Source organism: Candidatus Saccharimonadales bacterium, from assembly GCA_035317825.1.
GTDB lineage: Bacteria > Patescibacteriota > Saccharimonadia > Saccharimonadales > Saccharimonadaceae > DATHGB01.
Window position 1 is genome coordinate 1 of sequence record DATHGB010000015.1, and the last position, 98135, is coordinate 98135.

Sequence of the window (98135 nt, forward strand, 5' to 3'; positions counted from 1 at the left end):
ATTCGAAAGCGCCTCGAAATTATGCCGACCTACAAAGCCGGCCGCAAGCGTCCGCCCGAAGATTTCTTTACGCAGATCCCTATCTTGAATGAACTTCTCGAAGCTTTTTCATGGCCGCTCTACGAACTTGACGATTACGAAGCCGATGACATTATGGGCGCGCTTTCGACGCAAGCTTCGAAGCAGGGGATTGAAACATGCCTGATTACTAGCGACCTGGATATGCTACAGCTTGTTGGACCGCTAACGCACGTGTATGCCATGAAAAAAGGCCTCGCTAACCTTGAACAATTCGATGTTAAATACTTCGAAGACAAGTACGGTATCGAAGTCGAACAATTCATTGACCTGAAATCATTAAAAGGTGACAGCAGCGATAATATTCCGGGCGTTCCAGGTATTGGCGAAAAAACCGCTATCCAACTGCTGCAGGATTACAAAACCCTCGACGGTGTGTACGAACATATAGACGATATTAAACCATCTGTCGCGGCAAAATTAACGGCAGGTAAAGAGTCGGCATATACCAGTAAAAAAGTTGCCGAAATCTGGTGCGATGCACCAATAGAACTTGATCTAAAAGCCACAAGTATCCAAGATATCGATACCGAAAAAGTTGCCGAAATCCTAAAGCGCCTAGAATTTACGTCGCTTGTTCGTCGTTTGCCAAAAAACATGCAGCGCACTAACCAAACGGATATGTTTGCCCCTAAAAAAGAAGCTTCATCGACATTAAAAGAGGTTGACTGGCCAGCTACGTTATCGCTTGATGCTGACGGAGCGGCGCTTGTCCATTTAGTCGACGACACGTTCTGGGTATCGCTTGACGGAAAAACGGTTTCAAAAACGCCGCTCACAAAAGTCACCAGCAGTATTTGGCGCGCGCTTGAAATGACGCAGGTTGTTACCTATGACGCCAAGGCGCTGTATCACGCAGCGCACGAACAAGGAGTTGAGGTCAGATTTGATCAGTTACATGATCTTCGCCAAGGCGCGTTCTTACTCGATCCGCTCGCGCGTGACCGTTCAATTATGGGGCTGATCGACGATGACTTTGACGAGTCTGACACGGCAGCAGTCATGGCTGGTCTATGGCGAACCTATGACCAGCAAAAAGAGGGCTTTAAAAAAGAGCCTAAAATAGCCAAAGTAGCCCACGAACTTGATTTCCCATTGACTTACATGCTGTACCGCATGGAAAGCCGCGGTATAAAAATTGATACGAAAATCCTTGAAAAAATGAGTAAAGAACTCGGTGATGAACACGCCAAGCTTGAACAAGAAATGTTTACAATGGTTGGCTACGAATTTAATATCGGTAGTCCGGCCCAACTTTCCGAAGTGTTATTTACGAAGCTTCAATTACCGACCGCAGGGATTAAAAAGGGTAAAACCGGCTATAGTACCGGCCAAAAAGAACTCGATAAATTACGAGGCCAGCATCCCATCATTGAACTTATCGAACGAACCCGTGAACTGGCGAAACTCAAAAATACGTACGTCGATACATTGCCGCAGGCAATCGACAAAGACAGTAGGGTGCACACGACATTCAATCAGGATGTGGCAGCAACCGGTCGCCTGAATAGCGTTAATCCAAACCTTCAAAATATTCCTGTCCGTAGCGATTTAGGACGCCGTATCCGCGAGGCCTTCATTCCTGACGGTGACAAAGTATTTGTCAGTGCCGACTACTCGCAGTTTGAGCTACGTCTCGCGGCAGTGCTCGCGAACGACAAAAAACTTATCAGCGACTTTAACGGTGCAGTCGATATTCATACCAAAACAGCAAGCGAAGTGTACGGAATTCCGCTCGATGACGTGACTAAAAACCAACGTCGTGCAGCCAAAGTTATTAACTTCGGCATCCTTTATGGGATGAGCCCGCATGGATTATCGGCGGCTGCGAATATGTCATTTGTCGAAGCCAAAAAATTCATTGATCATTATTTTGAGCTTCGCGCGCCAATCCGTATATTCATCGACAAAACGCTCGAACAGGCAAAAACAGAAGGCTACGTTGAGACGTACTTTGGCCGCCGCCGCCCAACACCTGACGTGAATAGCAGTAACTTTATGGTTCGCGAAGGTGCCAAACGCGCCGCTGCTAATATGCCGATTCAGGGAACCGAAGCAGATCTTATGAAGATGGCAATGCTAAAGGTAGACGAAAAACTAAACGGCATGGGCGACCAAATCCTGCAGGTCCATGACAGTATTTTGGTCGAATGTCCCAAAGAGAATGCCGAAAAGGTCGCTGATCTTTTAAAAACAACCATGGAATCAATTTACCCCGACCTTAAGATTAAACTAGAAGTCGATGTGACTATAGGCAAAAATTGGGGTGAGCTTTAGATATGAATGATCCGCGCAAGGTTCGTATCGAGAACGTTAAAAGTCTGCTTCAAGAAATTTGCCATGTCGCTATAGCGACGGTCAACGAAGACGGGTCACCCCACAACACCCCTGTATTTGCTGGAATTAGTAATGATCTTAGGATTTTTTGGGCATCTCATCCTGATTCGGTGCATTCGCAAAACATTGATCGTAGCGAGCGGGCATTTATCGTGTTGTTTGATTCGATCAATAAAGGAGAGGGGTTGTATATCAACGCTGCGGCCCGAAAGGTTTCAACGGAAATGTTTGACGAGGGTTTGAAAGTATTAAACGACACGCGTACGCGACGCGGTCGTAATATTGTAGCGAAGGACAAGTTTTCAGATACGACACAGGTACTCTACTATGCCGAGCCTATAGAGTTATGGGTTAACGCGGTTGAAAGGGATCAGTTGGACAACATCATTCGCGACTACCGCTTCGAGGTTTCGCTTGAGGACTTGAAGCATGTTGACGGGGCTGGGGTCTAAAGCATGATAAAAGCAGTTATCTTCGATTGTTTTGGCGTGTTAACCGGCGAAGGTTTAGTGCCGTTTCGGGAGCGTCATTTTGGCCATGATGCAGAACTTCTCAAAACAAGTAAGCAATTGTCGTGGCAAATGGTTCTTGGCAAAATTACTTTCGATGAAATGCTCCAAAAATTTGCCAAGACCGCGGATATGGCTTATGAAGATGTCGTCAAAGAGATCGAGGTGTTGTCGCATACGAAGAACGAGGAATTACTTGCATTTATCAGAACAAGCTTAAAACCCATCTACAAAATCGGCGTCCTTAGCAATATTCCTGAAAATAGATTTGAAATGATTTTTGACGAAGAGGACGATGCTCTTTTCGATGCGAAAGCATTATCATGGCAAATTGGTCATGCCAAGCCTGAGCCCGAGGCATATCACATAGCCGCCGAAATGCTTGGCGTCAGTCCCCATGAAGCGATTTTTATTGACGATAGACACGCGTATCTAAAAGGTGCCGAGCGCGTAGGGATGGCGACTATTAAATACGAATCTTTTCCGCAATTTAATGCCGACTTGAACCAATTAATCGCCGGTATGGATAGGGAAATAGGGTTGACTTTTAGCCGTAAAAGTGATACCATATAGCCATGTATAGAGGCAACTCATCCAGATTTATTCCGATTATCCTTGTATTCATTGTCATTGCTATCGCCGTAGCTGCCCTTGTTTCAATTGGACGTGTTATTTTTGGCGGCGGTGACCAGCCTGACCAAGCACAGATAGATACCAGCCAGCAGGCACTTCTTGATACGAGTTCTGGTCACGGCGTGCGTATGACCGTTCGCGGCCCGATTGTCGCCGACGAAAACTTTCGTTCGTACCGAGTGACGGTTGATGCAAATAATCGTAACCTTACGGTCTATTCCGGGTATCTTGAACAAGCCCTTGACAGTAAAGACTTAGGGAATAACATTCAAGCATATGAAGAGTTTGTCTTTGCTCTTAACCGCGCGAACCTTGTTATAGGTACTCCTTTCAATAATGACAAAGATGATACCCGTGGTATCTGTGCAACTGGTAAAGTGTATGAATTTGAAGTTATTGATTCCGGTAGTATTGTTAAACGCCTATGGACCTCAAGCTGCAAAGGCTCACCTGGATCGTTCAAGGGCAGCATAACGCAGGTACAAAATTTGTTCTTGCAGCAAATCCCTGACAACCGAACGATTCTTAAGACGGTTAATCTATAGTGCTTATCCGTCGGAACGAATTCCTCCTGTTATACTAGAACAGTGATACGCGCTATTATCTTCGATTGTTTTGGTGTGCTGTACCTGGATGCAAGCCGCTATTTTTATGAACATCACGTCGTCGGATATGAACGGCTTCAACCCGAACTCCTCAGTCTTAACAAGGCCTACGACTATGGGCTATTGTCGCAAAAAGAACTCGACCAAGCGGTCAGTGACCTGACTGGTCTTGATCTTCCATTCGTGTCCGAACATATCCAGGGTGTCCATAGGCGTAATCAAAAATTACTTGAATATGCCGAAACGCTTCGTCATGACTACAAAGTAGGAATGCTCAGTAATATTGGAATCGGCGCAATGGACGAGTTTTTTAGTCCGGCTGAACGCGTACAACTTTTTGATGCGGTCGTTTTATCCGGGGAAGAAAGCCTCACGAAACCACACCCGCGCATTTTTGAGTTAACAGCCGAACGGCTAGGTTTGCAGCCGCATGAATGCGTTATGATTGATGATATCGAAGAAAACTGCGCAGGGGCAGATGCTGCCGGAATGAAGGCCATTCTATATCAATCGAACACGCAGGTAAAAGCTGAACTTAGGGCGCTACTAGGGGATAAATAGTGCCCGAACTACCCGAAGTCGAAACCGTTCGCCGCGGCCTGCAATCACTTATTGTTGGATTAAAGATTAAGGACGTATCGCACGACACCCTAAAAAGTTTTCCGAATGCGGCCGCCGATGTGGGGGAGTTTTTAACACACGCATCAATTACCGGAATTCGTCGCCGGGCGAAAGTCCTTTTGATTGATCTTTCAACCAAGTACACATTAGTTATTCACCTAAAAATGACCGGCCAGTTAGTATATCGCGGCGAGGCAGTATTTGGTGCCGGCCATCCTAATGATAGCCTGATCGGGGAGCTGCCAGACCGTTCAACGCGGGTTACCCTGGCATTTACTGATGATTCGCATCTTTACTTTAACGATCAACGCAAGTTTGGCTGGATGAAGTTACTACCCACGATTGAAGTGCCGAATATTGATTTTATGAAAAAGGTCGGTCCTGAGCCACTCGAAGCAGACTTTACCGCCAGGGAGTTTGCCGAGCGTTTTAAGCGCCGTAGTAAAACCAGCATCAAAGCAGCGTTACTCGATCAAACGGTTGTCGCGGGTGTAGGCAATATTTATGCAGACGAAAGCCTGTGGGGCGCTAAAATCCATCCAAAACGCCTCGTGAATACGATTACCGATAGCGAGTTTAAAAAACTTCACACAGAACTTCGAAGCGTTATGAATTTAGCCATCGAAAAGGGCGGAAGTACCGACAAAAATTACGTTAACGCCGAAGGAAAACGGGGAAGTTATATGGATTTTGCAAGGGTATTTCGACGCGAGGGACAGCCATGTCCACGGTGCGGTACGACCATCATCAAATTCAAAGCCGCTGGCCGCGGAACGCACATCTGTCCACATTGCCAAACCCTATAAGAATTGGTATATTTCAACTATAGACAGGATGGTTTATATATATGTCGATCCGGGTCTGAATAAACCTAAAATAGGAGGCATTTATGGCATCCGTACAAAAAATAACACCGAGCCTATGGTTTGATGATAACTGCGAAGAAGCGATAAATTTTTACGTGTCGGTTTTTCCAGATTCAAAAATTGAAATGATCCAACGCTATCCCGAAGGCGTACAGGAAGGTCCAATGAAAGATATGGGCGGTAAGGTGCTTACCGGTATTTTCCAACTGGCTGGCCAGCGTTTTCAGGCGCTCGACGGCGGTCCTATCTTTAAATTTAACGAAGCGATTTCATTCAGCGTCGAATGCGAAACGCAGGAAGAAATCGATCATTACTGGGAAAATCTTTCCGCCGTACCCGAATCCGAACAATGTGGTTGGTGTAAGGACAAATTTGGCATGTCATGGCAAATCGTACCAAAACAGCTGGGCGAATTTATGACCAGTGATGACCCGGAAAAAGTTGGCCGAGTCATGGAGGCATTTATGCAAATGAAGAAATTCGACATCGCAAAACTTCAAGAAGCGTACGACGGCAAGTAATAGACTTTACTGTGAAAACCGCCCTATTCTCTAACATGGGGAATGGGGCTGCTGCGCGTTTTCAGGTATACTGACTAGAGTGATTACGTTACTTGTTGGAGAAAATAATTTTGAGGTTACGCGGGCGATTCAAAAACTGGCGGCTGACTTTGAAGGCGCGGTCGAAAAAATTGACGGAAGCGAGCTAGAACTCAGGCAGCTACCTGATTTATTAGCTGGCGCGACGCTTTTTGCTGACAAACGGCTCGTTGTTATTAAAAATCTTTCCGATAACAAAACGATGTGGTCGAATTTCGTTGATTTTATTCCACGCGTATCCGACGACGTCCATCTTGTTATCGTCGAACCTAAACCCGACAAACGTACCAAGACGTACAAAGATTTACAAAAAGTAGCCCAGGTCCAGGAATTTAAGGTTTGGGGTGAGCGCGATGATCGCGTTGCTGAAGAGTGGGTAGTAAAAGAAGCTCAAAACCTTGGCTTTGAGCTAGACAAAAAAAGCGCGGCAAAGGTAGTGCGGCAAATTGGTGTTGACCAGTGGCAACTGTATAGAGCACTTGAAAAACTAGCGATGGTCGACAGTATCACGCCGGCAGTTATCGAGGAAATTATCGACACCAACCCAACTGAAAATGTCTTTCATTTGTTCGACGCGGCATTAAAAGGTGATTCCGCAAAGGTGCAACACATGGTCGCGACGCTCCAGCTAACCGAAGACCCGTATCGTCTTTTCGGCCTGCTGAGCGGGCAGGTATTCCAGCTTGTCGCACTTGTCCTCAGCGAAAAACCAAGTGGGGAAGTGGCAAAAGATATTGGCGTGCATCCGTATGCGCTGTCTCAGCTTGCGTCTCATGCTAAGTCACTTGGCAAAGCCAAAGTAAAAAAGATTGTTGATGCATTTGCCGAAGCGGATGCCGATATGAAATCGCTTGGCATTGAGCCCTGGATTCTTCTAGAGCGGGCTTTATTAAAGGTAGCAAACGTTACATAGCAGTGGACTTTTGTTATAATCTTTGGCAATAAGGATATTATTATCTATGTCATATGAGCAGTTACCGACAGCAGATGACAGTACTCGCCCGAAAGAAGTGCATGATGATGTCACGGCATACATCAACGCGGGTGGGCGAGGGACAAGGCTAGGTTCGATTTTAGTGCCCCATCCTGATTTCGGTGTTATAAAGGCGCTGCTCGAAGTAGGTAATCCAACAGTTGTATTGCTTGATCACCACATTCAAAAAATGGCCCAAGCGGCTATGAGAAACGTTGTTATTTCTGCCGGAGATGTGGGAATGGTTGAGGAGTATGTTCTTGAATCCTATAACCAGAATCCTGGAATAGACGTAACGACATCATCATATAGACGAGGGAATGGCGGTGATCTACTAGGTGACGTTCACGCGCACCCAGAATTATTTGCAGACCGAATACTTGTCACTAATGTTGATACAATTCTTGATTTGGATGAAAGTGATTTTTTGTCATTTCACGAAAGAACGGGCACACCAATCAGTGTCGCTTTGACGACTAGAAAGAACGTTCCTAACGAGGATGCCTTTTATGTAGACCGCCAAGGCAAAGTGATCTTTTCAAGAGAGTCTCATATGCCTGCTTCGTCTGAAAAGAATGCTTCTCGAGCTAGCGCATGGAAGGGAAGCAGTACTGGAGCCGTGGTTGTTGAGACTAACTTTATAAAAGACTTCGTAGACAGTCACGACATGGGTGAGGTTTCGCTCTATAAAGACATCATGGGTGAGGCGATTCATAATGGGGCGGTTGCCGGATACAATAATGGACGTAAGTTTTTCATGGATTTAGGCACTGTCTCTACGTGGTTGGCTGCCCAAGATTCACATGTCGTAAATCCCTATTTGAAGCGTCAATTTTAATAAAATAACGACCGAAGAGAAATCTTCGGTCGTTATTTTAGAGAATGATTACTCTATTTTGCAGCTTTTTTAGCAGCAGGTTTCTTGGCTGGGGCTTTTTTAGCTACTGCAGGTTTTGCGGCGGCTTTTGTCACAGGCTTCTTTGCGGCTACTGGTTTAGCCTCTGCTTTTTTAGCAGCTGGTTTTGCAGCGGCTTTCGCTGGAGCTTTTTTGCCTGTGGCAAGCTTTACGCCAGCTTCTTTTGCAACCTTAGAAAGCTGAGCTTTTCGGCGGGCTACGGTGTTTTTCTTCATAAGCTTCTTCTTAACGGCTGTGTCAAGTTCGCTTTGGGCAGCACTTAGGCCAGCAGCAGTGGGCTTAGCAAGAAACGCCTTTGTAGCGTCTTTGATATCGCGTTTGATGCCGACATTGCGCTCGTTGCGCTTGATCGTTTGCTTCATTCGTTTAATTGCGGATTTGATGATTGGCATTCGTGTTCCTTTTTCTTAAAAGTTATTAGTACAATCAAGGCGTAATTATAGAGGAAAACCAATGAATTGTAAAGAGGTGCGCATTCTCATGAAATAGTGAAAGAGCCAGGACTTCCATACGCGCATGGCGTCGGTAGTCCTGGCTTCTTCGAAGCGTCGTTCTTGTTCAGTTGCTGGAAATCCTCGAGCAATTCCGTGGAGGGTAGGCATCATCAGAGATACGCTGGTTGGAGGCGCGTTGTATGGAGGCGCCGAACCACATGCAGAGACCGCAGAGGAAGAGCGTGACGCCCATCCAGATGATGACGCCGGCTTGAGCGAAGATGCCGATCAGGACGAAGAAGATACCTAGTCCGATCGCTATTCCGCTCAGCGCGTTGACTACGCCGGTGGTCTTGAAAACAGGCTTGTTGCTCATGTGAGTCTCCTAAACTCTGCTATGAAGTCGTAAGCTCCAATGGTGAAGAACATTCGAATCGAAGGCCGTCCCAGTAGGACGATACTTATATTATAACAAATTAAACTACTATTGTCAAATAGAGGGAATTCTGTTGACGCCATCAAACCACTTATGGTATAGTGAACCCAAATCCCAAATAAAATAAAAAGCAGGAAATAACCTCAATGAACGATGGCAACGCCAAGCAGCAAATCGTCGATAAGATCAAAAATAGTAGCAATATTTTGGTCACTGTTAGCGCCAACCCATCGGTTGATGAGCTAAGTGCGGCATTAGGGCTGACACTCATGCTCAATAAGCTGAATAAACATGCAACAGCGGTGTTTAGCGGCGCGATTCCTCCTGCAATTACTTTTTTGGACCCCGAAAAAACGTTTGAAAACACCGTCGATAGCCTCCGGGATTTTATTATTGCTCTTGATAAAGAAAAAGCGGATCACCTGCGCTACAAAGTTGATGGGGACGTCGTAAAGATCTTCATTACGCCATACCGGACAACAATTACTGGTGATGACCTTGATTTTAGTCAAGGTGACTACAATGTTGAACTTGTTTTGGCACTTGGGGTTAAAAACCAGGATAGTTTAGACAGCGCACTTGCCGCGCACGGCCGTATCCTGCACGATGCAACGGTGGCAACAATTAGTGTCGGAGATACCAAAAGTGAACTGGGCAACGTTGACTGGCGCGAAGAAACAGCCAGTAGTTTGAGCGAAGTACTAGTGGGCCTAAGCGATTTGCTAAAAAGCGACAAAGCACTTCTTGACGAACAAACCGCAACGGCGTTCCTGACGGGTATCGTTGCGGCAACCGACCGCTTTAGTAATAACCGCACGTCATCGCGGGTAATGACCGTCGCCGCACAACTTATGGGTGCTGGCGCGAACCAACAGCTGATTGCCTCAAAATTAGAAGAAGCGCACGAAATCGGATCAGGGGGCAAACCGGACAACGGGACAACGAACCAAAACTCTGACGGCACCACTGATCTATCCGAAGACCAGCCAACAAAAGTGAATAAAAAAGCTGCTTCGGACAAAAAAGCTGCAAAAACGGAAGAAGCGAAAAAAGCCGACGGTGAACTTGATATCTCGCATGAAAAAGAAGGTGACCTTGATCAGGTAGCACAGGAAACAGCTGCCGAAAAGCAGGCTGAAGCAGCCAAAGAAGCCGAGGAAGAACTAGCAAAACAAACACCTGTTGCAACACCTGAACAAGTGAATGCCGCAAAGGAAGCGGAGCAGAATTTAGCTGAACAGCTAGCAAAGACAGCCCCAGCAGCCATTGGTGCAACCCCATCTGTCGCTGATCTTCAGGCAGATCTTGCTGCCGCCAATGCTGAAGTTGACCAAGCGGCAACACAGTCGCCAACGACTACGAATGACGTTCCGCCTCTAGCTGGTGCTGTCGGTGGAGACCAATGGAAAAATGACGCGGGTGAACCTGCGATGGGTGGAACGCTAAATGCAACGACCGAACAAGCAGCCGAAGAATCACGACGGGCAGCCGACGATGATCGTAATCGGACTATTTTGAGTCACGGTGGTAATGGGTATATTGCCGACAGTACAGCGCCAGCATACCAATCACCTTTGAATTCATCGACTGCTCCTCCGGAAGAACCTTCGGTCGTCGATCCTTTCCAGAACGTTACGGCATCGGCAAATAATGATACTGCGCCGACTGCGTATGTCGCGCCAGTGCAACCAACCGAAACGTTAGCGCAACTTGATGAACAAACAAGAGCACCGCACGAAGATGCGCGGGCAGCGATTAATGCCGCGTTTGAAGCGGCACCAATTCCGGCACCAAGTTCCGCGCCCCAACCGCAGGCATTTCCAGCTCCAGAGGGTAGCTCGCTTCCTCCTGTTGGGCTGCCACCGCTTCCGCCGTTACCAGATTTCTCAACATTGCCTCCGTTACCTTCGCAGCCGCCAGCTGACACAAGCGGTCCTTCAGGTGCACTGCCACCCGAAAAGCTAGAGGATATGTTTAAACCTGCGCCTCCAGCGCCTGCTGCACCCGCGCCGACAGCTCCTGATCAATTCAAGATTCCTGGCCAATCCTAAGTCTTGATAATAAAGTGATTTAATCCCAGGTCGTTCCCTAAAAGGGCGATCTGGTTTTCGTAATCACCACGCTGCGTATGATGGGCTTTCATAACGGTGATGATGTCATCTTTGATCTCGCGCGCGTCAATTGTTTCATTAATTTCTTCGGGCAAGCGGCCTGCTTCCATATAAATCCAGTCGGTGTTCATGTTCTTATGCTGGTTATTCGGCAAGCAGAATAGCCGAATTCGTATAAACTTTTCGTCTTGGGATTTTAGGCGGTAAAATGCTAAGCAGGCAGCTCTTGCGGCGACAATATGATCAATGTGGCCAGTAAGGCCGTTACTGTCCAGGCTCATAAATTCAATTTCAACGTCACCAGCTTCATTCCGAAGAACTTCTTTTACTAAATTTTCGACTTTTCCGGCGATTTCGATCATAGAAAGGTTAGATAAGGTGCCGTCAGTATATCCAAAATGATGCATTGACGTTGCACCAAGCAACTCACCAGCTTTGTGCCATTCCTGCAGGCGCGTACTGCCTAAATCGGGATCATTATCTGGATTTGTGCCATTTTCACCAGCTGTCAGGGTGACAAGATGCAGTTCGGTTTCAGCCCGGGTTTCAAGTAATAACGTTCCGCAAGGTCCGAATGCTTCGTCGTCGGGATGAGCAAAAATACCAAAAATAATTTTCTTCATGATTTTAGTATAGCCGATTACATTCCCATAGACATGAAGAGAGCCCGCTGATGGACTCGCGCTGATGATATTCATCAGGGGGGTCTCTTCATACGGGCTCGGTGTTACATTCCACAGAAACCTTGGCTGGGAATCAGAACGCGAGGAACATGTTTCAGTCCTGCGCGCTGTTCTCCAGACGCTTCAAAAGCCGGGCGGCTCTGGGTTTGCCAAACACCTCTGTCTCGTCACCGAGATTTTCGAGATGTAAGGCAATGGTGTTGATGCAGATGATGCCCATTTTTCGCAGATCTGCATCGTGCCAATCCCCAGTCTCGTTGATGCTCATGGCATCGTCAAAGACGTACCGTACCAGTTTCTTTAGACGCCTGCGCCTGAGGAAGGTCAGTCTGTAGTGTCGGTACTCCAACTCCTGGGCAACGTAGCCCCAGAGGTTCTTGCGCTGACGACGTTTAATGCTCCATGCCATAATAGCTCCATTGGTCGAGTTGATACAGAGCGTGCACACTGTTATGTAACGCTACTATTTTAACATAGAATGGTAAAATAGTCAATCAATTGAGAACAAAACAGAGAGGGGGTATACTGGTGAAATGCTAGATGGAATAATTCTTATAGACAAGCCAGCTGAAATGACCAGCTTTGGCGTCGTGGCGCGTGTTCGCCGCGTCTTGACCCAGCAGGCGGGTAAAAAGGTCAAAGTAGGACACACGGGGACACTTGACCCATTCGCGACCGGCCTTATGATCCTAGTTATTGGCAAAGAATGTAAAAACGCGGGTACATACAGCAAGCTCGACAAAGTGTATGAAGCGACGGTTCGATTAGGGCAATCCAGCACAACCGGAGACCCGGAGGGCGAAATTACTGATGTTTCCGACAAACAACCGACCCGCCAAGAAGTTGAAAATGCATTGAAGCAGTTTACGGGTGAAATTTCACAGCGCCCACCTATTTTTAGTGCTATTAAAATAAACGGCCAGCGCGCATACAAACTCGCACGTGACGGGCAGGAAGTCGAGATTCCGCTCCGCACGGTTACTGTTTATAGCCTTGAACTTTTAGATTACACCTATCCCGAGGTTAAAATTCGGGTACATGTCAGTAGCGGCACATATATCCGAAGCCTAGCGGTGGACATCGGAAAGGTCCTGGGGACGGATGCGTATTGTACGGATCTACGACGTATATCAATAAGCAAATGGAACGTATCAGATGCCAAACAGCTCAGCGACCTCGGCATTGTAAGTTAAAGGACAGAGTGCTTAAATAGGCATATGAACCGGTGGGCAAAACAAAAAGGGTTTACGCTTGTTGAACTCCTTATCGTAATCGTTGTCATCGCAATTTTGGCTGCCATTACGATCGTCGCGTTCAATGGTATACAAGAACGTGGTCGGCAAGCAAAAATCCAAGCCGATCTTGGGCAAATTGAAAAAGCAATTTTTGCTGCGCGTATTCAATCAGGTAAAACGCTATGGAGTATTTCGAGCGGGTCGGGTGTAACGGCTGACGCTTGCGGAAGTATGGCAGCTGGAACGGACTTTGCGGCACTGCCCAAAACTGATGCGTGCTGGGTAAAGTATCTCGATACGCTAGACAGAATTAGCGTGGCAGGTGGAGTGAATGTCCGTAATATTGTCGACCCATGGCAGCGCCCGTACTTCATATACGAGAATGAAGGCCGGACAACGCCGACGGACTGCACCAAAGATATACTTGGAAACTTTAAAAATCCTCATGTGCAGTGGGACGCGACCAATACACGTAACGTCTCCAATAGTTTGACGAATTGTTAAATCGTCGATTTGGTAGACGATATATATAAAGAACTATTGACGCAACAGATTTAAATCGGTATATTCGTACGGGTTCGATAACCTTCGGACATGGTTCGAGAGTGAAAGTGAGATACTGAGACGCAATGAGTGATGAGCTACCTCTTAATCCCCGCGACAAGGAGAAAGATCCGTTCGCGGGAATTAAAAAGGCTGATGAAAAGGCTGCCCAAACGTCTGAGAATACCCGAGGCCGACTTGGGCGAACGGTGAGGAATTCAACTGCTCGGCACGTAGACCTCAATCCAACAGAAGGGAAGAAGTCTCGTCGAGGTAAGAAGAAAGGCAATCCCAAAAGTTAACCCCTGACTCTCCTCGATCCATCCGTGACTTCCTAGACTCATATGTAGTCTAGGAAGTCACGGTACGACAATTTCCTCTAACCTGTTGAAAACTGTGCACAACTCTGTTACAATATCTCGTGATGATTACAGCAGATAACAAAGCCAAGGCACTTGCTTTGACACAGACTCACAAAACCGACGTCGGTAGCCCACAGGCACAGGCATCTGTTTTAACGGTTCGTATCAAGGAGATTACCGAGCACCTAAAGACTAACAAGCACGACCACATGGCTCGTCGCGGACTTATTCAGATGGTCGGTCGTCGCAAACGATTGCTCAAATACCTCGAATCAAAAGATTTCGAAAGCTACAAAGCAGTCGTCGCCGCACTAAAACTCCGCAAATAAACAAGGCGGAGTTTTTTAGGTTGCGTCTTACTAAATTTTAAGACAACCAGACCTTTTATTTTGGAAGGTCTTTTAGCTGTCTAATGCATTAAGTTATATAATTAAGGAGGGGCGAATTACGTATGGCGTCTGAAAAGATGGAATTTGAACGTACTTCTTTCGAATCACCTAACGGTGATGCCGAAATTGATAAACTAACAGAACTGCGTAATTTGCGGTGGTTAGATAATCATCTCCCGGGAATTATTTACAGGTATCCAGGTAACTTCGCGTTAGTGTTCGCTGATATGGATAACCTCAAAGAGGTAAACGACGAATATGATCATGACGAGGGCGATCAATATATCGCAAATGTCGCCCACGTACTTCGCGAGATGCTTCGCCGAGACGACTCGGTCGTTATTCGCATATCAGGAGACGAGCTGATAATTTTGCTGATGGGCGTGAGTAGCGAAGAGAATATGAATCTAGCAATCTCACGTTTTACGGAAGAGCTTGATGATATTGGAGCGCCCACATCATTTGGCGGCGTCGTTCACATGCCAGGTCAGACAGGTGAAGATTTAAAAAAAGCGGCGGATGCTGCATCGCAGTTCAATAAGCATCAAAGGCAAATAGCTAATCTCACCGTTGTTCAAATAGAAGCTATAGGAGATGCGGCGGTAGGGTTGGAAGCTGAGGGTATATCGCTAAGGGGGCTTGCAGGTAGGGTCGAGGCTCTAAGGTTGGCTGGTATACTTCCTCCGTCGAAGTCCTAGGGGCATGAGTGAGGCCTCGTACCTTCGCGTGAGCGTTGGTAGCGAGGCCTTGTTGAAGCACTCAGGCAGTGGCAGTGCGGATCCTGGCACGGGCGTTGCGGCGCTTCAGCACACGACGCTCGTCCTCGGACTGACCGCCCCAGACACCGTGGTCTTGGTCGGACGCGAGAGCCCACGCGAGGCACTGCTCAAGCACGTCACAACGGCGGCACACCTGCTTGGCTTCTTCGATCTGGAGGATCGCGCGGCCGGTGTTGCTGATGGGGAAGAACAGTTCCGGATCCTCATTGAGGCAAACGGCTTTGTGACGCCAATCCATGGCGGTATATCCCTTCACGTCGGAGCTGAGTGATACTTCAGTAACACTATAACATACTATACAAAATAAAGCAAGCATTATAGAAGATAATAATCCTTGTCAACGAGCTCTATTATTTAGTTTAGGCAGCTAAACAGTGTATAATGAAAACATCACTCGCTACCGGCGATTTAAGTGGTGGATACAGGAATTCTCTCACTGAGAAACTCTGCACCCGTTACTTATCGTTTTAATATAAAAGGCGAGTGATTATAAAGAGGAGGACTTAAGATGTCTACGATTAACCCTAACGGCAAAGAGATCATCTCTGTTACCACTGATCTTTGTGGCAAACCATTAACACTTGAAGTTAACCGCGTCGGTTTTCGTACCAGCGCTAGCGTCCTTGTAACCTACGGCGAAACTGTCGTACTAGGTACTGCAATGGTTGGCAAAAAACCAATGAGCGGCATGGATTATTTTCCGTTGTCGATCGACTACGAAGAAAAATTTTATGCAGCTGGCAAAATCAGCGGTAGCCGTTTTATCAAACGCGAAGGCCGCCCAAGCGACGAAGCGATTTTGATCGGCCGTTTGATTGACCGCCCAATCCGTCCGCTATTTCCAAAAGGCTATCGTCAAGAAGTCCAAACTGTTGCCAGTGTCCTTTCTATGGATCCAAACTTCCGTCCTGACATGGTTGCGATGATCGCTGCAAGTACTGCACTTATGCTCACTGGCGCACCATTTGACGGCCCTGTTGCTGGCCTTCGCGTCGCACGCGTAAACGGTGAATTCAAAGCTTTTGCCACGGCGGAAGAGCGCGAAGAAAGCGACCTGGATATTGTCGTTGCTGGTATTGAAAGCGGTATCACGATGGTTGAAGCTGGCGCGAACCAGGTGACAGAAGATGTCATTGGTGACGCACTTGCATGGGCATACGAACAGCTTCAGCCAGCGATTAAATTACAAAACGAACTAGTTAAAAAAGTTGGTGTCGAAGCTCTTAAATACGAACTAGTCCTTCCAAACGAAGCGTTCCAAGCTATCGTTGATGAATGGGTTTCTGACAAACTTGGTGAAGATATCCGCCGTCCATACCCAGAACGAAACGAACTAGTGGCAACGCTTCGTGACCAGTTCCACGTGGCTATGGTCGAAAAATTCGGCGACGAAGATTACAAAATCCTACGTGACGAATACGACGAAGCCTTTACGATGGCGCTTCACAAAGATGTTCGCCGTGGCATCGTTGAAAGCGGTACGCGCCCAGACGGCCGTAAACTTGATGAAATCCGAGTCCTAAGCTCAGAAATTGGCATCTTGCCACGTGCGCATGGTTCATCATTATTTACCCGCGGCCTGACACAAGGCATGAACATCATCACGCTCGCGCCGCTCAGCTACTCGCAAATGGTTGATACGATGGAGCAAAACGACTACCAACGCCGTTACATGCACCACTACAACGCGCCAGGCTATACGGTTGGCGAAGTCCGTCGTCTTGGTTCACCAGGCCGCCGCGAAATCGGTCACGGCTACCTTGCTGAACGCGCGGTCATGCCAGTACTTCCAACCGAAGAAGAATTCCCGTACGCAATCCGAAGCGTAACAGAAATCATGAGCCAGAACGGTTCTACCAGTATGGCCGCTACTTGTAGTAGTGTCCTTGCGTTAATGGATGCCGGTGTGCCGCTAAAAGCGCCTGTATCTGGTATTGCCATGGGACTCATGATGGACGGTGACAAGCCATACGTCCTAAGCGATATTGCCGATGCCGAAGATTTTGCCGGTGACATGGACTTCAAGGTAACTGGAACAGAAGCCGGTATCACGGCAATTCAAATGGACATGAAAGTCCATGGGCTGCCCGTAGAAATCCTCCGTGAAGCACTGACTAAAGCAAAACCAGGCCGCCAGCATATTCTTGAACACATGATTTCAACAATCGCGTCGCCGCGTCCTAACCTTAGCCCGTATGCTCCACGCATTGAAAAGATCAAGATCAATCCTGACAAGATTGGTGCAGTGATTGGCAAGGGCGGGGAAGTCATTAACAAGATTACCGCCGAAACTGGTGCCGAGATTGATATTAAAGAAGATGGCCTGATTACCGTTGCCGCAAGCGATACTAAAAATATCGAAAAAGCGATCAATTGGATTAAGTCACTTACCGAAGAACCAGAAGTCGGTCACATTTACGAAGGTAAAGTTGTCAGCATCAAAGATTTTGGCGCATTCATCAATATCCTACCTGGCATTGACGGAATGGTTCACATTTCAGAACTATCAAATGAACGTGTCGAAAAGGTTGAGGACGTGATTCACGAAGGTCAGATTGTCAAAGCCAAACTGGTTGGCATTGACGAACGCGGCCGACTAAGCCTGTCATTAAGAGACATAGAACAGTAGTCTGTAATATTAAAGAAAACGAGGCCATCGAGCCTCGTTTTCTTATACTGCCGTAAGGTATAATTAAATTTATGAGCAAGCAGCAGGAACTCGATAAGTTAAAACAAGCAATTTTGGATAATAACATTTGTCCCGAACTTGCTGCACAAGCGACGAATCTTGTCATGGGCGACGGTAATTTAGATACTGACATCGTGTTTATTGGTGAGGCGCCAGGCAAAAACGAAGACGAGCAGGGACTGCCGTTTGTCGGTGCGGCGGGGAAGTTCTTGAACGAAATGCTGGGAGAAGCGGGTATGCAGCGAAGCGACGTGTATATTACCAACATTGTTAAATACCGCCCGCCGAATAACCGTGATCCTTTGCCTGAGGAGAAGAAGGCTTTTTGGCCGTATTTACTGAAACAGCTGCAGATTATTAAACCGAAAGTGGTGATTACGCTCGGTCGCCATAGTATGGAATATTTTTTGCCAGACATGAAAATCAGCCAAATTCATGGCCAGCCGAAACGGATTCAATTTGGCGATGATAAACTGGTCATTATTCCACTGTATCATCCGGCGGCTGCGTTATATAACGGCGGTATGCGACAAACGTTAATTGACGATTTTGTGTCGGTTCCAAAGATTATTGAAAAAATTTAAGATTGATGCCGATTGACAATTTCTTTGCCAATCATAGCAACTCGGCCTAGCGAAAACCAAAGCGGATGCCGATGGGAATCTTTCCCTGTAGGCGGGTGAAGTTCGAAATAATGAGCATTAAGGTTTTCGGCGGTCTTCTGGTTTGATTCTGCGCGCGCTATACGGCTGCCATTAGCCCGATGAATTGCAATGGAAGCGTCTTGAAAAAGCACAGGATGCACCTTCATGTATTCGAATGCCATTTGAAGATTGAATATCAGACGTAACAACCTTTGACTGATGTTCATGAAGGCTGTATTTTGAAGGGTCGATAGTTATTATTTTTAGTGGTTTTTGTGTATAAAGTCAATGAACTCTGTTAGCCTTAAAGGTGATTAAGAGACTTTAGTCTCAGGGTGCTTAACTAGCTCTTTACCCAGAATAGCTGCTCTACCTAGGGATATCCAAAAGCGATGCCCTAAAGGCTTTTCGTCAGCACCTGCGCTAACCTCGAAGTAATTAGCACCGAGAGCTTCGGCAGTTTGTTTGTTGGTTTTTCGACGTGATATCTGGCTACCCTCAGCTCTATATACGTTGATAGGTACGTCTTCGAACTTTTCCGGATTTGCTCTCTTGTATCTAGCAAGCTTTCTGGCGAAACCAGCCGTGCCCATACCAGCAGCTACTAGTGCGCTATCCATACTGATAGGTGTTGTTTTACCTTTGATCTTTTTAGTCGGCTTCTTTTCATCACGGTCATAGGCAGTTATCCTTGGCCCGGAAACTCTTTCGGCTATCTCTGGGTCTGGGTCACGTGACTGAGCTTCAAACGTTTCCATTAAGTAACGATCAACCTGTTTGTCCTCATGCGTCATAGCGGCCATAAGTTTAGGCAAAAACCAATTCCGGTCGTTGACAGGTTCAAGAAGATCGACACTTTCAACCTTTATGTTGTTGTCTTCAAGTGCTGTGCCTTCAAACATGCTAGCGACGGCTTTCGCACCTAACGAGAACCCTATAAGCCCTGCCTTATCTAGGTCTTCAAGACCTAAGGCTCTCACGGCTTCTAGCTGGAGACGAGCGTGATCCGAAAAACTGCCGCCAAGCAATTTTAATTTTTGACGAAGAGTAGTTTTCCCCGAAGTCTCGTGAAGACTAGTGCCGGGAGTATCTATAGCAATAATACGAGCACCCATAGCATCCGCGAGTACCCCGTCATGCAGTTGGTCTAATTCGACATCCGTAAAAGAGAGAAAGTGGCGGGGCATGAGGTAGGTTTTCCCTACACGTATAGGGTTGCCGTTCTCGTCTTTTTCAGGGCCTTCAGGCCGCGCATCTGCGATGTGGATACGTATACCATTTGAAGTGTAGAGGTCAGACAGGACTGTTCCAAGTCGTTCATCATCCAGTTCGTACTTTCCAAACTGTTCATCGTCCAGCTCATATTTAGCTGGATCGAGGATAATGGTTTCTGGATGAGTTTCCGACGAAGTCATATTACCTTTTATTATATTACTTTTATGGCATAAAGTCAACTATTTTCCAGAGGCGGCTTGCATAAATCGTCCGTATTTGCTATACTAAAGCCACTTACTAATGAGGGCCACTCATTCCAAACCGACCAATTAGGCCTTCACCTCAAGTTTTGAAATTAATTTTTATTCCAAATAACCAAAAGGAGAAACAACAATATTATGGGTCAACGAAGACTCTCTACGCCCCAAGGCGATGACAAAGCAAAGCGTCCGCAGCAACAACCGCAGCAGCGTCCAAAATCAAACAACTCGGTACTAAACAGCACGACGATTCGCAAAGGCGAAGTATTTCGCGCGCAGCGCCGTACTAGTGAAAACGTAAACGTCCGTGCTTCCCAGCACGTGATTAACGTACCTGTCAACAAATCTATCTATAACGGCTACCAAGGCCGTCAATATAGTCTAGCCGACCAAAAGAACGTTCCTCGTACGAACGGGCCGAAACTACGGATTATCCCAATCGGTGGCCTAGGTGAAATGGGTATTGGCAAAAACATGATGGCGATCGAATACGATAACGACATCATTGTAATTGACTGTGGATTCTTGTTCCCGGGTGCAGATTACCCAGGTATTAACTACATCACGCCGGATATTAGCTATCTAGAAGAAAACAAGCACAAAATTCGTGGCCACATATTTACGCACGGACACCTTGACCACATTGGTGCGTATCGCCACGTTGCAGATAAAATTCCTGCACCTGTATATGCCAGCAAATTTACGCTTGGTATGCTTCAACGCACCATGGAAGAAGCAACCAGTGGATATGAACCACAGTACAACGAACTTGATCCAGAATCGCACGAACGCGTGCAGCTTGGGGACAGTTTTTCAGTTGAGCTTGTCCGAGTTAACCACTCGATTCCTGACGCGACAGCAGTCGTTATCCGCACACCGCTCGGTGTCGTGATTGATACGGGTGACTGGCGTATGGAAGAAAACCCAGTCGACGGCAAAAAGTTCGACCTTGAACGCATGACTGAAATTGCCACTACCGAAGGCATCTTGATGCTTATGAACGAGTCAACGAACTGTGAATCCGAAGGTACGCATACCCACGGCGAATTCGATATCCAACGCAGTATGGGTGAAGTGATGGAAAAATACCCGAACTCACGCCTTATTCTTAGCTGTTTCTCATCTCAGATTCACCGTATGCAGGTCATTTTGGAAGAAGCTAAAAAACACGACCGTAAAGTCGCGTTTGCCGGCTATTCAATGATCCAGAACCTTGAAGTAGCCCTTCGTGCCGGTGTCATCAAAGTGCCAAAAGACGTCGTCGTGAAGATGGAAGACGTCGTGAAATTACCTGACGGTAAAGTAACCATCGTCTGTACTGGTTCACAGGGTGAATTCAACGCCGTGCTTAACCGTATGGCAACTGGTTCACACAAATTTATCAAGATCAAAAACTCTGACGTCATCGTCTTTTCATCAAATGCCATTCCTGGTAACGAAAAGTACGTTGTCCGTACCGTTGACGGTCTGATGCGCGAAGGTAGCGAAGTCATTCAGAATGGCAAAACTCACCTAACGGGTATTGGTCCGCTTCACCTTTCAGGACACGGATACTACGACGATCACGTGAAACTGATTAACGCGCTTAATCCAAAATACTATCTGCCAATTCACGGTGAATTCCATATGCTCGTACATAACGCCGAGCTAGCCGAAAAAGAATGTGGTATTCCACGCGATAACATTTTTGTCTGCGACAGCGGTGACGTGATAGAAATCACTACTGAAGGCGCTAAAAAAGCCGGACGTGTTCCTGTTGGCGGCATGATGTATGACGACGCTGGTGCGCTTGTTAGTGAAGTCGTTCTAAAAGACCGTATTCACATGGCAGCCGAAGGCATGTTCGTGGTTGTGCTAACTGTCCAACGAGGCAGTGGCCGGCTAATGACTAGCCCTGATATCATTTCACGCGGATTTATTTACCTGCGTGACAGCGAAGAACTAATGGGCATGATCCGTCAGTATCTAAAGCAAAAAGTTGCCCGCAGCTTTAGCGGTAAAAAAGTCGATCTTGACGTTATCAAGAAAGAACTCAAAGACGAAATTACGCACATTCTGTATGATCAGACCCGTCGTACGCCAATCGTTATTCCTGTGATTAACGAAATCGGTGGAAGCGGTGGTGGCCAAGGTGGTAACCAGCAGAACAACCGCCAGCAAGGTAATCCTGCCGAGCGTCGCGATACCCGGCCACCGTACGTAAAAGCTACTCCAGCGCCAGCTATTCCTGCTCCACAAGTGCCCGACACTGAAGCGGTTGAGCCTCGCGCTCGCATTGATACGCGCGGCTACTAACGCTTTTCGCGTCAAACCATAAGCCTCTTGCAAAACATTGTAATTTTTGCTATAATATGTCATATCAATCTAAAGCCAAAGCGCTTATAATAAAGAACAGATATGGCCAAAAGAAAAAGATCAACACGCGCAAAGGGTAAAGCCAAAGCTACCGCACCACAACACAGTCTACCGACTGGGTTTTGGGCACAGGTTGGCGCGGTATTCCTGGTGGCAATCTCAATTCTGTTTGTTGTTGCTTGGTTCGGTGCAGGCGGCCCGGTACTTGAATGGCTACATAAAGCCGCGCTTGATACGATCGGCTACGCCGTATACGTCGTGCCGCTATTATTCGTATATGTAGCAGTCGAGATCTTTAGGGCAGAGAACAACCGTTTGTCATTTGTCATGAAGCTTGCAACGGCAGTATTAATCGTATGGTTCGCTGGATTATTCGGCCTTATGAAAAACGACACGGGTAAAACAACCGGTGGGTTTGTAGGAGATACGGCCAACAGCGCGATGCTGGCCCTTGTTGATACGGCTGTCGCAGCATTCGTATACGTACTACTCATCCTTGTCACGACTTTATTCGTACTACGCGTGTCACCATTTACTGTTATCAAAAAACTATGGCAATTATCACGCCGTGATCTGTCCGAAGAGGAAGAAAACGTCAAAATTATGCGTAAAGCTGCCGAAGCCGGGGCTAAACCTTCGACTATTGGTGAACTAAAACTAAATGCCGGCGTACCGACACTCGATCACGCCGCCGACAAAAAACAATCGCACTTGTCTAGCCTGAGAGGCAGTATAACCCAGGACAAAGCAGCCGAAGACCAAGCGGCACTTGTTGCGGTGAGTGACCCTAACTGGCAATCACCGAGCCTTGATCTGCTCGAAAAAAAGCAATCACCAGCTGATGCGGGTGACGTGCAGCAAAACGCCCAGACCATTCACGATACGTTGGCTGAATTTAGTATTGATGTCGAAATGGAAGGTGCTAACATTGGGCCAAAAGTAACGCAGTACACGCTTAAACCACCAAGTGGGGTGAAATTAACGCGCATTACGGCGCTTGAAACAAACATTGCCCTTAACTTGGCCGCGCAAAGCCTTCGTATTGAGGCGCCGATTCCTGGTCAGCGTGCAGTCGGTATTGAGGTACCAAACCTGAAAGCAGCTGACGTACGTCTGTACGGTATCCTAACCGCTAAACAGTGGAATAACGCCCGCGAGCCGCTCAGCTTTGCCATAGGTAAGGATATTTCAGGTGATGCCGTGATCGGTGAGCTAAATAAAATGCCACACCTTTTAATCGCTGGTCAGACGGGTAGTGGTAAATCCGTTATGATTAACACGCTATTAACCAGTTTGCTTTACCGCAACAGTCCAAGCGAAATGAAACTGATTTTGGTTGACCCAAAGCAAGTTGAAATGGCACCGTACGAGGATATTCCACATCTTTTAACCCCCGTTATTACCGAACCTGAAAAAACGATCAGCGCACTTAAATGGGCGGTAAATGAGATGGAGCGCCGCTACAAGTTACTCGCCGAAGAGAAATTCCGGGACATTCAAAGCTATAACCAGAAAATTCAGTCAGGCAACCAGAAAATCACAGTGCCCGATGAGGACGGCAATGAGCAGCAAGTTGATAACGGGGCAATGCCATACATCGTGATCGTCATTGACGAGCTTGCCGACCTGATGATGGTTGCCGCCCGCGACGTCGAAGCATTGATCGTGCGTTTGGCGCAAAAAGCCCGTGCTGTTGGTATTCACTTGGTGCTTGCCACGCAGCGTCCGTCGGTTGACGTTATTACCGGTCTGATCAAGGCCAACATTCCTGCGCGTATTGCTTTTACGGTAGCCAGCCAAATCGATAGCCGTACTATTTTGGACCAAGCCGGTGCCGAAAAATTACTTGGCCAGGGTGACATGCTGTTACTGACACCAAGTATGAGCAAGCCAAAACGTATCCAGGGCGCGTGGGTTATGGACCAGGAAGTCATCAAGATTACTGATCATTTGCGTATGCAGTCTGCGCCTCAATATAACGAAGAGATTGTTTCACAACCCGTCCAACTAAATGGCAAGGGCGGGGTTGTCATGGACTTTGACGGTGGCGGTGACGACGATATGTATAAAGATGCCATTCGTGTTGTGGTAGATAGTGGCAAGGCTAGTACTAGCCTGTTACAGCGACGCCTCCGCGTTGGCTACGCTCGTGCAGCACGCTTGATCGAGACTATGGAAGAACAAGGTGTGATTGGCCCAGCAGATGGTTCTAGGCCACGTGAAGTGCTGATTAGCAGCCTTGACGATGTTACCGGTGGTGAAGTCTAGCTTTTTCCACAGATTATTGGTATAATACTAAGGTTATTAACTCGGCTTATACCAGATATAAGCATCCATAAGGATTCCAGAGGAGGAAACTTTTATGAAAGAATACGAACTTACCGTTCTTATTCACCCTGATCTCGAGGCAGACATCGAGACGCCACTCAAAAAAGTGCGCGATATCATTAAAAACGCTGGTGGTGAAATCACTACCGAAGACAACTGGGGCAAGAAAAAACTTGCGTACAAAATCAACAAAGAAGATTTTGCCGTGTATGTCTACATGGATGTTAAGCTTCCAGCAGACGCACCACTAAAGATTAGCAACACATTCAACATTACCGATGAAGTTATCCGCTACCTATTGGTAACAGTTGACGAAAAGGGACGAAAAGCCCTTGAAGAAGCAAAAAACCGAACGTCTCGCGACGATCACAAAGAAGAGGAGTAGGGAAGTATGGCCAAAAGCATCAACCAAGTGATTTTAATGGGACGTTTAACACGTGACCCTGAAGTCCGAACGACAAGCACAGGTAAAACGATTACAAGCTTTAGTCTTGCGGTTGATCGCGGCGGCCAAGACGACCAAGCAGACTTTTTTGACATTACCGCGTGGGAAAAGCTAGGGGAACTTGTTAGCCAGTATCTTTCAAAGGGACGCCGCTGCCTCGTGCAGGGACGACTTCGCCAAGATAGCTGGGACGACAAAGAAACCGGCAAGAAACGCAGTAAAGTCGAAGTAGTGGCGACAGACGTTACTTTCCTTGACGGTCCTAGCGGCGACAACGCTGGCCCATCAAACAATTCAAATTCATCGAATTCTAATAGTACTAAAAAATCTGACGACGTGGTAATCGAAGATATCGACGACAAGCCAATCGACCTCAGTGAAATTCCATTCTAAGGAGAACAAGAATGATTAACAAACGATTCAAAAAAGACGCACCAGCGTATTTTGACTACAAAGACGTAAAGACCTTACAGCGTTTCATTAACATGTATGGTCAAATCGAACCTATTGCAAAGACTGGCCTAAGCGCTAAACAGCAACGACAGCTATCAACAGCTATCAAGCGTGCACGTCACCTTGCACTACTTCCATTCGTCGTATCTAACTAATATTTAGAAAACTGATGCGTTGCACATATTATGTATGCGCAACGCGCCGGCATTTCTAAGGAGAAATCTCATGTACCAACCAACTGATCTAAAAAAAGGCGTTGTGTGTCAGATTGACGGCAAGCCCTACCGCGTTATTGAATACGGCCAAAAAGTCATGGGTCGCGGCGGCAGTATTGTGAATGTTAAGTTAAAGAACTTGATTGATGGCAGTGTTATTCCTAAAACTTTCAAGGGACAGGATAAAATCGAACGCGCCGAAGTGAACAACAAGACTGTCCAGTATCTGTATAACGACGCCACTGATTTCTTTTTCATGGATCCTGAAACGTTCGAACAGTTTCAGCTATCAACTGATATCGTAGACAGTGCAGCGGGCTACCTAAAAGAAGGCGACACGCTCAACCTACAATTCTTTGAAGACCGCGTGATTAACGTTGAACTACCAAAGAACGTTTACCTAGAAGTGACGTATTCTGAGGACGTCGTAAAGGGCGACACCACAAGCAGCGTACTAAAAGATGCGACACTTGAAACAGGGATTACTGCTAAAGTTCCTTCGTTTATCAAGACAGGCGATATCATATCTGTCGATACGACCACTGGCGAATACCGCGAACGCAAGAAGTAGTTACGTAGTATAATGGGGCTATGGCCAAGGCCCAAAAAACAAAAATCCAGATACTTAAAACACACGTTTCCACGAATTATTCGTTGTACATGCCAGCTAAAAAACGCCACCGGATTTTTATTTGGGTGGCGTTTTTTATTTTTGCGGTCATTATCGCAGGGCAATTAGCGTATCCAGCTGACCGAGGATTACCGCTGGCAGGTATTCCTGGCAAATCATTACGTCTGGCGACGCATGAGCAAATGGCAAAGGCGATCACCGATCAATTTCAAGCCACTAAGCTGAAATTGACCATTGGACAGGACAAATCGTTGGAATACTCACTCAAATCCGCCGGTGCCGAACCCGATACCGAAGAAATGATCACGACACTTAGCGACTACCCATTTTGGCAAAGGCTAATACCAGGTACGATTTTAAAACCGTCCGTACGCGTAACCGAAGCCGCGGTTTATTACAGCACTGATCAATTGAAAAAATTCGCCGAAGCAAGAGCAAGCGAGTTTACGTTTGTTCCGCAAAACGCCCAGCTAGCTATAAAAGACGGACAGTTGAAAATGACCGAAGCGATGGCGGGTAGTAGTATAAAAAGTAGTGAGCTACTAAACACAATCAGTCTTGCGACGATCTTACTTGGCCAAACGACGACCATAGAACTATCCGCTAAACGTACGCCTGCGAAGCTTACGTCAAAAGATCTTGGTAAAGTACGTACTCAGGCCGAGGCAGCTCTTGCGCACAAAGTCGTTATAAAAGCCGACGCCCAGGAATTTTCACCTTCAAAAACCGAGCTTGCATCGTGGGTGATTCTAAATGCAAATGACAAAGGTGAAGTGACACTGTCTATTGATAAGGAAAAAATCAAAGCTTATATAAACGAACTGAATAAAAAAGTCGGTACGCCCGCCGGACAGACAAATATTTCGATTGTTGACGGCAGGGAAACAGGACGAACCGTAGGGTCTATGGGGAGAGCCATAAATACGGATGCCGTGGCAGACCAACTAGCCAGTGCTATGTTAGTGCCACCGCCGGCTGTATCCGTAGCGGCGCCTTTTATGGAACTACAGCCGAGCGTCATATTTAACAGCAAATATACAACGACGCAGGCTGGATTACAGGCGTATGTAACCGATACGGCTATCGCAAAAAATATGTATATTTCCATCCAGCAATTAGACGGTGCTGGCTGGTCTGCAGGGGCTAGAAATACCGTCAGTATTCCAAGCGGCAGTACGTATAAATTGTTCGTTGCGCTAGTACTTTTTGACCGGATCGATAAAGGCGAGATCCACTGGGATGATCCGATGCTTGATACGACAGTAGCGGGTTGCTTTGAGCGTATGACCGTAGCATCAACGAATCCATGTGCTGAAAAATGGATCGCCGAGTTCGGCCGACAATATATTAATGATTTTGTTCATGCTCGCGGATTTAGCGAAGGTACGTCATTTACGACCGGATCCGCGAATCAAACAACGGCGAATGACCTGACGAAGTATATGACGGGCTTGAATGATGGTACACTGGTCGGAGGTAGTAATCGTGACCGTTTGCTCGATTCGCTTGGGAGACATCCGTATCGGTATGGTATTCCAACGGGAAGTGCTGGGCACGTTCACGACAAAGTAGGCTTTTTATGGGACTACGTTCATGACACGGCAATCGTGAATCATCCAAAAGGCAATTATATTATGACTATTATGACCAAAGGCCAATCATACGCGGCAATTGCAGCCGTTACGCGCGAAGTAGAAAGAATTATGTACCCATGACCAAACAACGACTTGATATTGAAATAACCAGCCGGGGATTAACCAGCACCCGTTCACAGGCGGAAAGCTGGATTAAACTCGGCAAGGTTGTTGTAGACGGCAAGGTTATTAAAAAGCCTGGCCACTTCGTGAATGACCAAGCGAAGATTGAGCTTAATGCTGACCAGCAATATGTTAGTCGTGCAGGATTAAAACTTGCGAGTGTAAGTGAGGCACTTCATTTAGATTTTAAAGATAAGATTGTTCTTGACGTAGGTAGTAGCACCGGTGGATTTACCGATTACGCGATCAGAAGTGGGGCAAAAAAGGTATATGCGGTTGACGTAGGGACGGACCAGCTTCACCCCAGCCTACATAACAATCCGCTGATTGAACTCCATGAAAAAACGGATATCCGTGATTTTTATTTACCTGATGACAAGCCAGACATTATCGTGATTGACGTATCGTTCATTAGCCTTCGCGATATTTTGCCGCATCTAGCAAAAAATCTTAGTAATAAACATACGCAAATCGCTGCCATGGTAAAACCTCAATTCGAAGCTCAGCGGGCACAATTGGGTAGTAGCGGTGTCATAAAGAATGACACGATTCGTCGACAAATCCTTAAAGATTTTGAAGCGTGGACAAAACAATATTTTACGATTGTTGATAAACGCGACAGTGATGTCCATGGTGCGAGGGGCAATCAAGAGCGTTTCTATCGTCTTAGTATCCTTAAGGCAAAATGATATACTTTTCATAAAAATGAATGTACTTCAATAAAGTAATTTTTATAGACAACACCCCACATAACGTAAAAGTCGCTGAAAAGTTGGGCGTTCACGGTCTTTTGCTTGGCAGCGCGCAAACACTTGAAGCAAAGCTGAATGAGCCCGTCATTTTTACTGACATAAAAAATAACAATACTTACACAACCTAATTGACTTATAAGCATAAACGTGTTACTATGACTGTAGTTAAACCTACCCAAACAAACACAATATGGAACATTATACACCTAAGCATCGTAAGCCGGTCAAAGCAGAGCTGCTTTCTGGACAGGTTAAATCTGATATTCGCAATCTTGTCGCCGCGGTAGCCCTTACGAGTACTTTATTTCCTATCAGCGCAGAAGCGCCTCCTCGCCACACTTACCGTGTTGTGTCTGCAATACCTAGTGAACAGCTTCCGAAGATAGAAGGGGCAGCTTTACTTCCATTCGTAACCCTCCCCTATAGTAATGTTGAGGATTTTTATCCTAACCATCCAGTAAGGGCCGAGACGACTCGTAAAGACGGGGATTATTGTAAAGTCGTTGACGTACCGCTTCCACGTCACTTTGAAGATAGTGAAATTATGAAAGGTGCCCAGACTGAGTTTGCTATATCGACTGAGGAATTTATAGATGCCCAACGTCAAATGGAGGAAGTCAAATCTATTGCTGATGCTCAAGAAATCATGACTCTACTATTGGGAAAACTAGGCATTAAGACCGTATATGATGCCAAAGTCTATGGCAAATATTGGGCGACTGATACCGATAGGCCTGGAGCTCTTGATGAATACAAGCTAGGGATGCTCGCTCATATCGAATCTCTCACACTAATGCCACGAGAAATGTTGTCATATGCGAAAACCGTTAACTTTGTTAATGCAAAAACTATAGATGAAGGGGCTGATGGCGTATACTTCTTCTCCAAAAAGAAAAAGCCTGATATCGTACTGACTGTTCCTGGGGCAAATAAGGCTACCTTTATTCATGAAGAAGCACATGCACTTCATGAGGAAGGTTGTGATAAATTCGAGGACGCTGAGCTAGAGAAACAGTTCCAAGCAGCTGATGAATATTTAAATACAAATGAGAACACGAAAGAACTAGAGACTAGGCTTGAAACTCAAGAAGGCGAAGGAAATATAACAGACCAAGAAAAAGCAGCTTATGAACAGCAAGGAAAAAATAGCGGGTTTCCTAATACGTATTCGCGCACAAATCTGGCAGAATTACTCGCCGTAGAAACAACTGTTATGGTGCTTGACGGAGGTTATATTCCCAAGGCAAGTGATAGCATGGATGACAGGGAAAGTGCAGCGCTTTTTAGGGAAATGATTGTAGAACGACTTCAAAAGGCAATGCCACATACTGACGTGCCGGCGTGGCTGGCATATATGAATACATACCGCGACAGTCTTCCCTCGAAGGTAAATCCTGAGCTTATTACGAGATATCGCATCTCTCCGCTTGATGGGAATATCGAAGTTTATGAGAAAATCAAAAATAAAAGTATCGCGACATTTGCTCCGGCCATTGAAATTCGTAGCGGAGAGATAGATGTTCCGCCTAAGTACGTCTATGCAAGTACTCTTGTTGAATCGGGTCTGGTAAGCATAGCGATTAATACTCCAAATGGCCAGTCGAATACAACGCAGTTAATGATTGCAGCAGCTCAAGAGTATCTAAAAGATCTTCCGGGTAGCAAAGATAAGGAAATAGATATATCTACGGTATATGAAGGTAAGGTGGTTGTAGTCAGTCTTTACTAAACGTTAAACCTGAACTCAACAATATCACCAGGCTGCATAATATATTCTTTGCCTTCGGTGCGCATTTTACCAGCGCTTTTGGCAGCAACTTCAGACCCAGCGGCGATGAGATCGTCATAATCAACAACTTGCGCGGCAATAAAACCACGTTCGAAATCGGTGTGAATAACACCGGCAGCTTGCGGGGCGGTAAAGCCTTTTCTAATCGTCCAAGCGCGTACTTCCTGCGGGCCGGCAGTCAGATAACTCTGTAGTCCTAGTATGTCGTAAGCAGCATGAATTAGTTGGATAAGTCCGGTCTCGGCAACGCCATAACTTTCGAGTAGTTCGTTAGCGTCAGCTGGGTCAAGGCCTTTTAATTCATCTTCTAATTTGGCACAAACGAAAATGGCTCGACTGGGTGCTGCCAAAGCGGAGAGTTCGGCTTTTTTAGTATCATCCGTAAGCGTTTCTTCGTTAACGTTAAAAGCATAAATGACTGGCTTTGCCGTCAAAAGATGCAGATCAGCGATGTACTCATAGTTAAGTGAATCAATTTCCGATAGGGGCGTGCCAGCCTCGAGTTGTGTTTTAAGCGAGGTAAGATAATCGCGCTGAGCAGCGATTTTAGGGTTTGTCTTCGCTTCTTTAGTGAGTTTTGGCAAACGGCTTTCGATGGTTTGCAGGTCAGCGAGGATCAGTTCGGTATTAATAATAGAGATGTCGTCAGCGGGATGAACGCGTTCGGCGACATGAACAATATCATCGTTCTCGAATGCGCGAACGATATGGACGATTGCATCACAGCCACGAATATTAGCCAGGAATTTATTTCCGAGACCTTCGCCTTTACTAGCGCCGGCGACAAGGCCTGCAATGTCTACGAATGTGACGGTCGCTGGCAGGATCTTTTTTGATCCATACAAATCAGCTAATTTTTGCAGTCTGTCATCGGGAACGGGAACGATACCCGTATTTGGTTCGATGGTAGCAAAAGGATAGTTAGCCGCTAGGATATTATTATTTGTCAGTGCGTTGAATAGGGTGGACTTGCCGACGTTTGGCAGTCCGACGATACCGATTTCTAGACTCATAAACCAATCATACCATAACAGGGGTGACTTACGTAATAGAGATAGATTATGATATATTATTAATTTTAATAATATATTCATGTCGTCAAATTCTACCGAAAAGTTTAGGTATACAGTGCGGCCTAACTGAACAAGAAGGATGCGACAGTTTGACAAGCTTATACTTTAGTTTTAATTCTTAGTAACCTATAATCAAGAATATATTATATTTGGTAAGAATAGGATTAAAAAGTGTCAAAAGAAATTTTAGGGCAATATCAGAAACCGCCAGAATCTTATGATCCACTTGCGACGCACCCCAACCCTGAGCAACTTATTTTAGATAGTTTGAACCAGGGTACCGCGCTTGCGGGTAGAGAAAAGCCGTTCACTTGGGAGCTTGATGATATTACTTCCGAGGGTGCGTTGCATAGATACCGAGCAGAAGTTGAAATTGAAGCCTTAATTAATCTAGCGGAGTATGGTCCAGTTGATATTGAAATGAACAGTACAGACAAACTTGTTCTTCGTAGTTTGTATGGTAAAGACCACTTCGACCCAAGTGTAGTTATTCGGCTTGACCATTTAGGATACAAAGGCAAGCCACCTCTAGAACACGATGTAAAAGCAGTTGAAGTATACTTAGCAGAACAGCTAGACGCTTATGGTCTTAGACATCTTAAAGAATGGGTTCACTTTGGTATGACATCAGAAGATACTAATAATTTAGCATTTAACCTTATGCTGCGTGATGCAACGAATAAAGTTATTGTTCCGTCTGTAGAGCGGGTTGCTGACCGTTTGGCCCACCTTGCTACTATTTACGCCGATACTCCTACGCTTGGTATCACTCATGCTCAGAAGGCTTCACCAACTACCGTAGGTAAGCAGTTTGGCTACTTGCTTTCAAACATGACACAAGTGATGGAAGAGCTAAAAGACATGCAACTAACAGGTAAGTTTAGCGGTGCGGTTGGTAATCATAACCCTATGACAGTATTGTTCCCAGAATTTGATTATGATGACTATTCAAAGGACTTTGTTGAGAGCCAAGGGTTTAAATACGCACCTATTGAGAACCAACGAAACGACCATCTAGCGGTCACTGACTTACTTGCGACAGTTTCACGATTGGCGGTTGTGGGTAAAGACGCAACTGATAATATCTGGCTTCAAATTCTTGGTAATAAACTAACTCAAAAACTTGTTGCTGGTGAGAAGGGTTCATCTACAATGTCCCACAAAATAAACCCTTGGCGACTTGAGAATGCAGAAGCTCTATTTGAACAAGCTATCGCATTAACAAGTCGTTCTACGGAAGGTTTAGCTTCAAGTCGTCACGAACGTGATTTGTCAGACCATGGATGGCAACGAGCATATGGCGATATGATTGGTCGTGTTGTTGCAGGATATAATTACTTTGCCGTCCAGCTAGACCGATTGGCTGTAGACGAAGCAGGTAGCCGAGAAATACTCAATCAGTCGGCGGAAGTACTTAGCGAATTATTACAGACAGCAGGTCGTGTATCTGGCGACCCAGAAGCTTACGATAAGGTAGTGAGCCTTACTCAAGGCAAAAAGATGGATATTGATAGCTTTAAAGCGGTGGTGAAAGAAGCTTTACCTGACGGCGAATTAAGAGACCGTGTTATGGCAATCACTCCTGACCAATATACAGGTGTAGCAGGTGAGAAGGCTCGTGGAGCTGTACTGGGCTGGCACGCTGCTAAGCTCGTGTTACGAAGAGGTGTGTTAGATGAATCAACAAGTGTGGATGCAGTCCTCTTTGACCTAGATGGTACGCTTCATTTTGGCGATAAAGAAGAACTTTTTGCAAGATTGTCCGTAATTGCGACTGATATGCGTTCTGGATTTAGTGATGATGAAATTCGTGAATTCGGTAATCGTAGCGATTACACGGAAATGCGAGCTTTAATGGTTGCCGAGCATAACAGACGTTTTCCAGAGAACCAAATTACCCAGGACGAATTCCAAGAGGCAAACGATGCCGTTTCCGGTACGCTTGACTCGATGTTCTATACAGCCGATGGAGCTGTTAGTACTCTACAGACACTTAGGGAGAGTGGTAAGGCTACGGGGCTAGTAACAACTAGAGGTAATAAATCTAGGGACAGGCTTCTAACCCACCACGGTTTTGATGGCTTATTCGATGTCGTAGTTGGTCGTGGTGACGCAGAACGTCGCAAGCCACACCCTCAACCTATTGCAATTGCACTTGGAAAACTAAGTATTGGAAATCCAGAACGGGCTTTATATGTCGGTGATTTACAGATTGACGATGTTGGTGCAGGTAGGGCGTTAGGTATGAAGACCGCTTTAATTAATGACCAGCCCTTAGACCTTCACGGTCCAATCCCAACTTATCACTGGCAGAACCTTGAACCCCTAGCGAGGCGATATGGCCGTTGACATGCTAAAGATTCCTATATCGGGTGGTCCGCATACAGGCAAATCTACCCTGGCTGAAGCATTACGTAGTGAATTTGCAGATGCATACTTTGTGCCTGAACCTGCGGAAACGGTTATTACTCGTGAGTTGGCAAAACAAGCTCTAAACCCAGATTATATTCCTGTTGCACCGTGGATAGATTATTCTATTTTTGGCCCTGTAGTAGCCGATGAGTCAATAGTTTTGGAAGCCGATATTCCAGCCGACGCCCATTTAGTTTTTCAGGACAGAAGTTTGATAGATACGGTTGCGTATTGTCGCCTCAATGGCCTAGAAAGTTTTGTACCAGAAGTGCAAAGACGGATAAAACTCGCCAATTATACATTTGCTTTGTTTTGTGAACCAGTCGGAACTTATACAACGACGGATATACGGCATGAAACTGCCGATGAAGCAAAACGAACACACGACTTTCTAGCACGGGCTTACGATGAATCGGGTATTCAAGTCGTTCACTTACCAGCAGTAACTATCTCTGAACGCATAGAGCTAATACACTTCGCTCTAAGCTAAGTCACTATTTGCGGCTCTTTGTCGTTAAAAGTTGTTTGGCTAGTCCTGCGGTGAGTTTATTTGAATATCCGCGTCTGCCACGATCAGTCGGTGGCATAGTCACTTTTATCTCAAAAGGCAGTTGTGTTACAAACTCACTATGCCGATTTGAATAGAACTCATATGTATTTATTTTAACAGAGGTAATGTTAGAAAGCCACTCATGAATAATATTGACAAAATGCAATAATTTTGCTATTGTATACTTATTCTCTCACACTAAAACAAAAAAGGAATTTAACATGACTGATCACGAGATACCACAAGATAGTATGCCAACGCTTGATGTAATAAACTCTGCTTACGGTGAAGTACTGGAACATAATTTCAAACGAGGGTCGCATAATAGCCTCGGTAATTTAATCGCAGCGATGATACATGCAGATATGCAGTCAGATCTTACGGATGATGGTGTTGCTGTTGTTAATCTTGACCATGATCTTGAAGGTGCAGCCGAAAAACTAGGAAGCTCCGTTACTGAACATGATATGCAGGGTGACTTGCAAGGTATTTTGCATGAAGACACTTTTATGCGCATTGGTATCAAGTTAACTCCTCTACCAACTCAAGTGATGCATATGGAAGGTGAACGTATAGCTTCGGCTGAATTGGAGCCAGTGATAGAAAATACTCAGTTATTTACTAATTTTCTTGAGCGACAGGATCCGCAGACGTTTCAAGACAACGCTGATAACTTAGCACTCACGACTGCTGTCATCAAGACACTTAATAGAACTATTTATACATGCTATGACAAGCTGCCTGACGATATGTCCGAGGAAGATAAGCAACTGGTTCGAGAGCATGGCGAAGACACACTAAGAACATTTACACAAATCGATGAGGCATACAAGCGTCTAGGACTAGATAATCCTACTGCCTATCAACGTATACTTGCGGAAGGCCAGCCTGAATATCTTGGAAAGGAATACACTCAACACAGAGAAGCGGGCTATTACCCGAAGACCTATAAAAGAGTTGAAGACTATGTGACGTATTGGGGCCGAGGGGTATTGCCTGAATTTATAGCTACCGGTGCGTCAATGGAAGACCTTGCAAGTGAAAAATCTGGTTACTTTGATGGTGATGCAGCTAAGCTTCTAACAGATAAAGTTGATTACATTGTTGACCTCACAAACGCAGAGCGTACACATGAGTTTGGTACTGAAGCCACTACCGCAATGCTGGCAGGTATTGAAGCAACTATCAAGGATGCCGAAGACAAACCTGATGCATGGTTTGTGTCTGATGAGACTGTAGCCTTGCTAAAAAACCTTGCAGTTAAGCTTCGAGCTGTAATTAATTAGTAGCTATTCTGTATAAACTCTTTAGAATATCCACGCTTGTTGTCAGGCTTTGGCATCGTTAGTTTTAGCTCAAAAGGCAGTTGTGTTGCAAGCTCACCATGCCGATTTCGAGACTCATAAACCAATCATACTACAACAGGGGTGAAAACGAAACATATGTTGACAAAAGTAGGTTTATATGCTAAATTTTAATATAAAGGACAACAAAAATAAACATATGTCTCACGATACCTTGCCTACGTCTTCTGTAAAGGGAGAAGTTGATCCAAAACAGTTTGGCGAATATGCTAAGACAGCAAATCATCTAGCCTATTCACCTGAAACCCCCGTCTACTATGAGGTAGATTCAAACGCGAACGTACTTCCCCTGGATCCAGTGACCGGAAACAGACTTCGAGCCGGGGAAATACCGGAAAGCTTACTAGCAGATCCCGAGTTACGCAAAGGTTACGATTATTTCCGCAACAACGGCTCTCGTATTCGGTTTGGTCTATTGTTAACCACGCATGGAACGGCTGAAGATTTGATAGAGTCGGGAGTCAGTCTGGCTGCTGAAGCGAAGGAGCTTGCTGAGCTCCAAGGTGTTCTTTTCCTAGAGGGTAATTTCGCAACAAGTGCGGGTAAACAGAGTGAAATAATTGCGCTTAATAGGTCAAGCCATCTGCCTTATACGAAAGCTAGGCAACGACAGGAAATGATAAGATCCCTAGAGCTAGGGGCTACCTTTCAAGGCGAAGAGCTAGCGCAAATAACCGGAACTAACGTTGAATTAGCATGTCCTGACTTTGTACGTGACTCCGATCGTCCTGCCGATACGGCATTGACAGAGTGGCAGATACAGCTGAAATACATGCGGCAGAAGGAGCGAGTGGTACAAGGCGACGATGATAAATATTGGTCACTTCTTATGGGCTACACTATCTATCGCGACTGTTACCTGGTTGGAAAAATGGGAGCATACTTGGCTGATAGACCCGAAGATTTCAGTGACGAAACTGATGATGCGGTATATGCGAAATTACTCGCTGGGCCTACGCACGCAGGCATTGGGCAATACATCGAAGGTTTCGGTGCCTCGGTTGAATATAGTGGTGAGACGAGCGACAAGCTGAGCCCTCAAAACGCTCGAGTTGTGAAAGCAGCAGGGGCGGCTATGCTTACGCTGGCCGCAAGAGTCGACCAACTGGCTAGCACTTTTTTGTTAGCTAAGAGATGAAATAAATTCTTTTGAATAACCACGCCCGCTATCAGGCTCTGGGATAGCTAGTTTTATCTCAAAAGGCAGTTGTGTTACGAACTCACTATGCCGATTTCTAGACTCATAACCCAATCATACTACAACAGGGGTGGAAATGAAACCAAAATTGACAAAAGCGTATTTATATGCTAACAATAAAATAAGAACAATAAAAAACAAAAAAATATATTTACATGCCTAAATCTGCCGAAATAACTCCACGCTTTAACCCTACAGATGCTCCTAATCACGAAGTGCATCCTAAGGATTTTCGGCTTGATCCGTCTGAGGATTTTGGTTTTAAACCATATTCAGATTTTCACCCAGAGAGTGACGGGGTTGATATTTATCGGCTAGAGCAGAGGGAGAGAGTGGTAAATGGGCTGGGAATAACAGCAAGCAGGATAGTGCAAGTGGGAACTCTTCATGATTCGGGTGGCCTGCACCCTGCTGATCATATGTTTACACACCCTGATATACGATCGAAGCCAGACAAAAGTACTCCTTATGTCTCGTTTGCGACCGATCCGGACTTCATAGTAAGAAAACTCATTTTAGGGCTTGGATGGGGGCTTAAAGATGGTAGCGACTCTGTAGTTGTTAAGGCACGCGTTCAACCCGATAGAATCTTGGCCCCAGGTGGCGGCAAGCAGTCCGAAGTTTTATTGGTCGGAGGTGTTTCACCTGAGGAATATGAGCGAACTTATGAAATTGATGATTTCGTCCGAAATCATATTGATCCCACTGAGTCCGTGGTTACAGCCAAAGTAGGCGAAGTTAAACCTGAAGAAGCTATTAAACGATGGCGTTTGCAAGCTAAAACTTCTAGTCAAGCTGATAAGCGGTAAGATCCTAAAAGATAAGTTTTTGTTTGGTTTTTGAGATATATTTATCAGAATATCCACGTCCACTATCAGGCTCTGGTATGATCAATTTCAGCTCAAAAGGCAATTGTGTTACAAACTCACTATGCTGATAGAAAGTGAACTCATAATCCTATTGCAACAGAGAAGAGTCATTGACAAAAGTAGTTTTTTGTGCTAAATTATTAAGTAAGAATTAACAAAACAAAAAGCATATTAAAAATGACTAATAAAAACGATCTTCCTCCTGATGAATCCAAGGCTTCCCCTCTGGATTATCCTATTGATGAAAGTAGCGCCGGGCGATTGCGAGGTTTCGGTAAGGCGGTGAGAGAATTGGTTTTTAAGCGAAAGAACGAAGATCCAATACAAGAGATAGGTGATACTGTACCTCAACGAGAAACAATCACAGAAGACTGGGATGATGTTCGAGCGGAAATCGAGAACGACCCACTTCTAGAGGACATGCCAGATGATATTAGACATGAGGCAGTTGAACTTACCTACGAACTATATAAAGCCGCCAGGGAAAAAGTAGCGCCGGTTATTACTGGTTTTGCTGATAGTCTTCTTCAAGAAGCAGGGGGTAGGCAAATTGTTTTTGCTGCTCGGGATGGGCTTGGTGCATATCATGCGGCCAACATCCTGAAAAAAAAGTTTGACTATGGTAATGAAGATCCTGAACAACTTGTGTATGCATATTTAACACGAACGATTGTTTACGATACTCCTCCGGCTACATTGAGAGAGTATCTTGAGCAAGTCGGCGTTCATGATGTTGATGCCAATGTAGTACTTGCGGATATAGGAATGTACGGTACGATTCTGCCGGGTGTACGTAATGTACTTCCTAATATGGAGCCACGATATCTCATATCAAAGACGTCGGAAGTCCCTGGTTATGCGGATGGCCAATCTAGCAGAATGACCTCTACGGACACCGTAATGGGTAATCCGGCGGTGCACTTTTTAGAGGATACTTTTTCAGGCCCTATTCCTTCGCCAAAGAGCTTAATCCACTCTAGCGCTGAGCTTGAACCTGATACTGTCAATGAGTCATTTCCTCTAGAGGAGATGCTCAAACGCAAATATGCTTTGCAGGCTATACAAGACTATACAGCAAACCTTGATGCGCGCCCGATGCAGCCAGCTACTGAGGCTATACGAAACTTAGATTTACTTCTGACAGATACATCCGCGTATGAACATCTAATGGTTTCACATACAAGGTAATTATTATGGATAAACTTGCTAGAGCAATGCCATCAGAAAAAGTATTAGCTACATCTTCTGTCTATCAAACGGAGGAGAAGCCTCCAGCGATATACGACAATCCTTTTGCTGGTATGGAGAGCATAAAACTCTACGGAGATGTTCAGCAAGTTGAAATTGCAACAGGACTTAAGGACAAGAAGAATTGGCCAAAAAAAGTTGGCAAGTTTATTTATAATATACTTAAAAAACAAGACGGCGGGGAAGTTGCAGCCCTAGCCTCAGGTGCTAGTACGATTCCTGCCTCAATTGATGTCGATCTACCGGCGGGAGAAAGAACTGCTAATGATGTCCAAAGAGCTATCACACGGCAACAAGTGGCTATTGAGGCCTCATACCATATTGCTATCGATCCAGTCGCCCATTCTGAACAATTAAACCCAGAAGATATCCTGGATCGTATGGAAATAGATCATGTAGTAAAGGACGGACCGCGATTGAGTGAACAGATCAATGAGGAGCGCACCAATATTGTTAAATATTGGGAGTCTCCTAATGAAGAAGGTTCTCGTACGGAGCACGAGGTACTTGATGAGTTAAATACATATCTTGAAACTGCTATGGCGTGCGGAAGGAAACTTGGTGATGGATCTGGCGCCGCAGCTAAGAGCCTACACGATAATCTTACTTTTATAGGTGAGAAAGAATATCAAGAAGCAACGACCGGGATTGCTCTCTATTGGAAGGCACTGCTTGATCGCCATCCTGAGCAGCAAATACTGGCACTAGCTGGCATTACTAAAAAATTTAGCCATTTCAGGGATAAAAAGGAAGAAATCAAAAGTGATGACTATCTTCTGGATAATATTCTTGCTCATTTTTCTGACGAAGAAGTAGAAAAATATAAAGGCAGGCTAATTACTGATTCTTCAGAAATTGCTACTAAAGACGCAAGCGATCTAAGGGTAATTCTGCTTGATGACTGGACGATAAGCGGCAGCCAATTACAGAGTGCAGCGTCCGGTTTTAGACATAGCTTTCCTCAGTTCGCTTCATCGGTCGAAATACAACTTATAGTTGCGAATAACGAACGAATAACGCGTGGTTTAGATAGGATGCCCGGCGACCCGTCGTTTCGTAGCGACCTGCCTGTGCCTGTAAGAGCGTATTTTAGAGCGCACGATGCGCCAGCGGCTCCTCATAGCGAGGCGCATATTACGGGATCGCATTCGTCGGTTGATTATGATTTCGAAACAACTATTGATGAAATTGTGACCACGGCGAGGGGGGCTAGCAATCTGAGTAACAAAGAACATACCATACTCGATGCCAGGCCGGCCCTAGTACGTATCTCTCGATCATACCGATCACCTAAAGTCCATCTAGCCCAAAGAGATCGATTTAGGCTTGGAGACGGCGAGCAGTCTAGTAGTGTCTACAGTAGCTAGGTGTTACATTTGCTTCTTTCATCATCAAAAGTTTAAGCTTTGTTTTTAAGAGGTGGTTGGGTTGAGAGCTCACTATGCCGATTTGAATAGAATACATACGAGCTTATTTTAACAGAGGCGACTAAAGTTTGCTATGATGGAGTTATATGAAGCTGTTTCTCTTTGATTTTGAGAGAATGCTAACGAAAAATGACTCGGAAGGCCTAGAGGAATGGTATGCATGGATAGTGGTGAATAAGCTCGATAATCTATTCGGTTTTGAACAAGGAAGGCAATTCGAGATGCAAGGCTACGACCCTCAAAAGTTGGCTGAAGACTTAATTACTAATTAAATTATAAATAATGTTCTCTTCTGCTGCCTATCTAGCACTGTAAATAAAAGGTGGTTGGGCTGCAAACTCACTATGCCGATTTGAATAGAGCTCACCTGGCTACTTATAACAGAGGGGGGCTATTGCAAAATAGCAAGTAATGTGCTAATGTTTATTTATATCATGAGCACCGCACCTTTTGACACTCAACCCAGTTTAACCCCAGAGAAAGAGCAGGGGTTCAACGGTGAGCGGGTGAGTGTGACGATGCTCAACACGAGCTTTGGCGATGCTCTTCAAGACTCAGAAACGGCTGAACGGATTCTACCCGCTAAAGAGGACCATTTAGCGTTAGTCGGTTTCAGCGAAGTGACGCCTGGCGTGCGAAGCCATGTAGTGGAGGTTATCGAGAAACAAGGCTACAAAGCCGTTGTTCCAAGTGGCGAAAGCGAAGATATTGATATTATTTGGGCTGTTAGTCCAGGCCTAGAAGTTAGACACACGGTTGCTCACCGTTTTGATGGCCGAATTGAGAGCAGGCCTGGTAAGCGTCAAAAGCGCGATGCTGGAACGTTAGTTGTTGAGGCAGTAACGCCTGATGGGCGAGTGTTACGGCTCAGTTCTGAGCGATTTGCACCTCCGCTGCGAGGGCCGAAAGCACGAAGAGTGCATATGATTGGTATGAGTGCTGTACTTGACGGGCTAACCAATGCCAATGATGGGACAGTGGACATTGATATAAGTGGCGGCGACCACAATAAGGCAAATGGGCCAACCGAATCAGATAAAGCGATGTGGCGAGATAAAGGCTACACACCGATTGTCGCTGATGGTGAAACTACCTATAATGTGCAAGTAGCGGGTAAGATGGCTCGTGCGGCAGGCAAGGCTCTTCAGATATTGGGGCGTTTCCCGACTATGGAATTCGACAAGATGTATGCGCGTCCAGGGGACGGTCGCGAACTTGTTCGGTTCGATCCCAACGATGACGATGCTACGCTGACACTTAATCAGGTTGGCTATACGATCGCAGAGGTTATATGGGTAGGTGGCACCGACCACGCTGCAATTAGTACGACTATTAGCTTTCCGTCAAAATAACTGAAAGGGGAATATGTGAACGAAGAAGTTACTCAATATATACAAAAGAGTCAACCGTGGCAGCAAGATGTTTGCCAATCGCTTCGCAAAATGATAATGCAAGTTATACCAGATGCCGAAGAGCGATTACAGTACGGCAAGCCGCATTATCTGAAAAACGGTCATTATGCCGCGGTCATTCATGTCGGTAAAGACACGGTGGCATTCATGGTGTTTAATGCATCTAACGTTGCTGAAATAAAAGGCTTGCTACGATCCATGGGCAACGGTGAGCGCAAAACGGTTGATATTACCGAAGGCCAAAGCGTTAACTACGTACAGCTTGCCAACATACTACGGCAAGCAAGCAGCACCCTGTAAGGGATAGTTCGGATAGCGCGTAAGGGTGGCACTTAATGCATGGGCGTGAGTGTCACTTTTTTCGTGTCATAGAGAAGCATTGTCAGGAGATGTATTTTGCAGAATCGGTTCTTTCTAGAGAGCGTAGGCTAGACTGAAGTTTTAGGATAATCGCGCCTACTACCATAGGCTTCCTAGTTTAAAAGGTAGGTGAGTTACGCTCATTATGTCGATAGAAAGTGAACCCGTAGCATCATTACGACAGAGATAGACGATTGACAAAATGATATTTTTGTGCTAAATTAAGTATAAATCATTCATAAAATAAATACGTATGTCGCTCGATACCTTACCACCCCAACCTTATCCTCAATCTCCTAGGCATTCTAGTGAGAATTATTCCGGCCAAACGACTAACAGGGAACGAATAAACCAACTTGAACTTAGCAGTGCTTTAGAAGATTTTGCAATTATGCGCGGCAAGCGCAAACTTGGTCTAAATAGAATATATACTGACGCTGAAAAAGAAGCAGCGGGCCTTGAGACGATGATGCCGAACTATGCCTTGCTAAGAAACGTCAAAGAACGTAAACAGCAAGGCGAAACATCGGGCACGATAGGTGTCCCTGTCGCTATTCTTACCGAAAATCCTGATACGCTTGCTGATGTTATAGAAAAGGTGAGTGCAACAGCAGAGAGTTCTGTTGATGTAGTCGTGTGGGCAAATGCAAAATATTCGTCAGACAATGAAGATGAGGTCAAGGCCGAAGCCCAGCGGAACTACGATTATTTGGTAGATAAGCTGCAAAAAATAGATAATGACGACCTAAGAATTCAGGGCGGACTACAAATTTTACCGGAAGACGAGTTGTTTATGAGCGTAATTCGCTCAAATTATATGGACGCTATTGCGATTGACAGTGTCAAGCAAGGCTATGGATTTGATCATCCTATCTTGTGGGTAGATGCTGACACGACATTCATCTCTAAAGGTGTCGTTCGCAACATTGCCTCGAGCGTGCGGAATCATGACGCGTATATTGTTCATGCGAATTCATTGCTGACAGTCGACTGGGCTAGCGGCAGACCCTTAGGCGAGCTAGATGATGCGACGAAGGCCGTGGCTGTTAACGAAATTCGCCGCCGTCAGCTATACAGAGAGGATGACCCAGATAAATTTCCAGGAGCGTATATAGAAGAATCTGGTTTTGCATTTGCTCTTGGTATTTATCTAAAAACAGATGGTGTTAAAACTTCTACGGCTATAAACGAGTCAGGATGGATCGTCGAAAATATAGTCGCTAACGAAATAATAGATGGACCTATGTTTCCTGAAAGACTACAAGGTCACGATAAAAAAACTAACATGTTTAAGTTAATACGATCTGCAAAACTAGGTACGTCAGCTCGTAGACACTATGAATTAGCTAAGGAGTCTGGAGCTACAGCGCTAGAAGATTCTGATGGATCGGGATACGAAGACACGTTTACTGATATAAAAAAGAACGATGCAAATCCTACTATTACGGCTAAGGAGATGGGGGATATCTGGAGAAAGAAGATTGCTTACCTTGAGAAACTAAAATCCTACGATCCTTTGACGGAACGATCTGTACGAGCGACAAAGACAGCGAGTGCATTACTCGGGCGATACTTTAAGGGTTAAGCCTGATATATCTACGTTGTTCGTACTGAATAATTCGCCCGGTATTCATCGGTCAATATGCTATCATAGAGCATAAGAAGTATGAACGAAGATAAAACGACCGGTAAAGATATGGGCGTCATCACTGGCGGGTCTAAACGTGCATCAAAAAAACTTTGGCTAAAGATTGTTATTATTTTACTTATTCTTGTTTTGGCAGGCCTAGCCGCATGGTGGTTCGTGAATCAAAAAGGAAGTTATCTGGATATTAGCCACCTGAATTCGGATAACGTGCGCGTTAAACAGGCTCAGGATTTGGCAAAGCAATCAGTACCCCAGGATGCCAAGGAGCGCGCAGTTTATTATGCGACAATCGCAACCGACCTCCAGGCGGGTAATGAAAATATTTATGCGGAACGTTTTCTACTGACCGCACAAAAGGTGGCTGATGAAAATGATCTGGATCTCAAAGATTACCGCTATTATGTCGGATTGATTGATATATACAAGGCGCTTCATAATGATGCAAAAGCCGAGGAATACAGCCAAAAAGAGCAAAAATTTCTTGAAGCGAATTACTCCAAAGAAGTATTAGAACAAATGAAAGAGGCGCAACCTGATGAGCCGCGTTAAAACTACAGGAATCCTTGTCGGTGTAGCAGCATTCTTATTGACGGGAGTGTCGGCTATGCTTTTGACGCACACTGCATATGCCGCGACCTGGCAAGGTCCAATGAAATTTGATAATACGGGAGTTGAGTATATTCGTAACGGTAGCGCTGCTGCCTATGGAGATAGTTATCCAAACGCCTCGCGTCAGATGGAATATGTTGTTTCATACGATGACTTCACCCGGATTAACCAGACGGACATCCTGGTCTACATGCCAACTAGATATGGAACAATCCAGATCGTGAACAAAGATTTGTGCGTAAATACACAGACATCTATTGCGAACAGTGACGCGAATTATGCGCCGAACATGCCGGCAGGAACACCGGCGACTGAGTACCGGTTAATACGGCCCGACGGCGTGTCGATAAGGTTCGCCCAAGGATATTGGGACTATAGCGGAGCGGGTGCATGTGCGACTCACGCCCTGAATATGGTAGCTAACAGCCCGCTTGCTGATTCGGTGCAGCTAGATCCAGATACGGGTATGTACAAGTATCGAATCCGCGCCAACGCGGTTCTAGGTGGTGCGGGTGGTGAGTTTGCGAACGGTTTTAAAATTGTAGCGCCAGCCGGATCTTACATTAGCCAGGACAGCAACACGGCGGCGTCAAGTTTTGGATTGCAGCCATCTTATCCTATACCGGGCAATAATCCCGTGACGCCAAATCCACCCAATCCTTTCCGGGTATATACCGATATTGATATTCCTTTTGGGCCCGACTGTAGCCTGGCTGCAGGGATTAGCCGCAGGGAAACATTTGATATATATGACGCTGATAACAACGGAAATTATGACGTGCAGCCACAACCATTTAGCGTACAGCTACTTAGGCATAACCGTGCAACGGGCGCGTACATTGGTACGGTAGACCTCAATTTAGCCTCAGGCGCCGCGACGCAGATTGCTCCGATTGCTAATAATGTCTGGAGGCCAACGGGCGCTAGCCAGGCGACAACCAGATTTTCATTCACGGCTAATGGGAGTGAAATATATAAACTGCGCATCTATAACCTGTACTATGACAACACGTTACAGTTCAAAATTCCATTTGATAACATCTTCTTCTTTCGGCAGTGCCAGACAGCGCTCACTTCGACAGTCCGGCCGAATGTCACATTGTCACCTGATATTGCAATGCCTGGCCAAACATTAACGGGGACATCCTCGATTACCTATGTGGGCGCGATGAATAGTCCCGCGCAAGTGGATGCCAGGCGGCTGGTGTGGTCCGATACTAATCGGAATGGCAGATATGATGCGGGTGAGCGTATTCATGTTGACGATAGGAGGAATGGTTTGACTATTCCGGCGGGCGGGTTTAATTTCCCCGCATGGTCAGCTGCAGCCGATCCGGCAATTTACGGTAGCAGAGTGTGTTTAGGCGTGTTTTTGACTAACCCCAGCCCTACGACGCGCACTACGCCCGTACCTCCGAATGATATCGAATGTTCCGAAATCGCAAGAAAACCAAAATTGCAGGTGTGGGGCGGGGATATAAGAGTACGCGGCACTGCTACGACACCTGGAAAAATAGAAACGAGCGTCAGTCCATTTGATGCGAATCAATATGGTAGCTGGGGCGAGTATGGAGTGATCGCGACAGGATCAATCGCTGGATTTGCGTCAGGATCAGGACTGAATAATGGCACGCCAAGCCAGGCTTTTACATGGAATTTACTTACTTTTGCTAACAGGGATAACAGCGGGGCGGCGAGTTATGGATCGTTTACGCTTCCTCCGTCCGTTGCGTTATCTGCCCAGTTCATGGCCGCTCCTTCTGCGGGCGCACCGAATAGTAATTTAGGATCTCTTGCAAGCGGAACGTACAATACGGCGAACTTAACAATCAACGCGAGTACCATCGGACAACAAGCCGGCAAGGGAAAGAAGATAGTTATTAGAGCAACTGGAACGGTGACGATTACTGGGGATATTACCTATCAGGGTGTCGCGGGTGATACATTTAATAACATAAATCAAATACCTCAGGTGGTGATTATTGCGAACAAGATCGACATAAGAGGTTCGGCTGGACGAATTGACGCATGGCTGCTGACTACCGGGGCGACGGGTGCGATTAATACCTGTATCGATGTTGCCTTAGCCGCACCGCTTAATTCGACGATTTGCCCTAATAGGCTGACGGTGAACGGACCGGTTGAAACCGCGCATCTATACCTACGACGTACCGGAGGCTCTGGCTCGACCGCAGCGACCGCTGGTGACCCGGCAGAGGTATTTAACTTACGAGGCGACGCCTACGTATGGGGACGTACCCAGGCAGCGCAGAACGGCAAAGCGCAAACCGTCTACTCTAAAGAGTTACCACCTCGCTTTTAGACAATCTTTCCAAAAGCCCTTGCTTCGGAGCGTACCGCTTATGTATAATGAAAAGCAATATGGCATTACTAAAAGGCGTGGGCGACTTCTTTGCACTTGATATAGGTACCAATGCGGTACGTGTTGTGCAGTTAAGTAACAGCGGTCAAGATACTTGGACGCTTCTTCACTACGGATACGCGCCAGTTGATCTAAAAACGACAAGTGCAAGCTCTAAAGAGTCAGAACGCCGCCTAGGCGAGATTATTATGACTGCAGTGGGGCAGAGCGGCATCAAAACGAAGGACGTTGTGATTGGGCTTCCATCCCAAAAAACATTCACAACCGTTATTGACGTTCCCGTCATGCCGGAAGCCGAACTGAAAAGTACGATCAAATACCAAATTGACCAATACATCCCAATGGCAATTGACGAAGCAAAGGTTGATTGGGTTCTTCTGGGACAATCCGCACATAACCCGCAGCAACAAGAAGTCCTTCTTGCAAGCACGGCCAACAGTTATGCCGAAGAACGTCTGGAATTTATCGAAGGGCTTGGACTAAATGTTATTGCCGCCGAACCTGACCCGATTGCAATGGTCCGATCGCTGCTCCCAACCGGTATTCAGGATGCGCGTTTGATTATTGATGTCGGTGAACTCTCGACTAACTTAGTAGTAACCTTTGGTGATGCGCCACGTTTGGTCCGTACGATCCCTACGGGACTTCATTCGCTCGTCAAGGCTGCCGTTCAAAACCTGAACGTTGAGGAAGACCAGGCGCGCCAGTTTATTCTAAAGTTCGGTCTAGCTCCCGATCGTCTAGAAGGACAGGTGTACCACGCTGTCGAAAGCGTTCTCGAAGGGTTCGCGGCTGAACTCACGAAATCGATTAAGTTTTTCCAGACACGTTACCCGAATACGCCAGTAGGCGGTATTTTGCTGGCTGGATACGCAAGTGTCGTGCCTAAATTTGGTGAATACGTTAGTTCAAAAACGAGTGTTCAGTCCGTACCTGCAAATCCATGGCAAAAAGTTCGCGTTCAGCAGTCAGACCAACAGCAACTTGCGGCAATCGCGACTGAATTTGCAACGGTGGTTGGCCTCGCGCAACGGAGGAACAAGTAATGATTGAAATTAACCTTGTCCCCGACGTTAAACAAGAACTCATTAAAGCTCAGCGTGTACGCGCCGGCGTTATCTCGATGGCGATTGTTGTTGGAATCGCGGCGGTTGGCATTGTTGTCGTACTTGCGTTATGGGTATTTGCCGTTCAGACTGCAAGAAGCGTGATCAGTGACGGTACTATTAAAAGCGAAAGCCAAAAACTAAGTAGTATACCAGATATTTCAAACACGCTGACTATCCAGAACCAATTAGCGCAATTATCAAAAATGCACGATGACAAGCACATCGACTCACGTATCTTCGATATTTTAGCGACTATTAATCCGCCAGAACCAAACACCGTGGCAATAACCAATCTCGTTCTTGATTCAAGTGCCAATACGATTAAAGTCGAAGCACAAGCAAAAAACGGCTATCCAGCACTAGAGGTATTTAAAAAGACAATTGCAGCAACGACTTTCCAGTTCGCGAAAGATGGAAGTAACCAGTCAATTCCACTCGCAAGCGAAATAAGTGACAGTGACCGCAGTTATGGCGAAGATGCAAGTGGAACAAAAGTGCTACGATTCGCTTTAACATTCACGTATTCTCCAGAATTATTCTCGCGACTTTCCCAAGACGCTAAGATTGTGGCGCCAACAAAGACGAATGTAACGGATTCATTCCTGGGCGTGCCAACCAGTTTGTTCACGCAAAAAGCTAGTGACACCGAGGAGGATAACTAATATGGCAACTGGCGACACTGCTCTTCGTAAACGTCAACAAATCGCGAATGCCAACCGCATGATGTTCTTGTGGGTGGCTGCCGTATCGGTGGTTGTCGGCATTGCGGCAGTTCTATCGTTATTCCTTGTGCAAAAAGCATTGTTTAATGAAAAAGTCCTCGCTGAAAAAGATAAAACCGCCTCAACGCTGGTCAAGAATAACAAAGCCATCGACGAGTTAAAGAACCAAGTACGCGTGCTGAATACCAACCAGGCGCTGAAAGATTCAATGGCACCTGGCGAGACACAGCCTGTTCAGGTGGTTCTGGATGCGCTTCCTTCCGAAGCAAACTCATCAGCGCTCGGCGCTTCGCTCCAGGAAAAGTTCTTGAATGATGGGGCACTAAAGCTTGAATCATTGAATGTTGACCCGGTTGTGGGAGTTGAATCACAATCGGATCAAAACGTCCAGGACGCTTCGGCAAGTAGCACAGAGGCTGTGGTTGGTCAGAAACAGATTACTTTCCGCTTTGCAGTCAGTACCGACTTAGCTAACGCGAATGCCCTAAAAGACCTTTTGCAGCGCATGGAACGTTCAATCCGCACAATTGATATCACGTCGCTTACCGTAGAAACACAGGGCGCTCGGCTTGTACTCACCGTTGAAGGACATGCCTTCTACGAACCAGCAAAATCAGTAGAACTAAAAGATAAGACGGTAAAGCCATGAAAAAATCAGATATAGCAATGATCATCCTTATCGCTTCAATCAGTGTCTTGATCGCGTACTTTGTTGCCAAGGCTGTACTTGGTGATGTGCAAAACGAATCCGTCAAAGTGAAAACTACCGAACCAATTACATCGGAAGTTACCGAACCAGACAAGACGGTATTTAATACTAACGCCATAAACCCAACGGTTGAGGTCATTATTGGTGGTGACGGACAATCTGCGGGCAGTCAACCATAGGGCGCTACTGATATGGCGCTTCTTACTAGTGATATTCAAGAAAAATTGATTGCTCTTCTGACTGAAGAGGGGTTGGTGACGGCAGAAGCCATTCGAGGTGCTGAAGACGATGCTGCCAAGACGAATAAGCCTCTATTCGCCGCCTTAACGGAGCAAGGAATCGTTGATGACGAACTACTGACGCATGCAATCGCGCAGGTTTCAGGCGTACCCTATGTTAATTTGACCAATAGCCTAATTGACGAGAAGGTACTGGCATTATTACCTGAGGATATTGCAGAGCGCTTCATGGCAGTTCCGCTTGCGGAAGTGCAAAACCGTCTAGCTGTGGCAATGATTGACGCTAATAACGTCCAGGCTGTAGACTATCTTGCAAACCGCGTCCAGCGTCCCGTAAAAGTCTTCATGGCATCTGAAGCTGGTGTTAGGCACGTACTTGACCAATACCGCACCGACCTTTCGAGCGTTGATGAAGCTGCCGAAGCGTCACAGGAAGAAGCGAGGGCTGATAGCGACGGCGACATTAAAACCATTGTTCAAGATTCGCCGATTAGCCGGGCGCTATCGACAATTTTGGAATACGCGGTTAAATCACGGGCTAGTGACGTGCATGTCGAACCATTAGAAAGGGCATTAAAGATTCGTTGTCGGGTTGACGGCGTGCTTCGGGAGATCATGCAGCTGCCAAAATCAATCGAACCGGCCCTAGTGAGCCGTATAAAGATTTTATCCAACCTGAAAATCGATGAACACCGTATTCCACAGGATGGTCAATTTACGGTCAAAGTTGCCGGCAAAGAAGTCGACCTTCGCATCGCGATTAGCCCGGTCGTTTGGGGCGAACAAGTGGTCATTCGTCTACTGGATAAATCAGGCAACACCTTTGATATTGAACAAATGGGGTATGCGGGCCGCGCACTGCGTATGATCCGAAAAGGCATCCGAAAACCAAACGGCATGGTTCTAACATCCGGTCCTACTGGCTCGGGTAAATCTACTAGTTTGTACGCGCTTATTAAAGAGATCAAAGATGACAGCATCAATATTGTCACGCTTGAAGATCCGGTTGAATACAAAATGGATGGCGTTAACCAAATTCAGGTAAACGCCGATGTTGGGCTGACATTCGCAACGGGCCTACGGTCAATTCTTCGCCAGGACCCGAACGTTATCATGGTAGGGGAGATCCGTGACGCCGAAACTGCCAACTTGGCAGTACAGGCGGCGCTAACGGGTCACCTTGTATTCAGTACTCTGCACACCAACTCGGCTGCTGGAGTGTTGCCTCGTCTTCTCGACATGAATATCGAACCTTTCCTTATTGCCAGCACGGTGAATACGATCATTGGACAGCGTCTGGTGCGCCGGGTATCACCAAAACGTGATAGCTACCAATCTTCACCGATTGAAACCCAGAACATTCTAGCAACGATCGGGCATCTTCTACCGAAGACAAAAGCTGATGTTGCACGCGTTTCTGCAGATTTAGGCTATAAAGACTTGCCCCTAGCGGGCCAAAGCGCTTATACTTTAGTCAAGGGCAAAGATACCCCGCAGACGCCAAGAGGTTATCTTGGGCGTGCTGGGCTTTACGAAGTGATGGACGTCAACGAAGAAATCCAAAATCTCATCGTTGCCCGGGCAACAAGTTCCGAAATTCAGCGCAAGGCCGTCGAACAGGGAATGGTGACGATGCGCCAGGACGGCTACCTAAAGGCATTGCAGGGTCTCACAACTATTGAAGAAGTTAATCGCGTGGCAGCAGATACAGCATAAGAAGGGTGGAAACAAGATGAACAACCAAGAACTAAGGATAGAAGTACTGCTTGAGGAAGTCGTTAAAAAACGCGCCTCGGACCTTCACTTGCAAGTAGGTCTTCCGCCTATGCTGCGTGTCGATGGCGGGCTAGCGCCAATTCCCGGTTTTAATCCTATGGACGAGCCAGCGGTTGAATCGTTGGTATTTGCGATCCTTGACCAGGATCAGCAACAGATCCTGATGAAGGACAAGGAATTTGACTTTAGCTTTGCCTTTGGAACGCTTGGTCGTTTTCGCGTAAACGCTTTTCACGAACGCGGCAACCTAGCCGCTGCGCTTCGTTTAATTCCTAACGAGATTAAATCCGTGACCGAACTTGGCATGCCGCCGGTCGTTATGGGTTTTGCTGACTATCCCCGCGGACTCGTTTTGGTGACTGGTCCAACCGGTTCTGGTAAGTCAACGACACTTGCGGCGCTTGTCGACAAGATTAACACTGAACGCGCCGACCACATTATTACAATCGAGGATCCTATCGAATTTACGCACAAATCTAAAAAATCGGTTATCGTTCAGCGTGAAGTCCACTATGACACCTATAGTTTCTCGGCTGCGCTTCGTTCAAGCCTGCGCCAGGACCCGGATGTCGTACTGATTGGTGAGATGCGTGACCTTGAAACGATCTCCGCCGCCATCACGATTGCCGAAACGGGACACTTGGTTTTCGCAACGCTTCACACCAACAGTGCAGCCCAATCTATTGATCGTATGATCGACGTATTTCCGCCGCACCAGCAGCCACAAATTAGGGCGCAGCTTTCAAACATCCTGATGGCAATCTGTTCACAGCGCCTGGTGCCGGCTATTGGTGGTGGTCGTGTCGTTGCCGCCGAGGTACTTATCGCGAATCCTGCTGTTCGTAATATTATCCGCGAGGGTAAATCCCACCAGCTTGACGCGGTTATCCAAACGGGTGCAGACCAAGGAATGCAAACGATGGATCGTACGCTTGTCAGCCTTATTCAAAGTGGTACGGTAACCTATGATGAAGCACGGAACTTCGCTGTCGACTTAACTGAATTTGAACGATTGATGAGAGGCTAACCAGGTGAAGAAATTTGATTATCAAGCGAAAGATAACTCGACCAACAAAATGGTCCGGGCAACCGTTCAGGCCGACTCTGAAGGCGCAGCGGCAAAATTACTGATCGCTCAGGGGTTTACGCCGCTTGATATCAAAGAATCCAACGAAAATGGCAGTCTCTTCGGTCGTTTAACAGGTCGCATTACCACAAAAGATAGGATTGTCTTTACGAGGCAGCTTGCAACGTTGATTGGAGCTGGACTGCCTTTGTCACAGAGCTTGCACACGGTAATGGAACAAACCGATAACAAGCGCCTTCAGGCGGTTGTTGAAGAAATCGTGGCTTCGGTCGAAGGGGGTAAATCGCTCTCCGAATCATTCTCAAAGCATCCAGATGTCTTCGACAATGTCTTCTTAGCCCTTATTTCGGCAGGTGAAGCATCAGGTACGCTTGACGACTCACTTAAGAGGATCGCGGCGCAACAGGAAAAAGATGCGGCAACGATGAGCAAGATTAAAGGTGCTTTAACGTATCCGTTGATTGTCCTCGTCGTTATCTTTGGCGTTATGGGTTTCATGCTCTTTACTGTAGTTCCACAGGTAGAGAAACTCTACCGCGACCTTAAAAAGGAGTTACCATTCCTAACACAGGCAATGGTTTCAACGGCAGATTTCCTGGCGCATTTCTGGTGGTTGGTAATTATCCTGGCAGGTGTCGGTACTTACTTTTTCATTCAGTATCTCAAGACAGAGAGTGGTATCAGGTTTAAAGATACCTTCAAGCTTAACGTACCTTTATTTGGCAAGATGTTCCGTAAGCTTTACATGGCACGTCTCTCGCGCACGGGACAGACGCTTCTTGCGACAGGAGTAGCCATGCTCGATATGCTACGAATTACGAGTACGGCGGTCAATAACTCGATTATTGCTAGAAGTATTGACCGGGCGGCCGAGAAAGTAAAAGGCGGTAAGGCGCTTTCGGCTGCATTGCAGCCAGAAGATTATATTTTGTCGCTCGTTCCCCAGATGATCAAAATTGGCGAACAGTCTGGTAAGATCGACGAAATGATGGGCAAGACTGCCCAAGTATACGAGGACGAGCTCGATGAAGAGATAAAAGCAATTTCTACGGCTATCGAGCCAATCCTGATGGTTATCTTGGCTGTAGTAGCCGGTGGTATGGTGGGCGCAATCTTACTTCCGATCTATAGCCTAGTTAACGATGTAAATGTCTAGACAAGCGCATTAAGCTAGGGTACTATAAGCATAAGCGTTAATACGCAACACTAACTTGTTCATAGAAAGGTGGAAAAGATTTTATGAACGTACAACAGAAAAATAAAGAAAAAGGCTTCACAATCATCGAGGTGGTCCTTGTCCTCGCAATTGCCGGACTAATCTTCTTGATGGTATTTATTGCCTTACCTGCATTGCAGCGTAACCAGCGTGATACACAACGTAAGAACGATGTTACGCGTGCTCAAACGGCTGTTAATAACTACCAAACGAATAATCGTAACCAACTTCCAACTTTTGATACTGCGTTTATCACAAAGTATCTTAAGGTTGGAGGCGACACATTCACAGATCCTAACGGTACTGACTACAGCTTTAGGCTTGCATCAAATCCAACTGAATTCGATAGTAAGGCTGAGATCTATGTTACAACACGGGCTGTCTGTAACGGCGAGGCTCTCACTACAGGCCAAGGCGCCGGAAAAGTTGCCCTTCAGTACAAACTTGAAGGTGGTGGCGTTTACTGCGTAAGTAACTAGCAGGAATATAATAATATTTCTTCAAAACGAGACTCATATGAGTCTCGTTTTGGTATAAGGAAGTATACATTATTTTCATAGCGTTTTGTCGGTGTGATATAATTTAAGATATTCTTCAGTTGCAGCATCCTTCGAGACAACACGGAGTGAAAGTATGGAAGCACATTCGAGCAAGGTAAGACGACGCATCACTACCGCAGTTGCGGCTGCGGCATGTGTCACGACGCTGCAGTTCGGCGTACTCGCCCCCCAGGCGAGCGCCGCATCGCAGTGCACCGCCGGAATCGGTCAGGTTGGCCCCTACGCGTACTGCGGGAACGGCCCCGGTCAGTTCCGTGTCCGCATCCTGTGTCAGAACATTTTCACGCTCGGCTCGCGGTGGGTTTGGGGCTCGTGGTTCAACGCCGGCGGCGGAACCATCTCCACGGCCAACTGCGCGTGGAACGAGCGCCTGTACGGCAGCCCCGGATACGAGACCCGCTAGAGTCCCATCGGGGCTAAATCGCCGCTGCGATTGAAGTATAGCCCCGTCAGAAATGGCGGGGCAACTTCAATTTTATGGCTAGGCTTTCTCTTATGGATAAAACTAGCGTATGATAATGCTTATGGAACAATCATATATTTGTGTCGTCCTAACGGTCTTAGGACTAGTTATGGGGAGTTTTGCCGGGGCAACTGTGTGGCGATTGCGTGCACGCCAGCTTGTTCAGGATAAAGAAGACGGGGAAGAGTACGACAAAAAAGAATACAAAACGCTCATACCCTTAACGCAGGCAAAGGCAACGGACGATCGTTCACGTTGTTTGCATTGTGGACATACACTGGCTTGGTATGATCTCATCCCTTTGGTCAGCTGGCTAAGTACGAGTGGAAAGTGTCGCTATTGTAAAAAATCTATTGGCTCGTTTGAACCTTTGATCGAATTAGGTACGGCTGCGTTTTTTGTTGCTTCGTATCTACTGTGGCCAGATCAACTAGCATCTTACTCCGAAGTTGTTCATTTTGGTCTATGGCTAATAGCTGGAGTAATTTTAGCGATCTTGTTCGCTTATGATCTAAAGTGGTTTTTGTTGCCTAATAAGGCTGTTTTTCCGCTTATCGGCGTAAGTGCACTGTTTGCAATCATTACGGTAAGTGTTGCTCCAGACATTACTGGTGCTCTTATTAATCTTGGGTTCGCAGTACTCATCCTCAGCGGTCTGTATCTTGTAATCTGGCTCTTATCAAGAGGGCAGTGGATCGGTTTTGGCGATGTGAAGCTAGGCCTTGCCCTGGCGCTGCTTCTTGGTGACTATAAACTGGCGATCGTTGCTTTATTTGCCGCAAACCTTATTGGGTGTCTGATTGTCATACCGGGTATGATCGCCGGCAAATTAACGCGAACGACACGAGTACCATTCGGTCCGCTTTTGATTCTTGGTTTTGTCATTGCGGGCTTGTGGGGCCAAGACATCGTTGATGCCTACATGAATCTGTTATCTTTGTAATCTCAGCCCTTATAGTCTCATAGTTCTTATGCTATAATGGGCGCACATGGGCATCAAAACGCAACACGGTTTTACGATCATTGAAGTGATGCTATTCCTAGCGGTTACGGGTATGTTAGCTGTCGCCATTTTAGTGGGGTCAGGGGTATCGATTAACCAGCAGCGATACCGGGACAGCGTGAATACCTTTAAGGGTTTTATCCAGCAGCAGTATAACGAGACAACGAATGTGGTCAATAGCCGTAGTGGAAATGCTTCCTGCGCGAACGCGGTAGTCGCAGAACCACCTGATAGTGTTCCATCCCCGCAGCCACGGGGGACAAGTGAATGCGTGTTGATGGGACGGCTCTTAACGGTAGCCGACAACGGAGTTGACCTGAATGTTTCGAACGTGGTTGGTTATCGCACATCACTTACGACGCCACCTGCACCGACTGATCTTGCCGAAATCACGACTAACTATCGTCTTGGAACTTCACCAATCGATGATGAAAATAGCCAAGTTGAATGGGGCGCGCAGATCGTAAAGCCAAAAACGACAACGCTCCAGCCATTTTCGATGATGATTATCCGCTCGCCACTTAGTGGATCCGTAATGACCTTTGTAAAAGACGGGGTGCAGACTGATTTGAATGGCTTTGTCGCTGGTGGAATTCTTAAAACCAACAAAGACATTTGTATTAATGCCGATGCCGGATCATTCGTGGGCAGCCGGCAGGCAATCCGAATTAGCGCGTATGCCAGTAGTAGCACAGCAATCGAGATACCATCAGAAGGTGATAATATATGCGATTAGGTAAATTCTGGCAAAAGGAACGCGGAGACACGATTATCGAGGTTCTTTTCGCAGTCACTGTTTTTGCTATGGTTGCCGTTGGAACATTAACAATTATGAATCAGGGAACAGCAACTGCTCAGCGATCGCTTGAAATTACGCTAGTGCGAGCACAAATTGACGCACAGGCCGAAGCAATCCGTTATATTCATCAGGCATATGTCACGAGTTTTCAGACCGGAGGAGCTGCTCCTACTGGTATAGCCGCCGAGTGGGTGAAGATGACGAACAAAACGACAGGTAAAGGCGCTAATCAGGCTTCGGCATTCGGACAAACGACGGGGACTGTCTGCCCAACGACAACGCCAGGTGAAAGGCCGTTCATTCTAAATGCACGAGCCGCAACTATATTAGGGACGACACCAGCTATGACACCACCTGCCGGAATCTCTCTACCCCCGTTCGCCCAAGTGCAATATAACAATCCACCCAATGCCTTAACTGTTGCGCGTACGTATGGTATCTGGATCGAGGCCGTTCCGTCAACGCTAGCGAATGCGACAGGTTTTGTTGATTTCCATATTCGAGCATGCTGGGAAAGCCCGGGTAGTGCGGCACCTGTAACGCTGGGAACGATTGTGAGGCTATATGAACCACGTTAAAAAAGACGGATTTACGCTGATTGAACTAATGCTCGCCATGTCGTTCATATCTTTACTGTTACTTGCAATCGCGATGACAACGATTCAAGTCAGCCATATCTACACGAAAGGTATTACGCTTCGTGAAGTCAACCAGGCGGGAAGAGCAGTAAGCGAAGAATTACAGCGTAGTATATCGGCGAGCTCGCCATTTGAGGTCAATTCAGCTGCACCCGCGACTAAGTATATTGTTCGGTTGGGAGGCGGCAGATTGTGTCTAGGCAGGTATACGTATGCGTGGAACTTCGGAAGCGCATTAAAGGGTGATCCTGGCGCTCCGGCTCCCTTTAGCAAATATGAAGATGGAACGCCGGTTCGTTTCGCAAAAATTTCCGACCCTAACGCGTCACTCTGTACAGCCCCAATATCAGATACGGTCATAAGAGCAAATTCGACGGATATGCTGGTTAGTGGTGATCGGGATTTAGCGATGCATAAATTCACGATTACGAAGGGCGCTGAAGATCTAACGATTGGCCAAACATTGTATGCAATTTCAATGGTAATCGGCACGAACGATAGGGCAGAGTTAGTCACGGGCGATACGTCATGCAAACCACCGGCTGACGGTCAGGGAAATGAAAATTATTGTTCAGTCAACCAATTCGATATTATTGCGCGAGCAGGTAACAAAGCAGGGGGAAATTAGCATGAAGATACAAAACCGGCGACTATCCCAGTCAGGTGCAGTGTCGCTTTTTGTTGTAATTTTTAGTGCGCTATTACTGACAATTATAACGATTAGTTTTGTCCAGCTGATGGTAAAAGATCAACGTCAGGCTACGGCAAGCGATCTTTCGCAAAGTGCGTATGATTCTGCTCAGGCGGGTATCGAAGATGCGAAACGGCTTTTGATTTTAGACCAGTCTTGTCGTAACGGGACTGCTGCTCCTTCGGTTAACTGCGGACAAGTTACTGCCGCGCTAGCTTTGGTGCCTGGTACATTACAGACGGCCTGTAATACGCTTGGCCAAAGCGGGATAGTCAACCAGACGGGCGGCGAGACGATTATCCAACAGACCACAACGGATAATGCGGCAAAATTAGACCAAGCATATACATGCGTGAAAATCGCAGTTGATACGGCAGACTACCTGGGGCAACTTGAAAACGATGAATCCGTCATTATTCCTCTAAAGGGAGACCGGGCATTCAGCAAAGTTGAACTTAGTTGGTTTAGCGACCAAGATCTTTCCGGAACAGGCAACTTAGACATCGCTTTTCCAGATACGGGAGCAAACGTAACTTTGCCAAGAGTCGGTACGAAATGGAAAACAAATTCTCCAGCATTAATGCGGGCTCAACTTATACAGCTCGGCAGTACCTTCAAGTTATCCGATCTTGATGCAAGTGGCGGAGGGGGAAGAAGTGACGCCAATACACTGTTCCTGTATCCGTCAGCCGCAGGTCTTCCTCCGACGGTAGACAAAGACTTTTTGGTTGATGTCCGTCGTGATCCCACCAATGCTCCTCAGCCTATCTTTTGTAAATCAAATATTGCGGGCGGAGGCTATGCCTGCCAAGTAAGTCTAAAGATTCCTGATCCAGTAGACGGTGACGTAAACAATCGAAACGCATTCTTGCGATTGAGCGCTCTATATAACAAGGCGCATTTCCAGGTAAAATTAAAAGATAGTGCGGGCGGAGACGTAAAGCTTTCTGGGGTACAGCCAGAAGTTGATTCTACTGGACGAGCAAATGATTTGTTCCGTCGTGTTGTCGCGCGCGTTGAGCTTCGAGGTGACTTCACCTATCCAAATGCCGAGATCAATCTTGCGGGGAACTTGTGTAAGAACTTTAGCGTAACTGATACGAACATCGGGTATAGCTCCAGTGCTAGTTGCCTGCCGTAGCGTTTAGTCGGTATCGCTATGGAACTTTTCGTAAACTTCGCGTAGGTGTTCGTCGGTAACGTGCGTATATACCTGTGTCGTACTAATATTGCTATGGCCCAGCATCGACTGGACGCTGCGGATATCCGCTCCATTCATAAGTAGATCGGTGGCAAAGCTGTGACGCATCGTGTGAGGACTGACATGCTTTGTGATGCCGGCTAACCTGGCATATTTTGTGATGATTCGCTGAATGCTGCGTGCGGTGAGTCGTCGATAATCGCCACTGTTAGTAACGGTGTTATTACGGCTGTAGCTTAAAAAGAGGGGCGGAAGATTATCTATGCGTGTCGCGAGGTAATCATTAACCCGAACCGCTGCAGCTTCGCCAATGAATATAGGCCGGTCTTTTTGGCCTTTTCCGCGAACCATAAATTCGCGACGCTTGGTATTGATATGGTCCCGGTTTAAATTGACTAGTTCGGATACGCGTAACCCGCTAGAGAAGAGAAGTTCGATAATTGCACGATCGCGAAGCCCAACCTCATCTTCCAAAGGGATAATATCGAGCATCCTAGCGACTTCGTCGTAATGCAAGAACGTTACTTGTTTACGGGACACCTTTGGAAGTTCAATTTTATCAGGACTAAGGCTTTCAATATCTCGTCTTGATAAATAGCCTAAGAAGCCGCGAAGGGCAATCAGGTGGTAACTTTGGGTGATTGTCGCTAGCTCGTCCTCTTGTTCATTTTTGTAGCGATTGAGCCAAAGCCGGTATTTACGGACAATTTCTGACGTGATCTTACTAACGACAATATCGTTGCTGAACTCAACGAATCGCTCAAGGTATAGCTTATAATTCTCGGCCGTTTTGGCAGAGCGGCCGCCTTCTACCTCAAGGTGTTCAATATAATCTAAAATTAATTCAGACGTGTACATAGTATTAGCATAGCCTAGATTGGTCCGGATGGGTATAATAGTAACCAATGAATATCTTAGAAACCGTTATATTAGGACTGACGCAGGGTCTGACCGAATTTATACCAATTAGTAGCTCAGGTCATTTAGTGATTGTGCAACAAATTTTTTCAGGAGCTTCTGACCATCTGTTCCTTGAATTTATTAACATCGGAACCCTTCTCGCGTTAGTCGTGTACTTCTGGAAACGGATCGTTACAATCTGTAAAGACGTATTTTTGAACAAAAATTTTGTTCTAGCGCGCAACATCCTTATTACGTCAGTACCGGCAGGAATCGTCGGGTATTTCCTATCGGATTTCATTGGCAAATCATCGTTTTTTGGCAGCCTTGTCGTCGTGACGGTTACCTTGGCTGTTGTGGGTGTCGTAATGATCGTTCTTGAAAGATTACCGAAAGCTGACCCGGTTTCTAGCGGGGAAAAACTAAGCCCGTGGCGGGCATTCGCTATAGGCATCGCTCAAATGCTTGCGCTTATTCCAGGCGTGTCACGATCGGGCTCGACAATTATCGCGGGACGCCTTGCCGGACTTAATCCAGCATCTGCGGCCGAGTATAGCTTTTTGGCATCACTGCCAATTATGGTCGGGGTAACATTAAAAGTATTTATCAAATCCAGCGACCGTGCCTATTTTATTGAACATATGCCCATGCTGCTTGTTAGTAATACGGTTGCGTTTATCTCGGGCCTGATCGCGGTCGGATTTTTAATGAAGTATCTTTCAAAACACAGCCTTGCACTATTCGGCTGGTATCGTGTCGGGCTGGCCTCTATTTTAGCCGTGTATCTTTTGGTACAATAGAATAAATAGTTAAAGGAGAAATATGAGTTCAAATGTCCAAAAATCGTTGGTAGTCTTTAAGCCTGATACCGTTCAGCGCGGAGTTGTAGGTGAAATCCTTAGTCGTTTCGAACGAGTTGGCCTAAAGATCGTCGCAACGAAAATGATTGCCCCTAACAAAGAGCACTACTACAAACACTACGAAGAAATCGGCCAAATGGTCACTCGCCGTGGCGAGCACGCGTTTGAAGTAACGCTTAACATGATGATCCAGGGCCCGGTTATTGCTATGGTATTCGAAGGCGTTGAAGCGGTAGCGCTAATTCGTAAACTGGTTGGTCCAACCGAACCAAAATCAGCTGCTCCAGGAACAATTCGTGGCGATTTCTCGCATATGAGTTTTGGCTATGCGGATGACGCCAACAAGGGCATCCCAAACCTTATTCACGCATCAGGCGACGAAGAAGAGGCTGAAAAGGAAATTGCTCACTGGTTTACTCCAGACGAGATTTACCAGTACGAAGCTTTAAACGAGAAGTTTACTCGTTAATTCAGAGCAATCCTACAAGATAAACGACAGTGGTAAAACACTGTCGTTTTCATGCTACAATTAGAGCACAAACATACGCCCCGGTAGCTCAACTGGATAGAGTAGATCCGTCCTAAGGATATGGTTGCAGGTTCGACTCCTGCCCGGGGTACCAAGAGGTAATTATGAGCAAAAAACAAGAAGACGATCAAGTACTAGATTTCGACGGCCAACGCGACGGGGAACAGCTTCTTTTCGTATTTCGACGTCATATAATCTCAATGCGAAAAGGATTTTATCTTTTGCTGATTCCATTTGCGGTGTCGAGTATTCCGCCGCTTATCTGGCAGACGAACCTTGAGCTGTTCATTCTGCCCATTATCGGCCTTGCAATCGGGCTCATCCTCTTCTCGTATCACTTTATCATGTGGTATTTTACGATCTATATCGTGACAGATCAGCGTATTCGTCAGATCACCCAGAAGGGCTTTTTTGGTAAAGACGTTATTGAGCTTCGGCTATCAAAGATTCAAAACATAAGCTATAATATACCAGGGTTTACGGGTGAGTTATTTCACTTTGGGACGATCGTTATTCAGACCTTTGTTGGCGATCTTGTTATCCATAAAGTAGAGCACCCGGATAAAATTTATAACAAGTTACAGGATGCGGTGTCTAAAGCGCTAGCCGAACCTGAGCAGGGAGATTATGAAGAAACTACTGTCTAGAAGACGTGCTAAACAAGAGGTGTCAACGCGTATTACGAACGAGACGGTCGCGGAACATCGCGAGCGTATTCTTGCTGGCGGACGACGCTTTAAATACCCAATGCAATATGCAAGACACCGACTAGTTTTCAACACTATTATCGTTGCCGTAGTTGCCCTTGTTGTTCTTGTAATAGTAGGCTGGTGGCAGCTGTATTCAGTCCAAAATACAAGCAGTTTTATGTATCAAGTGACACGTATTTTGCCGTTACCGGTTGCGAGTGTCGACAGTGCGCAGGTTCGCTACAGCGATTATCTAATGGGCTATAACGCTTCTATCCATTATCTTCGCCAAAGCGAACAACTGGATTTAAACACTGAAAATGGCAAGCGACAGGTTATCGACAACAAGCGCATATCAATGGACAATGCTATCGCGGACGCCTACGCGGGTAAACTTGCGCGTGATCTTGACATTTCGGTCACGGATAAAGAAATCGATCAAATTATTGACGATGATCGTAATACGGCAAATGGACGTATTTCCCAGGAGACATACGATGCCTCAGCGCTTAATATTTTAGGATGGGGTCCGCAAGAATATCGGCAAGATGCCAAGAGCAAACTTATTCGCCAAGAAGTTTCATACAAAATAGATTCAATTGCCAAAACCAGAGAAGAGCAGGCGTTGAAATTATTACAGCAAGACGGTGATTTTGATAAAGCGGCAATTGCGCTAGGTGGCACGGGCAAGGCAAAAGCGATGACTGGCCTGTCGGGACTTGTTCCTCTGACCAACAGAGACGGCGGGTTAAGCAAGGCTGCGGCCAAGCTTGAAAAAGGTCAAATCTCTCCTGTTGTTAAAACAAGTACAGGAGATGGCTATTATTTCGTTAAGCTTCTTGATCGAAACGATAGGCAGATCAGCTACGCGTACTTGCGGATTCCTTTGACTGTTTTCGACGATCAATTGGCCGCACTTAAAAAAGATGGAAAAGTGAAAGAGTATATTACGATACCTGTCGTTAAGGATCAGGACTAAAATAAAGGAGGTGACCATGTTTCAATTACCAAATTTGCCTTATGAATATGACCAACTAGGGGACTATATTAGTGGTGACATTATGAGGCTACATCATTCCAAGCACCATCAAACATACGTAGATAAACTGAATGCTGCGATTGATACAGCACCAGCACTCCGCGAGCGTCCTCTTGAAAGTCTTCTTTCAGACCTCGAGACTCTTCCTCAATCCGTACAAACTGCTATCCGTAATCACGGGGGTGGTCATTATAACCACAGCTTGTTCTGGCAATGGATGTCACCGGATGGCGGTGGCGAGCCAACAGGTGAACTGGCAGATAAGATTATCGAAAAATATGGAAGTTTCCAAAAATTTGTTGATGAATTTACTACAAAATCCCTTGGGGTTTTTGGGAGTGGTTGGGCATGGCTGCAGCCAAATATGGACATAATTACAACGCCCAATCAAGATACGCCTATCATGAAGGGCCTCGAAGCACCTCTGTTAGGGCTGGACGTATGGGAACATGCCTACTATCTGGACTACAAAAACAAACGCGATGATTACGTTAAAGCCTGGTGGAACGTCGTAAACTGGGACTTCGTACAAACTCGTTACGACGCGAAATAACGTTCATGGATTCAACTTCGCTTAATCGGATGGCTGTCTCTGCGACGTTACATTGCCTGACGGGATGTGCGATAGGCGAAGTGCTAGGGATGGTAGTCGGCACAGCTGTTGGTCTAGGTAATTTTCAAACTATCTTATTGGCAATAGCATTGGCATTTTTGTTTGGCTATGCGCTTTCAACGCTTCCATTGCTACGAGGCGGTATGCCTCTTAAAAAAGCTCTAACACTTGTCCTACTGGCTGATACGTTATCCATTGCCACGATGGAGGTTGTTGATAATCTAGTTATCGTGTTTATTCCCGGAGCAATGGACGCTGGACTAAATACCGTGCTTTTTTGGTTTAGTCTGGCGCTATCACTGGTAATAGCGTTCTTTGCTGCCGTACCCGTTAATCGCTACCTACTCACGAAAAATAAAGGCCATGCACTTATTCATCAACATCATGGCCATCACTAAATAGCGGTGGATTGGTCGACTGACTTAACCTGATGATTACGAATTCCTAACCAAGATATAATTCCACCCGTTATCAAAAGAATAGCCGTAGCAACGAGACCGCGGTGAAAGCCGGTCAGATCAAGATTTGGCCCTATCACAACTCCAATGCCGGCAATCGCAACTAATCCTGCAATACGAGACACCGCATTATTAACGGCAGATCCGATTCCGGCATCTTGTTTATTGATCGATCCTAAAATTGCTGCAGTAAGCGGCGCGACGGTTGTAGAAAGACCAACACCAAAAATAAGGACGCCTGGAAATATCTGCCACCAATAATTTACGGATTGATCAACTTGTAACATCCACAAAAATCCAATCCCTGAGATGATAGGGCCAAGCGTCATAAATATCCGAGGACCGTATTTACCGGCAAGTGCACCAAAGCGTGACGACATGATAAACATAATAATTGTAACAGGTAGAAGTGCCAGACCGGATTCAATTGCCGAATAATGACCGACTTGCTGAATAAAAACAGTGATCAAAAACGTTGCAACGCCCAGGCCTCCATATACGGCAAAAGTTGCAACATTTCCCCAGCTAAAATTACGAACTGCAAAGAGCTTTAGGGGCAGCATGGGCTGAGGAGCTTGCTTTTCGTGCCATATAAAGATGATAAAGGCGAGTACGCCTAGAATGAGGGAGATGAAGATGAGCGGATGTCCCCACCCGTACCGAGTATGTTCGATGAGTGCAAAAACAGGCAGCCCAAGCGCCGCAATACCGTAAACGGCACCTTTAATGTCAACTTTTGTATTTGCACGAGTGTGTTCAGTGGACTTTAGCCGGCTGATTAGCCACACGGTAATGGCAATCGGAAGGATATTGATAGCAAAGATAAGACGCCAGGATGCCGCATCGACTAGAACCCCTCCTACGAGCGACCCGACAACGTACGCAATTCCTGTCCAGGCCGTCCATGTACCTATTGCCTTGCTTTCAGCAGGACCAGAAAAATTAGCAATAATAAACGCTAGCGAACTAGGGACTAATAACGCACCAGCTACACCCTGAAGCACGCGAGAAACAATTAAAAAAGTATCGGTAGGCGAAACGGCACACAAAAGTGATGTTATGCCAAATCCGATTAGTCCTATGACGAGTATTTTTTTATGCCCAAAAATATCCGAAAATGATCCAGCGATTAACATTAATGCACCAAGCGTAATAAGATACGCATCCACAACCCACTGCTGCGTGACTAGTCCGCCACCTAGCTCCCGGGAAATAGCCGGCAGTGCAACGTTGACAATCGATCCATCCAAAAAGGCGACAAACGAAGCCAAAATACTGACAATAAGGACTAAACGTTGCTGCTTGCTCATACTGTAAGTATAGCTTATTTGCGGGTCAAAGGACGGGTGGAGGCGGCAATACCAATGGCAACTGCAACCACAACGGCATTCTTAATAATATACTGCCCCTCGAGCGTTGGAACAAAAGGCGACTGCCATGTGTATTCAGGGACAAGCACCAAAGGCGAACACACGATTACCATATGAAAAAGGAGCAGCGGAATAACTACTCTTGTCATCTTGGGAAACAAGAATAACAGCCCGATAATGCATTCCAAAACGGCCAGAACGATAAAAAGCGTATCAAAATACTGCATGCCGACTGTTTTTGCAGTTAGTGCTTCTGCCAGGAGACTAGCTGGGCTTAGCCCAAGGATTTTAATCAGCCCAAACCAAAAGAAAACAAGAAAAATGGATATGCGAGCCATCGGAATATATGTTTTCTTAAAGAAGGCAACCACCCTCAGATCAATAGCTTCATAGTCAATTTTCCTTTGCATACTCTAATATAGTAGCAGAGCTTATGGTTATTTTGAGAGTATGCCTGTATTTTATCCACTGGACTATTACCTGCTCAAGTTGATAAAGTTGCATAGAAAATACCCCATCATACGACGGGGTATTTTCTATGGCGAATCGTAACTGAAGATGCCTAGAGCTATTTTGCGAAATCGAGTGCAATTCCGCTAGAATCATCGTGCAATTTGAAACGAGGATATTTTGTCAACGTCGGGTCATCTTTTTCGGTACCGCGAACTACTTCAAATAGGCCCATGAGTCCAGATTGTTGATAGTATGTTGCATATTCGCTCCACTTTTCCTCGGTGTCTGGGTCGGCTTTTGGCAAGAACATACCGTCTGTCAGTAAAAGTATCGTGGCGATATTATCCAAAGGCAGGGTAATGATACGGATGTGATCTTTTAGCCGGGCATCTCCATTAAGAGCTCCATAGCCAATATTAGCTTCTTCCCGTTGTTTTCGGGCATCGTCAAGCACAAGTTCGCGAATATTTTCTACACCCTCATCGGCAAGTCGGCGCCATTTTCTCATGGCGATAATATCTTGGTCTACATATCCAAGTGGAACCGTAGCGTTGCCTTTGGTATCAATAACAATGATGATGCTATCACCAACTTGCAACAAGTCTGCCGTGTTGTCGTTGATTTTTACAACTGCCGCAGTTGTGCCAAACCGGTTCACATTTTTTGACAGGTCAATACCTGCGTCAGACTGTACTTTTTCAATCTGATCGTTTGCTTCTAGCGCTGCTGTTTTTAGGCCAGAGCTACTTTTTGCAAAAGTATCAGCTGCGGTTGAAGCGGCCAGATAGCCTCCTGTTTTGCCATCAGGTGAAGTGTAGGGAACTAATGAAGAGGCTCCATCAAAAACTCCAAAAATCTGCTTTGTTTCGTCGACTAATATGCAATCCTCGTTGATATTACGGATGCCTATTTCATTGATAGAGGTAGTATTCATGCTCTTATCATATCAAAAGAAACCTCATATGGGGTTTCTTAATAATTTCACTTGGCGGATCATAACGGAAGATGTCTGGAGCTATTTCGCGTTTAATCACGGTAACTTAGATGCTATAGTGAATGACATCAGTAATCTTATCAGCGAGGTCAATTAATGGAAACTTTTATGCCTAAAGATAAAGTCTACACACTACTACTGGGCGAGATAGGGCCCGACTCTCCTGAGCGAGGCATATCCGACGACAAGGTCGTCATTGACGACCCGCAAGCCATGCAGGATCTCACAACCGCATATATATCAACCATGTATTACAGCGCACTCTCAAACCTGTACCTTCAGGGTCTTCTGCCTAAAGATATGGCCGATATAGACGGGGAGATGCCACGGTTTAAGATAGCCTATAACAGAACCTACGCTGACTTTACGGCAGCAGCCGAATGGCTTGTTAAAAATGGCGGTGCGTTTATCGTAACGAGTTCAGCAAGACAGTATTATGACGAAGTGTGTAGCATAGGTGAGAGTTCCATTATGGATATCCCTACCGCTTACTCTCAGGGAGTATAGATATACATTGCATGATTACCGACACGATTAAATACATCGCAGACTTTATCATGAGCATAATCTCTCCTGGCGCATCGGCGGAAAGCAACTACAAACAATTCCCTCTACCTTTGGCAATTTTTGTATGCGTTGTTGCGTTGCTGGCACTAGGACTCTTAGGCTCTGCCGGAGTGATAATTTTACTTAATTACTTAAGTTAGCTCTAACTTCATGCATAGTGCTGGGGGTAGAGGAAGTTTAGAACTATTCGAATCCCGGGTGCGAAAAAATCCACCAGATAGGTGAACTGTTCTCGTGGCGGGCCGTAACGGAAGAAGTCTGGAACTATTTCACCTGTAAAGAAGGACTGGCTTAGGTAGAGAGCTCCTTGTCGTCCAAGTCCAAGGCTCTTAGAATGTCTTTTGTGCCATAAACAAAGGACATCGTGTCCTGACTGAGCCTACTCAGATTGCGGTAGAGTCCTGGCTGAATTGACTCAACCTTCTGCACAAAATGCCTATAAGCTTCTGGATCCTTTCTACCCTTCATTAAGTCGTCATAAAGACCTGGGGCGCGTTGGTCTAACAGGTTGATTCCATAGGCGGCTATGCCGCTCAGTGATGGGTGAATGAAGACTTGCTGCGGGCCTGTTGATAAAGCGCCTCCTGCATATTTCAGCGGAACAGCAAGTGACTTTGTATCGGATGCAATATTCGGCAGGTTTTTGCCCCGACCTACATATTTCACCTTGGTTGAGTCGTCGGGCGTTACCTGTGTATCAGCTGCACCGGGGATATCCTCCCATGCAATGCCAAGCTCGTTCATTGCTTTGACACGATATAAATCTGCCGAGCCTTCTTCCCAGAACTCCCCAAGCGATTTACCCAGGGTGTCGCGCAAAGCATTTAACTTTAGATGTCCACCGTAGAACATCCGATTAACAGTACCGGCGAGACCTTCTTTACCGAGTGCTTCGGTTAGGCGCTCTTGCGTCGTTACGTAACCAGTTTTTTCCTCGCTTTTATCTGCATGGGCTGATTCGTGCAAACCAACACCTATTAGGTATTTGCCATACTGATCTCCAAAAGCTTCTACATACCGCGCATCCTCCCTTAGGAGGATGCGGTTGAGTAGAACATGGCCTTGTGAATTTCCGGTATCCCCAATTATTTCGTGTGCGCGAGCGTATGTTTCATCATCAAGTATCGTAATGTCTACGTCGGTACGCAGGCCATCGGCTCGTACTTTGTTCCTGATTATCTCTATGACATCAGCGTACTTTTCATTAAGATTAGGGGCCTCCGCCAGAAATGTATCAAACTCAGATTGCTGATGACTGCTGGTCTCATGTAGCCGCTGGATTATTTTATTTCCATCAAATACTGGATCAGGATGTTCACCGACGACAACATGGCCGTCAGGTAGGTGATGTACTTGAGTGGGGGATTCAACGGACATAGTGTTTTATTCAGACAACTTTCCTTTATAAATGCGCTTCAGCTCTTCTGTGAGTAGCTTACGTACGTTCCACAACGCAAGATGTACGCTGTGTGGATGTTTCGGGAACTCATATCCCATCTCGAGCTCCATATCGTAATCATCCAAGACATCGTTCACGGATAGTAGTCCGCCCTCAGGAACTTTCGTCTGCAACACCCTGGCTAAAATGCGACTAATCATTTTTTTCTGGACAGCAGCCATTTCGATTGAGAGTGCGCGAGCAGGATCAAGGTCCTCGTCTTTGAACGTCTCGCGGACATTACCAAAGGCAGCCTTTAACTCGGATTCGGAGTACTGCTTTTTATCGAAATCTTCAGGTTCCTTGGTCTCAAGGGGGCTCAAAGACTCTGAAGAATTCTGTCGCAGGTTACCGGAGAGTGTCGCCAGCGCAATCCCTTCTGCACCAGCTACTGCTATTTTGCCTAGGCGATGAAGACGTTGCTCAAGCCTTTCCTGCGCTTCCTTGAGAGATTCAAGGGACGAAGGGTCGGCCGTTTCAGTGGTGGGGCCAGGATCAGCAAACGGGTCTGCGTTCAAAGAATTATCAACAATTTCCGGGTGGTGAGTCTGTTGAGGTTGGGGTTCTGTGGTGAATGTTTCTGGCATTGTGGTGGTCTTTTTTGTTTTATAGTTTATAGCTTTGAATAAATAATAGCATAAGCATTACAATATGTCAATACCTATTGATGCCGTACTGAACGCAGATGCAAATCCAGGAGACATTTGTGGAATCATTCGATAGCAGACACGAAAAAAGTCCACCAGGTAGGTGAACTTGTTTCGTGGCGGGCTCGACCGGATTTGAACCGGCGATCTCCTCCGTGACAGGGAGGCGTGATAACCCCTTCACTACGAGCCCGTATGTTGCTGGGTAAGCTTTCGTATGATATCAGTTTTTGGCCTCTGATGCAACAGGGTAAACCTCATTTATTTTCGCCCGTAGCAATGCTATAATAACAAAGATCTACCTGATGCCGCTGTAGCTCAGCTGGTAGAGCGGCGCTTTCGTAAAGCGTAGGTCTCCGGTTCAAATCCGGACAGCGGCTCCACGTGCGAATCGCGTGCGGGTGTCGTATAGTGGCTAATATGTAACCTTCCCAAGGTTGAGAGCAGAGTTCGATTCTCTGTACCCGCACCAAAAGAATATAAGTATGAAAACAATAGTAATTGACTCCATCAAACAAATTCTGGCCGACCGAATCGTCGTCGCCCTGATTTTGTTACTCATTCTTTCGAGCCTTGCGTACTGCATTTACGTTGGTCTTTCTCTTCACCCGAGTGACCTTCAGGTTGCCGTTCATTATACGGCGTACGGGCAGACCAGTTTTTACCGCGAAAAATGGTACTATTTGATCTCATTCATCTTATTCGGCCTGGTACTCGCAACTGCGCACTCAGCACTTGTTGTTAAACTATATGTTCAAGAGCGCCGACAGATGGCTATTCTATTCGCCTGGTTAAGCATCTTACTTATCGCTATCGCTTGGTTTTTGACACGCGCAGTCTTGGGGATAGCATTTCCAACGTAATATGATAAACCTTGAAATTCCCCTTAAAAACCGTACTCGCCTGTATCGCTTTTTCGAGATACTGCCAGCGGTTATTAGTTATGGAATGCTCCTGCTGTTGATCGTCTTGTCTCTTGTAAGCCCCATTGCCGCCGCGGTATATTTGCTGCTTATTATTATCACCATGCTAGTAAAGGCCGTAGGAATCGCCGTTCATACGGTAGCGGGCCGTAGCCGGCTTGACGAAGCCCAGAAGATTAATTGGCATGACCGGCTTTTACAGCTAGAAGATCCTATCAAAAGCTATGCTCACGAAAAAACAGAACATTCTTCAGGGTTTGGATTTGAGGCACACAAGGAAAACCTTCGCTTAGTTTCCGCCGATCCAGATGCGTTTCCAAAACCCTCGTCGCTTTATAATGCAGTTATTATTGCCGCGTATAACGAAGCATATGAAGTATTAGAACCCACGATTCAATCCGTTGTCGATACAACTTACGATAGCAAGAAAATGATCATTGCCTTGGCTTACGAAGAGCGTGGCGGAACGGAAATGAAAGAAACGGCGCTTAAATTACAAAAGAAGTTTGGCGATATATTTAAAGCTTTTCACCTTGTCGAACACCCTAAGGATCTACCAAACGAAGTAGTGGGCAAGGGCGGGAACATCACTTATGCTGGATTCTTTTTGAAAGATTGGGTAAAAGAACAGGGAATTGCATATAAAGACGTCATTATTACGACGCTCGATAGCGACAACCGTCCACATGCTACTTATTTTGACTATGTAGCCTATGAATATATTGTGCATGAAGACCGAAAACACCTGTCGTATCAGCCTGTGTCGCTCTTTTTGAATAATATTTGGGATGCGCCGGCGCCGATGCGCGTGGTTGCGACGGGTAACTCGTTTTGGAACATTATTAGCTCAATGCGCCCGCATACGCTTCGCAACTTTGCATCGCACTCGCAACCGATGGACGCGCTTGTCGAAATGGATTTTTGGAGTAAGCGCACGATTGTTGAGGATGGCCACCAGTACTGGCGCAGTTATTTCTATTTCGGTGGTAATTATTCGGTAACGCCGATTTATGTACCGATCTACCAGGACGCGGTATTGTCGGACACCTATAAAAAGACGCTCAAAGCACAGTTCATCCAACTTCGCCGCTGGGCCTACGGTGCGTCCGACATACCCTATGTGGCAACACGGATTTTCACCAAAAATCGCAACGTACCTTTTGGCGAGAGCGTTGCGCGGCTTTTACGTTTGATTGACGGTCACGTCACGCTTGCTAGTATCGCTATCCTGATCGCCGTTGGTGGCTGGGTGCCGCTATTGATTAATAGCGACGCTGCCCGCGACATCTCGGCCCACCAATTACCGGAAGTGATTAGTGGCGTGCAGCGCGTGGCTATGATTGGACTGCTGATTACCGTATTCCTAGGCTTCAAGATGCTTCCGCCGCGTCCAGCACGTTATAAGCGCCGCCGTACCGTATGGATGCTCCTGCAGTGGTTTCTGATGCCTGTGACGGCTATCGTGTATAGCGCGACCGCTGCGTTTAATGCACAGACCCACCTGGCACTCGGTAAATATCTAGATAAGTTTGACGTAACCGAAAAGGCTACTCACGAATCTGTCGCCCGCGCTCGTGCAGCGAAGGCCGGCCGCGCTTCTGCCGAGTCGCAGAAATAAGCTGATGCTGAGCACCGTATTGTACGGCTGCTAATTCATCAAATCGCTTTAACATCTGGTGCGTTACCGCCTCGATGTCTTCAGGAGTAATAGTCGTATGTTGGGTAGAAAGAGTGTCTTCGACTGTCTGGGCCAGCCACAGAGCGTTGTATTCGGCTTCTTTAGGGGCGTGCGTAAAGGCCTTATTGATACTAATGATGAGTTTACCCAGGTTAAAGGTGTCAGTTGCTCCTGAGGGCAGCACAACAGGCTTGTTATCTGCAAGCGAAGGCCGTTCAAAGGTAGTAAATACCTCGCCGCACTTGCTACATTTACGCCGCCGCCAAACAGCTGGCTGCTTTTTATGTGGGCGAGAGTTGGCTACGGATGTGTTCGTGTGAAAACAATTTATGCAAAACATATCTATATATTGTCATACCGCAAGGTAAAATGCTAGTGGATAAATAACAAAACCTGTGGGAAATAGAATAACCCCTCACGAATAAGGGGTTATCGGATAGATTACGTATATAAGGGCTGTTACTTCGTGTCGGTTCGGACGCGAACAGCTTTTTTAGCGTCTTGCCAAGTCATATCGTATTCAAATGCGATAGGGAACTTTGCAAGTGCTGATGGTGTGGTGGTTTTGTGGTCTTTAGCCATGAATACATATTAGCATAAACATTATAAATTGTCAATCATCAGGAATGTTCGGAGTATTCCATATATGGTATACGTATCTTGTAAAGGAGGCATTCCAGCCCGTGGAAAAGTTTTCCGAAAAATGGGGATAAATGCTTAAGTTGGGGGCAAGCCCGCCAGCGCGCAGTTTCGTAGTCGATGACTAGGAAATGGGCTGACGGGCTTTCGTCAGAGGATGATAGTCCTCTGGATGTCTTCTTCAGGAGCCCTTCGTCGCAATCCAGCCCTTCTTTTCGCTGTAAACGATGGCGATGTGCGTAATACGGGGCGTGTTGGCGTCGATGAAATCACTGACGGCAGCTGCAAGCTCGAGTCGCAACGACAAGTTACGCTCCGAGTGAATGCCTGCTGTTACCCCTGTCCGGAAGACAGAGAAGGTGACAGTATGCAAATCATCGTGTTGCTCGGCCTCTCGCAGCCCGATAGCTACGAGTTCATCGATGGAGAGCGACAGGTCGTCAACGACGAAGATCACGTCAAAACGAGGCTTCGCGGCAGGAACAAAGAGTACCTGGCCGCCGACAAGCGGCTTTGCTGCCGTCGCCGCACGGTGGAATTCGCTAGCGTACCTGTGGAGGTCACCATTCGTCCCGCCGAACCAGCCGTCTGTCGGATGGATCGTCGTGATCAGGACGTCGCTCGACACGTCACTGATCTCACCCTCGAAAAACTCGATATCGGTCATGAATCCCCCTGAAGGTTTCTGGATAGTATCCAGCAGTCGATCCGCTATGGAAAGACAGTGTGCAATACCATAAAAATATAATAAATTCAATGTACGCCTGTGTAGCGTGTAATAAAATCCTTTGAGGCCTTATAACAAAACAGACTACATATTGTAGTCTGTAATAATTTCATGGTGGGCGATAGAGGAGTCGAACCTCTGACCTCCACAACGTCAATGTGGCGCTCTAGCCAGCTGAGCTAATCGCCCCCAGCTCGATTAATCATATCAGACAGGGGCGGACGTTGCAATAACCGAGGCGAGGGTATAAAATAAAAGCGAACAGTGACGCGGTCTAACCACCCGCCGAGTTCCGTCGGTGTAGAACGTACGTAACGTGCTTCATAAGTGCCTGGAATCCAGGAAGTCCGGTGGAACCGCCCTAAACAAGGGTCCGAGACATGCGATAGATGAACTCAAATCGATTGAATTCACACATCGCATGTTTTTATTTTATTAAAAAAAGGAGAAGTCTAGTGAACGACGAACAATTACATGCAATGCGACATAGCCTAGCGCATATCACTGCAGCGGCCGTTAAGCGTCTATGGCCAGATGCTAAGTTTGGCGTTGGTCCGGTAGTAGAGAATGGGTTTTATTATGATATCGACCTTGGCGAACTAAAAATATCCGAAGCCAACTTTGGCAAAATCGAAAAGACAATGCGTCGTATTATTAGTGAAGCGCAAGACTTTGAACGGTTTACTATGCCGATTGACCAAGCAATCAGTTGGACGCAGGAAAATCACCAGCCCTATAAAGAAGAACTTCTTAACGACCTTAAACGTTCGGGCACAACAGTAGCCAAAGACCTTGACGTAGACGAACTAGGTCTTGCGACTGAAGGTGAGACGAAGGTCGAAGAAGTCTCATTCTATAAAAACGGTGACTTCGTTGATCTTTGTCGCGGACCTCATGTTGCGAATACCAAAGACGTCGGCGCTTTTAAATTACTTCGCATTGCCGGTGCGTACTGGAGGGGAAATGAGAAAAATCCTCAGATGCAGCGTTTGTACGGAGTAGCATTTGCGACTCAAGAAGAACTTGACCACTATCTTGAAATGCTAGAGCAAGCCAAGCTTCGTGATCATCGCAAACTAGGCAAAGAACTTGATCTTTATACCGTATCTAATCTTGTGGGCGTCGGTTTGCCACTATTTACGCCGCGTGGAACCGTACTTCGCGACTTGGCGGCACAGTATTCTAACCAATTACGTCAGGATCGCGGCTTTACAAAGGTCTGGACTCCACACATTACCAAAAAAGAGCTTTATGAAGCATCCGGCCACTGGGCAAAGTTCGGTGACGAGCTATTTTTGGTGACGAGTCAAGAAACGAGCGACGAAATGGTATTAAAGCCGATGAATTGCCCGCATCACACACAAATTTTTGCTTCCCGACCACGAAGTTATCGTGACATGCCACTTCGTTTTCTTGAGACGACTACGGATTACCGCGACGAAAAGACAGGTGAGTTAGGTGGCTTGAATAGAGTTCGTTCACTCACACAGGATGATAGTCATGTTTTCTGTCGACAAGATCAGATTGAAGACGAGATCAATGGATTGCTTGCAAGTGCTAACGAACTCTATAGTACGATTGGAATGAATTTGCGTGTTCGTTTAAGTTACCGCGATGATAGCGATGCGTACTTAGGGGACAAGGAACTTTGGAAGACAGCCGAAGCACAATTAAAAACGGCTGTGATTGCTAATAAACTAGAATATTTTGAACAAGAAGGCGAAGCGGCCTTTTATGGTCCAAAAATCGACTTTATGGCGACTGATGCCATTGGTCGCGAACATCAGGTTGCAACCGTGCAACTGGATTTTGTGCAGCCTGAGCGTTTTGATCTTGGGTTTACGTCTGATGACGGCAGCAAGCAGCGTCCAGTTATGATTCACTGTGCACTTTTGGGTTCGGTCGAACGATTCCTGAGTGTCTTTATTGAACATACTGCTGGCTGGTTTCCACTATGGATCGCACCAGAACAGGTTCGTATTTTAACTATTAATGATACGGTGCTTGATTATGTAGATGAGATCAAGAACGTCCTTAACGATACGGTGCTCATGAAACCAGTGAAATATAATGAGCTACGCTATACGGTTGATGACCGTAATGAGAGCTTAGGCAAAAAAATTCGTGAAGCTACTTCGTGGAAAATCCCTGTGCAGTTAATTGTTGGACCAAACGATAAAGAAGCACGCGAAGTAAGTGTGCGTACTCAATCCGGTGAAGAGAAAATCGCACTTGATCAGCTTGGCGACTATCTAAAGGGACTATAAATGCCTAAAAAAAGAATTGCCGTAGATATTGATGACACGCTGTTTGCTCATTTCAGTGAGCTTGCAGAGTGGCACAATAGTCAGTTTGGTACTAATCTAACGCTTGAACATAATCATCCAAAGGGTGAAGACGCACTGCGTGCCTGGAAAGCCGACACTATTGAACAGGCGGTACGTCGGGTGCACGAATTCTATAAAACTTCTCAATACGAAGAAGCCAAACCGTTTGAGGATGCCTTGAAGGTAATGGCTAGATTGTCAAAAGATTACGAACTAATTATCGTGACAGCCAGAGATACGATACAAGAGGAATTTACGCACTTGTGGCTAAGCAGGTATTTCACTGACATGTATAAGGACGTTCATTTTACGGCTATGTACAGCCTAGAAGGTAAAGCCCGTACGAAGCTTGAAGTGTTTCGGGATCTTAACGTAGATTACGTTATTGATGATTCGCTACAGAACTGCCTTGACGCAGCCGAAGACGGAAGAATCGCGTTGGTGTACGGTGACTACCCCTGGAATAGGCAAGTAGACCCTTCTAAGAATACCGTTCGAGTGAATGAATGGCTCGATATCGAGGACTATTTTTATGGCTCAGAATCCTAACTTTAGAGAAAAAGTTGAGGGGCTTATGGCTCAAGTGCCATATGGGCGAGTGACAACTTATGGCGATCTTGCAGGCATGGCGGGCCAGGCGAATGCAAGTCGTATCGTAGGTGGAATTGCGCACTACGGGGATGCGAGTTTACCGTGGCATCGATTGGTGAATCGATTCGGCGGGTTAGCCGCAGGCTTTCATGGAGGTCGCGAAGTGCAACAACAGCTGCTAGAGCAGGAGGTTGTGACGTGCACCAATCATATAGTTGATAATTTTAAGGAGTTACGATGGAAACCGGACTTCCTTTAGTAGTAATCGCAGGACCAACGGCGAGTGGCAAAACGTCACTTGCTATTAACCTTGCTAAAAAATTTAACGGCGAAATCATTTGTGCCGATTCACGTACTATTTATAAAGGTATGGATATTGGCACCGCCAAACCAAGCCTGGATGAACGGCAGGGAATCTCACATTGGGGACTTGATTTAGTAGAGCCAGGCGACCGATTTACGGCTGCAGACTTTAAACAATATGCCGAACAAAAAATAGAAGAAATCCGCAGTCGCGGCCACACCCCGTTTCTGGTTGGAGGGACTGGGCTGTATATCGATTCGGTTTTATTTGATTACCAGTTCGGGGGTGAAGTGGACCAGGAATTACGCGCGCAACTGGAAAAAATGTCGATCGAGGAACTTCACGAGTATTGTTTTAAAAACAGCGTAATCTTACCAGAAAACAAACTCAACAAGCGATACGTCATTCGTGTGATTGAACGGAAAAGCATAAGCGAAAAGAGTAAAAATGCTCCAAGAGGTGATAGCATCATTGTAGGAATAGCTACAGAAAAAGAACAGCTCCGAACACAAATTGCAGCCAGAACCGAACAATTATTTGAGGATGGTGTTGTTGAAGAGGCAACTAGGTTGGGCAAAAAATATGGATGGGATAGCGAAGCTTCGTCAGGGAATATATACCCAATCGCTAAACGCTATCTGGAGAAAGAACTAACCCTTGCAGAAGCTAAAGAAAAAAATACAACAGCCGATTGGCGTCTCGCTAAACGCCAGCTTACGTGGCTGCGTCGGAATCCGTATATAAAATGGTATTCACTAACAGGGGCAAATACGTACCTGTCGAACTTGCTCGCCAAGGCCCGATAATCATGCTATTATAGAACACGAAAGTTAACCAACGCAAAAAAATGATTGACGCACTATTTGGTTCAAAAACGAGGGTAAAATTACTGCACCTATTCCTGAACAATCCAGGGAAGGCTTTTTATGTTCGCGAGATCACCCGTCTAATTGACGAACAAATTAATTCTGTCCGCCGTGAACTATCTAACATGCTTGAGGTAGGTATCATTACAAGTGATAGCGCCGATAACAAGCTTTACTACGAAATTAATCAGCGCTATGAATACTATGTGCCATTTCGTGCGATCTTTGCCGATGAACGCATAGAAGCAGCCGTATCAAATACTGGTGATAGTGGGTGGTCGGATCTAGTAGCTAACCTTCCAGGCGTGCGCCTGGCAGTTACTGCAGGTGTTTTGGTAAAGGGATCGGCCAGTTCGGTAGACCTTTTACTCGTAGGTGACATTCCTGCGGTGAAATTAAAAAATGCCATTAAACAGATTGAGAAAATTGAAGCAAGAGAGTTAAACTATAGTATGTTAAGTTATGATGAATTCTACTACCGCTTAAGCGTAAGAGACAGGTTCATCACAGAGATACTAACTGGAAAATATGCAGTACTAACAGATACCGATAACATTCTGAAAATGCAGTAAAAGAGGAGAAATAAAATGTTTGATATTGAATATAAAGGTGGTAACGGTGTTGTTATCGCAACCAAGAAAACAACAGCGCTAATTGATCCAAAGCTTTCGCTAGTCGGACTGAAGGATTTATCCGTTAAAGATGCCGTTGAAATCGCAACTGAAGAGCGGTTTGCGACAAATAGCAAAGACGCACAGCTTCTTATTGAAGGTCCAGGTGAGTACGAGCTGGGTGATTTCTCAATTCGAGGTATTAGCGCGCTTCGTCATATTGATACTGAAGATACCGAACCTCTGTCGACGATCTATCGTATAGAGGTGGGAGAAGTCCGTATTGGGCTTCTTGGCAATATCGCGGGTAAGTTAGAAGAAGATCAGCTTGAGGCACTAGGTATTGTGGATATTTTGATTCTTCCTGTTGGTGGGGGTGGATACACTTTGGACGCAACCTCCGCTGCGACTTTAGTGCGAAGTATTGATCCTAAAGCTGTTATTCCCGTACATTACGCGGACAGCGGCCTTAAATATGAAGTTCCTCAAGATGTTTTGGAGACATTCATCAAAGAACTTGGCGCGCCCGTAGAGACTGTTGCAAAGTATAAGGTGAAATCAGCCTCGGTATTGCCCGTGACTCTTACCGTTATAGAAATAACAAGAAGTTAGTTTCTTTCTTTCTGAATATATAAAAATCACCCCTCATATGAGGGGTGATTTTGTTAGATATTGGTCCAAGCTAGACAGCTTTTGCCAAAATGCCTTTTTTCTTAAGCGTACGAATAGCCTGTGTGCTAAGGATCATCGTTACTTTTTGACCGTCAACCAAGAAAGTTTTCTTTTGTAGGTTAGGTTTAAAGACGCGTTTTGTGCGACGCAAAGAGAAGCTGACATTGTGGCCAAACTGTTTGCCTTTTCCGGTGAGTTCACATCGTGCTGCCATAATTATTACTTCCACTTATTTTTTACAATCTGTATCAGTTTACCGTTTTTAGCCCCATTAGTCAAGGAGGAGAGCGTAAATCTCTAAGCTCAGTAGATAAAGGGGATATTACTGTATAATAAACAGGTATGGATATAGGGTATATTGCAATCGTCTTGGTGGTTATTTTGTTGTCTATGACGCTTCACGAGGCGATGCACGGCTTCGTGGCGTATTTTTTAGGTGATGACACGGCTAAGCTAGAAGGGCGTCTTACACTTAATCCGATAAAGCACATCGACCCATTTCTGACGATTATCTTGCCGTTGTTGCTGGCAATAACGCCCGGAGCGCCTATTTTTGGTGGAGCAAAGCCAGTTCCGTTCAATCCTGCAAGGTTGAAATATGATGAATGGGGCGCGGCGCTTGTCGCGTTGGCTGGTCCACTGACTAATTTAATAATTGCTTTTGTCGCCTATGGGGTATATGCACTTCTAGGAGCTCCATCGATAGGGAGCGGAATCGGACAGGTTATTTCGACTATAGTTCTTGTAAACCTTGGCTTCTTCGTATTTAATATGATTCCTCTCCCGCCACTTGACGGGTCGCGTGTTCTGTATGCACTTGCTCCAGAGTTTGTACGCCGCGGCATGGAGGCGATTGAACGGTTCGGTATAATCTTTATATTTATAATCGTCTTGGTTGCTAGCCCTGTTATTTACATGTTTATGCGCGCCGCAACTAATTTCTTCATTAGTATTTTTAGTCATATTTTCGGCCTTTCCTGATAATCGAAGTGATATAATAAAGGGTGTCCCAAGGCATACTTAGGCGCATATGATTTTCCTGAATATCATATTTGATAGGGAGTTCAAATGATTCGCTTCCGTGGAAACGATTTGAGAGCACCCACCTTGCAATTACGCGGGGAACATCAACGTCTAGGTTATGCCTCGGGGCTTTTTAGTAGATAATTACCGGGATGTGGCGCAGCTTGGTAGCGCGCACGGCTGGGGGTCGTGAGGTCGCAGGTTCAAATCTTGTCATCCCGACCAAATACGAATTATTCTTATGTTAAAATACTGACAGAAACATTTTCAAAAACAGAAAGTATCTTATGAACCAACGCATCGCTGTCCGGGCTATTATCCGAAAAGACGAACGAACGCTTCTTCTGCGGCGCGCAAACGGCAGACCGTCTATCTTAGGCAAGTTTGAACTACCAGGCGGTAAGCTAGATTATGGCGAGCAGCCCGAAGATGCTTTGGGGCGCTACTTGAAGGACGAGGCTGGGCTGACTATGCAGACCGCTCAGTTGTTTGACGTACTGACATACATAGATCACGATGATCGGGATATGCAGTACGTGTTCATTCTCTACCTCGTCAGCTTGGGCGTAGGCGGAGAAAAGGTGAGACTCAGCCAGAACTACGATCACTACATTTGGAAAAAGATGTCAGACATACAACAAGAGAACCTTACGGAGTCTGCAAAGCTATTGTTGGGAATATCACAACAGGATGTTCAATCTGTTAAAAAGCAGGAATTGATAAGTAATGATGTAACAAATACATCCGATGTATCTCATTTGATTGTATATTCGGACGGTGGATCTAGAGGAAACCCTGGTCCATCAGCCTCGGGATTTATTATCATGAATAGCCAGGAACACGTTATTCACGAGGGCGGAATGTACTTAGGAATCACCACAAATAATCAGGCCGAGTATCATGGAGTACGGCTTGGTCTGGAGAAAGCTCTTGAGATGGGCGCACGGACCGTTGATTTTCGCATTGATAGTATGCTTGTCGTAAATCAGATGAACGGGATTTATCAAATTAAGAATCGGGATCTATGGCCTATTCATGAACGTATCAAGGAATTGGTTTCGAAGTTTGAAAAAGTAAACTTTACGCACGTGAGACGTGAGTTCAATCAGCTTGCCGATGGGATGGTAAATAAGATCCTGGATGCACATGCCGATAATGGGGTATAATAGCCTAGACAGTTCGTTAGACGATCACTTGCGCGTTAAACCGTAAGAGGAAAGTCCGGGCAGCATAGGACATGACAGTCGCTAACGGCGACCGGAGGTGACTCTAGGGAAAGTGCCACAGAAACGATACCGCCTCGTGGCAACATGAGGTAAGGGTGAAAGGAGTGGGGTAAGAGCCCACAGCGACGCATGGTGACATGCGAAGGAGGTAAACCCTGTCAGCTGCAAGGAGATCTACATAAAGGGCGGTTCGTCCGTAGGTCGCTATCCGCTTGATCTTTTGGGCAACCAAGAGGCTAGATAGATGATCGTCCATGACAGAACCCGGCTTACCGATGGACTGTCAACTAAAAAACACCGCTTAATCAGCGGTGTTTTTTAGAGTAAGGAGGTGAAAGACTAAGCTTTTGTAGCGCTCTTTACAATTTCTGTAAATGCTTTTGGTTCATTTACGGCAAGTTCAGCTAGAACTTTACGGTCTAGCTCGATATTTGCAGCCTTTAGGCCGGCAATCAATTTACCGTAGGTGACGCCTTGTTCGCGTGCAGCAGCGTTGATACGTGTAATCCAAAGACCACGAAGATCACGCTTTTTGTTGCGACGGTCACGGTATGCGTACTGAAGGGCACGGATAACCGCTTGCTTGGCAAGACGGTATGAACGCGTGCGGTTGTGCTGCATACCTTTGGCGAGTTTTAAAATCTTTTTGTGCTTGGCACGTGCGGTGACGCCTCTTTTTACTCGCATACTATACTCCTAGTGCTCGTCTTACGTTTCTGGCCATCGAACCAGTAACGGTTGCGGTGGTGTGGATTGCGCGTTTACGGCTCTTGCTCTTCTTTGAAAGGAAGTGAGCGCCAAACGCACGGCGACGTATCAATTTACCAGTGCTGGTAAGCTTGATGCGTTTCGCTGTTCCTTTGTGGGTCTTTAACTTTGGCATTATTTACTCCTTACTACTATGCTCAGATTGCGACCGGCCATCTGAGGCTTTTGCTCAAGTATTGCGTCATCTTCTAGAAGAGCAACAATCCTATCAGTCATTTCGTATCCTAATTCTTTGTGGGCCATCTCGCGACCGCGATAAAAAATTTGAATTCTCACCTTGTGGCCGGCTGCTAGAAATTCACGAATCTTGCGAAGCTTGATTTCTAGGTCGCCAGCACCGATCTTTAGTCCAAACCGCATTTGCTTCAGCTCGCTCGCTTTGCTGCTTTTGCGGTTTTTCTGTTGTTCCTTCATCTTTTGGTACTGGTACTTACCCCAGTCGATGACTTTTGCAACAGGTGGATCTGCATTCGGTGAAATCTCAACGAGGTCTACTCCTGCTTCTTCAGCTGCTTTGAGCGCGTCTTCACGACTCATAATGCCAAGCTGTTCTCCGTCAGCTCCGATAACGCGTAGTTGACTGGCGCGGATTGCCTCGTTGATGCGAATTGATGTACTGATTGCGGGTCTCCTTTTTGAGTCTGCAATAATTTAAGCGTTACTCCGAACTATTCTATCAGATACGCGCCCCCGATTCAAGTGCTTTGTCGATATTGCAAAGCTTCACCTGAGCGTGAAGTTATAACGGCGAGTGTCTTTTCTGGATCTGCGATTCTTTAAGCTGCTTTTATAACTTTAGAATACTACGTGATGCGCGTACTTAAGTTTAGGCGGTCCGTGGCGGTAGCCAGAATTTGGCGGACATCGGGCGAGAGTGCTAATCGAGATTTTATTTCACGACTTGTCGGATTAACGTTGTTTTTAATGTTGCTTTTATATCTGTTACACTGTTGCGCAACAGCATTTTGAATAGATTCTATAGTAGAAATATGTTGTTTTTTATCCATCGGTCTATGACCAAAGGCTGTACAGTTTGGTACTCGTGAAACATTTAAGACAAGATCAATACGGCTTAGCGGAATCCGAACAGTCGCTTTTGGTTGACGAGAATTTGCGTGCTACCGCAGCTACATTCTTTGGCCGGATTGCCATAAAACAAGGGCAGGGATTTATTATGGCGACAAGTTTGGAATCCGCAGGATAGGATATGCGACTCTGTCAGTATGACTTACCGTGATCTAACGGCTGACGAAATGATTCCAGGGCTGTGTATGGACATTTAGGGAGCTCGTCAAGAAAAGAACGTAAAGGTGAGCAAGGCTGATGTTACCTAGCTAGGAAGGGATGGCTGCTTCCTCCAATAAGCAGTGAGCACGGCATGCCATATATGATTAGATAAACGGAATGGGTGCTGTCACACGATACCGTCTATAAGTTCACAAGTAGGGCTACGCAGCGTAGTGGTGGAAAATATCCGTTCTTTCGATGAAAGAGGGGATAGGAGGGTTGTGAGTGCGCGTGATCTTCAAAACCCGCCGGAGCAACAGACAAAACTGTAGCAATCATCGACGTAATGTTCGTAGTCAGATACATCTTGTGCTTATCTGTAAATAATGCTATAATGACTATGTTCATGTTGGGGCTGAATTTAGCTTTCGACAGAGGGAATTTAACAGATTATTTTGCAAGACGACCGTAGGCGTAACCTACATTTTTTAATTGCAACTAAACTTGCTAAGACAGTTCAAAGCATCAAGGTACCTGCTGTATTCGCTCAAATGTTTACATCAGCTCCTCTTGCTACTGTCTCAATCGCAGCCTAATAAGCTCGATCATCACTTTTTACAGGCGACATAGATTCGGAGTGGTGTTATAAGCATGTCGCTTACTGACATAATGGGCAGCAGCATTGTGTCGGAACATTATCCTGCGTGACGATCATGACATTTTATGTTTGGCTTTTAGTCATTGATAGTCGTTAAAACCTAAGACGAACTATGCTTGTAGACGAATAATCAGTTACCTTTTGGACCGGGGGGCGGTACCCCGCAGCTCCACCAATTTGAATCATCAGACCACCACATATGGTGGTTTTTTGTTCACTAAATGACTAAAAAACGCCATAAAAAAACAACCACCTGCGAGTAGTGGTTGTTTTGTGTGGAGTTTTTGAGTTCTTGTTTATTTTTGGCTTCTGTATAATTTATTTATTCAGGAGCTACCCCTATATTATGACGTCAAAGCGCTTGTGTCAACGGTATTTTTAAAAAAACTTTCAGTAATAAATACCACGTGTGGATAACCTTATTTCCTGTGTTCACCATTTAAAACCTGAAATTACAATTGCTCCCTTTGAATTATGGATGTTTGGGATTGCAGGCATCCATAGACCAGTCTATTCAATGCCGGAAGGTTATTAGTAAATTAAATATTTCTTTATTTTAAATTTGTTTTTCAAGTCTCACGAAAATTGTTTTAATACGTAGAATGATAACCATTCGCTAATGCGTACATGAATTAAAAAAATAGAAAATAAAGTTCGTGGATAGGCCATATAAAGTCTAGTGCGACTATGCCAATGAGAAATTCTAATTATTAAGGAATTAAAGAAACTTATAAAAATTATAAAAAACTAAAAATGATGCAGGCGGAGGATACGTATTTGCATTACAAAACTTTCCAATGATTTCTAATGAAATATCGTCGCGCGTAATTTTACGACTGTTTTTGCAATGGCTATGTTTTGCGCGTACATGTTTCGAACGATCTACGGTTTTTTATATAGAAATAATTCTCAGTGTTTTAGTCTAATTACGCGTAAAGGCCTTGCGCATGGTGGACTCTATAAAAAAATATGGACACCAAAGTCGCGGTGCGGGGTAGTGGATACGAGCGTCTGAGTCAGGGATACGTGAATTAAACATGCGAATATAACATCGTTGTTATAAAAACATATACGCTTCATTACAGATAAGAATCAAATTTAAATTGACTTTATTGCATTTATTACATCAGTTTTTGAATGAAACTACATTGACCTAAACGTGTTTGCGTGCTATTGTAGACATAAGCTTTTACAAAAACAAACAAAAGCAGCAAAAACACATTGACAATTCAAAACTGACCGTTCGGACTTTTGGTGAAAGTCGATAGCGACACGGGGAATCGGACTTTTTATTTGCATCTTGCGGATATACAATTTTTACGATTTCTACATTGTGGCGCTATCGATGCTCCACCAAAACACACGTTCTGGGCGTGAAGCGCGCGTACATTAGTACCGCTTCATACCTAGTTGAACATTGTTTATGTTAATAAACAGTGAGATTACTAGGTATGAAGCGTGGAATATGACGTATGTTACTATGCCCCAGGTTTACCTGGAGCGGTCAGTTGCTCTAGAGCAGTAGCTGATTCATTGGTGCACGCGCCAAATATTTAATTACAGCGGCGGATGTAGCTACCAGAATCTTATGGTTGCTGCTCTAGTAAGCATTTTTTATCTCTTAGGCGGGTGGTATAGTGAGAAACATGTTGGGAAGAGTGGTAACGATTAGTTCAATAACAGCAATTATATTGTTGGCTATATTGTTGCAAACAACCACCCCGGCCACAATCGGCCCATTGGGGATTTTAATGGTATTTATTTTTATGTACGTGTCAGTTCTGGGTGGACTGACTTTTTTGTTGTATGTTGCCAGTATGTTAGTTGCGAAAATTTCACGATCCGTAACCGTTAAGCGACCAGTGCAGGCCCTAAGTTTCAATAGGGCATATTATTTTTCATCCGTGCTTGCGTTGGTGCCTGTCATGTTTATCGGGATGCAATCTGTCGGAGAAGTGGGCGTGTACGACGTACTGCTGGTAGTCATTTTTGCTGGCATAGCATGTGTATATATCTCGAAAAGAACGAATTAAATCGTCGTATATTCGTTGTGACGATTATGCTATAATTACAGATATGGAACCCAAACAGTCTGCACCGAATCTTGGACCTGAATTGTCACCAACCAATTACGGGCAAAACTTAGAACGGACACCGTCGCCTCCAAACCCCGAGACGACAATCGAACAAAACCCCGAAAGGTTTGAACAGCGCAGTGAGGCGGCACCAGCCGTAGCTCCCCCGGTACTACCCGTCCTGCCCGCACCGGTTGTTAGCCTGCCTGCTGATAACAGTGCGGCGACACCTGTTGTAGATGATATGCCAATCGCTGCAAATGACGATGATTTGATCGAGAAAGAATGGGTAGATAAGGCAAAAAAGATTATCACTCAAACAAAAGATGATCCATATCGCCGCGAGCAAGAAGTCGAGAAGTTACAGGCTGACTATCTTCGTAAACGTTACGGGAAGGAATTGGGCGCTTCGCAGTAGCGGAGTTGCCTGAGACTGCTATGGCGGGCATATTAATAAGCGTGTTTGTCTTTTTATTCCTGGGCTCTGCCGTAGGAATATTCGTTTTCTCTCAGTATAGAAAAACGCTTCGTGAAGCAAAAAATTACGAACGCGGCCTTAAGATGGTTCCGCTTCTTATTCATCTGCCACCTTCGAGTGATGATATTGATGGTGGTGGACGGGATGAACGAGATCTTACCGAAGAAGTGTTGTCTCAGGCTCAGGTAATGTACAACATCATCGCTAGCACTGCGACGAAAGGCTTCAAGAGTAGAATATACGGACAACGACACGTGTCGTTTGAAATGGTGGCCAGAAACGGACTCGTCCATTACTACACGGTCGTTCCGATGGTACTGCTTGATGTGGTAAGGCAAGCGGTTGCCGCCGCGTATCCTTCCGCAAGACTGGAAGAAGTAACGGAACACAATATCTTTAGCCAAGTTGGTAAACTGAGCGGAACGATTGGCGGGGAATTTACCTTGAAAAAGGACTTTGTCTATCCGATCGCTACGTATCAAGAATCAAAACGTGATGCGTCACGCGCGCTTTTGAACGCATTATCAGCAGCGGGTCGCGAAGACGGTGCGGCAATTCAGATGCTATTTCGTCCTGCCCGCGAAGGATGGTCAAAAAATTCAATTCATGCAGTTGAAAAAATTACCAAAGATAAAGGCAGGAAGAAGGCAGGCTTTGGCGGGGTAATCGCACCAAAGGATTTGATGGAGGCATTATGGCGTCCGCCAGAAAAAGAAGAAGTAAAGACTGAAGACAAACAACTGACTTCTCTTGAACAGGCAAGTGTAGAAGCAATCGAAGAGAAAACTCGCTATCCAGGATACGAAGTTTTGATTCGTGTTGTCGTATCTTCGAACACGGCTTCACGTTCGCAGGGTCTTTTAAAAAATATAGTCGCGGCTTTTTCGTTATTTGATTCACCAAGCCACAATGGGTTCAAGTTTGCGGTTTCAAAGAATATTGAAGAGTTAGTAACCGCCTATATATTTCGTTTCTTCCCGCAAACAGTAAATCGAAACGTGCTTAACAGTATTGAACTTGCAACCGTTTTCCATCTACCTAACCAAAAGAGTATTCCAACGTCGCAAGTCGAACGTCAGATGTCAAAACAAGTCGACGGACCGACACAGGTCATGGACGAGGGCTTTTTGCTGGGCTACAACGAATTTCGTGGTGTTAAAAAGCCAATTCGGCTCAGTACGAATGATCGCCGTCGCCACACGTATATTATTGGTCAAACAGGTACTGGTAAGTCGGTGTTGCTTGAGAATCTGGCTTTTCAGGACATGATGGATGGACGAGGTTTTGCTTTCGTCGATCCCCATGGCGATTCAGTAGAGAATTTACTAGGCAAAGTACCTAAAGAGCGCGTTGAGGATGTCATCTACTTCAACCCAGGCGATATGACCAATCCTATTGGATTAAACATGTTTGAATTTGAACATCCTGATCAGAAGGACTTCTTGGTTCAGGAAGCGATTAATATGCTGTATGGTTTGTATGACCCAGGGCACACTGGTATCGTTGGACCGCGCCTAGAGCATATCTTCCGTAACTGCGCACTGTTATTAATGTCCGATCCAGCAGGCGGAACGTTCATTGATATACCTAAACTACTGATTGACGAAGATTTCATGAAGAGCAAATTGAAGTACGTCACCGATCAATCCGTGTTGGACTTTTGGACTAAGGAATTTCCTAACTCTCAAAAATCCAACGAAGCCGGTGAGGTCATTAGCTGGGTAGTGAGTAAATTTGGTCCATTCATTTCTAACGATGCAATGCGTAACGTGATTGGTCAGACAAAGAGCGGCTTTAGCATTCGCGATATTATGGATAACAAAAAAATCCTTCTCGTTAACCTAAGTAAGGGTAAGATGGGTGAGCTGAACTCAAAGCTGCTAGGCATTATATTCGTCATGAAGTTCCAGGTGGCGGCCATGGGCCGCGCGGATATACCAGAGGATCAGCGTCAAGACTTTTCGCTATACGTTGATGAGTTCCAGAACTTTGCAACGGAAAGTTTCGAGTCGATTTTATCCGAAGCTAGAAAATACCGTCTTAACTTGATCCTGGGTAACCAGTTTATGACGCAGCTAACAGATAAAGTAAGGGAAGCGATCATTGGTAACGTCGGTACGGTTATTAGTGGGCGAATAGGTATTACCGATGCGGAGATCCTCGTAAAGAAATTTGCTCCGACATTTGACGCGGAAGACCTGACTAAGATGCCAAATTACCAATCCGTGACAAGCGTCATGATTAATAACGTGCCATCAGCGCCGTTTAGCATGTCGTTCATAGCGCCGTTAGGACAGTCCAATCCTCAGCTGAGTGATGCTTTAAAGCGTTTGTCCGCTGCAAAATATGGTAAACCGCGCCAACAGGTCGAAAAGGATATTTTTGCCCGACTAGGAGCTGCGGATGCAGAGAAGAAAGCCAAAGCGGATGCACTGAAGAAAGCGCAACAAGAACGAATGACCGGCATGCGTACTGGTGGGCCGCAAGGTGGAGGTACTCCATCATTCCTTGACGAATGGCTTGCAAAACGTAAACAGATTAGCGATATTCCAAGATCTCCAGCAGGGGCTTCTCCTGCTGCTTCAGCTCCATCACCGTTTACCCCGCCTAATTTGCAGCCAGGAGCGTCTACGCAGCCGCAACAGCCACCAAAAACCACAGCAGTGCCTGTTTCACCTTCGTTTCCTACGCCGCCTTCTGTGCCAAGCCAAGAGGCTAATCAGCCGTCACCGCAATCACCAGCTCCTTTAGCGCCTCCTCCTGCCGATGATGACAGGCTACACCTTCGGGGTGACAAAACGAACCCTGATAGTGAGATATCGATTAAGTTACGATAAGATTTGTTATTTACGACCGGTGATCATGACTTTAAAGAAGTCATAAAGGATACCTAGTACCCAGCCAAGAATAAACGCACCGATAGTTTCAAATCCTGAAAGAGGGTAGCCTATATTTTTGGCTACCAGATAGACCGCAAGCGTTAGAACGAATGCAAAAACAGCTCCCGATAATATGGCATTAGGGCGGGCGACCGTAGAACCTACGACGCCACTTACTTTTTCAACGGCTTTATTATGGATAACCTTGCTAAACGTACGACTTGGGGCGGACATGTGAGTACGTGCATCGGCCATTTTGGCGTTGTAACTGGCATCTAGTTCTTTTTTATTTGCCACCGGACCTCTGCGCTGCTTTTCATGAGAGGGAGCTTGTTCAGTCTCGGCCTTACGTTCAACATTAGCCGCTTTTTCAACCGCTTCGCGATGAAGGTCTTCTGCGTTTTCAACTGGTTTATCACCAATTTTTTCAAAGTCCTCGCGGAGCTTGTCTAGGCGTTTCTCACGCTCTTTATCAAGTTCGACTTGGTCGATTTTTTGTTCTTTGCCGGAAGGATCTTGTTCTTGTCTATCACTCATGGTCCACCTTTATTTCTTTCTATATTGTACCAGCGTTTAAGTCACGACGGATAAGGCGAACCTCTTTTTTCATCTGGCGTGAGCGTGCGTAGAAGAAGGCGACAACCGCAAGTACACCACCTGCGAACAGCATGTTTTCGGTAGGGCCGGTAGTCGGAAGCGCGGTGATGACTTGTTCTACTTGTTTTTCGGTAGGACAGTCAACGTTAATGTCTACCGTATTGCCGAATGTATTTGTCATAATACAGTCATATGATGTTTTATCACTCATACCTTGGGGGCTTGCAGGGATTGTGCTGGCAAGTTCTATGACGAAGACACGTGATTGTTTTTGTCCGGCCGCAAGCTTTATCGCAGGCCATGACAATGTTTTTGTCGCGCTGTTAAATGTGGCCCCGCCGTTGTCGACTAATGTTGCGTATTCAAGTACATCATCTAGTTTTTCTTCGACTGGAACGGTTGCCTCGGTCAGGCCGGTATTTTCGATATTAATCGTATAGGTAACGCGATCAGATGCCTTTGATATGACAGTCGTTGCGTCTACGTTGCCTTGGGTGAAGTTTACTGCTGTTTTTGTCTCGACGACCTTTGCTTCACATTCTTTGTCTTTGATCCATATGGATGAATCGCCAGGGCATGGCTGACAGTCGGGACTGTTAGCGGGCAACTGAGGATTAAACGTACATACTGCAGGTGGAACGATCGTAAAGTTAGTGACACAGTTTTGCGTGCTTGTTTTTACGCCAGTACTCGTTGTGACTTCGAGGGATACGCTATATTTACCCGCGCTAGAAAGAGTAAGGCTGTCGGCTGATACTTTTAGCTGATTACTAGTTACGGTGCGGGTGGCAACGGCTTTACCGCTACTATCTTTCACCGTGAACACGTACTTACTAACGGTTGCTCCGCCAGAAGTGACTGATTCACCTGCAAGCTGAACTATTGTCCGGTTGCTGATTGCTGCCGTTAAGTTGGTACAAGCAGCGGCAGGAACTGCCGGAGGTGGTGCAACCGTAAAGCTTTCTTTACAAGTCGTGCTCTCTTTTTTGCCTAGGGACGTATTGACGGCTAATGAAACCGAATACGTTCCAGGCGAGGCTTGCGTATAGTCTGTAGGACCACTGGCGACGGTTTTCGTATAAATGACTGCGCCTGCACCATTTTTCACTGTATATGTGAAACCTGATATAGTTGCCCCGTTTGTCGCAATTGATTTGGAGTTGAATCTAAATGATGTCGTAGAAAGCTTCTGGACGGTTATGTCCTGACATGCCGCGCTTGGTTTTGGAGGTGCTGGCGGGACTCGTTTTGCGGTAAAGTTTCCGCAATCTTTCATTAATGCGAACCAGCCGAATTTTGCTGAATGACCTACGAAGACAGTATAGGTTGAACCATTTGCTTTCGTGTAGGGTTTACTATCCCAAAGGCTAAGCGGGCGGTAATATACTGTTCCTGTACCGCCAGCGCCTTTTTGGTATTGATAGGTTCGTTCGCCTTGTGCCGCGCTAAAACGACTTGCCATACCCCAAGAGTAGACATCTTTTGAATTAACCGTACTTGTCGTGGTAGTTGCTAGTTCCGTGCGCGTAATACCAAGTGATGTATATATATCCTTAATATTGTTATAATTACGGTCGTAGTAAGTCATGTATTCGGTGACACTTTTTACCCCACCCGGGATAAAATCTGAATTGCTAGACGCATTCGCAGATTCCGGTGGCGAAAAGACGGCGAAAGATTGAACAATAAGCGCTAAAGCAGTAAAAATAAGCCCTATACGCCTAGTAGTTTCTTCTTTACGAAGCCGTTTAGCGTAAAAGCCAAGCTGGCCTACTAAGGCTGGACTGAACGCAAGATTACTGACTATCTTCCTGAACATGTTATTTTTACCTTTTTCTTTTTGTTTATCACACCTCTTGGTATAACATTAGCATAAGAAATATGTTCAGTACAATAGCTTGAGTGAACAATATTTGTGCGGTATAATAGAAACATTGTAAATAGCAGAAACGTCTGAAGTAGTGAGGGAACATGGCTAAACAAAAAATAGACGACGGCTCATATGATGGGTCACAAATTCAAGTACTAGAGGGGCTTGAGCCAGTTCGCAAGCGTCCTGGTATGTATATTGGTAGTACCGGCTATGATGGTGTCCACCATCTTATTAAGGAAATCGCCGATAACTCAATAGACGAGGCAATCGCAGGATACGCAAGCCGCGTTGATGTTGTGCTTCTTGAAGACGGCGGGGTCATGGTAACGGATGATGGCCGTGGTATCCCTATAGACAAGCATGAGAAAACCGGCCTCAGTACGCTTGAGACCGTACTGACAGTACTTCACGCTGGTGGTAAATTCGGTGGCGGCGGGTATAAGGTATCCTCAGGTCTACACGGTGTGGGCGCGAGTGTCGTCAATGCCTTGTCGACGAAACTGGTTGCAGAGGTTGTGCAAAAGGGCGAACTATACCGTATTGAATTTGAACGTGGTGCTTCTTTGGCGCCACTGAAGAAGGTCGGTAAAACGGATCGTCCAACGGGTACGACGACAGTGTTCTATCCAGACCCAACCATTTTTAAAGAAACGGTAGAGTTTGACTACGAATGGGTAGTTAATTATCTTCGCCACCAGGCATATCTTACAAAAGGTATTTATGTTTCGGTACGTGACGAACGTACGAAGCAGCGAGCAGCATTTTACTTTGAGGGTGGTATCCAGAGCTACGTAAAGCACTTGAATATCGGTAAAGACGTCGTAAGTGACAGCGTGTTCTATGTAGAGCGCCAAGTTGAAGACTCGATGATAGAAGTCGCCATTCAATATAATGAAACCTTCGTTGAAACAGTAAAGCCGTTCGCTAACAACGTTCTCACCCCTGATGGAGGAACGCACCTTATCGGATTCCGTTCTGCGATGACCCGCGTTATTAACGACTACGCACGTAAAAGCGGCCTGTTGAAAGAAAAAGAAGATAACCTTACGGGTGATGACATCCGTGAAGGCTTGACTGCAATTATCCTCGTGAAGCTTCCTGACCCTCAATTTGAAGGACAGACGAAGAACAAGCTAGGTAACCCGGAAGTCCGGCGCTACGTTGAACAGGTGATGAATGAATACTTTAGTTATTACTTGGACGAAAATCCAAACGTTGCTAAAAAGATCGTCGGCAAATCACTATTAGCTGCTCGCGCACGAAAAGCAGCCCGCGCAGCCCGTGACAATGTTATCCGAAAGGGTGCATTAGACGGTCTAAGCCTGCCAGGTAAACTATCTGACTGCTCAAGCAAAAACCCAGCAGATTCAGAACTTTACATCGTAGAGGGTGACTCGGCTGGTGGATCTGCCAAATCAGGCCGCGACAGCAAGACGCAGGCGATTTTACCACTTCGAGGTAAGGTACTGAACGTTGAACGTGCACGACTCGACCGTATGCTTAATAATAATGAGATCGTGAGTCTCATTAAGGCAATGGGTGTCGGCATTAGCGACCAATTTGATATTAATGGCCTACGTTATCACCGTGTCATTATCATGACCGACGCCGATGTTGACGGTAGCCACATTTCGACACTCCTTTTGACCTTCCTCTTTAGATATATGAAAGAGGTAATTGATGGCGGGTATGTGTATCTTGCAAAACCCCCGTTGTTTTTGTTACGTCAGGGAACAAAGAAAGTTTATGCCTACAGCGACGAAGAGCGTGATGAGATTATCGCAAAGATGATTGCCGAACGCCGCGAAAAGGGTACTGCAATTGATGAGACGGCAGACCTTACTAAGCAAGCGGGCATTACACTTCTCCAGCGCTATAAGGGTCTAGGTGAAATGGACGCTGAACAGTTATGGGATACGACAATGAATCCTGAAAACCGCGTACTGATACAGGTAAAAGTAGAAGACGCCGAGAAAAGTGATGCAATTTTTACAAAGCTAATGGGTGATCAAGTAGATCTTCGTAAAAGCTTTATCCAAAGCCGTGCGAAATCACTAAGCCTAGAGGATCTGGATATTTAGTATGGACGACGATATTACTGACGTAAATAACACAATGCCAATTGAAGATGAGGTAATTGTTCCTCAGACACACTCACGATTAGTGGAGAATCAATCTGTTGAATATGTTATGGAAGAAAGCTTCTTGAAATATTCAATGAGCGTGATTGTTGAGCGTGCTCTTCCTGACGTGCGAGACGGTATGAAACCTGTGCACCGGCGTATTTTATACAGCATGGGCGAACAAAACCTTCGCCCAGGTGGACGATTCCTCAAGAGCGCCCGTATCGTCGGTGACGTAATGGGTAAATATCACCCTCATGGCGATTCATCTATCTACTTTTCAATGGTACGTCTGGCTCAAGATTGGGTAATGCGATACCCATTGGTTAATGGCCAAGGTAACTATGGTTCGATGGACGGAGATCCTCCAGCTGCAAGCCGTTACACTGAAGCACGCCTAGGCCGCGCCGGTAATGAACTGCTAGCTGACCTCGAAAAAGATACGGTTGTTTTTCGTGACAACTACGATGGATCAGAACAAGAACCGTCGGTGCTTCCTGCTAAGCTGCCGAACCTTCTGTTAAACGGACAGATTGGTATTGCTGTTGGTATGGCGACGAATATTCCACCGCATAACCTTAGTGAGCTTGTTGATGCGACAATACATTTGATTGATAACCCCGAAGCGACAACAATCGATGATTTATTGAAATACGTTAAAGGCCCAGATTTTCCAACGGGCGCAGTAGTCTACGGCGGTAGCCCAATGAAGCAGGCTTACCAGACAGGCCGTGGTAGCGTGATGATTCGTGCCGTAACGGCCATCGAAGAGACTAAAAAAGGCCGTAGCCAGATTATCGTCACCGAAATGCCTTATGGCGTAAATAAAGCAACACTTATTGAAAAAATTGCCGAACTGCACAAGGATAAGAAGATTTTAATCAGTGACCTACGCGACGAAAGTGCCAGGGGCAAAGTCCGGGTTGTTATTGAACTTCGAAAAGATGCCTATCCAAAGAAGGTTCTCAACCAGCTCTTCAAGCTTACGGCCTTACAGACGAGCTTCCACTATAATATGCTTGCTCTTATTGATGGTATCCAGCCTAAAGTACTTGGCCTGCATGAAATCCTCGACGAATTCGTCAAACACCGTCGTATCGTTGTTCGCCGCCGAACTGAGTTTGAGCTAAAAGCAGCTAAAGCCCGCGCACACATCCTAGAAGGGTACAAGATCGCTCTTGATCACATTGATGAAGTAATTAAGCTTATTCGTGCAAGTAAGACAAGTGAAATCGCGCAAGCGGGTTTGATCGAGAAGTTCGGCCTTTCCGAAATCCAAGCCCAAGCGATTCTTGCCATGCAGCTACGCCGCCTAACAGGCCTAGAGCGTGACAAGATTGAAAACGAGCTCAATGAGTTACTCGAGCTGATTGCCAAACTAGAGGCAATTCTAGCCGATGAGTCAGAGATCCTTCGTATCATCAAAGAAGAGCTTCTTGAGATGAAAGAGAAATATGGCGATGAACGCCGCAGCCAGATGATTAACTATGAACTCGGTAAGTTTAGCGATGAAGAACTCATCCCTGAAGAAGAGTCTGTTATTCTTTTGACAACAGAAAATTACATCAAACGTACGTTAGTGAGCGAATATCGCCGTCAGAACCGTGGCGGTAAAGGCAAGCGTGGCATGACAACCAAGGAAGAGGATATTATTGACCAGCTTGTACCTGCAAGTACTCATGATTACTTATTATTCTTTACTAACCGAGGTCGCATTTTCCGTTTGAAAGCCTACGAAGTGCCGGCAGCCAGCCTACAAGCTAAGGGTGTTGCAGCAGTTAACCTATTGCAACTACAGCCCGAAGAGAAGATTACTTCTATCATCCGTCATGCAAAGGACGCGAATGATGACGGTTATTTGTTTATGGCAACCACGAAGGGGACGATAAAAAAGACACCTCTCAAGGACTATGCAAATATTCGTACGAATGGTCTCATCGCTATTAAATTAGACGATGGGGATGAGCTACGTTGGATTAAGAAGACGACTGGACAGAACGATGTGATAATCTCTACATCTGCCGGACAAGCCGTTCGCTTTATCGAATCAGATGCTCGTCCAATGGGCCGATCAGCTCGTGGTGTCCGCGGAGTGCGTCTACGGCCGAACGACCAAGTGGTCGGAATGGATATTGTTGATGACGACAACGCACGCCTGCTCGTTATTAGCCAGAACGGCTACGGCAAGACGACCAAGGTTGCTAACTTCCCAAGCCATAAACGTGGAGGCGTTGGTATTAAAGCGGCTGTCGTGACGGCAAAGACAGGCCCGATTATCTCTGTCCGTACTTTAGAACCAGATGCCAGTGAAGTATTGCTAATATCCAATCAGGGCCAGGCAATTCGCGTCGCGCTGAAGGATATTCCAACACTTGGACGTACGACGCAAGGCGTGCGTATCATGCGCATGCGTGAAGGGGACAAAGTGTCATCACTTGGACTTATGCCTGAACAGGCTGCACCAGAACTAGAGGAAGAGGAGTAGAATAGGGTTATGGAACTCGTTTCCCCCTATCTTGTAGCAATCGTTATTGCGTGGCTTTTGTCGCACATCATTAAGTACGCGATTGCTACAGGGCAAGGGAAACGCCTTGACCTAACGCACCAGCTATTCATATCGGGCGGGATGCCTAGCTCGCATGCGGCTACATCAGTGGCTATCTGGATGGTCATATTACTAAAAGACGGTATAGGGTCAGCTATATTTGGCCTTGCAACCCTAGTCGTTCTGGTTATTACCTACGACGCAGTCAAGGTACGGCGGTCTTCAGGAGAGCAGGGTGAAGCAATTACCCAGCTAATCAAAGAAACAAAAAGTCCGGTTAAATTACCCCGATCCGCAAAGGGTCATACGCCCCTAGAAGTCCTCGTAGGGTCTATTTTAGGCGCCACTATTGGCTTAGTTGTCTTTTTAGCTACAAAATAGTTTCAAATTACCCTTGACGGACACCCGCTACGTACGTTATGCTTGATCACAGTCTGGTCGCACAATAAAGCGAAGCAACTGTGGAGTTGAATAGATCAAATGAACGTTAACAATTTAGTTGTGCATATTATCATCGTCAGTTTATATTTTATGTAGATAGTCAATTTATTGATATATCTTTTTATGGAGAGTTTGATCCTGGCTCAGGATGAACGCTGGCGGAGTGCCTAACACATGCAAGTCGAGCGGCAGCACGAGTAGTTTACTACTTGGTGGCGAGCGGCGGACGGCTGAGTAACGCGTGGGAACATGCCCCAAAGTGAGGAATAACTGCCCGAAAGGGTAGCTAATGCCGCATATGATCTTCGGATTAAAGGATTTATCCGCTTTGGGAGTGGCCCGCGTACGATTAGATAGTTGGTGAGGTAAAGGCTCACCAAGTCCACGATCGTTAACTGGTCTGAGAGGATGATCAGTCAGACTGGAACTGAGACACGGTCCAGACTCCTACGGGAGGCAGCAGTGAGGAATCTTCCACAATGGACGAAAGTCTGATGGAGCAACTCCGCGTGCAGGATGAAGGCCCTCGGGTCGTAAACTGCTTTTATGAGTGAAGAATATGACGGTAACTCATGAATAAGGGTCGGCTAACTACGTGCCAGCAGCCGCGGTCATACGTAGGACCCAAGCGTTATCCGGAGTGACTGGGCGTAAAGAGTTGCGTAGGTGGTTAGTAAAGTGAATAGTGAAATCTGGCGGCTCAACCGTACAGGCTATTATTCAAACTCACTAACTCGAGAATGGTAGAGGTAACTGGAATTTCTAGTGTAGGAGTGAAATCCGTAGATATTAGAAGGAACACCAATGGCGTAGGCAGGTTACTGGACCATTTCTGACACTGAGGCACGAAAGCGTGGGGAGCGAACCGGATTAGATACCCGGGTAGTCCACGCCGTAAACGATGGATACTAGCTGTTGG

100 protein-coding genes, 6 tRNA genes, 1 rRNA gene and 2 other RNA genes are annotated in these 98135 nt (G+C 45.9%); 85 read left to right on the forward strand and 24 right to left on the reverse strand.

The window, feature by feature from the left end; genetic code table 11:
• The 9 genes from polA to VK497_02750 form a co-directional block, all read left to right on the forward strand.
• A partial coding sequence (gene polA / locus VK497_02710; protein ID HMI09287.1) for a DNA polymerase I occupies window positions 1-2355 on the forward strand: 2355 nt, incomplete at its 5' end.
• A gap of 2 nt (window positions 2356-2357) precedes the next feature.
• On the forward strand, window positions 2358-2867 hold the full coding sequence (locus VK497_02715; GenBank protein ID HMI09288.1) for a pyridoxamine 5'-phosphate oxidase family protein: 510 nt from the start codon (window positions 2358-2360) through the stop codon (window positions 2865-2867).
• A 3-nt stretch (window positions 2868-2870) separates the two neighbouring features.
• Window positions 2871-3497 carry an HAD-IA family hydrolase gene (locus VK497_02720; protein HMI09289.1) on the forward strand — a complete coding sequence of 209 codons (627 nt, stop codon included), beginning with the start codon at window positions 2871-2873 and terminating at the stop codon, window positions 3495-3497.
• Window positions 3498-3499: 2 nt separating this feature from the next.
• Window positions 3500-4102 carry a hypothetical protein gene (locus VK497_02725; protein ID HMI09290.1) on the forward strand — a complete coding sequence of 201 codons (603 nt, stop codon included), beginning with the start codon at window positions 3500-3502 and terminating at the stop codon, window positions 4100-4102.
• A gap of 42 nt (window positions 4103-4144) precedes the next feature.
• Window positions 4145-4723 carry an HAD family phosphatase gene (locus tag VK497_02730; GenBank protein ID HMI09291.1) on the forward strand — a complete coding sequence of 193 codons (579 nt, stop codon included), beginning with the start codon at window positions 4145-4147 and terminating at the stop codon, window positions 4721-4723.
• A complete protein-coding gene (gene mutM / locus VK497_02735) occupies window positions 4723-5589 on the forward strand; it encodes a bifunctional DNA-formamidopyrimidine glycosylase/DNA-(apurinic or apyrimidinic site) lyase (protein ID HMI09292.1) in 867 nt (288 codons plus the stop codon). The genes VK497_02730 and mutM overlap by 1 nt, the downstream gene beginning before the upstream one ends.
• An 83-nt stretch (window positions 5590-5672) precedes the next feature.
• Window positions 5673-6170, forward strand: a complete 498-nt coding sequence (locus VK497_02740; protein ID HMI09293.1) for a VOC family protein — start codon at window positions 5673-5675, stop codon at window positions 6168-6170.
• 79 nt (window positions 6171-6249) lie between these two features.
• Complete coding sequence (gene holA, locus VK497_02745; GenBank protein ID HMI09294.1) at window positions 6250-7161, forward strand: DNA polymerase III subunit delta; 912 nt, start codon at window positions 6250-6252, stop codon at window positions 7159-7161.
• A gap of 46 nt (window positions 7162-7207) precedes the next feature.
• Window positions 7208-8059, forward strand: a complete 852-nt coding sequence (locus VK497_02750; GenBank protein ID HMI09295.1) for a hypothetical protein — start codon at window positions 7208-7210, stop codon at window positions 8057-8059.
• Between the two features lie 53 nt (window positions 8060-8112).
• Here the strand turns inward: VK497_02750 and rpsT are convergent, their stop codons facing one another.
• Complete coding sequence (rpsT, locus tag VK497_02755) at window positions 8113-8529, reverse strand: 30S ribosomal protein S20 (GenBank protein ID HMI09296.1); 417 nt, start codon at window positions 8527-8529, stop codon at window positions 8113-8115.
• Between the two features lie 124 nt (window positions 8530-8653).
• Between rpsT and VK497_02760 the strand changes: the two genes are divergently transcribed.
• Window positions 8654-8881: a hypothetical protein gene (locus VK497_02760; GenBank protein HMI09297.1), complete on the forward strand. Its 228-nt coding sequence runs from the start codon at window positions 8654-8656 to the stop codon at window positions 8879-8881.
• Window positions 8882-9153: 272 nt separating this feature from the next.
• The gene (locus VK497_02765) at window positions 9154-11058 is read left to right on the forward strand and encodes a hypothetical protein (GenBank protein HMI09298.1); all 1905 of its coding nucleotides are present in this window, start codon (window positions 9154-9156) and stop codon (window positions 11056-11058) included.
• On the opposite strand, the gene VK497_02770 is transcribed toward VK497_02765, so the two are convergent.
• The gene (locus tag VK497_02770) at window positions 11055-11741 is read right to left on the reverse strand and encodes a PIG-L family deacetylase (protein HMI09299.1); all 687 of its coding nucleotides are present in this window, start codon (window positions 11739-11741) and stop codon (window positions 11055-11057) included. The genes VK497_02765 and VK497_02770 overlap by 4 nt on opposite strands.
• A 154-nt stretch (window positions 11742-11895) precedes the next feature.
• The gene (locus VK497_02775) at window positions 11896-12210 is read right to left on the reverse strand and encodes a hypothetical protein (protein HMI09300.1); all 315 of its coding nucleotides are present in this window, start codon (window positions 12208-12210) and stop codon (window positions 11896-11898) included.
• 124 nt (window positions 12211-12334) lie between these two features.
• Between VK497_02775 and truB the strand changes: the two genes are divergently transcribed.
• The 5 genes from truB to VK497_02800 all read left to right on the forward strand — a co-directional run bounded on the left by truB (window position 12335) and on the right by VK497_02800 (window position 15028).
• On the forward strand, window positions 12335-12994 hold the full coding sequence (gene truB, locus VK497_02780) for a tRNA pseudouridine(55) synthase TruB (GenBank protein HMI09301.1): 660 nt from the start codon (window positions 12335-12337) through the stop codon (window positions 12992-12994).
• Window positions 12995-13018: 24 nt separating this feature from the next.
• Entirely contained in the window at window positions 13019-13540 is a 522-nt protein-coding gene (locus VK497_02785; protein ID HMI09302.1) for a type II secretion system protein, read from the forward strand.
• 125 nt (window positions 13541-13665) lie between these two features.
• Window positions 13666-13881, forward strand: coding sequence for a hypothetical protein (locus VK497_02790; protein ID HMI09303.1), 216 nt, complete (start codon window positions 13666-13668; stop codon window positions 13879-13881).
• Window positions 13882-14003: 122 nt separating this feature from the next.
• Window positions 14004-14270 carry a 30S ribosomal protein S15 gene (gene rpsO, locus VK497_02795; protein HMI09304.1) on the forward strand — a complete coding sequence of 89 codons (267 nt, stop codon included), beginning with the start codon at window positions 14004-14006 and terminating at the stop codon, window positions 14268-14270.
• A gap of 122 nt (window positions 14271-14392) precedes the next feature.
• On the forward strand, window positions 14393-15028 hold the full coding sequence (locus VK497_02800) for a GGDEF domain-containing protein (protein ID HMI09305.1): 636 nt from the start codon (window positions 14393-14395) through the stop codon (window positions 15026-15028).
• Between the two features lie 61 nt (window positions 15029-15089).
• On the opposite strand, the gene VK497_02805 is transcribed toward VK497_02800, so the two are convergent.
• The gene (locus VK497_02805; GenBank protein ID HMI09306.1) at window positions 15090-15347 is read right to left on the reverse strand and encodes a WhiB family transcriptional regulator; all 258 of its coding nucleotides are present in this window, start codon (window positions 15345-15347) and stop codon (window positions 15090-15092) included.
• Window positions 15348-15617: 270 nt separating this feature from the next.
• Here VK497_02805 and pnp point away from each other — a divergent pair, with 270 nt between their 5' ends.
• Window positions 15618-17738 carry a polyribonucleotide nucleotidyltransferase gene (pnp, locus tag VK497_02810; GenBank protein ID HMI09307.1) on the forward strand — a complete coding sequence of 707 codons (2121 nt, stop codon included), beginning with the start codon at window positions 15618-15620 and terminating at the stop codon, window positions 17736-17738.
• Between the two features lie 71 nt (window positions 17739-17809).
• Window positions 17810-18382 (forward strand): uracil-DNA glycosylase, encoded by a 573-nt coding sequence (locus tag VK497_02815; protein HMI09308.1) that lies wholly within the window; start codon window positions 17810-17812, stop codon window positions 18380-18382.
• Here VK497_02815 and VK497_02820 read toward each other — a convergent pair.
• Window positions 18379-18624 carry a hypothetical protein gene (locus VK497_02820; protein HMI09309.1) on the reverse strand — a complete coding sequence of 82 codons (246 nt, stop codon included), beginning with the start codon at window positions 18622-18624 and terminating at the stop codon, window positions 18379-18381. The two genes, VK497_02815 and VK497_02820, sit on opposite strands and share 4 nt — an antisense overlap.
• Before the next feature lie 132 nt (window positions 18625-18756).
• Window positions 18757-19857, reverse strand: coding sequence for a hypothetical protein (locus VK497_02825; protein ID HMI09310.1), 1101 nt, complete (start codon window positions 19855-19857; stop codon window positions 18757-18759).
• 198 nt (window positions 19858-20055) lie between these two features.
• Here VK497_02825 and VK497_02830 point away from each other — a divergent pair, with 198 nt between their 5' ends.
• The 9 genes from VK497_02830 (at window position 20056) to VK497_02870 (ending at window position 30582) form a co-directional block, all read left to right on the forward strand.
• The gene (locus tag VK497_02830) at window positions 20056-22212 is read left to right on the forward strand and encodes a ribonuclease J (protein HMI09311.1); all 2157 of its coding nucleotides are present in this window, start codon (window positions 20056-20058) and stop codon (window positions 22210-22212) included.
• A gap of 102 nt (window positions 22213-22314) precedes the next feature.
• Complete coding sequence (locus tag VK497_02835; protein ID HMI09312.1) at window positions 22315-24540, forward strand: DNA translocase FtsK 4TM domain-containing protein; 2226 nt, start codon at window positions 22315-22317, stop codon at window positions 24538-24540.
• A 94-nt stretch (window positions 24541-24634) separates the two neighbouring features.
• Window positions 24635-24985 (forward strand): 30S ribosomal protein S6, encoded by a 351-nt coding sequence (gene rpsF / locus VK497_02840; GenBank protein HMI09313.1) that lies wholly within the window; start codon window positions 24635-24637, stop codon window positions 24983-24985.
• Window positions 24986-24991: 6 nt separating this feature from the next.
• The gene (locus tag VK497_02845) at window positions 24992-25438 is read left to right on the forward strand and encodes a single-stranded DNA-binding protein (GenBank protein HMI09314.1); all 447 of its coding nucleotides are present in this window, start codon (window positions 24992-24994) and stop codon (window positions 25436-25438) included.
• Between the two features lie 11 nt (window positions 25439-25449).
• The gene (gene rpsR, locus VK497_02850) at window positions 25450-25653 is read left to right on the forward strand and encodes a 30S ribosomal protein S18 (protein ID HMI09315.1); all 204 of its coding nucleotides are present in this window, start codon (window positions 25450-25452) and stop codon (window positions 25651-25653) included.
• Between the two features lie 70 nt (window positions 25654-25723).
• Window positions 25724-26284 (forward strand): elongation factor P, encoded by a 561-nt coding sequence (gene efp / locus VK497_02855; protein ID HMI09316.1) that lies wholly within the window; start codon window positions 25724-25726, stop codon window positions 26282-26284.
• Window positions 26285-26304: 20 nt separating this feature from the next.
• A complete protein-coding gene (locus tag VK497_02860; protein HMI09317.1) occupies window positions 26305-28059 on the forward strand; it encodes a serine hydrolase in 1755 nt (584 codons plus the stop codon).
• Window positions 28056-28790: a TlyA family RNA methyltransferase gene (locus VK497_02865; GenBank protein HMI09318.1), complete on the forward strand. Its 735-nt coding sequence runs from the start codon at window positions 28056-28058 to the stop codon at window positions 28788-28790. Before VK497_02860 ends, VK497_02865 begins: the two co-directional genes overlap by 4 nt.
• Window positions 28791-29043: 253 nt before the next feature.
• Entirely contained in the window at window positions 29044-30582 is a 1539-nt protein-coding gene (locus VK497_02870) for a hypothetical protein (protein HMI09319.1), read from the forward strand.
• On the opposite strand, the gene ychF is transcribed toward VK497_02870, so the two are convergent.
• The gene (gene ychF / locus VK497_02875; protein HMI09320.1) at window positions 30579-31655 is read right to left on the reverse strand and encodes a redox-regulated ATPase YchF; all 1077 of its coding nucleotides are present in this window, start codon (window positions 31653-31655) and stop codon (window positions 30579-30581) included. The two genes, VK497_02870 and ychF, sit on opposite strands and share 4 nt — an antisense overlap.
• 231 nt (window positions 31656-31886) lie before the next feature.
• On the opposite strand from ychF, the gene VK497_02880 reads away from it, so the two are divergent.
• The 27 genes from VK497_02880 to VK497_03010 all read left to right on the forward strand — a co-directional run bounded on the left by VK497_02880 (window position 31887) and on the right by VK497_03010 (window position 59348).
• Entirely contained in the window at window positions 31887-34064 is a 2178-nt protein-coding gene (locus VK497_02880) for a lyase family protein (protein HMI09321.1), read from the forward strand.
• Window positions 34054-34617 carry an ATP-binding protein gene (locus VK497_02885; GenBank protein HMI09322.1) on the forward strand — a complete coding sequence of 188 codons (564 nt, stop codon included), beginning with the start codon at window positions 34054-34056 and terminating at the stop codon, window positions 34615-34617. The genes VK497_02880 and VK497_02885 overlap by 11 nt, the downstream gene beginning before the upstream one ends.
• A gap of 281 nt (window positions 34618-34898) precedes the next feature.
• Window positions 34899-35963, forward strand: coding sequence for a hypothetical protein (locus VK497_02890; GenBank protein HMI09323.1), 1065 nt, complete (start codon window positions 34899-34901; stop codon window positions 35961-35963).
• A 217-nt stretch (window positions 35964-36180) separates the two neighbouring features.
• A complete protein-coding gene (locus VK497_02895) occupies window positions 36181-37179 on the forward strand; it encodes a hypothetical protein (protein ID HMI09324.1) in 999 nt (332 codons plus the stop codon).
• A gap of 215 nt (window positions 37180-37394) precedes the next feature.
• Window positions 37395-38048: a hypothetical protein gene (locus VK497_02900; protein HMI09325.1), complete on the forward strand. Its 654-nt coding sequence runs from the start codon at window positions 37395-37397 to the stop codon at window positions 38046-38048.
• 237 nt (window positions 38049-38285) lie between these two features.
• A complete protein-coding gene (locus tag VK497_02905; GenBank protein ID HMI09326.1) occupies window positions 38286-39296 on the forward strand; it encodes a hypothetical protein in 1011 nt (336 codons plus the stop codon).
• A gap of 5 nt (window positions 39297-39301) precedes the next feature.
• Entirely contained in the window at window positions 39302-40723 is a 1422-nt protein-coding gene (locus VK497_02910) for a hypothetical protein (protein ID HMI09327.1), read from the forward strand.
• 146 nt (window positions 40724-40869) lie between these two features.
• A complete protein-coding gene (locus tag VK497_02915) occupies window positions 40870-41055 on the forward strand; it encodes a hypothetical protein (protein ID HMI09328.1) in 186 nt (61 codons plus the stop codon).
• A 162-nt stretch (window positions 41056-41217) separates the two neighbouring features.
• Window positions 41218-42135, forward strand: a complete 918-nt coding sequence (locus tag VK497_02920; GenBank protein HMI09329.1) for a hypothetical protein — start codon at window positions 41218-41220, stop codon at window positions 42133-42135.
• Between the two features lie 15 nt (window positions 42136-42150).
• Entirely contained in the window at window positions 42151-42495 is a 345-nt protein-coding gene (locus VK497_02925; GenBank protein HMI09330.1) for a DUF1801 domain-containing protein, read from the forward strand.
• Between the two features lie 313 nt (window positions 42496-42808).
• Window positions 42809-44140 (forward strand): hypothetical protein, encoded by a 1332-nt coding sequence (locus tag VK497_02930; protein HMI09331.1) that lies wholly within the window; start codon window positions 42809-42811, stop codon window positions 44138-44140.
• Window positions 44141-44221: 81 nt separating this feature from the next.
• Window positions 44222-44752: a hypothetical protein gene (locus tag VK497_02935; protein HMI09332.1), complete on the forward strand. Its 531-nt coding sequence runs from the start codon at window positions 44222-44224 to the stop codon at window positions 44750-44752.
• Entirely contained in the window at window positions 44739-47135 is a 2397-nt protein-coding gene (locus tag VK497_02940) for a hypothetical protein (GenBank protein ID HMI09333.1), read from the forward strand. The genes VK497_02935 and VK497_02940 overlap by 14 nt, the downstream gene beginning before the upstream one ends.
• Window positions 47136-47194: 59 nt before the next feature.
• Entirely contained in the window at window positions 47195-48241 is a 1047-nt protein-coding gene (gene pilM, locus VK497_02945; GenBank protein ID HMI09334.1) for a type IV pilus assembly protein PilM, read from the forward strand.
• On the forward strand, window positions 48241-48966 hold the full coding sequence (locus VK497_02950; GenBank protein HMI09335.1) for a hypothetical protein: 726 nt from the start codon (window positions 48241-48243) through the stop codon (window positions 48964-48966). The genes pilM and VK497_02950 overlap by 1 nt, the downstream gene beginning before the upstream one ends.
• 1 nt (window position 48967) lies before the next feature.
• Window positions 48968-49675 (forward strand): hypothetical protein, encoded by a 708-nt coding sequence (locus VK497_02955; GenBank protein HMI09336.1) that lies wholly within the window; start codon window positions 48968-48970, stop codon window positions 49673-49675.
• Window positions 49672-49914, forward strand: coding sequence for a hypothetical protein (locus tag VK497_02960; GenBank protein ID HMI09337.1), 243 nt, complete (start codon window positions 49672-49674; stop codon window positions 49912-49914). Before VK497_02955 ends, VK497_02960 begins: the two co-directional genes overlap by 4 nt.
• A gap of 12 nt (window positions 49915-49926) precedes the next feature.
• Window positions 49927-51690 (forward strand): ATPase, T2SS/T4P/T4SS family, encoded by a 1764-nt coding sequence (locus tag VK497_02965; protein HMI09338.1) that lies wholly within the window; start codon window positions 49927-49929, stop codon window positions 51688-51690.
• Between the two features lie 16 nt (window positions 51691-51706).
• Complete coding sequence (locus VK497_02970) at window positions 51707-52777, forward strand: type IV pilus twitching motility protein PilT (GenBank protein HMI09339.1); 1071 nt, start codon at window positions 51707-51709, stop codon at window positions 52775-52777.
• Window positions 52778-52781: 4 nt separating this feature from the next.
• A complete protein-coding gene (locus tag VK497_02975; GenBank protein HMI09340.1) occupies window positions 52782-53993 on the forward strand; it encodes a type II secretion system F family protein in 1212 nt (403 codons plus the stop codon).
• 83 nt (window positions 53994-54076) lie between these two features.
• On the forward strand, window positions 54077-54532 hold the full coding sequence (locus tag VK497_02980) for a type II secretion system protein (protein HMI09341.1): 456 nt from the start codon (window positions 54077-54079) through the stop codon (window positions 54530-54532).
• Window positions 54533-54686: 154 nt separating this feature from the next.
• Entirely contained in the window at window positions 54687-55016 is a 330-nt protein-coding gene (locus tag VK497_02985; protein HMI09342.1) for a hypothetical protein, read from the forward strand.
• A 121-nt stretch (window positions 55017-55137) separates the two neighbouring features.
• Entirely contained in the window at window positions 55138-56019 is an 882-nt protein-coding gene (locus tag VK497_02990) for a prepilin peptidase (protein ID HMI09343.1), read from the forward strand.
• Window positions 56020-56065: 46 nt separating this feature from the next.
• Window positions 56066-56815: a prepilin-type N-terminal cleavage/methylation domain-containing protein gene (locus VK497_02995; GenBank protein ID HMI09344.1), complete on the forward strand. Its 750-nt coding sequence runs from the start codon at window positions 56066-56068 to the stop codon at window positions 56813-56815.
• The gene (locus VK497_03000) at window positions 56806-57456 is read left to right on the forward strand and encodes a hypothetical protein (protein HMI09345.1); all 651 of its coding nucleotides are present in this window, start codon (window positions 56806-56808) and stop codon (window positions 57454-57456) included. Before VK497_02995 ends, VK497_03000 begins: the two co-directional genes overlap by 10 nt.
• The gene (locus tag VK497_03005) at window positions 57443-58144 is read left to right on the forward strand and encodes a prepilin-type N-terminal cleavage/methylation domain-containing protein (protein HMI09346.1); all 702 of its coding nucleotides are present in this window, start codon (window positions 57443-57445) and stop codon (window positions 58142-58144) included. Before VK497_03000 ends, VK497_03005 begins: the two co-directional genes overlap by 14 nt.
• A 1-nt stretch (window position 58145) precedes the next feature.
• Window positions 58146-59348, forward strand: coding sequence for a hypothetical protein (locus VK497_03010; protein HMI09347.1), 1203 nt, complete (start codon window positions 58146-58148; stop codon window positions 59346-59348).
• Between the two features lie 3 nt (window positions 59349-59351).
• Here the strand turns inward: VK497_03010 and xerA are convergent, their stop codons facing one another.
• Complete coding sequence (gene xerA, locus VK497_03015) at window positions 59352-60266, reverse strand: site-specific tyrosine recombinase/integron integrase (GenBank protein ID HMI09348.1); 915 nt, start codon at window positions 60264-60266, stop codon at window positions 59352-59354.
• A 47-nt stretch (window positions 60267-60313) separates the two neighbouring features.
• Between xerA and VK497_03020 the strand changes: the two genes are divergently transcribed.
• From VK497_03020 to VK497_03050, 7 genes are all read left to right on the forward strand, one after another.
• Complete coding sequence (locus tag VK497_03020) at window positions 60314-61108, forward strand: undecaprenyl-diphosphate phosphatase (protein HMI09349.1); 795 nt, start codon at window positions 60314-60316, stop codon at window positions 61106-61108.
• Between the two features lie 22 nt (window positions 61109-61130).
• Window positions 61131-61637 (forward strand): nucleoside-diphosphate kinase, encoded by a 507-nt coding sequence (locus VK497_03025; GenBank protein HMI09350.1) that lies wholly within the window; start codon window positions 61131-61133, stop codon window positions 61635-61637.
• A 77-nt stretch (window positions 61638-61714) separates the two neighbouring features.
• Window positions 61715-61791 (forward strand) — tRNA-Arg (locus VK497_03030).
• A 10-nt stretch (window positions 61792-61801) separates the two neighbouring features.
• On the forward strand, window positions 61802-62344 hold the full coding sequence (locus VK497_03035) for a PH domain-containing protein (GenBank protein ID HMI09351.1): 543 nt from the start codon (window positions 61802-61804) through the stop codon (window positions 62342-62344).
• Window positions 62325-63365: a peptidylprolyl isomerase gene (locus VK497_03040; protein HMI09352.1), complete on the forward strand. Its 1041-nt coding sequence runs from the start codon at window positions 62325-62327 to the stop codon at window positions 63363-63365. The genes VK497_03035 and VK497_03040 overlap by 20 nt, the downstream gene beginning before the upstream one ends.
• Before the next feature lie 16 nt (window positions 63366-63381).
• Window positions 63382-63978, forward strand: coding sequence for a superoxide dismutase (locus VK497_03045; GenBank protein HMI09353.1), 597 nt, complete (start codon window positions 63382-63384; stop codon window positions 63976-63978).
• A 5-nt stretch (window positions 63979-63983) separates the two neighbouring features.
• A complete protein-coding gene (locus tag VK497_03050; GenBank protein ID HMI09354.1) occupies window positions 63984-64436 on the forward strand; it encodes a DUF4396 domain-containing protein in 453 nt (150 codons plus the stop codon).
• Here the strand turns inward: VK497_03050 and VK497_03055 are convergent.
• The 3 genes from VK497_03055 to VK497_03065 form a co-directional block, all read right to left on the reverse strand.
• On the reverse strand, window positions 64433-65806 hold the full coding sequence (locus VK497_03055) for an MFS transporter (protein ID HMI09355.1): 1374 nt from the start codon (window positions 65804-65806) through the stop codon (window positions 64433-64435). The two genes, VK497_03050 and VK497_03055, sit on opposite strands and share 4 nt — an antisense overlap.
• Before the next feature lie 14 nt (window positions 65807-65820).
• A complete protein-coding gene (locus VK497_03060; protein HMI09356.1) occupies window positions 65821-66276 on the reverse strand; it encodes a hypothetical protein in 456 nt (151 codons plus the stop codon).
• A gap of 158 nt (window positions 66277-66434) precedes the next feature.
• Entirely contained in the window at window positions 66435-67253 is an 819-nt protein-coding gene (locus tag VK497_03065) for a protein phosphatase 2C domain-containing protein (GenBank protein ID HMI09357.1), read from the reverse strand.
• Window positions 67254-67421: 168 nt separating this feature from the next.
• Here VK497_03065 and VK497_03070 point away from each other — a divergent pair, with 168 nt between their 5' ends.
• Window positions 67422-67820: a hypothetical protein gene (locus VK497_03070; protein HMI09358.1), complete on the forward strand. Its 399-nt coding sequence runs from the start codon at window positions 67422-67424 to the stop codon at window positions 67818-67820.
• A 351-nt stretch (window positions 67821-68171) separates the two neighbouring features.
• Here the strand turns inward: VK497_03070 and VK497_03075 are convergent, their stop codons facing one another.
• The 3 genes from VK497_03075 to VK497_03085 all read right to left on the reverse strand — a co-directional run bounded on the left by VK497_03075 (window position 68172) and on the right by VK497_03085 (window position 70158).
• Window positions 68172-69257, reverse strand: coding sequence for a hypothetical protein (locus VK497_03075; protein ID HMI09359.1), 1086 nt, complete (start codon window positions 69255-69257; stop codon window positions 68172-68174).
• A gap of 6 nt (window positions 69258-69263) precedes the next feature.
• Complete coding sequence (locus tag VK497_03080) at window positions 69264-69905, reverse strand: hypothetical protein (GenBank protein ID HMI09360.1); 642 nt, start codon at window positions 69903-69905, stop codon at window positions 69264-69266.
• A gap of 177 nt (window positions 69906-70082) precedes the next feature.
• Window positions 70083-70158: transfer RNA gene (locus VK497_03085), tRNA-Asp, on the reverse strand.
• Between the two features lie 114 nt (window positions 70159-70272).
• On the opposite strand from VK497_03085, the gene VK497_03090 reads away from it, so the two are divergent.
• The 4 genes from VK497_03090 (at window position 70273) to VK497_03105 (ending at window position 72506) form a co-directional block, all read left to right on the forward strand.
• Window positions 70273-70348 (forward strand) — tRNA-Thr (locus tag VK497_03090).
• Window positions 70349-70362: 14 nt separating this feature from the next.
• Window positions 70363-70437 (forward strand) — tRNA-Gly (locus VK497_03095).
• Window positions 70438-70450: 13 nt separating this feature from the next.
• Window positions 70451-70828, forward strand: coding sequence for a hypothetical protein (locus VK497_03100; protein HMI09361.1), 378 nt, complete (start codon window positions 70451-70453; stop codon window positions 70826-70828).
• Between the two features lies 1 nt (window position 70829).
• The gene (locus VK497_03105) at window positions 70830-72506 is read left to right on the forward strand and encodes a glycosyltransferase family 2 protein (protein ID HMI09362.1); all 1677 of its coding nucleotides are present in this window, start codon (window positions 70830-70832) and stop codon (window positions 72504-72506) included.
• Here VK497_03105 and VK497_03110 read toward each other — a convergent pair.
• From VK497_03110 to VK497_03125, 4 genes are all read right to left on the reverse strand, one after another.
• Entirely contained in the window at window positions 72436-72906 is a 471-nt protein-coding gene (locus tag VK497_03110; protein ID HMI09363.1) for a hypothetical protein, read from the reverse strand. The genes VK497_03105 and VK497_03110 overlap by 71 nt on opposite strands.
• A gap of 119 nt (window positions 72907-73025) precedes the next feature.
• Window positions 73026-73148 carry a hypothetical protein gene (locus VK497_03115; GenBank protein HMI09364.1) on the reverse strand — a complete coding sequence of 41 codons (123 nt, stop codon included), beginning with the start codon at window positions 73146-73148 and terminating at the stop codon, window positions 73026-73028.
• 238 nt (window positions 73149-73386) lie between these two features.
• Complete coding sequence (locus VK497_03120; GenBank protein HMI09365.1) at window positions 73387-73872, reverse strand: hypothetical protein; 486 nt, start codon at window positions 73870-73872, stop codon at window positions 73387-73389.
• 172 nt (window positions 73873-74044) lie between these two features.
• Window positions 74045-74121, reverse strand: a tRNA-Val gene (locus tag VK497_03125).
• A gap of 266 nt (window positions 74122-74387) precedes the next feature.
• Here VK497_03125 and thrS point away from each other — a divergent pair.
• From thrS to VK497_03155, 6 genes are read left to right on the forward strand one after another with little or no spacing between them, the layout of a single operon-like run.
• Window positions 74388-76199 carry a threonine--tRNA ligase gene (gene thrS, locus VK497_03130; GenBank protein ID HMI09366.1) on the forward strand — a complete coding sequence of 604 codons (1812 nt, stop codon included), beginning with the start codon at window positions 74388-74390 and terminating at the stop codon, window positions 76197-76199.
• Entirely contained in the window at window positions 76200-76808 is a 609-nt protein-coding gene (locus VK497_03135; GenBank protein ID HMI09367.1) for a hypothetical protein, read from the forward strand.
• Complete coding sequence (locus VK497_03140) at window positions 76792-77109, forward strand: MGMT family protein (GenBank protein ID HMI09368.1); 318 nt, start codon at window positions 76792-76794, stop codon at window positions 77107-77109. Before VK497_03135 ends, VK497_03140 begins: the two co-directional genes overlap by 17 nt.
• Window positions 77088-77960 carry a tRNA (adenosine(37)-N6)-dimethylallyltransferase MiaA gene (gene miaA / locus VK497_03145; protein ID HMI09369.1) on the forward strand — a complete coding sequence of 291 codons (873 nt, stop codon included), beginning with the start codon at window positions 77088-77090 and terminating at the stop codon, window positions 77958-77960. The genes VK497_03140 and miaA overlap by 22 nt, the downstream gene beginning before the upstream one ends.
• A gap of 41 nt (window positions 77961-78001) precedes the next feature.
• Window positions 78002-78592, forward strand: coding sequence for a transcriptional regulator (locus VK497_03150; protein HMI09370.1), 591 nt, complete (start codon window positions 78002-78004; stop codon window positions 78590-78592).
• A gap of 15 nt (window positions 78593-78607) precedes the next feature.
• On the forward strand, window positions 78608-79243 hold the full coding sequence (locus VK497_03155; protein HMI09371.1) for an MBL fold metallo-hydrolase: 636 nt from the start codon (window positions 78608-78610) through the stop codon (window positions 79241-79243).
• 70 nt (window positions 79244-79313) lie between these two features.
• On the opposite strand, the gene rpmB is transcribed toward VK497_03155, so the two are convergent.
• Entirely contained in the window at window positions 79314-79517 is a 204-nt protein-coding gene (gene rpmB / locus VK497_03160; GenBank protein ID HMI09372.1) for a 50S ribosomal protein L28, read from the reverse strand.
• Between the two features lie 128 nt (window positions 79518-79645).
• Here rpmB and VK497_03165 point away from each other — a divergent pair, with 128 nt between their 5' ends.
• The 4 genes from VK497_03165 to rnpB all read left to right on the forward strand — a co-directional run bounded on the left by VK497_03165 (window position 79646) and on the right by rnpB (window position 81840).
• Complete coding sequence (locus tag VK497_03165) at window positions 79646-80284, forward strand: site-2 protease family protein (protein ID HMI09373.1); 639 nt, start codon at window positions 79646-79648, stop codon at window positions 80282-80284.
• A gap of 190 nt (window positions 80285-80474) precedes the next feature.
• Window positions 80475-80551, forward strand: a tRNA-Pro gene (locus VK497_03170).
• Window positions 80552-80613: 62 nt separating this feature from the next.
• Complete coding sequence (locus VK497_03175; protein HMI09374.1) at window positions 80614-81492, forward strand: reverse transcriptase-like protein; 879 nt, start codon at window positions 80614-80616, stop codon at window positions 81490-81492.
• Between the two features lie 8 nt (window positions 81493-81500).
• Window positions 81501-81840: RNase P RNA component class A (rnpB, locus tag VK497_03180), an RNA gene on the forward strand.
• 51 nt (window positions 81841-81891) lie between these two features.
• Here the strand turns inward: rnpB and rplT are convergent.
• From rplT to infC, 3 genes are read right to left on the reverse strand one after another with little or no spacing between them, the layout of a single operon-like run.
• Window positions 81892-82239: a 50S ribosomal protein L20 gene (gene rplT / locus VK497_03185; protein HMI09375.1), complete on the reverse strand. Its 348-nt coding sequence runs from the start codon at window positions 82237-82239 to the stop codon at window positions 81892-81894.
• Window position 82240: 1 nt separating this feature from the next.
• Complete coding sequence (gene rpmI, locus VK497_03190) at window positions 82241-82435, reverse strand: 50S ribosomal protein L35 (protein HMI09376.1); 195 nt, start codon at window positions 82433-82435, stop codon at window positions 82241-82243.
• Window positions 82435-82971, reverse strand: coding sequence for a translation initiation factor IF-3 (gene infC / locus VK497_03195; protein HMI09377.1), 537 nt, complete (start codon window positions 82969-82971; stop codon window positions 82435-82437). The genes rpmI and infC overlap by 1 nt, the downstream gene beginning before the upstream one ends.
• A 391-nt stretch (window positions 82972-83362) precedes the next feature.
• Here infC and VK497_03200 point away from each other — a divergent pair, with 391 nt between their 5' ends.
• From VK497_03200 to VK497_03220, 5 genes are all read left to right on the forward strand, one after another.
• Entirely contained in the window at window positions 83363-83524 is a 162-nt protein-coding gene (locus tag VK497_03200) for a hypothetical protein (GenBank protein HMI09378.1), read from the forward strand.
• Window positions 83525-83958: 434 nt separating this feature from the next.
• Window positions 83959-84380: a transfer-messenger RNA gene (gene ssrA / locus VK497_03205) on the forward strand.
• Window positions 84381-86022: 1642 nt separating this feature from the next.
• Entirely contained in the window at window positions 86023-86238 is a 216-nt protein-coding gene (locus tag VK497_03210; GenBank protein ID HMI09379.1) for a hypothetical protein, read from the forward strand.
• Between the two features lie 43 nt (window positions 86239-86281).
• The gene (locus VK497_03215) at window positions 86282-86698 is read left to right on the forward strand and encodes a hypothetical protein (protein ID HMI09380.1); all 417 of its coding nucleotides are present in this window, start codon (window positions 86282-86284) and stop codon (window positions 86696-86698) included.
• Between the two features lie 20 nt (window positions 86699-86718).
• Window positions 86719-89595 carry a TraM recognition domain-containing protein gene (locus tag VK497_03220; protein ID HMI09381.1) on the forward strand — a complete coding sequence of 959 codons (2877 nt, stop codon included), beginning with the start codon at window positions 86719-86721 and terminating at the stop codon, window positions 89593-89595.
• A gap of 6 nt (window positions 89596-89601) precedes the next feature.
• On the opposite strand, the gene VK497_03225 is transcribed toward VK497_03220, so the two are convergent.
• Together VK497_03225 and VK497_03230 are read right to left on the reverse strand one after the other, a co-directional pair.
• Window positions 89602-90174: a hypothetical protein gene (locus VK497_03225; GenBank protein ID HMI09382.1), complete on the reverse strand. Its 573-nt coding sequence runs from the start codon at window positions 90172-90174 to the stop codon at window positions 89602-89604.
• Window positions 90175-90193: 19 nt separating this feature from the next.
• Window positions 90194-92053, reverse strand: a complete 1860-nt coding sequence (locus VK497_03230) for a hypothetical protein (protein ID HMI09383.1) — start codon at window positions 92051-92053, stop codon at window positions 90194-90196.
• Window positions 92054-92205: 152 nt separating this feature from the next.
• On the opposite strand from VK497_03230, the gene gyrB reads away from it, so the two are divergent.
• From gyrB to VK497_03250, 4 genes are all read left to right on the forward strand, one after another.
• Window positions 92206-94188 (forward strand): DNA topoisomerase (ATP-hydrolyzing) subunit B, encoded by a 1983-nt coding sequence (gene gyrB / locus VK497_03235; protein HMI09384.1) that lies wholly within the window; start codon window positions 92206-92208, stop codon window positions 94186-94188.
• A 1-nt stretch (window position 94189) separates the two neighbouring features.
• Window positions 94190-96715, forward strand: coding sequence for a DNA gyrase subunit A (gene gyrA, locus VK497_03240; GenBank protein HMI09385.1), 2526 nt, complete (start codon window positions 94190-94192; stop codon window positions 96713-96715).
• Window positions 96716-96724: 9 nt separating this feature from the next.
• The gene (locus tag VK497_03245) at window positions 96725-97156 is read left to right on the forward strand and encodes a divergent PAP2 family protein (GenBank protein ID HMI09386.1); all 432 of its coding nucleotides are present in this window, start codon (window positions 96725-96727) and stop codon (window positions 97154-97156) included.
• 180 nt (window positions 97157-97336) lie between these two features.
• Window positions 97337-98135, forward strand: a 16S ribosomal RNA gene (locus VK497_03250); the annotation flags it as partial.

What these genes read in the sequence shown, in the direction of transcription:
- VK497_03115 (HMI09364.1), bottom strand. Translation starts at nt 73,148, where the DNA reads ATGGCTAAAGACCACAAAACCACCACACCATCAGCACTTGCAAAGTTC.
- VK497_03040 (HMI09352.1), top strand. Translation starts at nt 62,325, where the DNA reads ATGAAGAAACTACTGTCTAGAAGACGTGCTAAACAAGAGGTGTCAACG.
- VK497_03035 (HMI09351.1), top strand. Translation starts at nt 61,802, where the DNA reads ATGAGCAAAAAACAAGAAGACGATCAAGTACTAGATTTCGACGGCCAA.
- VK497_02905 (HMI09326.1), top strand. Translation starts at nt 38,286, where the DNA reads ATGACTAATAAAAACGATCTTCCTCCTGATGAATCCAAGGCTTCCCCT.
- VK497_03135 (HMI09367.1), top strand. Translation starts at nt 76,200, where the DNA reads ATGCCTAAAAAAAGAATTGCCGTAGATATTGATGACACGCTGTTTGCT.
- VK497_02965 (HMI09338.1), top strand. Translation starts at nt 49,927, where the DNA reads ATGGCGCTTCTTACTAGTGATATTCAAGAAAAATTGATTGCTCTTCTG.
- VK497_02915 (HMI09328.1), top strand. Translation starts at nt 40,870, where the DNA reads ATGAAGCTGTTTCTCTTTGATTTTGAGAGAATGCTAACGAAAAATGAC.
- VK497_02715 (HMI09288.1), top strand. Translation starts at nt 2,358, where the DNA reads ATGAATGATCCGCGCAAGGTTCGTATCGAGAACGTTAAAAGTCTGCTT.
- VK497_02995 (HMI09344.1), top strand. Translation starts at nt 56,066, where the DNA reads ATGGGCATCAAAACGCAACACGGTTTTACGATCATTGAAGTGATGCTA.
- VK497_02950 (HMI09335.1), top strand. Translation starts at nt 48,241, where the DNA reads ATGATTGAAATTAACCTTGTCCCCGACGTTAAACAAGAACTCATTAAA.
- rpsR (HMI09315.1), top strand. Translation starts at nt 25,450, where the DNA reads ATGATTAACAAACGATTCAAAAAAGACGCACCAGCGTATTTTGACTAC.
- VK497_03155 (HMI09371.1), top strand. Translation starts at nt 78,608, where the DNA reads ATGTTTGATATTGAATATAAAGGTGGTAACGGTGTTGTTATCGCAACC.
- VK497_02960 (HMI09337.1), top strand. Translation starts at nt 49,672, where the DNA reads ATGAAAAAATCAGATATAGCAATGATCATCCTTATCGCTTCAATCAGT.
- VK497_03080 (HMI09360.1), bottom strand. Translation starts at nt 69,905, where the DNA reads ATGCCAGAAACATTCACCACAGAACCCCAACCTCAACAGACTCACCAC.
- VK497_03150 (HMI09370.1), top strand. Translation starts at nt 78,002, where the DNA reads ATGATTGACGCACTATTTGGTTCAAAAACGAGGGTAAAATTACTGCAC.
- VK497_02820 (HMI09309.1), bottom strand. Translation starts at nt 18,624, where the DNA reads ATGGCATTCGAATACATGAAGGTGCATCCTGTGCTTTTTCAAGACGCT.
- VK497_03215 (HMI09380.1), top strand. Translation starts at nt 86,282, where the DNA reads ATGGAACCCAAACAGTCTGCACCGAATCTTGGACCTGAATTGTCACCA.
- rpsO (HMI09304.1), top strand. Translation starts at nt 14,004, where the DNA reads ATGATTACAGCAGATAACAAAGCCAAGGCACTTGCTTTGACACAGACT.
- VK497_02870 (HMI09319.1), top strand. Translation starts at nt 29,044, where the DNA reads ATGGAACATTATACACCTAAGCATCGTAAGCCGGTCAAAGCAGAGCTG.
- VK497_03055 (HMI09355.1), bottom strand. Translation starts at nt 65,806, where the DNA reads ATGAGCAAGCAGCAACGTTTAGTCCTTATTGTCAGTATTTTGGCTTCG.
- VK497_02765 (HMI09298.1), top strand. Translation starts at nt 9,154, where the DNA reads ATGAACGATGGCAACGCCAAGCAGCAAATCGTCGATAAGATCAAAAAT.
- VK497_03165 (HMI09373.1), top strand. Translation starts at nt 79,646, where the DNA reads ATGGATATAGGGTATATTGCAATCGTCTTGGTGGTTATTTTGTTGTCT.
- rpsF (HMI09313.1), top strand. Translation starts at nt 24,635, where the DNA reads ATGAAAGAATACGAACTTACCGTTCTTATTCACCCTGATCTCGAGGCA.
- VK497_02865 (HMI09318.1), top strand. Translation starts at nt 28,056, where the DNA reads ATGACCAAACAACGACTTGATATTGAAATAACCAGCCGGGGATTAACC.
- VK497_03140 (HMI09368.1), top strand. Translation starts at nt 76,792, where the DNA reads ATGGCTCAGAATCCTAACTTTAGAGAAAAAGTTGAGGGGCTTATGGCT.
- VK497_02830 (HMI09311.1), top strand. Translation starts at nt 20,056, where the DNA reads ATGGGTCAACGAAGACTCTCTACGCCCCAAGGCGATGACAAAGCAAAG.
- VK497_02845 (HMI09314.1), top strand. Translation starts at nt 24,992, where the DNA reads ATGGCCAAAAGCATCAACCAAGTGATTTTAATGGGACGTTTAACACGT.
- VK497_02775 (HMI09300.1), bottom strand. Translation starts at nt 12,210, where the DNA reads ATGGCATGGAGCATTAAACGTCGTCAGCGCAAGAACCTCTGGGGCTAC.
- VK497_03020 (HMI09349.1), top strand. Translation starts at nt 60,314, where the DNA reads ATGAATATCTTAGAAACCGTTATATTAGGACTGACGCAGGGTCTGACC.
- VK497_02895 (HMI09324.1), top strand. Translation starts at nt 36,181, where the DNA reads ATGTCTCACGATACCTTGCCTACGTCTTCTGTAAAGGGAGAAGTTGAT.
- VK497_03070 (HMI09358.1), top strand. Translation starts at nt 67,422, where the DNA reads ATGCCTAAAGATAAAGTCTACACACTACTACTGGGCGAGATAGGGCCC.
- VK497_02920 (HMI09329.1), top strand. Translation starts at nt 41,218, where the DNA reads ATGAGCACCGCACCTTTTGACACTCAACCCAGTTTAACCCCAGAGAAA.
- VK497_02980 (HMI09341.1), top strand. Translation starts at nt 54,077, where the DNA reads ATGAACGTACAACAGAAAAATAAAGAAAAAGGCTTCACAATCATCGAG.
- VK497_02990 (HMI09343.1), top strand. Translation starts at nt 55,138, where the DNA reads ATGGAACAATCATATATTTGTGTCGTCCTAACGGTCTTAGGACTAGTT.
- VK497_02740 (HMI09293.1), top strand. Translation starts at nt 5,673, where the DNA reads ATGGCATCCGTACAAAAAATAACACCGAGCCTATGGTTTGATGATAAC.
- VK497_03230 (HMI09383.1), bottom strand. Translation starts at nt 92,053, where the DNA reads ATGTTCAGGAAGATAGTCAGTAATCTTGCGTTCAGTCCAGCCTTAGTA.
- ychF (HMI09320.1), bottom strand. Translation starts at nt 31,655, where the DNA reads ATGAGTCTAGAAATCGGTATCGTCGGACTGCCAAACGTCGGCAAGTCC.
- VK497_03005 (HMI09346.1), top strand. Translation starts at nt 57,443, where the DNA reads ATGAACCACGTTAAAAAAGACGGATTTACGCTGATTGAACTAATGCTC.
- pnp (HMI09307.1), top strand. Translation starts at nt 15,618, where the DNA reads ATGTCTACGATTAACCCTAACGGCAAAGAGATCATCTCTGTTACCACT.
- rpmB (HMI09372.1), bottom strand. Translation starts at nt 79,517, where the DNA reads ATGGCAGCACGATGTGAACTCACCGGAAAAGGCAAACAGTTTGGCCAC.
- VK497_02955 (HMI09336.1), top strand. Translation starts at nt 48,968, where the DNA reads ATGGCAACTGGCGACACTGCTCTTCGTAAACGTCAACAAATCGCGAAT.
- gyrA (HMI09385.1), top strand. Translation starts at nt 94,190, where the DNA reads ATGGACGACGATATTACTGACGTAAATAACACAATGCCAATTGAAGAT.
- rpmI (HMI09376.1), bottom strand. Translation starts at nt 82,435, where the DNA reads ATGCCAAAGTTAAAGACCCACAAAGGAACAGCGAAACGCATCAAGCTT.
- VK497_02825 (HMI09310.1), bottom strand. Translation starts at nt 19,857, where the DNA reads ATGACTTCGTCGGAAACTCATCCAGAAACCATTATCCTCGATCCAGCT.
- VK497_03025 (HMI09350.1), top strand. Translation starts at nt 61,131, where the DNA reads ATGAGTTCAAATGTCCAAAAATCGTTGGTAGTCTTTAAGCCTGATACC.
- VK497_03245 (HMI09386.1), top strand. Translation starts at nt 96,725, where the DNA reads ATGGAACTCGTTTCCCCCTATCTTGTAGCAATCGTTATTGCGTGGCTT.
- VK497_03100 (HMI09361.1), top strand. Translation starts at nt 70,451, where the DNA reads ATGAAAACAATAGTAATTGACTCCATCAAACAAATTCTGGCCGACCGA.
- VK497_02770 (HMI09299.1), bottom strand. Translation starts at nt 11,741, where the DNA reads ATGAAGAAAATTATTTTTGGTATTTTTGCTCATCCCGACGACGAAGCA.
- VK497_03105 (HMI09362.1), top strand. Translation starts at nt 70,830, where the DNA reads ATGATAAACCTTGAAATTCCCCTTAAAAACCGTACTCGCCTGTATCGC.
- VK497_02720 (HMI09289.1), top strand. Translation starts at nt 2,871, where the DNA reads ATGATAAAAGCAGTTATCTTCGATTGTTTTGGCGTGTTAACCGGCGAA.
- gyrB (HMI09384.1), top strand. Translation starts at nt 92,206, where the DNA reads ATGGCTAAACAAAAAATAGACGACGGCTCATATGATGGGTCACAAATT.
- VK497_02725 (HMI09290.1), top strand. Translation starts at nt 3,500, where the DNA reads ATGTATAGAGGCAACTCATCCAGATTTATTCCGATTATCCTTGTATTC.
- VK497_02935 (HMI09332.1), top strand. Translation starts at nt 44,222, where the DNA reads ATGAACGAAGATAAAACGACCGGTAAAGATATGGGCGTCATCACTGGC.
- VK497_02890 (HMI09323.1), top strand. Translation starts at nt 34,899, where the DNA reads ATGACTGATCACGAGATACCACAAGATAGTATGCCAACGCTTGATGTA.
- VK497_02860 (HMI09317.1), top strand. Translation starts at nt 26,305, where the DNA reads ATGGCCAAGGCCCAAAAAACAAAAATCCAGATACTTAAAACACACGTT.
- VK497_03175 (HMI09374.1), top strand. Translation starts at nt 80,614, where the DNA reads ATGAACCAACGCATCGCTGTCCGGGCTATTATCCGAAAAGACGAACGA.
- VK497_03120 (HMI09365.1), bottom strand. Translation starts at nt 73,872, where the DNA reads ATGACCGATATCGAGTTTTTCGAGGGTGAGATCAGTGACGTGTCGAGC.
- VK497_02900 (HMI09325.1), top strand. Translation starts at nt 37,395, where the DNA reads ATGCCTAAATCTGCCGAAATAACTCCACGCTTTAACCCTACAGATGCT.
- VK497_02835 (HMI09312.1), top strand. Translation starts at nt 22,315, where the DNA reads ATGGCCAAAAGAAAAAGATCAACACGCGCAAAGGGTAAAGCCAAAGCT.
- VK497_02815 (HMI09308.1), top strand. Translation starts at nt 17,810, where the DNA reads ATGAGCAAGCAGCAGGAACTCGATAAGTTAAAACAAGCAATTTTGGAT.
- VK497_02790 (HMI09303.1), top strand. Translation starts at nt 13,666, where the DNA reads ATGAGTGATGAGCTACCTCTTAATCCCCGCGACAAGGAGAAAGATCCG.
- efp (HMI09316.1), top strand. Translation starts at nt 25,724, where the DNA reads ATGTACCAACCAACTGATCTAAAAAAAGGCGTTGTGTGTCAGATTGAC.
- VK497_03065 (HMI09357.1), bottom strand. Translation starts at nt 67,253, where the DNA reads ATGAATACTACCTCTATCAATGAAATAGGCATCCGTAATATCAACGAG.
- VK497_02750 (HMI09295.1), top strand. Translation starts at nt 7,208, where the DNA reads ATGTCATATGAGCAGTTACCGACAGCAGATGACAGTACTCGCCCGAAA.
- VK497_02940 (HMI09333.1), top strand. Translation starts at nt 44,739, where the DNA reads ATGAGCCGCGTTAAAACTACAGGAATCCTTGTCGGTGTAGCAGCATTC.
- VK497_03045 (HMI09353.1), top strand. Translation starts at nt 63,382, where the DNA reads ATGTTTCAATTACCAAATTTGCCTTATGAATATGACCAACTAGGGGAC.
- VK497_03050 (HMI09354.1), top strand. Translation starts at nt 63,984, where the DNA reads ATGGATTCAACTTCGCTTAATCGGATGGCTGTCTCTGCGACGTTACAT.
- VK497_03075 (HMI09359.1), bottom strand. Translation starts at nt 69,257, where the DNA reads ATGTCCGTTGAATCCCCCACTCAAGTACATCACCTACCTGACGGCCAT.
- pilM (HMI09334.1), top strand. Translation starts at nt 47,195, where the DNA reads ATGGCATTACTAAAAGGCGTGGGCGACTTCTTTGCACTTGATATAGGT.
- VK497_02760 (HMI09297.1), top strand. Translation starts at nt 8,654, where the DNA reads ATGGCGTCGGTAGTCCTGGCTTCTTCGAAGCGTCGTTCTTGTTCAGTT.
- xerA (HMI09348.1), bottom strand. Translation starts at nt 60,266, where the DNA reads ATGTACACGTCTGAATTAATTTTAGATTATATTGAACACCTTGAGGTA.
- VK497_02885 (HMI09322.1), top strand. Translation starts at nt 34,054, where the DNA reads ATGGCCGTTGACATGCTAAAGATTCCTATATCGGGTGGTCCGCATACA.
- miaA (HMI09369.1), top strand. Translation starts at nt 77,088, where the DNA reads ATGGAAACCGGACTTCCTTTAGTAGTAATCGCAGGACCAACGGCGAGT.
- VK497_02970 (HMI09339.1), top strand. Translation starts at nt 51,707, where the DNA reads ATGAACAACCAAGAACTAAGGATAGAAGTACTGCTTGAGGAAGTCGTT.
- VK497_03210 (HMI09379.1), top strand. Translation starts at nt 86,023, where the DNA reads ATGTTAGTTGCGAAAATTTCACGATCCGTAACCGTTAAGCGACCAGTG.
- VK497_03010 (HMI09347.1), top strand. Translation starts at nt 58,146, where the DNA reads ATGAAGATACAAAACCGGCGACTATCCCAGTCAGGTGCAGTGTCGCTT.
- VK497_02805 (HMI09306.1), bottom strand. Translation starts at nt 15,347, where the DNA reads ATGGATTGGCGTCACAAAGCCGTTTGCCTCAATGAGGATCCGGAACTG.
- VK497_02800 (HMI09305.1), top strand. Translation starts at nt 14,393, where the DNA reads ATGGCGTCTGAAAAGATGGAATTTGAACGTACTTCTTTCGAATCACCT.
- VK497_02985 (HMI09342.1), top strand. Translation starts at nt 54,687, where the DNA reads ATGGAAGCACATTCGAGCAAGGTAAGACGACGCATCACTACCGCAGTT.
- VK497_03110 (HMI09363.1), bottom strand. Translation starts at nt 72,906, where the DNA reads ATGTTTTGCATAAATTGTTTTCACACGAACACATCCGTAGCCAACTCT.
- VK497_03060 (HMI09356.1), bottom strand. Translation starts at nt 66,276, where the DNA reads ATGCAAAGGAAAATTGACTATGAAGCTATTGATCTGAGGGTGGTTGCC.
- VK497_03225 (HMI09382.1), bottom strand. Translation starts at nt 90,174, where the DNA reads ATGAGTGATAGACAAGAACAAGATCCTTCCGGCAAAGAACAAAAAATC.
- VK497_03000 (HMI09345.1), top strand. Translation starts at nt 56,806, where the DNA reads ATGCGATTAGGTAAATTCTGGCAAAAGGAACGCGGAGACACGATTATC.
- VK497_03220 (HMI09381.1), top strand. Translation starts at nt 86,719, where the DNA reads ATGGCGGGCATATTAATAAGCGTGTTTGTCTTTTTATTCCTGGGCTCT.
- VK497_02785 (HMI09302.1), top strand. Translation starts at nt 13,019, where the DNA reads ATGAACCGGTGGGCAAAACAAAAAGGGTTTACGCTTGTTGAACTCCTT.
- rpsT (HMI09296.1), bottom strand. Translation starts at nt 8,529, where the DNA reads ATGCCAATCATCAAATCCGCAATTAAACGAATGAAGCAAACGATCAAG.
- VK497_02910 (HMI09327.1), top strand. Translation starts at nt 39,302, where the DNA reads ATGGATAAACTTGCTAGAGCAATGCCATCAGAAAAAGTATTAGCTACA.
- truB (HMI09301.1), top strand. Translation starts at nt 12,335, where the DNA reads ATGCTAGATGGAATAATTCTTATAGACAAGCCAGCTGAAATGACCAGC.
- rplT (HMI09375.1), bottom strand. Translation starts at nt 82,239, where the DNA reads ATGCGAGTAAAAAGAGGCGTCACCGCACGTGCCAAGCACAAAAAGATT.
- VK497_02930 (HMI09331.1), top strand. Translation starts at nt 42,809, where the DNA reads ATGTCGCTCGATACCTTACCACCCCAACCTTATCCTCAATCTCCTAGG.